Annotated in this window: 97 protein-coding genes and 8 tRNA genes (1 of these 105 cut by a window edge); 49 read left to right on the top strand and 56 right to left on the bottom strand. The window is 31.9% G+C overall.

The window, feature by feature from the left end:
- The 3 genes from gldJ to AC2GW8_RS06820 all read left to right on the top strand — a co-directional run.
- A protein-coding gene (gene gldJ, locus AC2GW8_RS06830; RefSeq protein WP_440882019.1) for a gliding motility lipoprotein GldJ crosses the window boundary here: on the top strand, nucleotides 1-751 show its end. 956 nt of this gene lie to the left of the window's left edge; the window shows 751 of its 1,707 coding nt (coding positions 957-1,707); its start codon lies beyond the left edge, outside the window; its stop codon occupies nucleotides 749-751.
- Between the two features lie 74 nt (nucleotides 752-825).
- Nucleotides 826-2,073 carry a UDP-N-acetylmuramoyl-tripeptide--D-alanyl-D-alanine ligase gene (locus AC2GW8_RS06825; RefSeq protein WP_440882018.1) on the top strand — a complete coding sequence of 416 codons (1,248 nt, stop codon included), beginning with the start codon at nucleotides 826-828 and terminating at the stop codon, nucleotides 2,071-2,073.
- Nucleotides 2,074-2,100: 27 nt separating this feature from the next.
- Nucleotides 2,101-2,838 carry a tyrosine-protein phosphatase gene (locus AC2GW8_RS06820; RefSeq protein ID WP_440882017.1) on the top strand — a complete coding sequence of 246 codons (738 nt, stop codon included), beginning with the start codon at nucleotides 2,101-2,103 and terminating at the stop codon, nucleotides 2,836-2,838.
- A 55-nt stretch (nucleotides 2,839-2,893) separates the two neighbouring features.
- Here AC2GW8_RS06820 and AC2GW8_RS06815 read toward each other — a convergent pair whose 3' ends face one another.
- The 15 genes from AC2GW8_RS06815 to AC2GW8_RS06745 all read right to left on the bottom strand — a co-directional run bounded on the left by AC2GW8_RS06815 (nucleotide 2,894) and on the right by AC2GW8_RS06745 (nucleotide 22,697).
- Nucleotides 2,894-5,242: a GumC family protein gene (locus AC2GW8_RS06815; protein ID WP_440882016.1), complete on the bottom strand. Its 2,349-nt coding sequence runs from the start codon at nucleotides 5,240-5,242 to the stop codon at nucleotides 2,894-2,896.
- A 6-nt stretch (nucleotides 5,243-5,248) separates the two neighbouring features.
- The gene (locus AC2GW8_RS06810; RefSeq protein WP_440882015.1) at nucleotides 5,249-6,016 is read right to left on the bottom strand and encodes a polysaccharide biosynthesis/export family protein; all 768 of its coding nucleotides are present in this window, start codon (nucleotides 6,014-6,016) and stop codon (nucleotides 5,249-5,251) included.
- A 28-nt stretch (nucleotides 6,017-6,044) separates the two neighbouring features.
- Entirely contained in the window at nucleotides 6,045-7,949 is a 1,905-nt protein-coding gene (locus AC2GW8_RS06805) for a polysaccharide biosynthesis protein (protein ID WP_440882014.1), read from the bottom strand.
- Nucleotides 7,950-8,011: 62 nt separating this feature from the next.
- Entirely contained in the window at nucleotides 8,012-8,527 is a 516-nt protein-coding gene (locus AC2GW8_RS06800) for a DUF2892 domain-containing protein (RefSeq protein WP_440882013.1), read from the bottom strand.
- A 54-nt stretch (nucleotides 8,528-8,581) separates the two neighbouring features.
- Entirely contained in the window at nucleotides 8,582-11,731 is a 3,150-nt protein-coding gene (locus AC2GW8_RS06795) for a cytochrome c biogenesis protein (RefSeq protein WP_440882012.1), read from the bottom strand.
- Nucleotides 11,732-11,930: 199 nt separating this feature from the next.
- Nucleotides 11,931-12,809 carry an archaetidylserine decarboxylase gene (gene asd / locus AC2GW8_RS06790; RefSeq protein WP_440882011.1) on the bottom strand — a complete coding sequence of 293 codons (879 nt, stop codon included), beginning with the start codon at nucleotides 12,807-12,809 and terminating at the stop codon, nucleotides 11,931-11,933.
- A gap of 1,062 nt (nucleotides 12,810-13,871) precedes the next feature.
- Nucleotides 13,872-15,935: a methylmalonyl-CoA mutase gene (scpA, locus tag AC2GW8_RS06785; RefSeq protein WP_440882010.1), complete on the bottom strand. Its 2,064-nt coding sequence runs from the start codon at nucleotides 15,933-15,935 to the stop codon at nucleotides 13,872-13,874.
- A gap of 1 nt (nucleotide 15,936) precedes the next feature.
- Nucleotides 15,937-17,289 carry a methylmalonyl-CoA mutase subunit beta gene (locus AC2GW8_RS06780; RefSeq protein ID WP_440882009.1) on the bottom strand — a complete coding sequence of 451 codons (1,353 nt, stop codon included), beginning with the start codon at nucleotides 17,287-17,289 and terminating at the stop codon, nucleotides 15,937-15,939.
- Complete coding sequence (locus AC2GW8_RS06775) at nucleotides 17,286-17,606, bottom strand: FtsB family cell division protein (protein ID WP_440882008.1); 321 nt, start codon at nucleotides 17,604-17,606, stop codon at nucleotides 17,286-17,288. Before AC2GW8_RS06775 ends, AC2GW8_RS06780 begins: the two co-directional genes overlap by 4 nt.
- A complete protein-coding gene (udk, locus tag AC2GW8_RS06770; RefSeq protein WP_440882190.1) occupies nucleotides 17,606-18,208 on the bottom strand; it encodes a uridine kinase in 603 nt (200 codons plus the stop codon). The genes AC2GW8_RS06775 and udk overlap by 1 nt, the downstream gene beginning before the upstream one ends.
- Before the next feature lie 95 nt (nucleotides 18,209-18,303).
- A tRNA-Thr gene (locus tag AC2GW8_RS06765) sits at nucleotides 18,304-18,377 on the bottom strand.
- Between the two features lie 260 nt (nucleotides 18,378-18,637).
- Nucleotides 18,638-19,729 carry an acyltransferase family protein gene (locus AC2GW8_RS06760; RefSeq protein WP_440882007.1) on the bottom strand — a complete coding sequence of 364 codons (1,092 nt, stop codon included), beginning with the start codon at nucleotides 19,727-19,729 and terminating at the stop codon, nucleotides 18,638-18,640.
- Between the two features lie 10 nt (nucleotides 19,730-19,739).
- A complete protein-coding gene (locus AC2GW8_RS06755; protein WP_440882006.1) occupies nucleotides 19,740-21,071 on the bottom strand; it encodes a sugar MFS transporter in 1,332 nt (443 codons plus the stop codon).
- 157 nt (nucleotides 21,072-21,228) lie between these two features.
- Nucleotides 21,229-21,942 (bottom strand): LytR/AlgR family response regulator transcription factor, encoded by a 714-nt coding sequence (locus tag AC2GW8_RS06750; RefSeq protein ID WP_440882005.1) that lies wholly within the window; start codon nucleotides 21,940-21,942, stop codon nucleotides 21,229-21,231.
- A 5-nt stretch (nucleotides 21,943-21,947) separates the two neighbouring features.
- Nucleotides 21,948-22,697 (bottom strand): sensor histidine kinase, encoded by a 750-nt coding sequence (locus tag AC2GW8_RS06745; RefSeq protein ID WP_440882004.1) that lies wholly within the window; start codon nucleotides 22,695-22,697, stop codon nucleotides 21,948-21,950.
- A gap of 669 nt (nucleotides 22,698-23,366) precedes the next feature.
- Here AC2GW8_RS06745 and AC2GW8_RS06740 point away from each other — a divergent pair.
- The 6 genes from AC2GW8_RS06740 to AC2GW8_RS06715 all read left to right on the top strand — a co-directional run bounded on the left by AC2GW8_RS06740 (nucleotide 23,367) and on the right by AC2GW8_RS06715 (nucleotide 34,655).
- The gene (locus AC2GW8_RS06740) at nucleotides 23,367-26,447 is read left to right on the top strand and encodes a TonB-dependent receptor domain-containing protein (RefSeq protein ID WP_440882003.1); all 3,081 of its coding nucleotides are present in this window, start codon (nucleotides 23,367-23,369) and stop codon (nucleotides 26,445-26,447) included.
- Between the two features lie 13 nt (nucleotides 26,448-26,460).
- On the top strand, nucleotides 26,461-28,038 hold the full coding sequence (locus AC2GW8_RS06735) for a RagB/SusD family nutrient uptake outer membrane protein (protein WP_440882002.1): 1,578 nt from the start codon (nucleotides 26,461-26,463) through the stop codon (nucleotides 28,036-28,038).
- A 152-nt stretch (nucleotides 28,039-28,190) separates the two neighbouring features.
- Nucleotides 28,191-30,107, top strand: a complete 1,917-nt coding sequence (gene nagB / locus AC2GW8_RS06730) for a glucosamine-6-phosphate deaminase (protein ID WP_440882001.1) — start codon at nucleotides 28,191-28,193, stop codon at nucleotides 30,105-30,107.
- Between the two features lie 130 nt (nucleotides 30,108-30,237).
- Nucleotides 30,238-32,319 (top strand): beta-N-acetylhexosaminidase, encoded by a 2,082-nt coding sequence (locus tag AC2GW8_RS06725; protein WP_440882000.1) that lies wholly within the window; start codon nucleotides 30,238-30,240, stop codon nucleotides 32,317-32,319.
- Between the two features lie 368 nt (nucleotides 32,320-32,687).
- The gene (locus AC2GW8_RS06720) at nucleotides 32,688-33,278 is read left to right on the top strand and encodes a Crp/Fnr family transcriptional regulator (RefSeq protein WP_440881999.1); all 591 of its coding nucleotides are present in this window, start codon (nucleotides 32,688-32,690) and stop codon (nucleotides 33,276-33,278) included.
- A 69-nt stretch (nucleotides 33,279-33,347) separates the two neighbouring features.
- Nucleotides 33,348-34,655, top strand: coding sequence for a M20 metallopeptidase family protein (locus AC2GW8_RS06715; protein WP_440881998.1), 1,308 nt, complete (start codon nucleotides 33,348-33,350; stop codon nucleotides 34,653-34,655).
- Nucleotides 34,656-35,112: 457 nt separating this feature from the next.
- On the opposite strand, the gene AC2GW8_RS06710 is transcribed toward AC2GW8_RS06715, so the two are convergent.
- Together AC2GW8_RS06710 and AC2GW8_RS06705 are read right to left on the bottom strand one after the other, a co-directional pair.
- A tRNA-Pro gene (locus AC2GW8_RS06710) sits at nucleotides 35,113-35,187 on the bottom strand.
- Nucleotides 35,188-35,322: 135 nt separating this feature from the next.
- The gene (locus AC2GW8_RS06705) at nucleotides 35,323-35,553 is read right to left on the bottom strand and encodes a hypothetical protein (RefSeq protein ID WP_440881997.1); all 231 of its coding nucleotides are present in this window, start codon (nucleotides 35,551-35,553) and stop codon (nucleotides 35,323-35,325) included.
- 386 nt (nucleotides 35,554-35,939) lie between these two features.
- Between AC2GW8_RS06705 and AC2GW8_RS06700 the strand changes: the two genes are divergently transcribed.
- Nucleotides 35,940-36,554: a DUF1684 domain-containing protein gene (locus AC2GW8_RS06700; RefSeq protein ID WP_440881996.1), complete on the top strand. Its 615-nt coding sequence runs from the start codon at nucleotides 35,940-35,942 to the stop codon at nucleotides 36,552-36,554.
- A 24-nt stretch (nucleotides 36,555-36,578) separates the two neighbouring features.
- On the opposite strand, the gene AC2GW8_RS06695 is transcribed toward AC2GW8_RS06700, so the two are convergent.
- From AC2GW8_RS06695 to AC2GW8_RS06680, 4 genes are all read right to left on the bottom strand, one after another.
- Entirely contained in the window at nucleotides 36,579-37,286 is a 708-nt protein-coding gene (locus tag AC2GW8_RS06695) for a crotonase/enoyl-CoA hydratase family protein (RefSeq protein ID WP_440881995.1), read from the bottom strand.
- 1 nt (nucleotide 37,287) lies between these two features.
- On the bottom strand, nucleotides 37,288-37,659 hold the full coding sequence (gene crcB / locus AC2GW8_RS06690; RefSeq protein ID WP_440881994.1) for a fluoride efflux transporter CrcB: 372 nt from the start codon (nucleotides 37,657-37,659) through the stop codon (nucleotides 37,288-37,290).
- Between the two features lie 215 nt (nucleotides 37,660-37,874).
- Nucleotides 37,875-38,846, bottom strand: a complete 972-nt coding sequence (locus tag AC2GW8_RS06685; protein WP_440881993.1) for a DoxX family protein — start codon at nucleotides 38,844-38,846, stop codon at nucleotides 37,875-37,877.
- Between the two features lie 18 nt (nucleotides 38,847-38,864).
- Nucleotides 38,865-39,410, bottom strand: coding sequence for a DUF1599 domain-containing protein (locus AC2GW8_RS06680; protein ID WP_440881992.1), 546 nt, complete (start codon nucleotides 39,408-39,410; stop codon nucleotides 38,865-38,867).
- 437 nt (nucleotides 39,411-39,847) lie between these two features.
- Between AC2GW8_RS06680 and folP the strand changes: the two genes are divergently transcribed.
- Entirely contained in the window at nucleotides 39,848-40,666 is an 819-nt protein-coding gene (gene folP, locus AC2GW8_RS06675) for a dihydropteroate synthase (RefSeq protein WP_440881991.1), read from the top strand.
- Nucleotides 40,667-40,825: 159 nt separating this feature from the next.
- Entirely contained in the window at nucleotides 40,826-41,602 is a 777-nt protein-coding gene (cdaA, locus tag AC2GW8_RS06670) for a diadenylate cyclase CdaA (RefSeq protein WP_440881990.1), read from the top strand.
- 39 nt (nucleotides 41,603-41,641) lie between these two features.
- Here the strand turns inward: cdaA and AC2GW8_RS06665 are convergent, their stop codons facing one another.
- From AC2GW8_RS06665 to truA, 3 genes are all read right to left on the bottom strand, one after another.
- Complete coding sequence (locus AC2GW8_RS06665) at nucleotides 41,642-42,109, bottom strand: hypothetical protein (RefSeq protein WP_440881989.1); 468 nt, start codon at nucleotides 42,107-42,109, stop codon at nucleotides 41,642-41,644.
- 120 nt (nucleotides 42,110-42,229) lie between these two features.
- The gene (locus tag AC2GW8_RS06660; RefSeq protein WP_440881988.1) at nucleotides 42,230-43,993 is read right to left on the bottom strand and encodes an ABC transporter ATP-binding protein; all 1,764 of its coding nucleotides are present in this window, start codon (nucleotides 43,991-43,993) and stop codon (nucleotides 42,230-42,232) included.
- Nucleotides 43,986-44,729 (bottom strand): tRNA pseudouridine(38-40) synthase TruA, encoded by a 744-nt coding sequence (gene truA, locus AC2GW8_RS06655; protein WP_440881987.1) that lies wholly within the window; start codon nucleotides 44,727-44,729, stop codon nucleotides 43,986-43,988. Before truA ends, AC2GW8_RS06660 begins: the two co-directional genes overlap by 8 nt.
- Before the next feature lie 181 nt (nucleotides 44,730-44,910).
- Here truA and AC2GW8_RS06650 point away from each other — a divergent pair, with 181 nt between their 5' ends.
- Nucleotides 44,911-45,408 (top strand): metallophosphoesterase family protein, encoded by a 498-nt coding sequence (locus tag AC2GW8_RS06650; protein WP_440881986.1) that lies wholly within the window; start codon nucleotides 44,911-44,913, stop codon nucleotides 45,406-45,408.
- On the opposite strand, the gene AC2GW8_RS06645 is transcribed toward AC2GW8_RS06650, so the two are convergent.
- The 5 genes from AC2GW8_RS06645 to AC2GW8_RS06625 form a co-directional block, all read right to left on the bottom strand.
- A complete protein-coding gene (locus AC2GW8_RS06645) occupies nucleotides 45,383-46,873 on the bottom strand; it encodes a tetratricopeptide repeat-containing sensor histidine kinase (RefSeq protein ID WP_440881985.1) in 1,491 nt (496 codons plus the stop codon). The two genes, AC2GW8_RS06650 and AC2GW8_RS06645, sit on opposite strands and share 26 nt — an antisense overlap.
- A gap of 14 nt (nucleotides 46,874-46,887) precedes the next feature.
- Entirely contained in the window at nucleotides 46,888-47,232 is a 345-nt protein-coding gene (locus tag AC2GW8_RS06640) for a hypothetical protein (protein ID WP_440881984.1), read from the bottom strand.
- Between the two features lie 4 nt (nucleotides 47,233-47,236).
- Nucleotides 47,237-47,929, bottom strand: a complete 693-nt coding sequence (locus tag AC2GW8_RS06635) for a hypothetical protein (RefSeq protein WP_440881983.1) — start codon at nucleotides 47,927-47,929, stop codon at nucleotides 47,237-47,239.
- Between the two features lie 268 nt (nucleotides 47,930-48,197).
- Complete coding sequence (locus tag AC2GW8_RS06630) at nucleotides 48,198-48,851, bottom strand: response regulator (protein ID WP_440881982.1); 654 nt, start codon at nucleotides 48,849-48,851, stop codon at nucleotides 48,198-48,200.
- 316 nt (nucleotides 48,852-49,167) lie between these two features.
- Nucleotides 49,168-49,596, bottom strand: a complete 429-nt coding sequence (locus tag AC2GW8_RS06625; RefSeq protein WP_440881981.1) for a DUF4293 domain-containing protein — start codon at nucleotides 49,594-49,596, stop codon at nucleotides 49,168-49,170.
- Between the two features lie 199 nt (nucleotides 49,597-49,795).
- Between AC2GW8_RS06625 and rho the strand changes: the two genes are divergently transcribed.
- Nucleotides 49,796-51,502 carry a transcription termination factor Rho gene (rho, locus tag AC2GW8_RS06620; protein ID WP_440881980.1) on the top strand — a complete coding sequence of 569 codons (1,707 nt, stop codon included), beginning with the start codon at nucleotides 49,796-49,798 and terminating at the stop codon, nucleotides 51,500-51,502.
- A gap of 54 nt (nucleotides 51,503-51,556) precedes the next feature.
- Here rho and AC2GW8_RS06615 read toward each other — a convergent pair whose 3' ends face one another.
- From AC2GW8_RS06615 to AC2GW8_RS06595, 5 genes are all read right to left on the bottom strand, one after another.
- Entirely contained in the window at nucleotides 51,557-52,105 is a 549-nt protein-coding gene (locus tag AC2GW8_RS06615; protein ID WP_440881979.1) for a 5-formyltetrahydrofolate cyclo-ligase, read from the bottom strand.
- A gap of 2 nt (nucleotides 52,106-52,107) precedes the next feature.
- Entirely contained in the window at nucleotides 52,108-52,473 is a 366-nt protein-coding gene (locus tag AC2GW8_RS06610; RefSeq protein ID WP_440881978.1) for an MmcQ/YjbR family DNA-binding protein, read from the bottom strand.
- Nucleotides 52,474-52,700: 227 nt separating this feature from the next.
- Nucleotides 52,701-53,315 carry a DUF4230 domain-containing protein gene (locus AC2GW8_RS06605; protein ID WP_440881977.1) on the bottom strand — a complete coding sequence of 205 codons (615 nt, stop codon included), beginning with the start codon at nucleotides 53,313-53,315 and terminating at the stop codon, nucleotides 52,701-52,703.
- 110 nt (nucleotides 53,316-53,425) lie between these two features.
- A complete protein-coding gene (locus AC2GW8_RS06600; RefSeq protein WP_440881976.1) occupies nucleotides 53,426-54,448 on the bottom strand; it encodes a phytase in 1,023 nt (340 codons plus the stop codon).
- A 173-nt stretch (nucleotides 54,449-54,621) separates the two neighbouring features.
- Nucleotides 54,622-54,696 (bottom strand) — tRNA-Pro (locus AC2GW8_RS06595).
- Between the two features lie 155 nt (nucleotides 54,697-54,851).
- On the opposite strand from AC2GW8_RS06595, the gene trxB reads away from it, so the two are divergent.
- Nucleotides 54,852-55,790: a thioredoxin-disulfide reductase gene (gene trxB / locus AC2GW8_RS06590; protein ID WP_440881975.1), complete on the top strand. Its 939-nt coding sequence runs from the start codon at nucleotides 54,852-54,854 to the stop codon at nucleotides 55,788-55,790.
- A gap of 63 nt (nucleotides 55,791-55,853) precedes the next feature.
- Here the strand turns inward: trxB and AC2GW8_RS06585 are convergent, their stop codons facing one another.
- Nucleotides 55,854-56,999 (bottom strand): histidine decarboxylase, encoded by a 1,146-nt coding sequence (locus AC2GW8_RS06585; protein WP_440881974.1) that lies wholly within the window; start codon nucleotides 56,997-56,999, stop codon nucleotides 55,854-55,856.
- A 162-nt stretch (nucleotides 57,000-57,161) separates the two neighbouring features.
- Here AC2GW8_RS06585 and AC2GW8_RS06580 point away from each other — a divergent pair, with 162 nt between their 5' ends.
- Nucleotides 57,162-57,614: an Lrp/AsnC family transcriptional regulator gene (locus AC2GW8_RS06580; RefSeq protein ID WP_440881973.1), complete on the top strand. Its 453-nt coding sequence runs from the start codon at nucleotides 57,162-57,164 to the stop codon at nucleotides 57,612-57,614.
- A gap of 16 nt (nucleotides 57,615-57,630) precedes the next feature.
- Here AC2GW8_RS06580 and AC2GW8_RS06575 read toward each other — a convergent pair whose 3' ends face one another.
- From AC2GW8_RS06575 to AC2GW8_RS06530, 10 genes are all read right to left on the bottom strand, one after another.
- A complete protein-coding gene (locus AC2GW8_RS06575) occupies nucleotides 57,631-58,290 on the bottom strand; it encodes a rhomboid family intramembrane serine protease (RefSeq protein ID WP_440881972.1) in 660 nt (219 codons plus the stop codon).
- Between the two features lie 110 nt (nucleotides 58,291-58,400).
- The gene (locus AC2GW8_RS06570) at nucleotides 58,401-59,351 is read right to left on the bottom strand and encodes a hypothetical protein (RefSeq protein ID WP_440881971.1); all 951 of its coding nucleotides are present in this window, start codon (nucleotides 59,349-59,351) and stop codon (nucleotides 58,401-58,403) included.
- 31 nt (nucleotides 59,352-59,382) lie between these two features.
- Nucleotides 59,383-59,658, bottom strand: coding sequence for a hypothetical protein (locus AC2GW8_RS06565; protein ID WP_440881970.1), 276 nt, complete (start codon nucleotides 59,656-59,658; stop codon nucleotides 59,383-59,385).
- Between the two features lie 3 nt (nucleotides 59,659-59,661).
- Nucleotides 59,662-60,249 carry a hypothetical protein gene (locus AC2GW8_RS06560; RefSeq protein ID WP_440881969.1) on the bottom strand — a complete coding sequence of 196 codons (588 nt, stop codon included), beginning with the start codon at nucleotides 60,247-60,249 and terminating at the stop codon, nucleotides 59,662-59,664.
- Between the two features lie 13 nt (nucleotides 60,250-60,262).
- On the bottom strand, nucleotides 60,263-60,514 hold the full coding sequence (locus AC2GW8_RS06555) for a hypothetical protein (RefSeq protein ID WP_440881968.1): 252 nt from the start codon (nucleotides 60,512-60,514) through the stop codon (nucleotides 60,263-60,265).
- A gap of 498 nt (nucleotides 60,515-61,012) precedes the next feature.
- Nucleotides 61,013-61,228, bottom strand: a complete 216-nt coding sequence (locus tag AC2GW8_RS06550) for a hypothetical protein (RefSeq protein ID WP_440881967.1) — start codon at nucleotides 61,226-61,228, stop codon at nucleotides 61,013-61,015.
- A 979-nt stretch (nucleotides 61,229-62,207) separates the two neighbouring features.
- Complete coding sequence (locus AC2GW8_RS06545) at nucleotides 62,208-64,016, bottom strand: acyl-CoA dehydrogenase FadE (RefSeq protein ID WP_440881966.1); 1,809 nt, start codon at nucleotides 64,014-64,016, stop codon at nucleotides 62,208-62,210.
- A gap of 167 nt (nucleotides 64,017-64,183) precedes the next feature.
- Nucleotides 64,184-65,374 carry an acetyl-CoA C-acyltransferase gene (locus AC2GW8_RS06540; RefSeq protein ID WP_440881965.1) on the bottom strand — a complete coding sequence of 397 codons (1,191 nt, stop codon included), beginning with the start codon at nucleotides 65,372-65,374 and terminating at the stop codon, nucleotides 64,184-64,186.
- Between the two features lie 4 nt (nucleotides 65,375-65,378).
- A complete protein-coding gene (locus AC2GW8_RS06535) occupies nucleotides 65,379-67,784 on the bottom strand; it encodes a 3-hydroxyacyl-CoA dehydrogenase/enoyl-CoA hydratase family protein (RefSeq protein WP_440881964.1) in 2,406 nt (801 codons plus the stop codon).
- A 13-nt stretch (nucleotides 67,785-67,797) separates the two neighbouring features.
- Entirely contained in the window at nucleotides 67,798-68,256 is a 459-nt protein-coding gene (locus AC2GW8_RS06530; protein WP_440881963.1) for a MarR family winged helix-turn-helix transcriptional regulator, read from the bottom strand.
- A gap of 275 nt (nucleotides 68,257-68,531) precedes the next feature.
- Between AC2GW8_RS06530 and AC2GW8_RS06525 the strand changes: the two genes are divergently transcribed.
- From AC2GW8_RS06525 to AC2GW8_RS06510, 4 genes are all read left to right on the top strand, one after another.
- The gene (locus tag AC2GW8_RS06525; protein ID WP_440881962.1) at nucleotides 68,532-69,461 is read left to right on the top strand and encodes an ABC transporter ATP-binding protein; all 930 of its coding nucleotides are present in this window, start codon (nucleotides 68,532-68,534) and stop codon (nucleotides 69,459-69,461) included.
- Between the two features lie 4 nt (nucleotides 69,462-69,465).
- Nucleotides 69,466-70,788, top strand: coding sequence for an ABC transporter permease (locus AC2GW8_RS06520; protein ID WP_440881961.1), 1,323 nt, complete (start codon nucleotides 69,466-69,468; stop codon nucleotides 70,786-70,788).
- A gap of 86 nt (nucleotides 70,789-70,874) precedes the next feature.
- On the top strand, nucleotides 70,875-71,696 hold the full coding sequence (locus tag AC2GW8_RS06515) for a mechanosensitive ion channel family protein (protein ID WP_440881960.1): 822 nt from the start codon (nucleotides 70,875-70,877) through the stop codon (nucleotides 71,694-71,696).
- Between the two features lie 257 nt (nucleotides 71,697-71,953).
- Nucleotides 71,954-73,117, top strand: a complete 1,164-nt coding sequence (locus tag AC2GW8_RS06510) for a sigma-54-dependent transcriptional regulator (protein WP_440881959.1) — start codon at nucleotides 71,954-71,956, stop codon at nucleotides 73,115-73,117.
- A gap of 46 nt (nucleotides 73,118-73,163) precedes the next feature.
- Here the strand turns inward: AC2GW8_RS06510 and katG are convergent, their stop codons facing one another.
- Nucleotides 73,164-75,383, bottom strand: coding sequence for a catalase/peroxidase HPI (katG, locus tag AC2GW8_RS06505; protein WP_440881958.1), 2,220 nt, complete (start codon nucleotides 75,381-75,383; stop codon nucleotides 73,164-73,166).
- Between the two features lie 280 nt (nucleotides 75,384-75,663).
- Between katG and AC2GW8_RS06500 the strand changes: the two genes are divergently transcribed.
- The 3 genes from AC2GW8_RS06500 (at nucleotide 75,664) to AC2GW8_RS06490 (ending at nucleotide 76,994) form a co-directional block, all read left to right on the top strand.
- The gene (locus tag AC2GW8_RS06500; RefSeq protein ID WP_440881957.1) at nucleotides 75,664-76,305 is read left to right on the top strand and encodes a peroxiredoxin; all 642 of its coding nucleotides are present in this window, start codon (nucleotides 75,664-75,666) and stop codon (nucleotides 76,303-76,305) included.
- A gap of 114 nt (nucleotides 76,306-76,419) precedes the next feature.
- A complete protein-coding gene (locus tag AC2GW8_RS06495; protein ID WP_440881956.1) occupies nucleotides 76,420-76,728 on the top strand; it encodes a thioredoxin family protein in 309 nt (102 codons plus the stop codon).
- A gap of 8 nt (nucleotides 76,729-76,736) precedes the next feature.
- On the top strand, nucleotides 76,737-76,994 hold the full coding sequence (locus AC2GW8_RS06490) for a DUF6952 family protein (RefSeq protein WP_440881955.1): 258 nt from the start codon (nucleotides 76,737-76,739) through the stop codon (nucleotides 76,992-76,994).
- 25 nt (nucleotides 76,995-77,019) lie between these two features.
- Here AC2GW8_RS06490 and AC2GW8_RS06485 read toward each other — a convergent pair whose 3' ends face one another.
- Both AC2GW8_RS06485 and AC2GW8_RS06480 read right to left on the bottom strand, forming a co-directional pair.
- A complete protein-coding gene (locus AC2GW8_RS06485) occupies nucleotides 77,020-78,354 on the bottom strand; it encodes a DUF8202 domain-containing protein (RefSeq protein WP_440881954.1) in 1,335 nt (444 codons plus the stop codon).
- A gap of 74 nt (nucleotides 78,355-78,428) precedes the next feature.
- Nucleotides 78,429-79,742 (bottom strand): DUF8202 domain-containing protein, encoded by a 1,314-nt coding sequence (locus tag AC2GW8_RS06480; protein WP_440881953.1) that lies wholly within the window; start codon nucleotides 79,740-79,742, stop codon nucleotides 78,429-78,431.
- Nucleotides 79,743-79,856: 114 nt separating this feature from the next.
- Here AC2GW8_RS06480 and AC2GW8_RS06475 point away from each other — a divergent pair, with 114 nt between their 5' ends.
- On the top strand, nucleotides 79,857-80,501 hold the full coding sequence (locus tag AC2GW8_RS06475; protein ID WP_440881952.1) for a hypothetical protein: 645 nt from the start codon (nucleotides 79,857-79,859) through the stop codon (nucleotides 80,499-80,501).
- A 59-nt stretch (nucleotides 80,502-80,560) separates the two neighbouring features.
- Here AC2GW8_RS06475 and AC2GW8_RS06470 read toward each other — a convergent pair whose 3' ends face one another.
- The 4 genes from AC2GW8_RS06470 to AC2GW8_RS06455 form a co-directional block, all read right to left on the bottom strand.
- Nucleotides 80,561-81,061 carry a cupin domain-containing protein gene (locus AC2GW8_RS06470; RefSeq protein ID WP_440881951.1) on the bottom strand — a complete coding sequence of 167 codons (501 nt, stop codon included), beginning with the start codon at nucleotides 81,059-81,061 and terminating at the stop codon, nucleotides 80,561-80,563.
- On the bottom strand, nucleotides 81,051-81,218 hold the full coding sequence (locus AC2GW8_RS06465; protein ID WP_440881950.1) for a hypothetical protein: 168 nt from the start codon (nucleotides 81,216-81,218) through the stop codon (nucleotides 81,051-81,053). The genes AC2GW8_RS06470 and AC2GW8_RS06465 overlap by 11 nt, the downstream gene beginning before the upstream one ends.
- Nucleotides 81,211-82,656 carry a sodium:solute symporter gene (locus AC2GW8_RS06460; protein ID WP_440881949.1) on the bottom strand — a complete coding sequence of 482 codons (1,446 nt, stop codon included), beginning with the start codon at nucleotides 82,654-82,656 and terminating at the stop codon, nucleotides 81,211-81,213. The genes AC2GW8_RS06465 and AC2GW8_RS06460 overlap by 8 nt, the downstream gene beginning before the upstream one ends.
- A 62-nt stretch (nucleotides 82,657-82,718) precedes the next feature.
- The gene (locus tag AC2GW8_RS06455) at nucleotides 82,719-83,351 is read right to left on the bottom strand and encodes an NAD(P)H-dependent oxidoreductase (protein ID WP_440881948.1); all 633 of its coding nucleotides are present in this window, start codon (nucleotides 83,349-83,351) and stop codon (nucleotides 82,719-82,721) included.
- Nucleotides 83,352-83,515: 164 nt separating this feature from the next.
- On the opposite strand from AC2GW8_RS06455, the gene AC2GW8_RS06450 reads away from it, so the two are divergent.
- The gene (locus AC2GW8_RS06450) at nucleotides 83,516-84,793 is read left to right on the top strand and encodes a DUF2851 family protein (protein ID WP_440881947.1); all 1,278 of its coding nucleotides are present in this window, start codon (nucleotides 83,516-83,518) and stop codon (nucleotides 84,791-84,793) included.
- A 49-nt stretch (nucleotides 84,794-84,842) separates the two neighbouring features.
- Here AC2GW8_RS06450 and AC2GW8_RS06445 read toward each other — a convergent pair whose 3' ends face one another.
- The 3 genes from AC2GW8_RS06445 to AC2GW8_RS06435 form a co-directional block, all read right to left on the bottom strand.
- Entirely contained in the window at nucleotides 84,843-87,296 is a 2,454-nt protein-coding gene (locus AC2GW8_RS06445) for an alpha-ketoacid dehydrogenase subunit alpha/beta (RefSeq protein WP_440881946.1), read from the bottom strand.
- 198 nt (nucleotides 87,297-87,494) lie between these two features.
- Nucleotides 87,495-90,308, bottom strand: coding sequence for a gluzincin family metallopeptidase (locus AC2GW8_RS06440; RefSeq protein ID WP_440881945.1), 2,814 nt, complete (start codon nucleotides 90,306-90,308; stop codon nucleotides 87,495-87,497).
- A 64-nt stretch (nucleotides 90,309-90,372) separates the two neighbouring features.
- Nucleotides 90,373-91,083 carry an LOG family protein gene (locus AC2GW8_RS06435; RefSeq protein WP_440881944.1) on the bottom strand — a complete coding sequence of 237 codons (711 nt, stop codon included), beginning with the start codon at nucleotides 91,081-91,083 and terminating at the stop codon, nucleotides 90,373-90,375.
- Between the two features lie 530 nt (nucleotides 91,084-91,613).
- Between AC2GW8_RS06435 and AC2GW8_RS06430 the strand changes: the two genes are divergently transcribed.
- Together AC2GW8_RS06430 and AC2GW8_RS06425 are read left to right on the top strand one after the other, a co-directional pair.
- Nucleotides 91,614-94,133 carry a phage tail-like protein gene (locus tag AC2GW8_RS06430; protein WP_440881943.1) on the top strand — a complete coding sequence of 840 codons (2,520 nt, stop codon included), beginning with the start codon at nucleotides 91,614-91,616 and terminating at the stop codon, nucleotides 94,131-94,133.
- Between the two features lie 28 nt (nucleotides 94,134-94,161).
- Entirely contained in the window at nucleotides 94,162-95,553 is a 1,392-nt protein-coding gene (locus tag AC2GW8_RS06425; RefSeq protein WP_440881942.1) for a hypothetical protein, read from the top strand.
- An 88-nt stretch (nucleotides 95,554-95,641) separates the two neighbouring features.
- Here the strand turns inward: AC2GW8_RS06425 and uvrA are convergent, their stop codons facing one another.
- Entirely contained in the window at nucleotides 95,642-98,473 is a 2,832-nt protein-coding gene (gene uvrA, locus AC2GW8_RS06420; RefSeq protein WP_440881941.1) for an excinuclease ABC subunit UvrA, read from the bottom strand.
- Between the two features lie 329 nt (nucleotides 98,474-98,802).
- On the opposite strand from uvrA, the gene AC2GW8_RS06415 reads away from it, so the two are divergent.
- The 22 genes from AC2GW8_RS06415 (at nucleotide 98,803) to rpoB (ending at nucleotide 115,281) form a co-directional block, all read left to right on the top strand.
- The gene (locus AC2GW8_RS06415) at nucleotides 98,803-99,030 is read left to right on the top strand and encodes a PspC domain-containing protein (RefSeq protein ID WP_440881940.1); all 228 of its coding nucleotides are present in this window, start codon (nucleotides 98,803-98,805) and stop codon (nucleotides 99,028-99,030) included.
- Nucleotides 99,027-100,031, top strand: coding sequence for a potassium channel family protein (locus AC2GW8_RS06410; RefSeq protein WP_440881939.1), 1,005 nt, complete (start codon nucleotides 99,027-99,029; stop codon nucleotides 100,029-100,031). Before AC2GW8_RS06415 ends, AC2GW8_RS06410 begins: the two co-directional genes overlap by 4 nt.
- A gap of 25 nt (nucleotides 100,032-100,056) precedes the next feature.
- Nucleotides 100,057-100,956 carry an SDR family oxidoreductase gene (locus AC2GW8_RS06405; protein ID WP_440881938.1) on the top strand — a complete coding sequence of 300 codons (900 nt, stop codon included), beginning with the start codon at nucleotides 100,057-100,059 and terminating at the stop codon, nucleotides 100,954-100,956.
- A 99-nt stretch (nucleotides 100,957-101,055) separates the two neighbouring features.
- A complete protein-coding gene (locus AC2GW8_RS06400) occupies nucleotides 101,056-102,636 on the top strand; it encodes an alanine/glycine:cation symporter family protein (protein ID WP_440881937.1) in 1,581 nt (526 codons plus the stop codon).
- Nucleotides 102,637-102,651: 15 nt separating this feature from the next.
- Nucleotides 102,652-103,545 (top strand): ComEA family DNA-binding protein, encoded by an 894-nt coding sequence (locus AC2GW8_RS06395; protein ID WP_440881936.1) that lies wholly within the window; start codon nucleotides 102,652-102,654, stop codon nucleotides 103,543-103,545.
- Between the two features lie 22 nt (nucleotides 103,546-103,567).
- Nucleotides 103,568-104,734, top strand: a complete 1,167-nt coding sequence (locus AC2GW8_RS06390; protein ID WP_440881935.1) for an acyl-CoA dehydrogenase family protein — start codon at nucleotides 103,568-103,570, stop codon at nucleotides 104,732-104,734.
- Between the two features lie 183 nt (nucleotides 104,735-104,917).
- Complete coding sequence (gene rpsU, locus AC2GW8_RS06385; RefSeq protein WP_440881934.1) at nucleotides 104,918-105,115, top strand: 30S ribosomal protein S21; 198 nt, start codon at nucleotides 104,918-104,920, stop codon at nucleotides 105,113-105,115.
- 88 nt (nucleotides 105,116-105,203) lie between these two features.
- Nucleotides 105,204-106,088: a tyrosine-type recombinase/integrase gene (locus tag AC2GW8_RS06380; RefSeq protein WP_440881933.1), complete on the top strand. Its 885-nt coding sequence runs from the start codon at nucleotides 105,204-105,206 to the stop codon at nucleotides 106,086-106,088.
- A 13-nt stretch (nucleotides 106,089-106,101) separates the two neighbouring features.
- Complete coding sequence (gene hpf / locus AC2GW8_RS06375) at nucleotides 106,102-106,410, top strand: ribosome hibernation-promoting factor, HPF/YfiA family (protein ID WP_440881932.1); 309 nt, start codon at nucleotides 106,102-106,104, stop codon at nucleotides 106,408-106,410.
- A 90-nt stretch (nucleotides 106,411-106,500) separates the two neighbouring features.
- Nucleotides 106,501-106,574 (top strand) — tRNA-Thr (locus AC2GW8_RS06370).
- Between the two features lie 30 nt (nucleotides 106,575-106,604).
- A tRNA-Tyr gene (locus tag AC2GW8_RS06365) sits at nucleotides 106,605-106,687 on the top strand.
- Nucleotides 106,688-106,699: 12 nt separating this feature from the next.
- A tRNA-Gly gene (locus AC2GW8_RS06360) sits at nucleotides 106,700-106,772 on the top strand.
- Nucleotides 106,773-106,785: 13 nt separating this feature from the next.
- A tRNA-Thr gene (locus AC2GW8_RS06355) sits at nucleotides 106,786-106,858 on the top strand.
- A gap of 73 nt (nucleotides 106,859-106,931) precedes the next feature.
- Nucleotides 106,932-108,119, top strand: coding sequence for an elongation factor Tu (tuf, locus tag AC2GW8_RS06350; RefSeq protein WP_440881931.1), 1,188 nt, complete (start codon nucleotides 106,932-106,934; stop codon nucleotides 108,117-108,119).
- Between the two features lie 66 nt (nucleotides 108,120-108,185).
- A tRNA-Trp gene (locus AC2GW8_RS06345) sits at nucleotides 108,186-108,258 on the top strand.
- A gap of 55 nt (nucleotides 108,259-108,313) precedes the next feature.
- The gene (gene secE, locus AC2GW8_RS06340) at nucleotides 108,314-108,505 is read left to right on the top strand and encodes a preprotein translocase subunit SecE (RefSeq protein ID WP_440881930.1); all 192 of its coding nucleotides are present in this window, start codon (nucleotides 108,314-108,316) and stop codon (nucleotides 108,503-108,505) included.
- Between the two features lie 2 nt (nucleotides 108,506-108,507).
- Nucleotides 108,508-109,056 carry a transcription termination/antitermination protein NusG gene (gene nusG / locus AC2GW8_RS06335; protein ID WP_440881929.1) on the top strand — a complete coding sequence of 183 codons (549 nt, stop codon included), beginning with the start codon at nucleotides 108,508-108,510 and terminating at the stop codon, nucleotides 109,054-109,056.
- 65 nt (nucleotides 109,057-109,121) lie between these two features.
- Entirely contained in the window at nucleotides 109,122-109,559 is a 438-nt protein-coding gene (gene rplK, locus AC2GW8_RS06330) for a 50S ribosomal protein L11 (RefSeq protein ID WP_440881928.1), read from the top strand.
- An 18-nt stretch (nucleotides 109,560-109,577) separates the two neighbouring features.
- Nucleotides 109,578-110,270, top strand: a complete 693-nt coding sequence (gene rplA, locus AC2GW8_RS06325) for a 50S ribosomal protein L1 (RefSeq protein ID WP_440881927.1) — start codon at nucleotides 109,578-109,580, stop codon at nucleotides 110,268-110,270.
- A 21-nt stretch (nucleotides 110,271-110,291) separates the two neighbouring features.
- A complete protein-coding gene (gene rplJ / locus AC2GW8_RS06320; RefSeq protein WP_440881926.1) occupies nucleotides 110,292-110,807 on the top strand; it encodes a 50S ribosomal protein L10 in 516 nt (171 codons plus the stop codon).
- Nucleotides 110,808-110,856: 49 nt separating this feature from the next.
- Nucleotides 110,857-111,231, top strand: a complete 375-nt coding sequence (rplL, locus tag AC2GW8_RS06315; protein ID WP_408032775.1) for a 50S ribosomal protein L7/L12 — start codon at nucleotides 110,857-110,859, stop codon at nucleotides 111,229-111,231.
- A gap of 240 nt (nucleotides 111,232-111,471) precedes the next feature.
- Nucleotides 111,472-115,281, top strand: a complete 3,810-nt coding sequence (gene rpoB, locus AC2GW8_RS06310; protein ID WP_440881925.1) for a DNA-directed RNA polymerase subunit beta — start codon at nucleotides 111,472-111,474, stop codon at nucleotides 115,279-115,281.
- Nucleotides 115,282-115,343 lie beyond the last annotated feature (62 nt).

Raw genomic sequence — 115,343 nt, 5'->3', positions numbered from 1 at the left:
GCAGGGTAGAGGTAATTATTCAGGTATTGCTGGATGGAGTAGTGATGGTTCAGATATTCCGAATGCAGTAAGAAGCTATCCACCGAATGCTTTTGGTTTGTTTGATATGTCAGGAAACGTTGCTGAGTGGGTTTCTGATGTATATAGGCCTATAATTGATTCAGAAGCGAATGATTTTAATTATTTCAGAGGAAATATATTTACAAAAAAATTAATAAATGAAGATGGTAAAGTCGTAATCATAGGAGATGAATTAGGAGAGGTAGAGTATGACACACTAGAAAATGGTAGAATTATTCCAAAGGAGGTTCCTGGTTCTGTAAAATATATTCCTATCACAAAAGAGGATACGTACATGAGAAGAAACTACAACCTAGCCAATAATGCAAGTGTTGGTGATGGAGATTTAGCGAGTTCTAAATATTATGATTTTGATAAAGACCAATTAAATGGCACACCAAGAATGTATAATTCTCCAGAAAAACCAGAAGCAGAGAAAGATTCTCTTGGTAGGGTTATTGATAATTACAAATATGATGATAAAGCAAGAACAACGCTGATTAGTGATAAGTCCCGTGTATTTAAAGGAGGTTCATGGGCAGATAGAGAGTATTGGTTAGATCCTGCTCAAAGAAGATATTTCCCTGAATATATGGCAACAAACTATATTGGTTTTAGGTGTGCAACAGATAAAATGGGGCCTATGATGATGAACCAAAGAAAAACAGCGGTGCCGAAGTACTCAAATTAATATATTTTACATATAAAATTAAATAAATAAACCCCATTGATTTAAATGGGGTTTATTATTTTTACTACATGAAAATGCAGGCGCTTTATAAGTTATACTCTGAATCGTATCTAGTTGATATTGATACAAGAACGATTCGAGAGGGATCTATTTTTTTCGCTATTAAAGGGGAAAAATTTAATGGAAATGAATTTGTAGAACAAGCTTTAGAAAAAGGGGCTAGTTATGCAGTTATTGATCAAAGCGAGTATAAAATAAACGATCAAACAATTCTCGTAAAAGACTCGCTTAAAACGTTACAACAATTAGCAACCTATCACAGAAATAAACTTGGTATTCCTATCATAGCACTAACGGGGAGTAATGGTAAAACCACCACTAAAGAGTTGATCAATCAAGTACTAAGTGAAAAGTTTATGGTAACAGCGACTAAGGGAAATTTTAACAACCATATAGGCGTCCCCTTAACCTTACTATCAATGACACCAGAAACAGAAATAGGAGTCGTAGAAATGGGGGCAAACCATAAGAATGAAATTAAGTTTTTATCAGAAATTGTACAGCCTGATTATGGACTTATAACAAACTTTGGAAAAGCGCATTTAGAAGGATTTGGTTCTATGGAAGGAATTATTAAAGGGAAATCAGAATTATATGATTTTTTGAGAGACAATGGTAAATCGGCGATTGTAAATCTGAATGATGCCCTTCAAGTCTCAAACGCTAAAGGTGTAAATAATATATTTATTAGTGAATCAATTAAACTTATTAATACATCACCTTATCTTGATCTTTCCTTTGAAAAATTAACTATAAAAAGTAATCTTATTGGAGATTATAATTTTAATAATATCGCTATTGCAATAACAATTGGCTCGCTATTTGATATTATTCCACAACAAATAAAAATAGCGATAGAGCGTTATGTTCCTACAAATAATCGTTCACAGATTATACAAAAAGGAGAGTTAAAAATTGTTTTGGATGCCTATAATGCTAATCCGTCAAGTATGAAACATAGCATAGAAAGTTTTAGTAATATAAATGGCGAATATAAAATGGTCATACTAGGAGATATGTTCGAGCTTGGCGAGTATAGCGATATAGAGCATCAGAAAATAGTAGACCTATTAATAGAGCACAATTTTGATAAATGTTGTCTTGTGGGTGATTTGTTTTACAAAACAAGGTCACCATTTGAAAAATTTCATTCTTTTGATAATTTGAAAAATTTTATAAAAGAAAATCCTATAGAAAAAGGAAATATATTGATTAAAGGTTCTAGAGGCATGTCTTTAGAGCGTGTTTTAGAGTTTATTTAAAATCTTTTAAAGGATAAATTAGTACCTATGTTTTTTCTAAAGAAAAAAGAAATACCACTTAATGAATTATTTACAAATGATTTTGTAGATATTCACTCTCATTTATTACCTGGAATTGATGATGGAGCTAAGGATATTGAAAATTCAATACAACTGATTACAAAGATGACCTCATATGGAATTACTAATTTTGTAACAACACCTCATGTACTTGGTGATGTTTATCCGAATTCTAGTAAGTTAATTCTTGAAAAACTATTAGAAGTAAATAATGAATTAAATAATAGAGGATTAAGTAATATTACATTTCGTGCAGCCGCAGAATATATGATGGATGAAAAATTTGTAGAGCGACTAGCTAAAAAAGATATCTTAACGCTAAAAGATAATTATGTATTAGTAGAAATGTCTTATTTCAATCCTCCTTTTAATTTGTTTGATATTTTGTTTGATATACAGTTAAAAGAATATAAACCTGTGTTAGCGCATCCAGAAAGATATAATTTTTACCATGCTGATTTTCAAATGTATTATAAATTGAAAAAATCGGGATGTTTATTCCAGCTAAATTTATTGTCATTAACAGAGCAATATGGTAAAAGTGTTCAGAAAATAGCGAATAAATTATTAGACGAGGGACTGTACGATTTTGTTGGTACAGACACACATCATATGAATCATTTAAAGCTTCTAACTAAAATAGGAAATAAAAAAAATATCAAAAAAATTGAAACTCTTGTAAAGAATAATTCTTTTTTTAAATAAAAAAGACCAACTCAGATATAAGTTGGTCTTTTTATTTATTTTAGATTTGTTTGCTTTAGCTGAATATTTTTTTGTACCATGGTTTGTGATCTAACTCACTGGCAAGTCCGTAGCCATAACCATAACCCCTATTTAAATCCGTATCATTTAAAATGATTGCTAGATTAGGGAGTTTTTTATCTCTATAAAGGCCTTCAGGAATGATAAGCATTCTTTTATCTAAATAGTTTGCTCTGGTTACATAAAGAACTAAATCAGCTCTATTAGCAATAAGAAGCGTGTCTGTTACAAGATTTACAGGAGCTGTATCAATCATAACATAATCATAATTTTTCTCAAGTTCTTCGAAGAGGAGATCCATTTTTGATGCCATTAATAATTCTGCAGGATTAGGTGGAATGGCTCCTGAAGCGATAATATCCAAATTAGGAATTTCAGGAATTGAAAATTTTAAAGAATCCAACGTTATAGTATCATTCGTTAAAAAGTTCGTGACTCCTTTTCTATCAGGTATTTCAAGGTATTCAGTGATTTTTGGTGCTCGTAAATCTAAGCCAACAAGAACAACTTTTTTACCAGATAGTGTAAGTGATGCTGCTAGGTTTATAGAACTAAAGGATTTTCCTTCACCACTTGTAGTAGAGGTAACAAATACGATACGACCATTATTATCTTTCTTTTTAGGTAACATAAAGTCAAGATTAGTTCGAATTAAACGGAAAGCTTCTGCAGTGCTCGACCTTGCATTTGCATCGATAACAATTTTTTGCTTTACTTCAGAATGAGGAATATCTCCCACAAAAGGTATAGAGGTGAGTTCTTCAATATCTTTCCTTGTGTGCACCTTCGTATCTAAAAGATCTTTTAAGTAAATAATAATAAACGGAATGATAAGACCTAGTAATAATGCAACTAAAAGAATAATTTTATTTTTAGGGCTGACGGGTTTGTCGGAAGCATAAGCTTTATCAATAATTTTAGCATTGGGTATGGCATTCGCAGTTAAAGATATGGCTGTTTCCTCTTTCTTTTTAAGTAAATATGAGTAAAGACCAGCAATAATTTCTTGTTGTCTTGCAATGTCTAAAAAATCTCGTTCTTTTGATGGAATTTGTGATATTTTAGAGTTATTTCTTCCTGACTCAGTTTTTATATTCTGTAGGCTAATTTCCAAAAGACGTTCTCTATTGGCTAAACTTCTTTTTAAGGATTTTTTTAAATTACTGATATTATCTTCAATTTGAATTAATATTGAGTTTTTTTGGCCAGCACTTTGACTTAAGCGTCTTCGTTTAAGAATCAAAGAATTGTAATTTTCAATAGCTTTTGAAATATTAGGGTCTTCTAAACCGAGATTTGCGGGTAATAGATTTTCGTCTACCTTTATTTCATCACTAAGGGCTTTGACAAGATTCAGCTCTGTAGTAGCCTGAATAAGTTTTTTCTGATTATGAGCATTCGTCTCAAGAATCAATTTGGCTTCGGCTTCAATATCAGCAATATTATTTTTACTCTTAAATCCTTTTACTTTATCATCAATTAAAGCCAGTTCAGTGGTAACATGTTTTAAGCGTTCGGCTATAAATAAACTCGTTTTGTGAGAAACCTCTTTTTTATCGTCAACAGCTTCCTTATTATATTCTTGAATAATTTCATCGAGAATATTTTCACCTTTTTGTATGACAGGTGTTTTTAAAGAGAATTGAAGTACACTCGACTTTTTGCTAATAGGTCTTACAGAAACAGTTTCTAAATAAGAATCAATAAGCGTGTTGAGTGGTGTTATCGCAATAGTATAAGTGTTTCCTACTTTCTCTTCATTAAAATAATTTGTTTTATTAACTCTTAAAGAATTAATAGTGCTATTTTTAATAAGATTTCCAAAGGGTACTTCAGTATTTATTTCATTGTCGTCTTGATCAAATAAGGTAAAACTATTTTCAGAATTTATCTTAATAGAAATAACGGAATCTATTTTGTATTCAAGGTTTTCAAAAGATATTTTAATAGGTGCTGTTTTGTAAATTTCTTTTTGGATGATTGATTCATGTAAAAAATATGAGGTAGTTAGATTTAACTTTTTAATAACTTCACCGATCAATCTTCTCGATTTGATAATTTGGATCTCATTATCGATATTGCCTCCACCGCCATTTAAAATACCAAGATCTCCAAATGCCGCCAAACCATCAGACAAACCGCCTTTTTCATCATCTTTGATTAGGATAGTAGCCTTTGCTAGATATTGAGGTGTTGAGTACGTTAAAAAAAGAAAGGCGCCTAACAAAGATAGTAATACTCCTAAAATGAACCATTTCCAGTGGGTTATATATTTTTCAAGCTCAGCTCTTAAATTAATAGTGTCATTATCTAACATTGAATAATCAGTTTTTTCGTTTTTCATTTTTAATTATCTTGCTATTAATGTTATTATTGATATTAAAAGTCCAGCTATAGAAATAAATAAACCTGTGTTTTGATTAGCAGAAGCAGACTGAGATTTTGCTTCGTTAGGGGCCACATAAATAATATCATTTTGTTGTAAATAGTAGACGGGAGAGGTAAACAGATTGTTAGATCTTAAATCCACATCATAAGTTTTTATACGTCCGTTTTCTTCTCTTTTTACTTGAATAGTTCTAATTCCAGATATATTTAAGTCTCCCGCTAAACCAACGGCTTGGAGAATGGTGATTCTCTCATTCGGAATGGTATAGGTTCCAGGATTTTGAACATCACCAAGTATAGTCACTGAAAAATTAGAAATTCTTATGATTATGGTGGGGTTTTTAACATAGTCAGGGTCAAGTTTTTTGATTAATAAATTGATAGCTTCTTGTCTAGTTAATCCACCTATTTTGACTCTCCCTAATACGGGAAAATCTATAAACCCTTGTCTATCAACCAAATATAATTGTTGTCTCGGAGTTCCTATAACACTACTTGTAGTAGTGGCATAAGATACAGCAGGCAAGTTAAAAGGCTTTACAGCCTCTATGTCAAGAGCAGAAATCGTGATTTGTAATAGATCATCTGGTTTAAAAACGGTTTTATAACTGTTTGTAAACTTTGACTGATCTATTTGGTCATTCTGAAAGTATATAATTTCCTTTTTCGAAACACAAGAGGTTAACATAAGAGTAGCAAGAACCAAAGTGAATGTTTTTACTTTTTGCATTATTGAAATTTTTGACGAAAGTACTAATTTAATTTTTTACCGGTGAATCTAATTTCTGGTATTTTGAATTATTCGAAATGTATTCGGGGACAATAGCTTTGATAAGCACAACAGTTTTATCGTTATTATAAGTTTTATTTGCCGAACACAGTTCAGTAATTTTGTTAGAAACCTGTTGAAAATTAATTTTTTGATTTTTAGCAATCATGATTTTTTCATGGTAGGTAGGGGTAGTATTTTCACCATTAGCTAGCAATTCCTCGTATAGTTTTTCACCAGGTCTTAATCCTGTTATGTGTATATCTATATCTTCAGGGAATTTAAAACCGGAAAGGTGGATCATTCTTTTAGCTAAATCGTAAATTTTCACCGATTGCCCCATATCAAAGATATAAATTTCACCACCATTGCCCATAGTACCAGCTTCTAAAACTAATCTACAAGCTTCCGGTATGGTCATAAAAAAACGGGTAATATCTTGATGTGTAACCGTTAAAGGTCCTCCATTTTCAATTTGCTTTTTAAATAAAGGGATCACAGAACCATTGGATCCAAGAACATTACCAAATCTTGTAGTCGTGAATTTAGTAGTATGGTCTGTTCTATTGCTTAAGCAGCTAATATACATTTCAGCTACCCGTTTGGTAGCTCCCATTACATTCGTTGGGTTAACGGCTTTGTCTGTAGAAACCATAACAAACCGTTCGACGTTGTTTTCAATAGATAGGTCTGCTATGTTTTTAGTTCCTTCAATATTAATTTTCACGGCCTCGTAAGGACTCATTTCCATTAAAGGAACATGTTTGTAGGCAGCAGCATGAAAAACTTTGTCAGGCTTATATTCTTTAAACAAATGAGACATTCTTACTTTATCTCTAACATCAGCTACAATGGCTGTAAAGTTTATTTTTCCTTTCTGATTTAATTCTTGTTGCAAGTCATATAAAGCAGATTCCGATTGATCTACAATTATAAGATGCTTATAAGAGTAGTTACTTAATTGCCTTGAAATTTCAGATCCTATTGACCCTGCAGCACCCGTTACCAATATCGTTTTATCATTTACATCTCGATTAACAATAGGATTGTCTATGGAAATTGGCTTTCGGTCAAGTAAATCCTCAATTTTTACTTGTTTAATTTGATTTGCCTCCAAATCACCATCGATCCATTTTGAAAGGGGTGGTACAATTTTAACTTTTACATCAAGAGCTAATAGTTTATCAGTTAATACTAAAAGTTTTTCGGACTTTATATTTTGAATTGAGATGATAATTTCATTAATTTCTTTTTTAAGAATAAAGTCTTTATTAATTCTGTTACCATTATAAATTTTAATGCGATCTATTTTTTTTCCTACTTTATTCAAGTTTTCATCAGCAAAACCAATAACTTGATAGTTATTTTTGGTATCACGATTTAGAGCTCCGTACGTTATCAAACCTGAGTCCCCTGCCCCATATATTAAAACGTTGGTAATGTCATCAAGTTCTGTTGATATGATTTCAAAAAAAGCTTTAAATATATAACGACTTATAACGAGAACAATTATTGATATAAGATAGTGGATTATAATGATCGATTTTGGTATGGTAAAGGAAGGGAAGATTTTTAAAGCACTATTAATAATGACTATAAAAATAGTAATCATTGATAATAAAGTAATCCCTACAAATACATTAAAAGCATCTCTTGTTCCTGTGTGCCTAATAATGCCTCTGTAAGAGCCAACAGTTAAAAAACTTATGGTAGAAACAATAATTATAAAAGGTATCTGGTAGTAAAAACTATTCAAGTCGAAATTTAAGGAAGCATTGAAACGAACAGTATAAGCTAATACAAAAGAAATACAAACTAGTACTACGTCAATTACTAATACAATCCACTTTGAAGCGTATTTATCAATGCTTTTTATTAATAAGTTTTTTAGCATAGGCTTTGAATAAGCTTAAAGTTACAATTTTTTTAAATTTACAGAGGGGTGGTGTTTGTAAATTATATTTTTTTCATTTGTTGCTTCATCATTTGCATTTGCTCTTTTAACATGCCGTGTTTGTCTAGTTTTTTGGCTTCATTCATTAATATAGATGCTTCTCTTTTGCGTCTCTTAGTCATAGCAATGCCTGCAAGTTGTAATTTTGCCATGGCTAGGTCATGATCCATAGCTAGGCCAAGCTTTACCGCTTTTTTTAAAAATTTTTCAGCTTGTGTTATGTTTGTCTGTGATAACATGATGCCATGAAGGTAGTTATAATAGCCTTCTTGTTTTCGCGTAAGTGCAGTTGATGGATTTTTTATATAAGTTAGCCACTTTTTTGCACCGTCAAAGTTTTGTTTTCGGAGTTGTATAAAAGCAAGTAATATAAATTCATTTTTAAAATAAAATAAAATGAATATACTAACTAAAAGTAAAATAGCAATTCCATTTCCAATATGTCCTTGAGAAAACTCATAGATTGACCAGGTGAATGTTAAAACAGCTAATACTAACTTGATATTTTTATTGAACATGATTTCTTTTTTAAAGGCTTACAAAAGTACATTTATTTATGGTAAATGACTTAACTATTTTTTATAAAACTTATTATTCTTAATCCAAGCAAATATTCCCAGTATAGAAACAAAGCCAATAGAGTAATATACAGAAGTAGGTGTGATCACTTTGTCTCCGCTAGCATAAGAATGCAGTCCAGACAAATAAAAGTTAACACCAAAGTACGTCATCATAATTGATGCAAAAGCAATAATAGACCATAAATTGAAGGTGTACTTACCTCTTAGCCCTGGAATTAATCGCATATGTAAAACAAAAGCATAGATCATAATAGATATTAAAGCCCAAGTCTCTTTAGGGTCCCAGCCCCAATATCGTCCCCAACTTTCATTAGCCCACATGCCCCCTAAAAAGTTTCCTATGGTTAGCATTACTAAGCCAACAGTCAAGGCCATTTCATTGATTATAGTTAGTTCTTTTAAATGAAGACTTATTTTATTTTTGTTCTTGGTATTTGTAAAAATAATTAAAAACAATGCAAAAACCCCTAAAATAAAACCAAGAGCAAAAGGCCCATAGCTTGCAACGATGATAGAAACATGAACCCACAGCCACCATGAATTTAGCACGGGGACTAGGTTTGCTATTTCTGGATCAAGCCATTGCTGGCTGGCGAAAAATAAAATTATTGAAGTTAAAAAAGTAGTAGCTGCAATGGTTAATGAGGATTGTCGGCCTAATATTAAGCCAAAAAGCATTGAGGCGAGTCCTACGAAGATAACAGTTTCGTAAGCATTACTCCAAGGAGCATTGCCACTAATATAACAACGCACAGCCAATCCTAATATGTGAGCTATTGTTAAACTGATTACTATTCCGATAAAACCTTTAACCATATAATTAACCCAAGTTTTGTTGTAGAAAATCTGAAGAAATACAAAGAATATCATCAACAAACTTGTGAAGAGGTAATACTTGTATAATTTAACAAAGATATTTACTTTGTTGTAGGCTATTTCAAGCTTTACTTTATCACTATTAGGTACTACTTCAGAACCAAACTTTTTTTGAAATTTTTTAATTCCTTCAATAATTTTTTCAGTCTCTACATAATCGCCTGTTTTTTTTGAACTTTGCAATAATTGGAAATAAACAGGTAGAGATTGTCTAACGAATACAGAATCAATTCCTTTAAATCCAGATTGTAGTGTTTCTGGTTGCGCTACCCACTTATTTTCATCACTATTAGGTATCGGATAAATTCTTAAAATTGTACCACTAATTGCTTGAGATAATAAATATAAGCGTCTTCCTATTTTAATAGCGTCTTGTTCGAACTTATTTTGAATTCGTTTTTTTTGAGCTTTTATAATTAAATGATCAATCTTGGATTGTCCATTATCTGTATAAAAATCAATAAAACGAGCATATTTAGCATTTTCTGGAACACCGATTGTTTTACGTATTTTTTTATTATGTTTTTCTAAATAAATAAAAGGGATATTAATCCATAACATTGGTGTTTCTGAAATAGAAACAAGAATCTGACTAGGGGTTAAACCTCTAAAATTATCCGTATGGGCAACTTTCCTAACTAATTCTGAAGCAAAAGTATGAGCTGGTTTCATTCTACCTCCAGCATCTTGTATAACTAAGCTACTAAATTTATCTGCATGCTCTTTACTGACAATCATTTTATTCAGTATAGAGTCAATTTGTTGTTCCGTAAGTGTATTGGGTTTATGTACCTCTTTGTGTTGAGCGCTAATCAGTGTTGTACTGATTGCAAAGAGTAAAGTGAGTACTTTCTTTTTTTCTGATATTTTTAATAGACTTTTTTTCAATGAATAAAAACGAGTATTTTTGACAAACAAAGAGCTTACCATACCAAAAAATAGTAAAAAATAGCCCAAATAAGTGATGCATGTTCCCCATGAATCATGATTAACAGATAAATGAGTTTGTTCAATCTCTTTTCCTGCGTTGGCATAACTTGCTTGAAACAATCGGTATCCTTTATAGTTTAAAATATGATTCATAAATATTCTAAAGTCAAAAGTTTCTTCTGAAGAAGATACCGTAACTTCGCTTGCAAATGAAGCTGCATTCTCTGACCCTGGGTATTTATCCAGTTGAAAATCGTTGAGTTTAACGTTAAAAGGAGTTTTTAACTGTTTAGCGCCATACCATGCTCTAAAATTCAAATTTCTAATTGAAAAACTTTCCTGGTTATCCACATTAAACTGGCCACCATAAAAGCTGATTCTTTTTGTTTCGTTTTCAACTGTAATATCAAAAATTAACGTATCGTATTTACTTTTATTTTTTTCTCCCCTAACAATTTCCATTTTGCCTTTTTCCGGGCTTTTAGGAACCACAAATTGTAAGCCTCCAATATTATGCAGTGTTAAAAACTGAAAATTTTGGGTGCTATCTTTTATAATTTTACCACTTTTTTGATCAGCCATTCTAAGCCAATCACCGTTATTTTTTGTTTTTATCTTAAGATTTTCGCCTTCATAAAAAAAATTGATGGAAGCATTGTTTTTAGGACTGTCAAATCCAACAAGAATATTATGAATATTTTGAATGGTACCTCTCTTGATATAATGCTCATGTCTTGAACCAGAGGAGCTTTCAACCAAAAATAAATGTTCTGTTCCATCTTCACTTGTAATTAATTTTTTTTCGGACCAAGGGATGTAATCAACAAGGTTGAATTTTATATTTTTTCTTTGATTTTTCTTCTGAGGTTGAAAATTTTCTTCAAAACTTACATTATTCTTTCCTAAAGCTGATAAAAGTAGCTTGTGATGGGTTGTTTTTTGAAATTCGTTATTATCAATAACTACATTCAGATAATTCGTATCTGATAAAACAATATTAGAAGTTTCTCCTTCATCAAGAATCATTAATCCTTCAAAACTTATATATCTAGTAATGCCTGCTCCGGTAAGAATTAAGAGAAAAGCTAGATGGAATAAAAGAACACTCCATTTTTCTTTCTTGTAAAGTCGGTATCTAAAAATATTTCCAAAAAAATTGATTAAAAAGAAAATCATAATTAGTTCAAACCACCAAGAATTGTATATGATTGCTTTTGATGTTTGAGTGCCAAAATCATTTTCGATAAATGTTGCTACTCCCATAGCTACAGCGAAAATGAAAAATAAAAAAGCCATTAAACGGGTAGAGTAGAGAATATTAAAGATTTTTTTCATCTGTGATTTGTGAAATATATAAAGCACTGCAAATTTACGGATTAATCATAGATTTTTTGTTTGGTTTTTTCTTTTTTTGTAACTTAGAATGAATCGACATAATCACGAACTACAAAATATTATTTTTTGCGGCTTTTTTACCCAAAATTAATGCCTCTTCATTATGTGTTGCTAACTATAGTATTCTGATGTTAGAGAGTTAATTAGCAATTTGATCTCCCATTTTCACATAGGTTTCTCTCTTGTTTAGGGTGTTTTTGAGAATATCTTCGTTTATTGAGAAACGATTTTTTTCAGTAAGCAAAACAATAGTTGATCCGCCAAATTCAAAATATCCCATTTCATCTCCCTTTTTTATATTAGTATTGGCTGTATAGGTTTCTATAATGCTTCCGACCATGGTCGCACCTACAGGAGCGATAAGGATATCGCCGTTGCTAGGGGTTTTTAAAATACAGTACTCTCTTTTGTTTTCACAGAAAACTTTTGTAAAGTTGTCAACTAAAGCATAAGGGGATACAGATAGATAGTTCCCTTTTATTTTTTTAATTTTTGAGGGAGTACCATCAAAAGGAAAGTGATACCTGTGATAATCATCTGGAGCTAAACGAAGAATTAATAAAGAGCCATCTTCAAATTTTGATGCTAATTTCTTGTCAGATAAGAATTCTGTAAGATGAAATTTTCTACCCTTGATAAAAAAGTTCTCAACTTTATCAATTCGTTCGAAAGCTAAAAGTTTACCATCGCCGGGAGAAATAAGTCCCTCTTGTATAGTACGGACTCCTTTTTTTAGCTTTCTACTAAAAAAATCATTGAAAGATACATAGTCTTCTATAGATCGTTCAGCTTCTTCCATATTAATGTTTAGCTCTTTAACAAAAGTCTTGATTTTGTTTACAGATCCTGGCTTATTCATTAATCTGCCGTATATTGACGAAAAAAACTTTCTTTTAATTAATGGAATTAGTAAAATTTTTCCAAATGGATTATTGTAAAGTAGTTTTAAAAAACCTTCTCCTGGAGGTTTTTCTGTTTTTAATTGACCTGTTTCTCTATCAATAAATTGAATTTGCATTATTTAGAAATCCGTTTCTTAATTCCAATTACAAATATAACCAAACCGATAATTAGTTTAGTCTAAAAAAGAAACAATAGTATTAAATCTTCTTTTATTTTGATTTTACATGTACGTTATAGTTATTGAATATTTTTTGATGAATAAAATTAACAATAAGGAATTGGAATTAACATAATAAACAGTTTTATGATGATGTTTAAAGCCATTTGTTTGGTTATTTATGCTTGATAAACTTTATTAATTACAATCTCTTATATGTTAATTCCTTCTGTATCGTGTATTAGTATAAGAGGTGAGTGATATAAAAGTATTATTATTTAAAATATTTGTTGATTTTAATAATTCTCACCTAAATATGGGGTAATTATAATTTTATCTGACACTGATCTTTTTAATCATTATCAGACGATCTGAATTTAAAATAATTTATTTGGCTGATTAGAGGTTATGGTATTTATTATATTTTATAACCGTTAAGCTTAATGTTTTAATATAAAAAGTTAATCAAATAATTATCTAATACACTGATTTTTTTATTTTCACATAGTTTTATTTGGATACCAATATCGTGACTTCATTCTGTTATAGTAATTATTTTGGGTGGAATCTATGTTGCCTTAACTTGTGAAAATGAAAAAGGTCACGGGTAATCAAAAATGAGTGGGATTTTTCTTTATATCTCTTTCAACATAAAGATTACATCATTCTAAGAATCATAAATATTTAGATACGAGCTTAAAAGAAGAATTTTCTATTTGGATTTGGGTATTTGTGATATTTCAAACTGAATTAGATCAAGTAAAACCAGAACTGTGTGTAATGACCGAAGAGTTATACCCTAGTATATTAAAGGGGGGTAGAAATAGCTTTGGAAAGCTATAAAAAGGTGCCTAGGTTTTTAGATAAAATTAAGTGCACTTTTCCTACCTGGTTGGAGTGTCATATTGATGAGGTAAATTGGTTCATGAATATCGACAAGAAACTTTAATAAAATAGAAAATTTAAGTTTTTTTATTTAACGTTAAATAATATTTTGTGTTAATATAAGCTTTTTATAAGCTAATCTTGGGTACTATCAATTAGAATTTTTAACATATCAATTGCAGCCTGAGCTATTTTTGTTCCAGGTCCAAAAACACCCAAAGCACCAGAATCAAATAAAAACTGATAATCTTGTGCAGGAATAACGCCACCTACAATGACCATAATATCTTCACGATCGTATTTTTTTAGTTCAGCAACAACTTGTGGAACAAGTGTTTTGTGCCCAGCGGCTAATGAAGATATTCCCAGTATATGAACATCATTTTCGATTGCTTGTTTTGTAGCCTCTTGTGGAGTTTGAAAAAGAGGACCGATATCTACATCAAATCCTAAATCAGCGTATCCTGTAGCAACAACTTTAGCACCACGATCATGACCGTCCTGACCCAATTTTGCAATCATGATTCTTGGACGACGGCCTTCAATTTCAGCAAATTTGTCAGCTAATTCAGATGCTTCCTTAAATAATTCATCGTCCTTTATTTCTTTACTATACACACCTGAAATGGTTTTATGAACTGCCTTATGACGATTAAATATACTTTCAAGCGCATCGGAGATTTCACCAAGGGAAGCCCTGGTTCGAGCTGCATTTACTGCAAATTCTAAAAGATTACCTTCTCCTGTTTTGGCACATTCTGTTAATATTTTTAATGATTGTTTAACCTTATTATTATCTCTATTCTTTCTTAAAGTGTTTAGCCTCTCAATTTGTGACTTTCTAACAGCTTCGTTGTCAACTTCAAGTATATGTAACGGATCTTCTTTCTCTAATTGGTATTTGTTTACACCAACAATTACATCTTGACCGCTATCAATTTTTGCTTGTTTTTTAGCGGCAGCCTCTTCAATACGCATTTTAGGAATACCTTGCTCGATCGCTTTGGTCATACCTCCAAGCTCCTCAACTTCCTGAATTAATTCCCATGCCTTATTTGCGATAGTTTCAGTTAGTTCTTCAAGGTAATAGCTTCCAGCCCATGGATCAACAGTTTTTGTGATATACGTTTCTTGTTGTAAATAAATCTGTGTATTACGAGCGATACGTGCAGAAAAATCTGTTGGTAAAGCAATCGCTTCATCCAACGCATTGGTGTGTAGGCTTTGTGTACCTCCAAATGCGGCAGCCATGGCTTCAATTGTAGTTCTTGCAACATTGTTAAAAGGATCTTGTTCTGTAAGACTCCATCCACTTGTTTGACAATGCGTTCTAAGCGCAAGTGATTTTGGATTCTTTGGATCAAATTGTTTTACAATTTTAGCCCATAGCATCCGGCCAGCTCTCATTTTTGCTATTTCCATAAAATGATTCATTCCTATAGCCCAGAAGAAAGATAAACGAGGAGCAAAAGTGTCAATATCCATTCCTGATTGAATACCCGTCCTAATATATTCAAGACCATCAGCTAATGTATATGCTAATTCGATTTCAGGAGTAGCTCCAGCCTCTTGCATGTGATATCCTGATATTGAAATAGAGTTAAATTTTGGCATTTTTTGACTTGTATACTTGAAAATATCAGCGATAATTTTCATAGAAGGAGTCGGAGGGTAGATGTACGTATTTCGTACCATAAACTCCTTTAAGATATCATTTTGAATGGTGCCCGATAAAAGTTCTGCAGAAACACCTTGTTCTTCTGCTGCTACTATATAAAATGCTAGTATAGGAAGTACAGCTCCATTCATTGTCATAGACACAGACATCTTATCAAGCGGTATTTGATCGAACAGTATTTTCATATCTTCAACTGAATCAATGGCAACACCAGCCTTTCCAACATCTCCCTGCACTCTTTCGTGATCAGAATCGTATCCTCTGTGTGTTGCTAAGTCAAAAGCAACGGAAAGTCCTTTTTGCCCAGCAGCTAGATTTCTTCTATAAAAGGCATTACTTTCTTCTGCAGTTGAAAAACCTGCGTATTGCCTTATTGTCCAGGGTCTTCTGACATACATGGTGGAGTATGGGCCTCTTAAGTTAGGAGTAATACCAGCAGCAAAATGCTCATGTTTTAGTGTTGTTGCATGGTCTGGCTTTTTTTCGATCAAACGAATATTTGATACATTTTTTCTATTCATCTTACGATTCCTTTTTTAAACGATTCTTTTCGAGTTGTTCTGCTAATCTATTTTGAATAATAGGCTCTATGAGTGTTTTTTCTTTTCTTGATTTTACGAAAGAAGGAGAATTAATTATTGTTCCCATTTTGTCATTGGGATTTTGAATTTTATTTGTACCTAATAGAACAAGTTCTTCATTGTTAAATTGCTCCTGTTCTTTTCTAGCAGATTCTTTTATTTTTTTTTGAATTACTCCGTTTTTTAATTGTTGAAGGAAGCCACCGCCTTTTTCAATCTGTTTGAAAATATCTAAGGATTTGCTAGCGAGTTGTCTTGTTATGCTCTCTATGTAGTATGTGCCATCAGCAATATTTTGTGCTTCTTTAAGCTCACTTTCTTGTTGCAATATTAGAAGTTGGTTTCTTGAAATGCGTTCTCCGAATTCGTCAGATTTTTGAAAGGTTTTATTGTATGGTTGGTTTGAGATTACATCAGAGCCACCTAAAATCCCACTCATACACTCAGATGTTGTTCTTAACATGTTTACATTATAGTCGTACAAAGTTTTGTTTCTTAGACTCGGTTTGGAGAATATTAGTGTATGTGTTTCTTGAGAATTGTATTCGTTAAGTAGTGATCTCCAGAGTATTCTTAAGGCTCTTAATTTAGCTATTTCAAAAAAATAGTTACTCCCAATAGATATATTAAAGTGAATATGCCTTGCTATTTCTGGACCGAAATAATTTAAATACTCATTGGCATGTGCTAGTGAATAGGCTAGTTGTTGTGGTATGTTAGCACCTGCATTTTGGTAAATTGAAGTGTTTACTGCAAGAAAGTTGTTGGTTTCTTTTGATATATTTTTAACTTCTAAATGGTCTGCTTTAAAGCTATTAAACCAATTCCCTGTTAATGAAAGATTTCCTATTATGTCGATATTAAAAAAGCAGTTTTTTATACCTACATATTTTGAAATATTTTTTGTGAATTCTGAGGATAAAAATTGGAGTTTAAAAAAAACTAATATATTTTTCACCTCTATATTGGCTAATAGAGTTTTGATATTAATTGGTTCTTTAAGAATAAATTCAAGACTATTGGCCCCTCTTTTAAGGGCGTCTATAGCTAAGTAATTTGCTTCTTCTACCTTACCTACTTCGATAGTTTGACATATTTTAAAACCGTTTTTTGGAAGGTCTATTTGATCTAGAGTTCTATCTTCTTTCGTATAAAAAGGTTTAACAGTTATGCCGTCGTTAGTTTTCCATAACAGAGTTTCGTTGTAACTTGCACCTTTAAGGTCTGCTTGAATTTTTGTTTTCCAAGTTTGGGGAGAGACATTTTCAAATTCGTCGAACAAATATTTTTTCATTTATCTTTTATCGTATCAAATTCAATTATATATATATCTTCATTTTCTTTTTTCATTAAATAATTTTCACGAGCATATCTTTCGAGTTCCAGAGAATCTTTTAGTTTTTTAATTACTTCTTTATCTTTTTCAATTTTTTCTTTATGGAATTCAATCCATGTTTTTAGTTCCTTTATTTCGTTATTAAATTCTCTGTGAGTAAGGTAAGAATTTTCGTCTAAAAAGAGCATCCAAAAAACAAATACGGTTAAAATAATAATATAAATATTCGTAAAAAAAATAAAAAAAGGTTTCTTCTTGGCTGATTTAAAATTCATCACAAACGGTCATTGATTACTGTTTTTACAATATCAATAGCAACTTTATTATGTCCGCCACCAGGAATAATGATGTCAGCATAATTTTTTGTTGGTTCTATGAATTGTTGGTGCATAGGTTTTAGGGTGTCTTGATATCTTACCAAAACCTCATTTACATCCCTACCACGTTCTTTAATATCTCTCCTTACACGTCTAATAAGTCTCTCATCCGCGTCAGCATGGACGAATACTTTTATATCACACAAATCTCTTAGCTTTTTGCTATTGAATATAAGTATTCCTTCAACGATAATAACTTTTTTTGGATGTGTTTTTATAGTGTCTTGTGTTCTATTGTGAGAAACAAATGAATATACAGGTTGTTCTATTACTTCTCCATTTTTTAGTTCGGAAAGGTGTTTTACTAAAAGGTCAAAATCTATAGCCCTTGGGTGATCAAAATTTATTTTTGATCTCTCTTCGTAGCTAAGGTCATCATTTTTGCAATAGTAGGAGTCTTGAGATATGACACATACCTCATCTAATAATTCGTTTATTATTTGATTCACCACAGTTGTTTTTCCGCTTCCAGTTCCTCCTGCAATACCGATTACAAAAATATTCTTCATTTAAATTTTAGAAATTATGTTTAACAAATTTAGAAAAAAAAGTGCATAAAAAAAGTGCTAACTAAGCTGTTAGCACTTCTATTAAGAGCCGATAGAGGGACTCGAACCCACGACCTGCTGATTACAAATCAGCTGCTCTAGCCAGCTGAGCTATATCGGCCTTTATCTTTTAAGACGGGGCAAATATATAATGTTTTTGATTATTGGGAAATTTTTTTTTAGTTTTTTTTAAATGTTTTTCAAATGTTTCTTATAATCAGTTTTTTACGGTTTTAAAACTTTTTTGTTGAGAGCTTACATACAAATAAAACATGTAGTTATTCTGTTTTAAAATAGCTATTCATTTTATAAAAATGAAAATAAGTAAGACAGGTGTTTGTTGTTTTAACGTTAGCCTGAAAACATATATAAACAGTTAATTTAAATTTTAATAAAAATTTTCTTTTTGTATAAACTGTAAGCTAGTAAAAGATAAAAAAGCACTACACATAAAGCGTAGCTAAAAGAGGCAAGTTTTAAATCTTTGAAAAAGACAAAAATAGTATCAAAGATCCAAGAATGTATGTTTTGCTTATCATTTACTTTGATCTGATAGAAAAATTTTGAGATGATCATGGATAGAAAATAAATAATGATTGCGTTTTGACTGACGTATATTATTGGCTTTGGAGAAGAAACCCTCTTTAAGTCATTTATGTAATATGCGATAGCTAATGTAAGAGTTCCCCAACCAGAAGTTACCAAAGCGTAACTACTACTCCAAATAGATTTATTTATTGGGAATAAATACCCCCATAGATAACCAGAGAATAGAAGAAATAAAGTACACCAAAGTAATCTTTTTAATTTATCTTCATCGTTTCTTCTAGAAAGAATTATTTTTCCTATTAAAATTCCTAATAGGCATGTAGCGATGGCGGGAATTGTACTTAAAAGTCCTTCAGGATCACTAATAGGTTTCCACATATGACTACCAAGTATCGTTTGGTCTATATAATTGACCCAATTGTTTGATGATTCATCAAATGTAGGAGATTTGCCATCAGGAAGAGGCATAAAATTTAAGAACAGATAATAGCTAAGTAAAATGAATGCTATAATTATGATGATTTTTTTTGTGTCATATTTTAGAAAGATAAACGAAGAACATAAGAAAACAATGCCAATACGTTGAAGAACACCAGGTATTCTTATCTGATTTATAGTTTCAACAAATGGGAAATTAGGAGATGCAGTATTAATTAACAAGCCAAGACCGATCAGTTTAAAGCTTCTGGTTAGAATTTTTTTATAGATATTTCGGTTGATAACTTTATTGCGATAGGCTATTGATATGGAAACTCCTACAATAAATAAAAAAAAAGGAAATATTAGATCAGTTGGAGTGAGGCCATGCCATTTTGCATGAAGTAAGGGAGCGTAAACATGGCTCCATGAACCAGGATTATTTACTAAAATCATACCAGTGATGGTAATACCTCTTAGTGTATCTAACGACTCTAACCGTTTCACAAAAATGGAATTAATTATTTTTTTTTAGCCCTAGTTTATGTCCTGAGACCGCATAATGAAGTATCAGAATATAGCATGGAAAGAGAATCCAATAGCTTGAAGTGGAAGCTTCCATTAATGCCGTACTTGCCTCTATGCCTTGATTGATAAGAGCTTCCTTTTTGTTGTCAACGAACTGACCATATAGAGGGGGGATTATTGCACCCCCAGCAATGGCCATAATTAATAAAGCTGATGCTGTTTTTGTAAATTTTCCAAGTCCTTTTAAAGTTAGCGGCCAAACGGCAGGCCATACTAGAGCGTTTGCAATTCCAAGCGCAGCAACAAATAAAACAGAAATATAACCACTTGTTGATATGATACAAACAGTAAAAATAATACCTAAGATAGCACTTACTCTAAGAGCTAAAGCTTGACTGATAAACTTTGGTATTAAAACAATTCCAAGGGCATATGTGATCACCATTGCCATCAGAGTATAAGTTGTGAAGAATTGTGAGTCTGCCATGGGGATTCCAAGTGATATTCCATAAGCGATAATAGTATCTCCAGCAATAACTTCAGCACCAACATAAACAAACAATGTTGCAACTCCTAGCCATAAGTGGGGAAATTGGAAAATATTTTTTTTATGTGCATGGCTGTTATCCGTTTTTTCATTGTTAGAGGCTTCTACATGAGGGAGCGGCGCTTTTCGTATTAATATTCCTAATATAAATAAAGCGCTAGCCATAACTAAATAAGGAGTGACTACACTATCAGCCATCGTATTTAATAATTCACTTTTTTCTTCAGTACTAACAGTGCTTAGTCTATCCTTTATGCCGGCAATTCCTGATAAAAGTAGTGCAGCAAAAATTGTAGAGCCTAAGGCTCCTGCAATTTTATTAGCGATTCCCATTATGGCAATACGTTTTGCAGCACTTTCTATAGGGCCTAAAATTGTAATATAAGGATTAGAAGCAGTTTGTAATAGTGTCATTCCTGCTCCTTGAACAAAAATACCTAGTAAAAAAATCCAGTAAGTCCTTGCCTCTGCGGCAGGAATAAAAATAAGGGCCCCAATAGCCATTATAAATAAACCCAAAGACATTCCTTTTCTGTAACCAATTTTACTGATGATAAAAGAAGAGGGTAGTGCCATTACAACGAAAGAGATATAAGATGCTGATGCTACCAAATATGATTGTGCGTCTGTTAACTCATTTATAGTTTTCATAAACGGAATTAAAGCACCATTTATCCAAGTAACAAATCCAAAAATAAAAAAAAGTCCCGCAATGATAACGATAGGGATAAATGTAGAATTACGATTCTTTATGTCCTTTGTGCTGTTGGTCATATTTAGTTTAGTTTTATAAATTGACAATTAGGTCAATTCTTTGAAATATTGTTTTCCAATATAAATATTTGAAATTAAAGAAGAACTTAAATTCTCTCATCAACATAAAATTTTAGCTGAACAAAATAAATCACGCTATTAAGCAAAACTGTTCTTGCTAAACATTCGGTATTTTTAAAATTATTTGTTTTGTGTTATTTACATACTTACGACCTATAGGAAGTCTTTTGTCATTTATTTCAATTGAATTTCCTTCAATAGACTTTACTTTATCTATGGCTATGGTATATGATCTGTGGATTCTTAAAAAATTATTTTCTGGAAGCTCTTCTGTAATACTAGTCAATGATTTGTGAACAATATAATTTCCGGTAATTGTGCTGACCTTAATATAATCTTTTAAGCTCTCAATAAATAAAATATCATCATATTTTACCTTAACTAATTTCTTGTCTACTTTAAGAAAAATATAAGATTCCTCTTGTACTATACTACTTTTTATGCTGTCGTTACTATGAATTCGTTGTGTTAGTTTGTTGATTGATTTTAAAAATCTAGGAAAAGGGATTGGTTTAACAAGGTAATCCAAAACATCCAAATCATAGCTATCAGCAGCGAATTCTCTGTACGATGTAGTGATAATTACATGTGGTTTTACAGGTGTATTTCTAAGAAAATCTAATCCATTCATTTTAGGCATATTAATGTCAAGGAATAAAACATCAATATCTTTATTCTCTAGTGTGTAAATAGCCTCAAGGGGGTTGTTGAAGGTGTCTACAATGGAAATATTTTGAAATTCTTGTAAGTGATTTTTAATCACATTTATGGCTAGGGGTTCATCATCTATGATAACACAATTGATTTTCACTGGTTTTAATTTTTTGTTAAAGGAATCTCTATGTAAACTTTATATACGTTGTTTTCTTCTGAAATCTTTAGTTGATAGTTTTTTTCAAAAATTAGATCAAGTCTTCTTTTGGAATTACAATTACCAACTCCTTTTTTTAATGTTTCATTGTTTGTTTTAGTCAAATCATAAGAGTTTTTTAGTATAAAAACTAAGCTGTTATGATTCGTTTTTTCGAATCTAATATATACATAAAATTTATCATTGTTTTTATTCCCGTGTTTAAAACAATTTTCTATGTATGATAAAAAAATTAGTGGAGGAACTTTTACATCATTTATATTACCCTTTATTTTTATATTGATTAGTGCATTTTCGTGGCATCTTAAGGATTCTAAATCTATATAATTTTGTATATAATTAATTTCATTTAGTAAAGATATTTCAGGGTCTTTTATATCATAGATTACATATTGCATTATATCTGATAATTTTAACACAACATCAGAAGCTTTCTTTGATTTTTCAAGAGTCAAGGAATAAAGATTGTTTAATGTATTAAAAAAAAAGTGTGGTTGGATTTGAGCTTTTAAAAAGTTCAATTCTCCTTCAAGATGCTCTTTTTTTAATTTATCAATTCTAGTTTTTTGATTAATCCAATCAACTGTTAATTTGATAGCGGTTGCTAGCGCAAGCACATAAAGTTCTCCTAAAGTAACAGCAATAACATGGTTAAATGTAAAAGGATCTTTCACACCTTCTGCTTCTGGCCACATGTTTTTTGTAACTAAAAGATAATTAAGACCTGTTCTTGCTAGGTAGTTGCCAAACAGTGAAATAAGAATAAGACAAACATATTTGCTATATTTTTTTGGTACTAAAAAAAAAGGAATGAAGAAATAAATATTAGCATAAACTAGTAGTATGTGTAAAAAAAATTCAACCAAATTTGATTTTAAAGAATACCAATAATCATCAAAATAACTTCCCCATCTTATAACGTTAAAAGTGAAATAACTAATCCAGAAAATAATATGATACTTTCTTTTTATTGTTCTATTGTTATGAATTTTTTTAAAAAAAGGTAGCACAGAGTTAAGAAAGTTTATTTGGTGAATTTAAATTGTTTTTTTGAATCATACAAGTAAGATTAATTTGCACGGATATTTGAAATTTGATAATTACTGGCTTTCTTAGATAAATAATAACTCATGCTTAAATGTTTTTTTATTTGTTTTATTTTCAGAGTAATAAATACGAGGCTTATCCGTAAATATTGCTTTTTAGTTTTTGATATTTTGCAATATTAAGGTTTAAGAATAATTTAATTTGTGGTTAGTATGTGTTAGACTGTTGTTTGTTGTTATATTGATGTTGTTTGGATGTATTTTTTTTAACATTTGTTTAACCTAGTTAAATTTAGACCGCAAAAAATTAACATACATATGAAAAACAGCAAAGTTTTATTACTACTATGCTTTTCTTTTTTTCTCACTGAGTTGGTCACTGCTCAAGAGAAAATCATTTCAGGTATTGTTTCGTCAAAAAATGATGGAATGCCTTTACCTGGAGCTGGAGTTCACATAAAAGGAACTTCAAATGGGGTCGAAACCGATTTTGATGGGAAATATGAAATCAAAGCGTCTATTGGAGATGTATTGATTTTTACCTATGTTGGGATGATTACAAAATCAATTGTCATTTCAAGCGAAGAAAGTTTGGATGTAATCTTAGAAGATTCAAACATCTTGGATGAGGTTGTTGTAACAGCGTTGGGGATAAAAAAGACGCGGAAGTCGCTTACTTATGCCGCTCAAGATATAGATGCAAAGGAATTAAGTAAAGTAAAACAAACGAACCCTGTAAATAGCCTTTCAGGTAAGGTTTCAGGTGTAAATATAACGCGAAGTTCATCAGGAGCAGGGGGGTCAGTTAAAGTTGTGCTCAGAGGTAATTCGTCAATAGGTAATAACCAACCATTGTATGTAGTGGATGGAATTCCTCTTAATAATCCATCATCGGGACAACCTAGTTCTACATTTGGAAGTAACAGCGGAGGAAATACCGATGGAGGAGATGTGTTGTCATTAATTAATCCAGATGATATTGAGTCTATAACCGTACTCAAAGGAGCCTCTGCATCTGCCCTATATGGTAATGCCGGGCTAAATGGTGTAATAGTAGTTAACACAAAAAAAGGAAGATCTGGTGCTTTTAAAGTTGATTTTTCTTCCAATTTGGTAGTTGAAAATGCCGCCTACTTTATGAAATTTAATGAGAAAGCCCATGGGGTAATTGATGATTTCTTTAGGGCAGGAACAACAAATATTAATTCTTTGTCAGTTTCTGGTGGTACAGATAAGGCTCAAACATATTTTTCTTACAGTAATAGTTTTGTTGATGGAGTTTTGCCTACAAACTCATTGAGACAACATTCTTTTAGCGTTAGAGAAACGGCGAAGCTTTTTGAAGATAAAGTAACTTTAAGTGCAAATGTTTTAGGGTCAACACAAAGTATCAGTAATAGACCTATATCAGGGCTATATTTTAACCCTCTAGTAGGGGTTTATAATTTTGAATCTTTAACAGAAAATTTATCAGATTACAAAAGATTTGAAGTCTGGAATCCATACAGGGACAGAATGACACAACGTTGGTATAGAGGTCCTGGTCCAGAAGATAATCCGGGGACATTCCGTACCAGTGATATTGAACAAAATCCTTATTGGATTTTAAATAGAAATGCAAGTTCTGATCAAAATGATAAACTGATAGCTTCTTTAAATCTGAATTTTAAGATTAATGATTGGTTGTCTTTGCAAACTCGAGGAACTTATGATCAATCTGTACAGAAATTTGAAAAACGCATTTATGCTTCAACTCAAGCAACTTTAGCTCACGAAAATGGGAGGTATATTGTTAGAGAAAATGAATTTGTACAGCTATATGGAGATATCATAGCCAATATAAATAGTCAAATTACCGATAATTTATCGTTAACAGCAATAATAGGTGGTGCTACCAAGAGAAATACTAGTAAATCTCTTGTAGCTGATTCTGGTACCATTGGAGGTTTGCAGTTTGCAAATTTCTTTGCAATCCAAAATTTTAATGCAAGTGCAGGAGTTGATATTGGGCAAAACAGGTCTGATATTAAAGAAAATTCATTGTTTGGTAGTACAACACTAAACTATGGCGAAAAGTTATTTTTAGATTTAACGTATAGAAAAGATTGGTCGTCAACATTAACAAAATCTTTTGACTACCCTTCGGTAGGTTTAACAGGTGTGTTGAGTGAGATGTTTGACTTAGGAAAAAATATTTCCTTTGCAAAAGTGAGAGCTTCTTATGCAGAAGTAGGAAATGGCTTTGGTTTTAATCAGATAGTTCCTAATGATGAAGTGTCTTTTGGGGGTAATCCTTTAATTGATAATCCACAAGTTTTTCCTGGTTTTGACCCTTTACCAGAAACACAAACTTCTTATGAAGTTGGTACTGAGTGGAAGTTTTTTAACAATCGCTTAGGTTTTGATCTTGGATATTATAACACCAAAACAAAAGATCAATACTACCCTTATGCTGTATCAGTTGCTATTTGGGGTAATTCAATAGCCTATCTTAATTCAGGAGAAATAACTAATTCTGGGATTGAGGCTTCTCTTTTTGGAACTATCCTTGACAAAGAAAAATTAAAGTGGAAGACCAGTTTTAATTTTGCAGCAAATCGAAATAAAATTAATAAAATCTATAACGGTGTAAAAGCTCCGGGTTTAATAGAGCCTAAATTCTTTACGTTATCACCTAAAGGTGTAAATACTTTTGGTTCCTATTTAGTAGAAGGAGGTTCTTTTGGTGACATCTACGCTCAGGTGGTCAAAAGAAATGAAAATGGTTTGCCGATCGTTACTGTTGATAATTCTGTGCCAGGTCAAACATCATACGTTATTCAAAGAGAAGATGCAGAAGTCGATGGCTTGACAAAAGTAGGGAATGCCAACCCTGATTTTACTCTTGGATGGAATAACTCCTTTCAACTAGGTAGCTTTTCATTAGATGTATTGATTGATGGAAAGTTTGGAGGAGAAACAATGAGTTTAACGGAAGCCGTAGTTGAAGGAGGGAGTAATAATTCAGCTAGAGAAACTGCAAATGCTAATGTTGCTGTAGCAGAATATGTCAGAGATTCTAATAATAATATTGTTGGAACTAAAGAATTTACGTTGCCAGCTCAAACTTACTATGGTTTAACAGGAGGGAGAAATAGTTTTACAGGTGAGTATATTTATAGCGCTACAAATGTAAGATTGGCAGAATTTGCCTTAGGTTATGATTTTAAATTATCTGAAAACTCATTCTTTAGGAGAGTTAAAGCATCTCTAATAGGAAATAATTTATTTTTCTTCTATAAAGAAGCTCCACATGACCCAAATTTATCTTTAAGTACAGGGAACGCCCTTCAAGGAGTAGATGTTCTAGGTTTGCCATCAACAAGAAGTATCGGTTTAAATGTTAACTTAAGTTTTTAGAAAAGTTTTTATTATGAGTAATGTATATAAAGTATTCGTAGTCGCAGCCCTTTTATTGAGTGCATTTTTTGGTTGTGATGGATTAGAAGATTACAATATAAACGAAAAAGAAATTAGTAATGATCAGTTGGTTGCTGATTTTCAAATAGCAGGTTCTAAGTTTAAGCCAATATTTCAAAATATTTATCAATTTGATCCAGCTTGGTCATTTCAGTTGCAGCAAAATTTAAACGCTGATATATTTTCTGGTTATATGACAAATCCAAGACCTTTTGTTGCAGGGCAAAACAATACAACCTATAACTTAGTAAGTGGGTGGAATAATTATATTTGGTCAGTACCTTATGAGGGAGTTATGAATTGGGTCAATAAGATTAAGAAGATTAGTAATGATTATCCAACAATGTATGGTGCTGCCTTGATTCTTAAAGTGAGTGCTATGCATAGGGTTTCTGATGTTTTCGGGCCCATTGTGTACAGAAACTTTGGTGATTTTGAAAAAGCAGGAATCTATGATTCTCAAGAAGAGGCTTACAATGCTTTTTTCGTTGATTTAGATCAGGCAACGGCAAACATCATGGCAGATTTGAATAGTATTAGATTTAATAAATTTGATATGGTTTATGGAGGTAATTATACTAACTGGATAAAATTAGCTAATTCAATACGTTTACGTTTAGCTATTAGAATAGCTAAAGTAGCTCCTATGAAAGCCAAAGAAGAAGGTGAAAAGGCTTTAAATCACCCTCTAGGAGTTTTGGAAAGTAATGAAGTTAATTTTACCATAAAAGGAAATATAGCACACCCTTTATCGGTTATTGATAATGCATGGGGGGACATTCGAATGAATGCTTCAATGGAATCTATTTTATTAGGTTATAAAGATCCAAGAGCATTAAAGTATTTTACTGAATCAACAGGAGGAGGTTTAAAAGGTATTCGAAATGGACTTTCTTTAATGGCTGGGTATTCAGATGAAGAGAAACAAAAGACGGCATATCTTGGCTTTTCTGCCTTAAACGATGCTATACACACAACAAATGTTCAATTAATGACTGCTGCAGAGGTTGCTTTTTTAAAAGCAGAAGCATCTCTTAGAGGGTGGAGTGGCTCAGGAGATGCTAGATCAAATTATGAACAAGGGGTTAATTTATCATTTAACCAGCACGCTGCAGAAGGTGTTGCTGCTTACTTAGCAGATAATACTTCAAGACCAGTAGATTACGAAGATCCTCTTAATTCAGGGAATAATATAGCAGCAATGAGTGATATTACTATTGCTTGGAATGAGTCATCTACAAATGAAGAAAAGTTAGAAAGAATCATAACACAGAAATGGATTGCAATGTTCCCAGAGGGGCAGGAAGCATGGAGTGAATATAGAAGAACAGGGTATCCAAAAATTTTTCCGGTGGTGAGTAATCAAAGTGGGGGAACCATAGATACCAATATACAAATACGAAGGATTCCATTTGTTGATAGTGAGAATTCAACAAATGGAATAAATGTTCAAAAGGCAAAAACATTATTAAAAGGACCGGATAACGGTGGGACTCGGCTATGGTGGGATACTGGAAATGCAAATTTTTAGTTACTAAACCATGTTATACGAAATCGAGAATGTGTTTTGCATTCTCGATTGTTTTTAGTAGCATTTTTAAAGCACTTTGTCGAAAAAACTATACGTTCACTTAATGTGCCTATAAATTTAGAATTGCATTTAAATTAAGCTAGAGTATGGTCATGTCAAATTTTAAAGAGATAAACTTTCAGCCTGCAGGGCAGTTTGAAGAAACACGTTTTGAAAAAAATCATAACGTAATATTTGAAAGTTCTTCAGAAGCTTCGAAGATAGTTGCTAAAGAAATAGCAACCTTAATTATTACCAAGTCAAATGAAGATAAAAAATGTGTGCTTGGGTTAGCAACAGGTTCTTCACCCATAAAGGTATATGAAGAGTTGGTTAGACTTCATAAGGAAGAAGGGTTGAGTTTTGCAAATGTTATTACGTTTAATTTAGATGAATACTGGCCAATGAGACCAGACAATATTCAGAGCTACCATTATTTTATGCATGAGCATTTATTTAATCATGTAGATATATTACCAGAAAACATCCATATCCCCAATGGAACTATTAAACAAGAAGAAGTATACCAGTATTGTGTAGATTACGAATTAAAAATTAAAGAAGCAGGAGGGTTAGATTTTCAGCTGTTAGGAATTGGTAGAACAGGGCATATTGGTTTTAATGAACCAGGATCTCATTACAATTCAAGTACAAGGAGTATTACCCTTGATCATATAACAAGAGAAGATGCCTCCTCTAGTTTCTTGGGTCTTGATAATGTCCCTAGGAAGGCAATTACTATGGGAATTAGTACTATAAAAAAAGCAAAAAGAGTTGTTTTACTGGCTTGGGGTGAAACAAAAGCCAAAGTAGTGCAAAGAACTATTGAAGGAGATATTACATCAAAAGTACCAGCAACTTATCTTCAAAATCATCAAAATGCAACTTTTGTTATAGATAAGGCTGCAGCTTCTGAACTAACTAGGATAAAAACACCTTGGTTAGTAACCTCTTGTGTTTGGACAGAGGAGCTTAAAAAGAAAGCTATTTTTTGGTTAAGTAATAAAGTTAAAAAGCCCATTTTAAAACTTACAGATAAAGATTACAATGATAAAGGAATGGCTAGTTTATTGGTTGAAGAAGGTAACGCTTATGAACTAAATATTAAAATATTTAATAGTCTTCAAAAAACAATCACAGGTTGGCCAGGAGGAAAACCGAATGCTGATGATTCCAAAAGACCTGAGAGAAAATTTCCAGAAAGAAAAAGAATCATCATTTTTAGTCCGCATCCAGATGATGATGTTATATCTATGGGAGGAACTTTTGATCGATTAGTTGAGCAAGGTCATGAAGTTCATCTGGCTTATCAGACCTCAGGCAATATTGCAGTTTCGGATGAAGATGCTCTTCGATTTGCCGAGGTATCTAAAGTTTTAAGCCCAGGTTCGGAAAGAATAGGTACTATTATCAATTTTTTAAGGAATAAAAAAACTAATGAGATAGATACGTTAGACGTAAGAAAGTTGAAAGGAGAAATTAGAAAAGCAGAGTCTCTAGGAGCCACAAGATATATGGGAGTTTCGGATGAAAATGTTCATTTTTTGAATTTACCTTTTTATGAAACGGGCAGAGTCAAAAAAGATAATTTATCTAAGATAGATATCGATATTATGTGTAGTATCATTGAAGAGGTTAAACCACATCAAATATATGCCGCAGGTGATTTAGCAGATCCCCACGGAACACACAAAGTATGCTTAGATGCTCTTTTCGAAGCCTTGGCATTATTGAAAACTGAAACTTATATGAAAGACTGTTGGGTTTGGTTGTATAGGGGGGCGTGGTTTGAATGGCAGCCTCATGAAATCGAAATGGCGGTTCCGATGAGTCCAGATCAGGTTGTTAAAAAAAGACATGCTATTTTTTATCATCAATCTCAAAAGGATAAAGTAATGTTTCAGGGTAATGACACCAGAGAATTTTGGGTGAGAGCCGAGGATAGAAACAGGTCAACAGCAGAAAAATATAGAAAACTAGGTATGGCAGATTATGCAGCAGTTGAAGCGTTTAAGCGTCATTATTTTTAAAATAAATATTTACGAAACTTATTGTTGTTTTCAAAGAGAATAGCCTTTTTAGCTACTAATTAGTAATAAAGTTAAGAGGGTTATTTTATTAGAAATCAAGTGTAAAAAAATAAAATATCAAAAAAATAAAATGTTAATTACTTCTAAAAGAATTGAAATAGATTATATGTGGAAAAGTGTTATAGTAGGTTTGCTATTTCTTTCTTTATCAATGCGAGGTCAGCATCAACTAGCGAACAAATATGATTTAATGCCTTGGCCGCAACAAATTAAGGCGAATGAAAATACTGTTCATATTACAAAAGATTTTATAATTTCTATCCATAAAAAAGAAGGGCGTGTTTATGAGTATGCTACCAACATTATCAGGAGGATTAGTAATAGAACAGGTGTTTTTATAAATGAAGGATTTCCGATAGTAAATTCTAAAAAAGCTACCGTTCAAGTAACTTTTAAAGAAATGTCTGAGTTAAAACTAAGATCAGATGAATCTTATAAGTTACGTGTGAAGAAAGATGTTGTTGAGGTTTTAGCAAATACAGATATTGGGGCTCTTCGAGGACTTGAAACATTGATGCAATTAATTGATTATAATGATACAGCTTTCTTTTTCAAGGGAGTCGAGATTGAGGATTATCCAAGATTTGATTGGAGAGGTTTAATGATTGATGTTTCAAGACATTTTCATCCAATAGAGGTTTTAAAAAGAAATATAGATGCCATGGCCTCAATGAAAATGAATGTTTTTCATTGGCATTTGTCCGATGATCAAGGTTTTAGGGTTGAGTCGAGTCACTACCCTAGATTACATGAATTGGGCTCAGATGGCTTTTTTTACACAAAAAATCAAATAAAAGACTTGGTTACGTATGCTGATAAACGAGGGATAAGAGTAGTGCCGGAAATCGATGTTCCTGGTCATGCTACGGCTATCTTAACCGCATATCCTGAATTAAGCAGTAAAAAAGATTTTACATACGAAATAGAGCGATTTTCAGGAATTTTTAATCCGACATTAAATCCGATAGAACCTGAAGTGTATGTGTTTTTAGATAGTCTATTTGCCGAAATAGCTCCATTATTTCCAGACGAATATTTTCATATTGGAGGAGATGAAAACGAAGGGATTCATTGGGATGAAAATAAGAATATTCAGAAGTTTAAGTTAGAAAAAGGATTAAAGAATAATCATGAATTACAAACCTATTTCAATGTAAAGCTTCAAAAAATACTCAAAAAGTACGGTAAGAAACTAATGGGATGGGATGAGATCATGACTGATGGAATGCCTAAAAGTGCGATTATTCATTCATGGAGAGGTATTAATGAAGGATTTAAAGAAGGAACTTTGGTTGAAGCTGTTAAAAAAGGATACCAAGCAGTTTTATCAAATGATTATTATATTGATAGGGTACAATCAGTAGACCACCACTATCTTTTTGATCCAGTAGGAGATAGTTTCTTAACAAGTGAAGAGAAAAGTAGAGTTTTAGGAGGTGAGGTAACTATGTGGAGTGAGTTGGTGACTCCTTTAACGATTGATTCTAGAATTTGGCCTAGAACAGCTGCTATAGCTGAAAGATTTTGGTCTCCTAAAAAAGTGAAAAATCTAGAAAATATGCGTAAACGATTGTCTAAAGTGAGTTTTCAACTAGAGGAGTTGGGGCTAAAGCATTATAGTTTTAGAGAACAAATTTTAAGAAATATCTCCAAGTCAGAAGAAATTGAATCCTTGAAAATTCTTACTTCTATATACGAGCCATTAAAAATTTATACGAGAAATAAAGGTGGAACTGAGTATAAAACATTTTCGCCTTTTACCTTATTTGCTGATGCTTGTACGGCTGATGCTTCAATGGTTCATAGTTTTCAATTACTAGTTGATTCTTATATTAAGCAGCCCAATATGATTAAAAATACTGAATTACAATCATATTTTGCAGCATGGAGAGATGGATATTTAAAGTTTAAAACTTTAAAGAAGAATCCAATATTGAATGAATTAGAAATCCATTATTACCATTTAAATAAGCTTTCTACAATATGCTTAGAAATTCTTCAGGAGAAAACGGAAGTAACTAAATTAATGCTTCAAGATCTAGAGGAGTCGATACAAGAATTAGAAAAGCCATTAGTAGACACTGAATTGGCAGCAATGCCAAGTATACAAAAGTTTTTTAATAGTATTAAGACTAACAATGTGTTAAAGTAGTTTATTTAAATGATTGTTTTGTTTGCTGATTGAAAGAGGAATATTAAAGAATCGATTGAGGTTTGACTTTATTTTTAGGAAAGATATTATATTCTATAAGCGTTAAAGGTTTATAGAATTATTTATATTAAAATTTGAGAACTCTTCTTTCTGTTTTGTAAAGTAATTACAATATTTTTGATAAATTTAGATCATAGCTCTAAAATAATTTTTAAAATTTTGACAAAAAAATATTTACATTTGAAAAAATACAATTAAAGTGCTAAAATATTGTGTTTCCATTTATACTTGAAATTACAGTAAAAGAAAAAGATTGTTTTTATTATGATGATTTTAAATCATTGAATTAACCAATAAGTTTGTCTGTTATGGAGGAAAAATACAATGCATATATTTCTGAATATCTTCAAGAATTCAAGTATGCAACAAAAGAAGAACTTGCATTTATTCGGCCGCATATAAATATCCAAGAATACCGTAAGAAGTCATTTTATTTAAAAGAAGGCAGTATTCAAAGAGAAATGGGGTATGTCTCTAAAGGTCTTTTAAGAAGGTATTATATAAATCAAAAAGGAAGAGATATTACTACTGGTTTTGTGTCTGAAAATGAATATGTTACCGATTATCCAGCATTTTTACAGCAACGACAAACAAAATATTATATTCAATGCTTAGAGCCTTCCATAATTCTATTATTACCCTACGAAAAAATAATAGAGAGTTATCAAAAGTTTTCTAATGGTCAAATGTATGGAAGACTTATCGCTGAAAAGGTGCTTAATGTTTTGACAGATAGGGTAGAAAGTTTCTTGTTCAATACTGCAGAGGAGCGTTACTTAGAGTTTATCCAAAACAATCCAGAACTCACCAATCGGATAAGTTTAACACACCTGTCTTCTTTTTTAGGTGTGGAGCGTCAGTCGTTAAGTCGAATTCGAGGAAAGTTGGTAAAGAAGTAATTATGTCACAAATGTGTCAGGTGCATTTAGTAGCAGATTCTCAAATTTGTAGTATTAGATTTAAAAATTATGGAAAAATTAAATATTTTTATTAAATGCGTTTTTTTAACAGTAATTATCTTTTTTAGCGTTAATCTCAATGCACAAAATGGGACAACGATAGAAACTATTTCAGACTCTTTATATCAAGAATTATTAGAGGTTAGAAAGTATTTGTATAATAATCCTGAATTGGCAGGTACAGAGAAAATAACCTCTTCTTTTATTGAGAAATATTTAGTGAGTTTAGGTTTAGAAGTTAAAACAAATATAGGGGGGTATGGTGTTGTAGGGATATTGAATGAGGGTAAAAAAGGAAAAAAAATAGCTTGGCGCGCAGATATGGACGCAATATCAAATCATAAACATATTGAAAATGAACTCCATACAGAAAATAGTAATGCGGCTCATTATTGCGGGCATGATGTTCATACTACAATAGCTTTAGGAATAGCTACTATTTTAGCGAAAAGAAAAAGTTATATTCAAGGTACAGTATATTTTATTTTTCAGCCTTCTGAAGAAAATTATAAGGGAGCTAGAGCTATGTTAGCCGATGGTTTGTTGGATATTATACAACCAGATGAGATTTATGCAGCTCACATTTCGCCAATGCCTGTTGGTCTGATAGCTTCAAAAAAAGGATATCTTTTTGCGGATTATAAACAAATTAACATTACCTTCAAAAAGACGAAGTTTAATGATGAATTGATAACGTACACTAAAAATATTTTGTCAGATTTACAGAATGTGACACCAAATAGTGATTTTTGGAGAATGGATAATTTAATGCGTCCTGATATAGGTATTGGGAGTCCTAAAACTATCTTTAAAGACTTTATCACGGTGCAAGAGAATTTCGAGGTAATTGAAAACAATAAAACAATTACGATTAGCGGTTATTTGAGTGCAAGCAATAAAAAATTGATGGAAGGGGCTCGACATCAATTACAACAACAAATTGCATTTTCACGTTATGCTAAAAAATTAAAGAAAGTCGAATTTAACTCTAGTAAGTTTGTTTATTCGAAAGAAAGAGCAAACATAACAAATAACGCTTTTTTAGTGGAAAAGGCTATTGAAATTCTATCGAAAAATAAGAGTTCCTTGATTACAACAATTCCCTTGTACGGAGTAATCCCTGATGGTAGAGGAGATGATTTCGCGTATTTTCAAAAAGAAATTCCTAGTGTATATTTTTTTATCGGTGGTTCAAATTTTAAAAAGGGGATGATAGCTATGCCCCATACACCCAATTTCACTGTAGATACGAATGTAATAAAAGTTGGAGTAACCGCATTTAGTTCGTTACTTATGAAAAGAGTCAATGAAAAATAGGGAAGGAAATAGCAAACTAATAAAAACAAAACTATTACATGGGTATAGTATTTTTAAAGCTATTTTATAATCATGAATTGACCATTTATAATTAATAAAAAAAGAAGCTTTGGAGTAGTAGCGATGCAGAAATATGATAATTTATTTCAGGTTAAGTTCAAAATCCGAATTCGAAATTGTAGTTGTTATAACAAGATTTCAAGCAACGTAGTTTAGTTACTGCTGTCAATAAACAAAACTAGTTTGTATTTAGAATTTATTTTTGAGATTTTTTAAAGGTCAAATTTATTACAGTTTTTACTTTTATGGCTAAAAAATGGATTTATGATCAGTTTAAGGAGTGGACTTAAAAGAGTAAGTGTCTTAAGTCCTTAATCTTAGTAAATAGTGAACGTATGATAAAATAAAAGAGAAGTATTTTTAAATACACTATTCTTAATTTTTTACAAAAAGATAGTCGGGATGAAAGGATTCGAACCTTCGATCTCTGGTCCCCCAGACCAGCACTTTAACCGGACTAAGCTACATCCCGATGGCTGGGGCAAAAGTAATAAAAAATCTAGGAGTAAACCTAGATTTTTTTTCAAGAATAAATTTTGTTTGAGAGAAGCTTTTAAAAACTTCTAACAACTTAATCATATTAACGGTTAAAATTTAGATTTAGTATTTAAACCGTTAGCGGTGCTCCTTTTAATCTTTTTTCTATTTTTTGTTTTACTACAGTCAAACGCTTCATTAAGTCCATTAACGTTACATCTTTTGTTTCTTTATAAACTTCGTTAATTTCCAAAATTAAAGCTTTTGCTTCTCTGGAAGCTACAATTCTATCACTGGTAGTAACAAATTTGAATTTTCTATTTTCAAATTCTTCTGCTTTACTAATTAACTCTGTATTCATATTTCCTTCTTTCGTATTAAATTATAAACCATTTTTCACCGTTTTATATCATTATCGAATTAATTAAATACTATAAATCTCTATTTTAATTCATTTTGTAATCATGATAATAATGACAAAAATGGGGTTCAAATATATAGTTATCTTTGATTTTTTTATGTTAAAAAATAATCAAAATATTTTATTTTGTAATAAATTTTTATTATTGAGTGCAATAAGTTAAGTGTAGATTTCTTGATTTCTAATGCAATTAACTCAAATATAATAATTATTTCTTATAAACGCAACAAATATAGATTTATTTGATGCAATTTAAAAATCCTATGTAATAGAATTGATAGAAATTAATTTTAAGAGTTATTTTAGCATTATAATTAAGTTATAACATGAAACAACATAAGCGATTACTTATATTACTATTCCCTGTTTTTTTTACCTCTTGTAGCTCACAAGATAAAAAGCAGGTTGCCGGCAAGACAGCTTTTCAAATAAAAATGAATCGTAAATTTAAAGACGCTTCTACTACACCTTTAACTAAAAGAGCATTAAAAAAATTTAAGGAATTGAATTTTTTCCCTGTGGATGAAAAATATAAGGTTGTTGGAAAATTTGTAAGAACATCTAATGAACCACCAAAAAGCTTTCCAACAACAACCGAGAGGGTAGTAGTTTATAGAAAATATGGAGAGCTTTATTTTACAATTGATAATAACTCTTTAAAATTGAATGTTTATAAGGATGAGTTTCCAATAAGAGGATTTGAACAACATCTTTTTTTACCTTTTTTGGACAAAACGAATGGAACTTATTCGTATAGAGGAGGTAGGTTTGTAGATATTCAAACAAGTGACATAGCAATTGATGGAAGTATAACCATCGACTTTAATAATGCATATAATCCTTATTGCGCTTATAATGAAAACTATTCTTGCCCTATTATACCAAGAGAGAATTATCTTGATATAGAGATCAAAGCAGGTGTAATGATTTATAAAAAATAAAAAGCCCTTATTTGAGGGCTTTTTTTATTTTGAAGGAGGTGTCAGTCCTTCTTTAAGATCTTTTTGAATTGCCTCTTCTATACTTTTTAAGTATTTAGCTCTTACCTTTAGTTTTGTTTCAGCATGAGCTTTTAGATTCAACTGTCCAAACATTTCAGCAACCTTAATTGCAGTGGGAAGTAATATATCATCTGATGGGACGATTTTATCTAGAAAACCAGCATGAATTGCTTCTTTAGGGGTATAAATTTCGGCATTATTAACACTTCTTTCCAAAAACACAGGGCTTAATCTGCCTTTCGCAATTTCAATTCCTGCATTATGCATTGTCATACCAATCATAACTTCATTTAACCCAACTTTAAATTGTCCGTCAATACCGAGCCTGTAATCCGCTGACAAAAGTAAAAAAGCCCCCTTGGCAATGGCATGACCATTACATGCTGCAATTATAGGGAGCGGAAAGCGTAACATCTTTAATGCTAATTGAGATCCTCGTGTAACCAACTCAAGAGCTGATTCAGGAGAAGTCATCATTGATTTTAAATCGTATCCTCCTGAGAAAATACCTGACTTTCCTGTTAATATAACAACCTTTTTATTACTTTCTGCCCTGTCTAATGCAGCATTCAATTCATCAATGACTTGGTGAGAAATAGCATTTACTTTTCCATTATTAAGTGTAATGATTGCATAATTGCTATCCTCTTTATATTGTGTAAGTTTATCCATGTTAAACTATTTTAGTTATAAAAATTGCGCCAAAAACAGCAAGACATCCAAGAGTTAAGCTAGATAGGGTATAGGTAAAGAATAAGAGAAAATCTCCCGACTTTAAGAAAGTATGATTTTCAAAAGCAAAGGAAGAAAAAGTAGTAAAGCCACCACAAAATCCAGTTGCTAAAAATAACGTCTGGCTATGGGTTAATGATTGATTTTTTGTAGCATACCCTAATATCAATCCAATTAAAAAGCTACCAAGTATGTTAACTGCAAAAGTTCCATAAGGAATGCTATTTGGAGTATTATTCAAAAGTTTACTTATAAAATAACGTAAAGCACTTCCTATACCTCCTCCTAAAAAAACTAAGATGAACTGTTTCATTATTCGCGAATATACTAAAACTCTTACTTAGAACTAAGGATAATAATAAGATACTTTCATAACAAAAGATATTTAATTATTTGTGGAAAACTGATGTTGTTTTATAAAAGGAAAAGTAATCCTTTTTTAAGTAAGGAGAATTATAACAATCATTAAAAAAAAGACTTACTGTCATTGAAGATAGTAAGCCAATTTATTGATCATGATTAGAATTTTTATTTTAAGATTACTTCCTCAGCATCTGTCCAATTCCATTTTCCTTTTATAATTCCTTTTTCTACAGTCATAATTCCAGGATTTCCTCTAATGGCTGTTTTTAAGGCAGTTTCATCACAGAAACCAAAAGGATAAGGTAAATTATACTTACTTTGGGTGGCCTCTAAATCTTCTATATATGAAGCTGTTAAAACATAGATTTGATAACCTTTATCGTTTGCGGCCTTTGCAATTTCTGCAACAGGGGCAATACCTTTTTCTTCCGTTTTGTCAAAGTTGTACATCATGATTAACATTGCTTTATCATGAGCAAGCATTGCTTCCATTTGATCTCCATCATCCGTTTCAATCATAAAATCATGAATTGGAGGAATTTCTCCGTTCTCTTTGTATTCCATATTATCTGCTATATCGGTACCTATCGAATACGCTCTAAAATCAATTATTGGTAAGTGATTTAGAACGTGATTTACTATAACAAGAGATATGGCAATAGAGGCAATAGAAGCAATAGAAGCAAACTTATTTGATACAATAGCTTGGATATGCTTAAGCCCTAAGATTAAAGCGACAATGAAAAACATAAATATGACGTTTTTATAAAATGTTTCTTTTGGAGTGAGTTTGACAGCATCTCCAAAACATCCACAGTCAGTTACTTTATTGTATGTGTATGAGTACCATGTTAAGAATAAGAAAATTAGGTTAAGACCAAATAAACTCCAAACAGTAAATTTCGGTTTATATCCAACCAGTAGCATAATACCTAGGGCAAGTTCTGAAATAATTAATAAAATTGAAAAAGGAAGTGCAAAAGGAATTAGGAATTCAAGATTCAAGACACTTTCACTAAAGTATTCTTCAAATTTAAACTGTGAACCTATAGGGTCAACTAGTTTAACAAAGCCAGAGTAAATAAATAATACTCCGACAAGTACTCTAGAAATATGGGTGGTTATTTTTAGTATCATAATAGGGATTTTTATTTTTTAACTATCTGATTCAGAGTGGTGAATTAAAGCAAAAATAGCATAATTAATGATGTCTTGATAGTTTGCGTTGATTCCTTCTGAAATAATGGTTTTTCCTTTGTTATTTTCTATCTGTTTTACTCGAAGAAGTTTTTGTAATATTAGATCGGTTAGAGATGAAACTCTCATGTCTCTCCAAGCTTCTCCATAGTCATGATTTTTATTTTCCATTAACTTTTTGGTTAATGAAATGTGTTTATGGTAAAGCTCAATAGCTTTTTCATTAAGTAAGTCAGGTTGATCTGCATGCCCTAATTCAATTTGAATGAGAGCCATAACAGAGTAATTTATAATACCTATGAATTCAGATACTTCTCCTTCATCTACTTTTCTCAAAGAATTCTCTTGAAGCTGTCTGATACGTTGTGCCTTGATAAAAATTTGATCCGTTAAAGAAGGAAGTCTCAAAATTCTCCAAGCAACGCCATAATCAGCCATCTTTTTGACAAATAAGTCTTTACACTGTTTTACAACGGTATTGTATTGATTTGATGTGTCCTTCATTTTTTTAATTCTGAAATAATACCGTAAAAATAAGAAATCAAATAGGTTTTCCTTTACTTTTGTGTAATAAATTAATTATGTCTTTAAAGGTAAAAAATATCATGGTTTCTTGTATTAAATTAAATAAATTTCTTTATCAAAAGAAATTGAAGTCAACAATTTAAGTGTTTTTTTGCAAAAAAAAACAAGATAGAAATAGTATTGAAAACAATAATTATTACACAATGCTTAGCAATTGCTAATTAGAAATAATAGCTGAATCAATCAGGTAAAACTAAAGTTATTTTGTAGTGTGGAATTATACGAAGCTAACAATTCAATTAATACATAAGCTATTTAGATAAAACAATAATATAAAAGCGGTTTTGAAGTAAATTAAGATCATAAAAAGATTAAAATATAGAAAATAATTACCAAACAAATTAAAAATTTAGTAGATGACGATTAATTGCAAAGGTAAGTTGGTTGACTTGAGTTCACCAAAAGTAATGGGAATACTTAATTTAACCCCAGATTCTTTTTATGACGGAGGTAAGTATAAGAACGAAAAAGAAGTATTGTTACAGGTTGAAAAAATGGTTGAAGAAGGCGCTACTTTTATCGATGTTGGAGGGTATTCCTCAAGACCAGGGGCAAAACATATTTCTGAAGAAGAAGAGTTAAAAAGAGTTGTTGCTACAGTTTCCTCAATTCTAGCAGAGTTTCCTGGTATTTTAATTTCTATAGATACATTTCGTAGTCGTGTTGCCGAAGAAACAATAAGAGCAGGAGCTGCAATTATTAACGATATTTCAGGAGGTGAAATGGATGAGAATATGTTTAAAAAAGTAGCCGAACTTCAAGTGCCTTATATTTTAATGCATATGCAAGGCGTTCCGCAGAGTATGCAGTCTAATCCTAACTATAATGATATAGTGAAAGAACTAATCTTTTATTTTTCTGATAAAATATCAAGGTTAAGGGAGTTACAAGTAAAAGATGTTGTTATTGATGTTGGATTTGGATTTGGAAAAACTTTAGAAAATAATTACGAGTTATTAAAAAAATTAGCATTGTTTTCTAACTTGGAGGCTCCTATTTTAACGGGAGTTTCGAGGAAATCTATGCTATATAAGCCACTCGAGATAACTGCAATTGAAGCCTTAAACGCCACCACAGTTGCCAATACTATCGCTTTGTTGAACGGAACTAATATTTTAAGAGTTCATGATGTAAAGCCAGCGGTTGAAGCAATTAAAGTTGTGAGTTATCTTTAATTTATATCAATTATTGTGTACTTTTGTTGCACTTGAATTTTATTTAGACTGATAACTCTTGAGTAACCTCTCATTACTAATATATTTACTGAACAAAAGCTATAGCATTACTTCGAATAAAATAAGTACATTTACCAGACAGTTAAAAGCTATTTTGGTTTGAATTTTATTGATTTTTCTATTTTAGATGTATTGGATATTATACTGGTAGCAGGTCTTATGTATTATGCTTATAAATTACTAAAGGGTACTGTAGCGATAAATATAGTCATTGGCATTGCATTGATTTTTGTAATTTGGAAAATTACGCAAACATTGCATATGGAAATGTTAAGTGGAATACTAGGATATCTCTTATCAGGAGGAGTTATTGCTTTATTGATTGTTTTTCAACAAGAAATTAGAAAGTTTTTGTTGATGATTGGCACTACAAATTTTTCTACTAAGCGAAGTCTTCTTAATCAATTAAAGTTTTTAAAATCAGAAATTAGTGTTGAAATAGAAGCTGATACCATATTAAAGGCCTCTGTTAATTTATCGAAGACCAAAACAGGTGCTTTAATTGTTATAGAGCGAACGAATAATTTAGACTTTCTGGTCAATACAGGCGATAAAATGAATGCACAAGTAAACATTGCCATCCTTGAAAGTATTTTCTATAAGAATAGTCCTTTACATGACGGTGCCATTATAATTAGAGATAATTATATTATTGCTACAAGGGTCATTTTACCCATAGCTGAAAATTCACAGATACCACTTAGATTTGGATTGCGTCACCGGGCTGCTATCGGAGTATCGGAAAGAACAGATGCTTTGTGTATTGTCGTTTCTGAGGAAACTGGCGAAATATCCTATATAAAAGACGGAGAATTTGTATTGTATGATACAGTCGAGGAACTAATTAAAAAATTAGATAAAGATGTAGTTACATAAAAAAGGTTCTGTTAAGAACCTTTTTTATGATAATTTATTTTATTTGGAAGCGGACATTTTAGCTTGAATAGCACTCATTACGCTGTTGAATTTTTCCTTACTTTCGGCGTCTAAATTTTTTATTAATTCAGCACCTTTACTCGCCAATTCAGCGCCTTTTTTTGCAATAGAGGCACTTTTTAGAGCATCTCCTTTAGCAGCAATACACTCTTTAGCATAAGTAGCATAATTTTTTAAATGATCTTCTACTTCTTTGTTGTCAAAACTAGGTATTGATACACCATCTAAAACAGATTCGATAGATTTTGCAACCTCACCGGCTACTTCTTCCGTTTTTTCAGCAACTTTCGTAGCTGCGTCTCCAACAGATTCAGATACCTTATCAACAGCTCCTTCTGTTTTTTCTACTGCGGCTTCTACAGCGTTTTTAGTTTCTTCTTTAGCTTGTTTACATGAGGTCGCAAGTACTGAACTTACGATCAAAGCTGATAGAATTACTTTCTTCATGATCTTGTGATTTTTAGTTTTAAGATTGAAAAACAAATGTAATCATTTGATTGAATGAAACAAACAATGAGAGTATTTAATTAAGTTAAAAAATAGTTTAATTAATATATTTTATAAAGGCTAACTTGACACTTCATTAAATTGAACTTCATATAATTTTTTGTAGTATCCATTTGATATTTTAAGAAGCTCTAAATGATTGCCTTGTTCCACTATTTTTCCTTGATCCATTACAATAATCTTATCAGCTTTTTTTACTGTAGCAAGTCTATGTGCTATTACAATAGAAGTTCTGTTTTTAGTTATTTGATCTGTAGCAAATTGAATCATTTGCTCAGAATAAGAGTCCACGGAAGAAGTTGCTTCATCTAGTATTAAAATGCTAGGTTTACTAACATAGGCTCTTAAAAAAGCAATTAGCTGACGTTGACCAGATGACAGCATGCTTCCTCTTTCTTTAACATTATAATTATAATTATTAGGCAAACTCATTATGAACTCATGAATTCCAATTTTTTTGGCGGCTATTTTAACTTCTTTTAGGGAGATAGAATTATCATTTAGAGTAATATTATTAAATATTGTATCTGAAAATAAAAACACATCTTGTAAAACAATAGCGACCTTACTTCTTAAAGAAGAAATATCATATTCACTAACGGGAATAGAGTCTACATAAATTTGGCCACTATCAATTTCGTAAAATCTACTGATTAAGTTTATAATAGTTGATTTGCCAGCACCAGTTGATCCAACTATTGCAATAGTTTGCCCTTCAGTTACATCAAAACTAATACCTTTTAAAACTTCAGTTTCTTTAACATAACTAAAATGAACATTCGAAAAAGAAATATGACCTTTTAGATTATTCGCTGGAGTTGTACCACTTTTATCAATAGTACTTTCGGTATCAATAATTTGGAAAACACGTTCTCCTGAAACAATTCCCATTTGAAGTTGATTAAATTTATCTGCAATTTGGCGTAGTGGTCTAAAAAGCATTTGGGCCATTTTAATGAAGCCTATAATGGAACCAAGAGAAACATTAGAGTCTTTTATAACTTGAAAGCCTCCATACCAAACTATTAAACCGATTGCAATAGAGGATAAAATTTCTGCAATTGGAAAGAATATGGAATAATACCAAACAGTTTTTATATGTGCTTTTTTATGCTTATCGTTTATTTCTATGAAGTTCTTGTATTCAATTTTTTCACGATTGAATAATTGCACTATTTTCATACCAGTAACACGTTCCTGAATAAAGCTATTAAGGTTCGCTACTTGATTTCTTACGTCTTGAAAAGTAGCTTTTATGGCTATTTGAAATAATTTTGTTGCATAGATTAGAATAGGTAAAACGGCAAGTGCGATAAAAGTAAGTTTCCAGTTTATAATAAGCATAAGGATGGTCACTATAATCATTTTTAAAATATCACTTACTATCATAAACACACCTTGAGTAAAAAAGGTAGCAATAGTTTCAATATCTGATACAACTCTAGTGACTAATTTCCCAACAGAGTTTTTGTCAAAGTATCCCATTTTGAAAGCCAGTATTTTTTGGAAAACTTTGATTCTTATATCCCTAATAATATGCTGGCCAACCCAGTTGGCATAGTAAATAAAAGAGAATTGTAAGGTTACCTGAATTAAAAGTATTATAAGTAAGAGAACCGAATTGTTTATTAGTTCGGTAAGGTTTTTTGTTTTGCTGAAATCATTAATTGCATGAATTAAAATATAAGGGTCAGCAGCAGCAGCTACAGCCAAAAGTACAGTTGATGATACTGCAATAGTAAATTTTAATTTATAATTTTTTGCAAAGTTCATTAACCTTGAAAAAATTCTAATATCAAATGCTTTTCCTGAATTTTTACTCACCTAGTTTATAGTTATATGAAACATTTGTTAAAAATAGGCCTTTTGCTGGAACTGATGCACCTGCATTCTCTCTATTTTTACTTTCAATAATTTTTTTCATATCCTCAGATTGCTTTTTTTGTAAACCAATATCAAGTAAAGTTCCTACAATGGCCCTTACCATATTTCGTAAAAATCTATCAGCCGATATATAAAATGTAAGACTATTCCCTGTTAAAACCCAATTAGCGCTCGTTATTTTACAGTTAAATGTTTTTACATCAGTTTTAACTTTTGAAAAACACTGAAAATTTTCATATTGATATAAAATTTTTGCAGCATCGTTCATTGCATTTATATTTATGTCAGTGTATAGAAGCTGCCAAGTTGTATCTAATAAAAACGGATTTCTGCCCAACCATATTCTATACTCATAACTTCTACTGATTGCATCAAACCTAGCGTGAGAGTCATCTTTAACCAAGGTAGTGTTATGAATGACAATGTCATTTGGTAATAGTGCGTTTAACTTGAAAGAAAAGTTAGCTTTCAGTATTTTATTCGTATCAAAATGTGCATACATTTGTGATGCATGCACACCAGCATCTGTTCGACCAGCTCCTATTACATTTACAGGTTCTTGGAGAATTGTAGAAATAGCCTTATTTAGCTTTTCTTGTATTGAAATAGAATGCGGTTGTACCTGCCATCCATGATAATTTTTTCCATTGTATGATAGTTCAATAAAGTAACGCAATAGCTGTATAGTTTAATATGCAAAATTATGGAATTTAAAATGAAAAAATAAATACAATTTTTTCTATTATAATTTTATGGAGCATACTTATTTTATGAAAAATAGCAGAACGTATTTACACTATTTTGGGTAGTTTTGTAGCATATAAATACAGGGATATCATTTTAAAAAGAAGTGTTGAATGAAGAAAATATTATTAATGTCAGATACACACAGTTTCATGGATGAACAGATTTTAAAATATGTAAAAAAAGCTGATGAGGTGTGGCATGCAGGGGATATTGGGAGTATTGAGGTAACTGAAAAAATACGAAAAAATAAACCTTTAAGAGCTGTTTACGGAAATATTGATGATAAAGATGTTAGAATAGAATTTCACGAAGATATAATTTTTGTTTTAGAAGGGGTAAAGGTCTTTATGACTCACATTGGGGGATATCCTAATAAATATAAGGCAAGGGTAAAAGAAATAATAGCATCTTCTAGGCCAAACCTGTTTATTTGTGGGCATTCTCATATTTTAAAAGTCCAGTTTGACCAAGAATATAATTTATTACACTTAAACCCAGGAGCAATTGGAAAACATGGCTTTCATAAAACACGAACAATGCTTCGATTTGAATTAGATGGTGGTCAAATTAAAAATTTAGAAATTATTGAGTTGGGTAAACGAAACTAGTTTGTAGGTTATTTTGAACGGGTACTGAAAAAGTTATCTTAGATCCTTCATCCAGCCTTGATTCAACAAGAAAGTTTCCATTCATCATTTGTATTCTTGCTTCGACTTGATTTAGACCTAATCCTCCTTTATTTCTACTACTATTACGTTCTTTACAGTCAAATCCAATTCCATCATCTTCAATACGAACCGACAGAAAGTTGTTTTGATCAGTGAGTATAATATAAGCATTAGAAGCTCTACTATGTTTTAGAATATTATTTATAAGTTCATGTATTACGTTGTATAGTTTTATTTCAAATTCTTGATTATAACGGTTTATATTAGTTATTTCAGCATGAAATTCAAGCTCTATATTTGAATATTTTTTGGCAATATCTTTAATAGCATATCCTAATCCAAACTTTAGAAGAACAGGAGAAACTAAGTTATGTGAAAGATCTCGTACTTTTTGTGATGCTTCTAGAATGATCTCTTGTGCTTTGTGTAATTCAATGGGGATTTCACCATTAAACTGTCTTTTTGATGCATGTAAATGCATGTTGGCAGAAGACAATAATGCACTTACACTATCATGCAATGTTTCTGCTATTTGCTTTCTTTCTGTTTCTTTTCCGTCAATTGCTGCATTTAATATTTTTACTTGTGCTTCTGATTTTAAGTGATCAATTTTTTGTTTTTCAACTAATTTACTTTGTTCAAGTTTTAATTTTAGATTACGTTGACGCAAACGAATATTGTAGATAACAACAGCAGATATGACTAGTGTTAAAAGGGTAATGGCAGCAAAAAGATAAGTCGTAACTGTTTTTCTTTGTTTTAAAAGAGTTGTCTGGTTTTTGACCAACGAAATTTTTTGTTTTTCCAAATTCTCTTTATGCTTACTTTCTATGCTTAACAAGATCTCTTTTATTTCTGTGTCTTTGAGGCTATCACGAAGATTAATAGATTTATCTAAATAGTCATAAGCCTTGTAGTTTTTTTGATTGTACATAGCCCATGATAGATTTTCAAAAAATACCTCTTTAAATCTCAAAGATTTTAGATCGTTATTATTTTCAATTAAATTAATTGCTTTTAGGTAGAACTTCCTTGCCTTCTCATATTGTTCTTGTTCGATATATATACTAGCAAGACTAGCTATTGAGGCAGCTTGAGAGGCTTTATCTCCTAATTTTTCTTTAATATTAATTGCTTTTAGAGCATATTCTTCAGCTTTCTTATAATCTCTCCCTTTTGGGTAATAATAAAATAAATTAGAGAGATTGTTATAGGCTTTAGATTTTAAATAAAGTACTTTGTTGTTTTCTAAAGAGCTTTTAATTAGTTTTTTATAAAAGTATTTAGCACTGTCAATATGGTCTAATGAATGATGAGCTGCTCCTTTTTTTAATAAAATGTTTAGGTAATTAGTGTTAATATGGTGTGTTAGATTCCCGTTCTCTGTAAATTGATCACGTGTCAATTTAATTTTTTTATTTATATCAGGGCCTTATTATAATAAGATAAGGCTTTTTCATAGCTGCGAATTTCCCTAAAAATGTCGCCTATAATATTATTGAGTTTATATGATAATTCTAAATTCTTTTCTTGCTTGCTATGGTCTAGTGCTAAAAGCGTATGTTTGAGTGCGTTTGAATATTTTTTAGAATTAAGTAGTTTTTTTATAGAATCTATACCAATAGGGGTAGAATCTTTGATTTTGATGTTATTAGAAAGAACCGCATTTGAAGCGGTTCTAGTTTTTGTAAGACCAATCTTGTTATAAGTAATAAACAACGTAAACAAGATCAATATAAAAGTTATAAATATTTTTTTTTCCATTTATTTATATGAAAACTTCCTCAATTATTTGCCTAGGCTTTTTATTAATATGAATGCGTTTACTTTTTTTGTTGTATTTATGATTAACAAAATCTATTTTTAGAATTTTTTTATCGGATACATTAATATTTCTTGAGAAATACTTATTTTTTGACTTGCCTGATTTTAAATGAACTTCATGAGTTTTATTTTTCTCGTTGTATATAAAATCAGCGATAACATTATCCTTTACTTCAAAGTTTAACGTAAAACTACCATCCGTATTTTTCGTCAAACTATAATCATTTAAGAATTTTGGTTTATCAGATTTATTTTTGTTGTAAAAATCATCTTCGATTGTAATATAAGAATTTTTTTTATTCGTAGCCTCAAGTATGTTTATTTTTAGTAGTTCATCGTCTATTAAAAATTGAGTTTTACCCTTTTTATTGTTGTTTAGGTGATGTGTTTGTGATATTACAATTTCGTTAGTGTTGTCAGGATTTTTATAAGTATCAATTTTGGTGTTTTTTGGAGTATCGAAATTAATAAAATAGGATCCGTCCGGATTTCTATCGATAGTATAAGATTGTACTTTAGAAGATTTATCTTTATTAATATTCGGTGATGTATTTGATATGATTTCTGATTCGTTAGAAGAACAAGAAATTAAAATTAGAGTACTAAAAGAAAGGAAAAATAAAACAAGTTTTTTCATGATTTTGGCATTTTAAATAATTTAAGAATAGATGAGAAATATTTTTAAAAGGTGATGTACTTAGTGTAGACAGATGGAGATACGGGGGACGTTTCTCATAATTAGGGGATAAAGAAAACAAAATGAAGGGGTTCTCTAAACTATGTTATTTTAATAACGCGTACATCACCATTTAATATTTTACTTGTAGCTCTTAGCGATGTAATTAATTAGGGGAGTTATAGTGTCTATATTATCTTTGGGGGTAAAGATAATATGAATGAAAGGACTATACTATTTTATTCCTAACCGCATACATCGCTAAACCTACTACGTTTTTTACTTTTAATTTTTTATATAGATTTCTTCGATACGATTCGACAGTTTTAACACTAATACTTAATGTATCAGCTATTTCGGATGAACTTTTTTCTTGTGCAATTAGCTTTAAAACTTCTATTTCTCGTTCAGTTAAATCTTTGTGAGAATCATCCTTATCCATGTTTCTTTTAGAGCTTGCTACATAAAGATTAAATAGTTTACTTTTTATGTCTTCGTTGAAATATTGTAATCCTTTGTTTACAGCTCTAATTGCATCCACAATATACTCACTTGCACAGCTTTTTTCTAAAAAACCATTAGCACCTAAGGCTATCATTTCTTGTACTAATTTAGGATCGCTTAAACTCGAAAGTATTATGGTGCGAATCCTCACATCTCGTTGCTTAAATACTTTTAAAACATCAATACCATCCATTTCTGGCATATTTATGTCAAGTATTAAAACATCCGCAGTATTCGTGGCAGACCAATTAATAACTTCTTTACCTGTGAGAGAGAAGCCTTCTACTTCAATATCATCCTCTATATTTATAAGAGCCATCACTCCTTCTATAAGAATTTTGTGATCGTCGGCTATATGAACTTTAATCTTTGTACTCATTTGTTTGCTTTTACAAATTTATTTGATAATCAGCTCATTTGCAATACTCATAATCCCTAGATAAGGTTAAGGGTTTGTACTAAACCCTTTAGGGATAACCCTTATTTGTCTCTTAAATTAACATTATAAGGTTTTAATGTATAGCTTTTTAAGCTGCGTTTTTTTTTTAAATAAAGGGTCTTCTTGGGTAAATTTAATATAAAAAGATCAATTATTTCCTTAAAGCGGATTATATTTAAACATTAACTTTAATAAAACTAAAAACCGAAAGTGGAAACTTTCGGTTTTTTGCACTAAATATACTAAGATGTTAGGTTTATCGCAATCTATCAACAGATTTTACAAGATCTTCATCCTTTTTAATGGCTTTTTTTGCTAAGTATAAAAGCAAAATAACAAAAAGAGGAATGAACATCCCAATATCTTTCTTAGAACCGTTAAGTTCTCCAGATAATATTTGTGATAAATAAATCAATAATCCTAATAAAAAAATGTTTATCATTATAGAGATTTGACATAACAAAATTTGGTGTTTTCTGTTTTTAAACAGAAAAATAGTAATACACATAATTAATGCGGATACTAAAAATAGTATGGGGACTAAACTTTCAGTAAAACTTTGATTCTCTAGTAGAGTTCGCGCATGGTTAACTTTACCTGCTTCAAATCTCTTTAAAAAAATAGGAGATAAAGCTGAAAGAATAGTGGCAATTAATAAATATATAGTTTGTAATCTTTGAATCATAAAATTTATTTCGCTACAAAAATAATATTTCTTTTTTTAAAAAGAAATATAACAAGTTAAAATATTTGTATATATTTGTGTCGATAAGTTACCGCATTTTTAACTGTTATACACTTCAAATAACAATACAATCAAGAAAGACAAACAAGTAATTTTAAATTCTTTAGAAGTGGGAATTTTTAACCTAATATTTTAACGAATGTTCGAAATTTCGGAATTAAAAGCTAAGAAATTAACTGACTTACAGTCGATTGCTAAAACTATTGGATTGACTAGAATCAGTCAGTTGAAAAAATTAGATTTAGTTTATAAAATTTTAGATGCTCAAGCAGAGGCCGTAAACAATAAGAAAGAAGAAAAAAAGCCAGCTGAAAAGAAAGTATCAAAAGTAGTCGATGCAAATGACAATAAGCCAAGGAGAAGGAGAATCTCAAAAAAAGAGAATGAAACCACTTTAGAACCTGTAGAAGAGACTGTTAGTGATAAGAAAGTGCTTCCTAAAGAGACCAAACTTATTAAAACTAAAAAGAAAGAAATTCAGCCTGTAAAAACACCTAAAAACAGTTCAGAAGAAGTTGTCAAGAAGAGTGTTGTTGTTGCAGATGATAAGAAAAATCAAAATAATAATTCCAGTAGTAATAATAATAATAGACGGGGAAGTAAGAATCATCAGGGGGTAAATAACCAAAATAACACTCAAAATCACAACAAAAACAAACATCATCAACATCAAAATAAGAGTAAAAACCAGTACAAAAGTGGTAACAAATATAGAGATCCTGATTTTGAGTTTGATGGTATTATTGAAAGTGAAGGAGTATTAGAAATGATGCCAGATGGGTACGGTTTTCTGCGATCGTCTGACTATAATTATTTATCATCACCGGATGATATTTATGTATCACAATCACAGATTAAATTATTTGGTTTAAAGACAGGTGATACCGTTCGAGGAAATGTGCGTCCACCAAAAGAAGGAGAAAAATATTTTCCTCTAATTCGAGTTTCAAAAATAAATGGTTTAAGTCCGAATATTGTCAGAGATAGAGTATCTTTTGAGCATTTAACTCCTCTTTTTGCGAATGAGAAATTCAATTTAGCGCAAAAAGGTAGCTCGTTGTCGACAAGAATTATTGATTTGTTTTCACCAATAGGTAAAGGACAGCGTGGTATGATTGTAGCGCAACCGAAAACAGGTAAAACCATGTTATTAAAGGATGTTGCGAATGCTATTGCTGCTAATCATCCAGAAGTATATCAAATTGTTTTATTGATCGATGAAAGACCGGAGGAAGTTACCGATATGCAGAGAAGCGTTCGAGGTGAGGTGGTAGCATCTACATTTGATGAACCAGCAGACAAACACGTACGAGTAGCTAATATTGTATTGGAAAAAGCGAAGCGTTTGGTAGAGTGTGGGCATGATGTAGTGATCTTATTAGATTCTATCACGCGTTTGGCAAGAGCGTATAATACGGTAGCACCAGCATCCGGAAAAATCTTATCCGGTGGTATTGATGCGAATGCCTTACACAAGCCAAAAAGATTCTTTGGGGCAGCAAGAAATATAGAAAATGGAGGTTCTCTAACTATTATTGCAACAGCACTTACGGAAACAGGATCGAAGATGGATGAGGTGATCTTTGAGGAGTTCAAAGGAACTGGTAATATGGAATTACAGTTAGAACGTAATATTGCAAATAGAAGAATTTACCCAGCAATAGACTTGATTAAATCAAGTACGCGTCGTGATGATTTACTGTTAGACGAGAAGACAGTGCAGCGTATGTGGGTGTTGCGTAAATACTTAGCAGATATGAATCCTATTGAAGCTATGGAGTTTATTCAGCAAAGAATCAAAACTTCGATTAATAACGAAGAGTTTTTGATTTCTATGAACGGATAATAAATAGTATATAAAATATATAAGAAAATCCTGCTTTAAGAAAGGCGGGATTTTTTATTTGGAAAAAATGATGCTATGTAAAGGAACATCGAACTTATTTATATCGGTAATGGTAGGAATTGGAGGAAAGAAATTTAAACCAATGGTATACACGTCTTTTTTACAAGAAGCTAAAAAACGGTCATAGAAGCCTTTTCCATATCCTACTCTGTAATTCATTTCATCAGATATAAGAAGTGGTACAAAAACAAGATCTATATTTTTTACATCAAACTTTTCTGCTGCTACAGGCTCTGGAATGCCATAGGTGTTCTCTACCAGTTTGGTGTCTTTGGTTAAAATAAAATGTTCTAAGGTGTTATTTTCAAAATTGCTTTTACTTATGATTACTCTTTTTCCTAGGTTTTGTATGTATGAAATAATAGGGAACGTATTTATTTCTTTCTGTCTTGCAATCGGAAGAAAAATATGAATGTTTTGAAATCTGGAAAAATCTATTTGAAATACCTGCGCATAAATAGAATCTAAGTAGGTGTCAATTATATTGGTTGTAAGTGCTTTTCTCTTCTGTTTGAATAATCGACGAGCTTCTTTTTTGTTCATAGTTAAAGTGAATTCAATTCTTGTTTTAGTTTTTTGGTTAACTTTTGTATTACAATATCGTAAGAATGATCGATCAATTCACAAAGTAATGCGTCCGTAACATCTGCATTAACCGTAATGGTATTCCAGTGTTTTTTATTCATATGATATCCAGGAGAAATACTGTCGTAGTTAGCTCTTAATTCTTCCGACCATTCTGGATCGCATTTGAGATTTATTTTTTGTTCTCCATTTTCCCATTTTTGTAATCCTACCAATGCAAACATTTTTCCCATTACTTTAAATGCGAGGGTGACTTCGTCAAAGGGAAAATGTTCGGTTGCTCCTTTTTTGGAAATACAATATTGGTGGAGTTGTTCAATGTTCATCGTTTTTTTAAGGATTTAATCAGTAGTAAAGTAAAGGGTATTAAGGAAGATAAAAGTAAAAAATATTTTATGATTTATACAACAAAAAAAAGCCAACTCTTGGCTAATATTATACATATCCAATTTTAATTCCACTATTTTTAGCCTGGTGAAATGGTCTATTGCATAACTATACTATAAAGGTAATAGCAAGGATGGATAATTTAATTTTTGCTTTAGGAAGTATTTTATTGGTCTAGAAGTGATTGGTGTCCGTTCGGTAATTTCAGAGCAGAATAGTCTAAACGCCACCCTATAGTTTCCACTAAATTATGCATAAGTAATATGGCGTCCATTGCCTCTTGGTTGGCAGTTTGCATTAAATTGCTTTCGGGGACTTTTTGAATAATATGTTCTTTCGCTTCTTCATTTACAGCGGTTAAGTCTTCCGAACTAAATTTATTTAATAGGCCATTTTGAATGTCATAAAATTTAATATTTGGTTCAATAGAAAATATTTCTGGTTTTGGAAATTCAGAGAGTAGAATGGTTTTTGTACTGTTGTCTGCTTTCATTTTAATTTTTCGGAAATCAAATCCAATATGTACTTTGGCATTGATAATAATGATTGCTTTCTTCTTACTGGTAAAAAGTCCAAGAAATTTTTCTTTCGAGTTTTGATGATGATAGATTTCTGCAAATTCTCCTTCTACTGTAATTAATTTGGAAACCTTTTTTATTTTATCTAGTAAGACAATAGATTGTTTTTCCGTTAGGTTTTTGTTGGTTCTGTAGGTGAACTTCTTAAAAACAAAATACGATATAATAGCACCTCCGGCTAGACCTAAAAAAAGTAATTCCATAGATACGAATTTACTAAAACTAACGGAATATTCTAGTATCTACTTAAAAAGCAAATAAGGCCAACTTGTAAAAATAAGTTGGCCTTAAGTAATCTTTGAAGAAATATAATCTAAGGGATTAATTTTTTTAGATCGTAAAAGTAAAAATCTTTATCATCGTTCATGGCAACAAATAGCCCGTTTGGGAATTTATCGCCCAAGGGAGTGGTAGTTATTTCACAACCATCAGTTCTAGTTGTTGTTAAGTCTATTTTTTTAATAAAGGTATTTGTTTTCCTATCAAATATATTAAATGAGTTCTGTTGCTGATTCGAGATAATAATGTATCCATTTTTATTATTCATTTTAGCGATAGCAATCCCTTCTATATCCTCTTTGAATAATTCACCACCAAAAACAGCGATTTCTTTATTTCCTTTTTCAGGATCTGCATGATATTTTCGAACACCATGTTTTTCATCAGAGTAGTATACGTATCCTAATTCTTCATCAACAGCTATAGATTCTATTTCCTTTTTACCACTAAATTTACCAAATTTCCTAACAAGTTTATGTTTTACACTTCCATTTTCAGCGTAGATTTCATATTGGTATAGGTACTTTTCTTTAGGACCATTTTTTCTACTAATGATCGCGTATAATTTTTTATTACCAAAAGATTTGTAAAGAGCAATTCCCATAGGAAGATTATATCCAGGTTTTCTCTCATCTCTGAAAACTTTAAATCCACCATTATCAATTGATTTCATATCAGGTACAGTAAAAATTCTTATTTGATTTAGTTCTCTTTCTGTAAAAGCAATAATATCTTTTGAAATGCTATCATTTAATTTAAAATTATAAGCAACATCAATATTGTTTGGGCGTTTAATGTTTCTTATACATTTATTAGTGATTATTTTCCCTTCTAAATCAAAGGCATATATAGCGCCATTTGCATTCTTGTCTGTGCCAAAAATAATACTATTTTCCGCATTGGTTTTATTGATCCAAATAGCTGGGTCGTCAGTGTCGTTTAGTGTTTTCTCGGTTCTTATATCAGGAAGTACTTTCTTTGTATGGTTTGTTTTTTTACAATTATATGTAGTTAATATGATAAAAGTGACTAGAATTTGTACTTTAAATATTTTCATGAGTATCTTTAAATAGAATGTTATGTTTAATTAACGATTATTTGTTTTTTTTATGATGTTTACTTCTTAATAATGTTGAAGTAGTTCTCAATTTAATAAATAGAATTATTTTAAAGATGAGGTATTTAAATAGCAAAAAAGGCAATAGAAAATTTTTCTTTTGCCTTTAAATGTCGGGGTGGCAGGATTCGAACCTGCGACCTCCTGCTCCCAAAGCAGGCGCGATGACCGGGCTACGCTACACCCCGATTAATTGCGGATGGCAAATATATAAAAAAAAGAAAACTAACTAAAAAAATATAATATTTTTATTAGCTATTGACCAATAGTCAAAACATATCTTTGGAGGGTGTAAGAAAAATAAAAAGAACTAAATTTGTAATTATAAATATATAAGAAAGAAATGGCAGAAAAAATTAAATGTTTAATAATAGGTTCTGGACCAGCAGGATATACAGCGGCTATTTACGCCGCGAGGGCAGATATGAAACCAGTTATGTATACTGGATTACAAATGGGAGGTCAGTTAACAACGACAACAGAAGTAGATAATTTTCCAGGCTATCCAAATGGTACAGACGGAACAGCTATGATGGAAGATTTAAAAGGGCAAGCAGAACGATTTGGTACCGATGTACGTTTCGGAATGGTGACAAAAGTTGATTTTTCAAAAGAGGAAGGGGGTATACATAAAGTTGTTGTTGATGAGTCTGTAGAAATAGAGGCTAACACTGTTATTATTTCAACAGGAGCTACTGCAAAATATCTAGGTTTACCATGCGAGCAAAGACTTATGGGAGGCGGTGTGTCGGCATGTGCTACTTGTGATGGTTTCTTTTATAAAGGACAAGATGTCGTTGTGGTAGGAGCAGGTGATACAGCTGCAGAGGAAGCTACTTATTTATCTAACATATGTACTAAGGTTACAATGTTGGTTCGTAAGGATTATATGAGAGCTTCTAAAGCAATGCAGCATAGAGTTAATAAAACTGAAAATATAGAAGTATTGTTTAATACAGAAATTGAAGAAGTTTTAGGAGATAAGGTTGTTGAAGGTGTAAGAGCAATTAATAATAAGACTGGAGAAAAAACGGAAATTTCTGTAACAGGCGTTTTTATAGCAATTGGCCATACGCCCAATACACAATTATTTAAGAATGTTTTAGAAATGGATGAAACAGGTTATTTGATAACCAAAGGAAAGTCAACAAAAACAAATTTACCAGGAATATTTGCCGCTGGAGATGTTCAGGATAAAGAGTATCGTCAAGCTGTGACAGCAGCAGGAACTGGCTGTATGGCAGCTTTAGATGCGGAACGATATTTAGGAGGCCTGGAATAAATAAGTTGTTTTTTAAAAAAAAATAGAAACAAATATTATACAATACTTGTTTCTATTTTTTTATTAAAAATAAATAAATTCTTCTTCCATCTTTTCCTCTGATATAGAGGTAACATCTTTTATAAATTCATCAATTTGATGCTTACTAACATTTGGCATACATATGATGTGTGTAATTTCTCCCTCTGTAGCTAATTGCCATTTGTTTTTAATAGATTCTGGCATTTTAGGGAGAACAACTGTAATAGCACCAGGGTTACTCCATGCAGTTATACCAATTTTACAAAGTTCTTGTTTACAATATTCTGCAACTTCTAAGCTATCCTGGTATCTGGCTCTAAGGCCTTCTATACCCATTTGTTGAATAGCATACCACAAAAATAAAGGACTGTGTCCGTTCCTAGAACCTGTAATGGTTGTATCTAAAGAACCAATATAGGATATTCCTTTGGAAACTCGATCACGAAGAGAACGTCTTGTAATTATTACTCCCGCTGGAATTGGCGATCCAATAAATTTATGCCCACTTATAGCAATACTATCTGCTCCGTCTATAAAATCAAATGGAATATAGGGCTCCAAAAAAGGGCCAAATGATCCTGCTAAAGCACCATCACAATGAATGTAATGATCTTGAATGGCTAATTTTTTTAAAATATCTTTTACTTTAGAAACATCGTCTTTAGCTTCTTTCATAGTGGTACCATAAGTGGTTAAGATAATAGCGGGTTTATGGCGATTAAAACGAAGTGTTTCTTCTAAGTCGTTATAGTCTATTTCTCCATTTTCTTGTGAACGAATGACAATACTAGGTATGTTTAATAAATGAATGTTTTTCTTAACACTATAGTGTGTTGATTCTGAGTAGTACACCATCGCTTTTGGATACATTTCTCTTGCAATATACAAACCATATAGATTGCTTTCCGAACCTCCATTTGTAACATAGCCCCAGTAATCTTTTGGGTTTGCTCGAAATAGTTTTGCAAAGAAATTGACTACTTCTCTTTCAATTTCATGAGTCTGTACTTTGTAGGTACTGTCTTCAAAAGGATCTCCAAGATTATTAATAGGATACTTCAAAAAATCATATAGTGCTGAATAATCAAAATCTTTAGATACAGGATAACCCAAAAACGTATCTCTTGCATTTTGTATGTTATTTAGTAAGTCGTTTAAATGATTGGAGAGTTCTTTTTTAGTATTCATGCTCAATTTAATTTAATTAAATATCACTGTAAAAATACAGATTTTGAAATAGTTAACTGAAAATTGATATAATTTTAGAAAATATTTACTATTTTGTTGATTTAAAAGGTTTTTTAACTTTTTAGGATATTTAGATATAGTATATTTAGAAAATAGTTCTTTATGGATCAGTTAGATATAGAAATTTTGAGAGCTTTACAGGAGAACGGAAAGCAAAATACGAAAGAAGTCGCTTCGAAAATAGGTTTAACAGTAACACCAACTTATGAGAGAATCAAACGATTGGAACAAAAAGGCGTCATAAAAAAATACGTCGCTATTTTGGATAGAAAACTAGTAGGTAAGGAAATAATAGCTTATTGTCAAATCACTTTACATAAACATCAAAAAGAAATGATTGAAGTTTTCAAAAAGCATATGTATTTTTTAGATGAAGTTATGGAATGCCACCATGTTTCAGGTAATTTTGATTTTTTATTGAAAGTAGCAGTAGATAATATGGGTAGTTTTCAAGTATTTATTAATGAAAAACTGGCTACTGTTGATGGAATTTCTACAATTCATAGTTCGTTTGTGATGGATTCGAATAAAAATACTACGGTATACACTTTGTGATATGAGTACTATTTTATCAAAATAGATTGTTTTTTTTCAAGATTATGAATAAGAAAATAGAAGATGGTATTATGGTGAGTAAAATTGGGATATAATTTTCAAAAAGTGCATGTGGGTAAAATAGTATAGCCACAAGCATTCCTGAAAAAGCACCTCCGAGATGTGCTTCATGACCAATATTGTCATTATTTGCTTTGATACCGTAAATAGAGTAGCCTATATAGAGTAAACCAAATAGCCAACTTGGAATGCCTATAGGTAAAAATAGTAAACCTATTCGTATTTCTGGGAATAGGGCAATGGCGGCGAAAATAATACCACTTACCGCGCCTGAGGCACCGACTGCGCTATAGTGTTGGTTATTTTTATGCATAATAATAGCAAAGACATTTCCAGCAAGTAAGCTTGCGAAATATAATAAAAGAAACGATATTCCTCCTAATTGTCTTTCTAAAATAGTTCCAAAAGAGAAAAAACTGAACATGTTGAATAAGAGATGCGTCCAATCCACATGAAAGAAGCCTGAGGTTAGGAGTCGTTTGTAATCTTTTCCAACTAAAATTTTACCAATATTGAATTTGTATTGATTGAAAAATTGCCAATCGTTAAATCCTTTATAAGAAGCAGAAAAATTAGCAATAATTATAAGTAAACTTATAGGGCCTATATCATTCATAAATGAAATATTCTTTTTTATTTGTGCAATAGTAAAAAAAGATCGTTAGTATATCTAACGATCTTTTAAAATAATTTAAAACTAGCAAATATCATTCACTTAAGAAGATTTTACCAAAGTGCTCTCTTTGGAAGTGCTTCTTGCGCAAGCTTAGCTTTATCAGTAAAATTATTCCCTTTTGGAAGTTCTTTTTTTAATACATCTCCAGCAAGGTCTTTTATTATATTATCATCATTGTTAGATCCTGCCCCTCCTTGATTTGATTGAATATTAGCTCTTTTGAAAACACGAAATGGTCCATGGCTAGATCCTCCAGGTTCTCCTACTGGGTAATTATTACCTACAGGGGTACCATCTTCTTTTTGTGTAGCTACATCAATAAATTGTTTTGTACTATTATAAATAGCAATGCAAGCATTTCCGTGGTATCCAGTAATTTTATCAAACCATTTGGTTTTGACGTCTACTTCTGCTAAAGCTTTCATTTTCTCATTGAAGCTATTTGCATATGCTAGACGTAATTCATTAGTGCCTTGCATAGTTCCCATACACTGATTTTCTGGAAGGTTTCCAGCTGTTTTTCCAGCCCTTGTATAGCTAATAAAGTTTTTGTTGAAACTTTCTATATAATTATTTAAATGTGGACTTGGTCCAACTTTTATGTCAATAACAATACCTTTTCTTGTGCCTCCTATGTATGATTTTGTTACATCTACCGTATTGTATATTTGATCCATATGATTGGATGCTGGACGAACAATATTTGGCACTTCTGAAAGCCATTTGGTTAATGTTTTTCTAGTATCACTCAGGGCTTTTTTAGGGTCATTAACGTCTGTAACAGCATCGTCTTCTTTTAAAATAGTTGCAAGATCGAAAATAGTTGCGTCTTCAGCTGTTATACCTAAACTTTCATAAGTTCTTTTAGGATCTCCAAAAAAAGGTGTAGTGTATAGGTTCACTTCGTGCCCAAATGCTCTCCAAGATGCAATATTGAATTTTTCAAGTGGTCCTAGCGGATTACTACCCAACCAAACGTAGTTTATTGTAATATTACTCATAATTTTATTATTTAATTTATTCAAAAGTTTTTTATCTATTGGTAAGTTTTCCAACAAGACTTACCAAAAAATTTACCCCATTATTTATTTTAGAAATAGTTTTAACTTTTTCGTTATTTGATATGGTGGCGTCTTTAATCTCTTCTAAAACAAGTGCTGCATTTTGCTTACTAATAGCACTTTGCTTTAACAAAGCATCAATATCTTTAATATTTAGTTTTGTCAAACTTTCAAAATCTTTTTGAAGATCTTTTTCGGTTTGAGAAGAAGCTTTATTAGCTAGGTCATTCCAGTTTATTTCATCCATAGTTTATTTATTACTTTTAGGGCTAACCATTTGATTTAGTTTAGTATTGATATTTTTGTAAAATCCTTCAATAGATTGTTGTATTTTATCAACATTTATTTCCTGACCTGTTAAGTTTTTTATAGAATTAAGGGTTTGTCTTTGTTCTTCTTGTAATTTTGCTCCAGATGTAATTAGATCGTGTAATACGTATGTAGCCCTGCTATATTCAGTATAATTATCACTTAATACTGAGATGAATTCATTTTCCTGTTTTTCTAACAAGCTTTGTAAGGAGTCCTTTTTTCTTAGTAAAACAGGTACAATATTTTCTATTATTTTGGGTAATTGTTCCTTATAGTCCAAATCTTCAGGGAGTAATTTTTTATAGTTTGAAACTACTTTCGGAAGATATTTATTATTGATAAATGAATTTACAGCATTTCTTCGTTCCTCAAAAAGTTGCTTAATTAATGCTATATTCAGTTTGTGCATTTCTTTTGATTCTTTCATAATTTCTTCCGATAATTTAACTGAAGATTTAGGAATAGAAGTACATGAAGAAATAACAAAAAGAGCTAATGTTAAGGCTGGTATAAATGTTTTTTTCATTATTGAAGAGTGACTAATTATTTGTTTCAGATAATGTGTTATTTGCAGCTATTGGCTCATTAGCATTAAACCAAAAATTTAGTATTTGTGCAACGGCTCCAGTTAAAACACCTAATAAAATTTTCACTTCACCTATAAGAGAGTTTTCTCCTTTTTGCATATTTAAAGAGTCACTAACCTCCACATATAGTATAATTACCAAAAGAAATAAATATCCTACTAAAAATAGCAAGCTAAAAATAAATTGTACTTTTCTTACACTCATTGATTATATAATTTATAGTTTATGTTTCATATTTATTAACAATAAAGAAGTATTTTCACTACTTTATTAGTTCATGTAAATTTTTATTTTCGCATTTATAATTGTCAAATTCAAGATGATCTACTCCTTTAAGCCATTAACCAATGCGATATATTATAGCTTAATTTTTATTATTCTTTAGATAAAGGAGAGTTTTAAATCAAATGAATTTATATCGTATATTATCCAGACTAAATTTTTTATTTAAAACTGTATACCCCAATGGATGAGAATAAACTTTATTATCTCATTAATCATTGTACAGAGATGGAATAGTAGTTTGATTAACCTTATTGTTGTTTCCATAACCTTACTAATACATAGATTTTAAAAAAATCATGTTTTGCATATTCGTTTTAACTTGGCTACTTCATTTAAGTTTGGTTGTGTGAAGAAATGAACAGTGTAACCTCTTTTTAAGAAAAAACAATTGATTGGAAATTAGTGCTAGTTATTATTTTACTTATCAGATTCGTTAAACCAAAAGTTTAATATTTGTGCAATAGCTCCAGTTAAAACACCCAGTAAAATATTAATTTCACCTATAAGAGAGTTTTCTCCTTTTTGCATATTAAAAGTGTCACTTACTTCCACAGTAAGTACTATTACTATAAGGACCAAATACCCTATTAAAAATAATAGACTTAATATAAATTGTATTTTTCTTATACCCATATCTATAATCGTATTATCTCAAAGCAAACCGTTTTATGTCTTAACTTTTTGATTATTAATAGTATCTCTTTTTAATTAAGTAATAGTCGCTTTGGATTACACGTCAAAGATAATATATTAACTGCCCTGTTTTAATTTTATTGTTTCAATTGTCGAAATATAATGTTGATTGGTCGAAATATAATGTTGATTGGTCGAAATATAACGTCATTTTGTCTATAAGACTATTTGGTGATTTAATAAACCAAGATCATTGTAAAACATACCTTAGAAGAGAGTTTAACATATTTAATTTTACTTGTTGAATTAGTTCAACAAGTAACTTTAGCATGCAGCTTTTATTTTGATTTATGAACCCATATAATCAAAATAACTTTTTATACAAATAAATACACTTGTAAACAGGTAGTCAGTCTATACTTTGATGAAAAAACAGTATACAAAATAAAAGAACTCAATAAGGTAATCTAAATTATAGTTGTTTGTTATTCTTCAAGATGAACCTATTTTAAACTTGAGATGGTTTAAATAACTAAATAGTTGAAGATTCAATAAATAATAGAATAGTATTTCAGCCAATTATTTTTGGAGATTATGTTAGTATGGTGCTGGATAGCTGTATTTAATTAGGTTAAAAAATACTATGACCTAATTAGGAGGGCAATACTATTTATTCATAGAGCTATCAATAGGTAGCTGTAATTCAAGCAAATTATTATAAATACTGGAGTTATTGTGGAGACTAGTGTTGTGTACTCTTCCTTGAAACTAGAGGGGTAAATGTTTTATAGAATTGTTGAAAATATAAGAAATATCGATAAAATTGAAAACAGTTCGGAGTAGAAAATTGTTTTAACAATGTAAGGTTATTAAATAATAAAAGACCGTTAAGTAATAACGGTCTTTTAAACAAACAACTAAATTCTAAAACCTATAAAAAGTTGAAGAAGATTTTATAGTTCATCTCTGAACTAATATTTTAGAAGCAATATTTATTTTCTGCTTTCAGTTTTTCTGCAATTACATTACGTAATTCAACTACATTAGGATAATTCGTATATTTTGTAAAGCGTTTTAAGCCCATTAGCATCATACGTTGTTCGTCTCCTTCAGCAAATGAAACAATCCCTTCTTTGGCGTTTTTATTTATGATATCTACAGCGTTATATAAATATAATTGAGCCATGGCAATCTGTTCTTTTTGAGATTCTTCTCCAAAACGCTTTGCATTTTTTTCTGTTCTCAAAATTCCTGACTCGGCCATATATATTTCAATAAGTATATTAGAAGCACACATTAATAGTTGCTGATTTTTTTCTAGATCTGGTCCAAACTTTTGGATTGCAGAACCAGCAACCATTAAAAATACTTTTTTAAGTTTTGATACGATTTCCTTTTCTTCAGCAAACAATTCAGAATAATCAGGAGTATCGAATGAAGGAATTCCCATTAATTCATCAGCAACTTTCATTGCAGGATTAAGAAGATCTACGTGTCCTTTCATGGCTTTTTTTACTAACATACCTACTGAAAGCATTCTATTGATTTCGTTAGTACCTTCATAGATTCTTGCAATTCTAGAGTCTCTCCAGGCAGCTTCCATTGGAGTCTCTTCAGAGAATCCCATTCCACCATAGATTTGAATACCTTCATCTGAACAATTTTGGACATCCTCAGAAACTGCTACTTTCAAGATAGAACACTCAATAGCATACTCTTCGACACCTTTCAATTCAGCTTCTTGATGAGAATTTCCTTCAGACTCTCTGATTGCAATTCTATCTTCAATATCTTTTGCAGCTCTATAAGATGCTGATTCACCAACATAGGCGCTAGTTGCCATTTCTGCTAATTTTGATTTAATCGCACCAAATTCAGAAATCGATGTTTTAAACTGTTTACGTTCGTTAGCGTAATTTACTGCATCACTTGTTATTCTTCTTTGTGAATCTATACATGCAGCCGCCAGTTTAATTCGACCAACATTTAGTGCGTTCATGGCAATTTTAAATCCACCACCACGTTCTGATAACATGTTTTCAACTGGAATTAGTGTATCATTAAAAAATACCTGACGAGTAGAAGAGGCTCTAATACCAAGCTTATGTTCTTCTTCACCCATAGTTACGCCATTAGGGTTGTCTTTATCGTATTCAAGGATAAATCCAGTAATATTCTTATCATTCTCTATGCGAGCAAAAACAATGAAAATCTCTGCAAATCCTGCATTTGATATCCACATTTTTTGACCATTGATTTTGTAGTGCTTACCATCTTCGGTAAGTTCAGCGGTAGTTTTTCCAGAATTGGCATCAGAACCTGCTCCTGGCTCAGTTAAACAGTACGCTCCAAATTTTTCACCAGCGGCTAATGCAGGAACATATTTTTGCTTTTGTTCCTCCGTACCGTAAAGAGTAATAGGCATTGTACCAATTCCTGTATGAGCACCAAAAGCAGTACTAAAAGAACCTGTTCCACTTGAAATATAATCACAAGTTAACATAGTAGAAACAAATCCCATACCAAGTCCACCGTAAGATTCTGGAACTGCTACCCCTAAGAAACCTAACTCACCTGCTTTGCGCATTGTTTCTTCAGTTAAAGCATAATCTTTAGCTTCAAAACGATTTTTATGAGGTATAATTTCTCTATCATTAAATTCTTTTACTGCATCCCTCATCATGGTTTGCTCTTCCGAGAAATCTTCAGGGGTAAATACATCTTCACATTTGGTTTCTTTTACTAGGAATTCTCCTCCTCGTAGTATATCTGTTTTTATTTCTGACATAATTTTTTATGCTTTTTTCTCGTAATGAGTACTTAGCAGATAACTAACGAATCAATAAAACATGAATTTGTTATGTTAATCATATGCTAATGTGTATCTCTGTTACTATTTTTTATTAATTAAATTAAAAGTACCGTGCTGAAAATAACACTCATTTATCATTACTATTATGTTAAGAATTCGAAAATCCCTGCGGCACCTTGTCCAGTACCAACACACATAGTTACCATTCCATATTTATTATTCATGTTACGTTTACGCATTTCGTCAAGTAGTTGTACCGAAAGCTTACCTCCTGTACATCCTAAAGGGTGACCTAATGCGATTGCACCTCCATTAACATTAATAAGTTCTGCATTTAAATCCAATTCTCTTATTACTGCTAAAGATTGAGAGGCAAAGGCTTCATTTAGTTCTATTAATTCAATATCTTCCTTTTTAAGTCCTGCTTGCTTTAATGCTTTAGGGATAGCAGCAACAGGCCCTATTCCCATAATTCTCGGGGGTACTCCAGCGGCTGCATAGCTAACCATACGTGCTTCTGGTTCAATATTTAACTCTTTGACCATCTCTTCACTCATAACCATAACGAATGCAGCACCATCACTAGTTTGAGAAGAGTTTCCTGCTGTTACTGAGCCGTTTGCAGCAAAAACCGGACGTAATCTTCCTAATGCTTCGACATTTGTTCCTTTACGAGGCCCTTCGTCTTTAGTAACTGTATAATCTCTTGTAGCTTTTTTTCCATTGTTATCGATATAAGTTTCGTTAACTTTGATAGGAACTATTTGGTCTTGGAATCGATTTTCTTCTAGCGCTTTTAGAGCTTTAACATGAGATTCGTATGCAAATTTATCTTGATCTTCTCGCGATACATTATATTTTTGAGCTACAGCTTCAGCTGTATTACCCATTCCCCAATAATAATCTTCATGTCCTGAATTAACAATGTCGTAATTTAATTCAGGCTTAAAACCTGTCATAGGAACAGAGCTCATACTTTCTGTACCTCCAGCAATAATACAGTCAGCCATACCAGATTGTATTTTTGCTACAGCCATACTTATGGTTTCTAAACCAGAAGAACAAAATCGATTAACAGTTACACCAGGCACGTCAACAGAATCTAGGCCAATTAAAGAAATGATTCGGGCCATATTTAATCCTTGAGAGCCTTCAGGCATAGCGTTTCCAACAATAACATCATCAATTCGTTTAACATCAAAATCAGGTAATTTATCCATCATGTATTTGATGGTTTCAGCAGCCAACTCATCAGCTCTTTTAAATCTAAATACACCTTTTTTCGACTTACCTACTGCGGTTCTATATCCTTTTACTATATATGCTGTTTTCATTTTCTTAGTTTCTTAATGGTTTACCTGTTTTTAACATGTGTTGAATGCGCTCTAACGTTTTACGCTCTGTAGTTAAACTTAAGAAAGCTTCTCTTTCGAGATCTAATAAGTATTGTTCAGAAACTTTCGCAGGTTCTGATAAATCTCCTCCAGCCATTACATAGGCTAGTTTATTGGCAATTTTTTGATCGTGCTCAGAAATGTATTTTGAGGCATTCATTGAGTCTGTACCCACAAGGAACATTCCAAGAGCTTGTTTTCCAAGTACTAAAACATCTTTTCGCTTTACAGGTTGTGTATATCCTGATTCGGCTAATAATAACGCGTGCTTCTTTGCTTCAGCAATTTGTCGGTCTTTGTTAACTACAACAACATCCTTTCCTTTTTGAAGTAAATTAAAATCATATGCTTCATAAGCAGAGGTAGCTACCTTTGCCATTCCTATAGTTAAGAAGTGCTCTTGTAACACGTTCAACTGAACATCACCTTGATGGAATAAATCTTGAGCTCTTAAAGCCATTTCTTTTGATCCACCTCCACCAGGAATAACACCAACACCAAATTCAACAAGTCCGATATAAGTTTCAGCAGCAGCTACTACTTTATCAGCATGAAGGGATAACTCACAACCCCCTCCTAATGTCATACCGTGTGGAGCTGCAATAGTAGGAATAGAAGAATAACGCATACGCATCATGGTATCTTGGAAATACTTGATAGCCATATTTAATTCATCGTATTCTTGCTCTACAGCCATCATGAAAATCATTCCAATATTTGCTCCAACAGAGAAATTAGCATCTTGATTACCTACAACGAGTCCTTGAAAATCTTTTTCAGCTAAATCAATAGCTTTATTTAATCCAGCTAAAACATCAGCACCAATAGTATTCATTTTGGATTGGAATTCACAGTTTAAAATTCCATTACCTAAATCTTCTATTACAACACCAGAATTTTTGAAAACTTCTTTAGTCTTTCTAATGTTATCAAGGATAATGAATGAATCTTGACCAGGTTTTTTTACTTGTTCTTTTTTGGTGACATCATAATAGTATGTAGCACCGTTTTTAACTGAATAAAAAGAAGTTTCTCCTTTACTAACCATGTCAGATACCCAAGAAGCAGGCTCTTTTCCTTCAGCTTTCATTAGCTCAATACCTTTTTCAACTCCTACAGCATCCCAAATTTCGAAAGGTCCATTTTCCCATCCAAATCCTGCTTTCATAGCGTCATCAATACGGTATAATTCATCCGAAATTTCTGGAATTCTATTTTGCACATAAGCAAACATTGCTGCAAAATTTTTACGATAGAATTCACCTGCCTTATCTTTACCTCCAACTAAAACCTTGAAACGATCTATAGGCTTGTCAATATTTTTTGTCAATTCTAAAGTCGCAAATTTGGCTCTTTTTTTCGAACGATATTCCATCGTTTCTAAGTCAAGAGATAAAATTTCTTTTTTACCTTCTGCGTTAACTGATTTTTTATAAAAACCTTGTTTAGTTTTACTCCCCAACCATTTATTTTTCATCATGATTTTTATAAACTCAGGAAGTTTAAAAAGATCATGGGCTTCATCTTCAGGACAATTTTCATGAATGCCATTTGCTACATGAACCAGAGTGTCTAACCCAACAACATCAACAGTTCTAAAAGTAGCGGATTTTGGACGGCCAATAACTGGGCCTGTCAATTTATCTACTTCTTCAATTGTTAACCCGAGTTCTTTTACTTGATGAAATAAAGATTGAATTCCGAAAATTCCAATTCTATTTCCTATGAAGGCAGGTGTATCTTTCGCAAGAACAGATGTTTTGCCTAAAAATTTAGAACCATAATCCATCAAGAAATCTACTACTTCTTGTTTACAATCTGGTCCAGGTACAACCTCAAATAGCTTCAAATACCTAGGAGGGTTAAAGAAGTGGGTTACAGCAAAATGTTTGCGAAAATCTTCACTTCTTCCTTCGTTCATAAATTTAATAGGTATTCCCGAAGTATTCGTTGAGACAATAGTGCCAGGTGTACGATATTTTTCAACTTTTTCAAATACACTTTGTTTAATATCTAACCTTTCTACAACGACTTCCATAATCCAATCAACATCTTTGATTTTATGGAGATCATCTTCTAGGTTACCCGTTACTATACGGTCAGCAAATTTTTTACTGTATATAGGAGATGGCTTTGATTTTAAGGAAGTAGATAAAGCATCGTTTACAATTCGATTTCTAACTATTTTGTCTTCTAGAGTTAATCCTTTTGCCTTTTCTTTGTCGTTTAGTTCTCTCGGTACTATATCGAGTAATAAAACTTCTACGCCAATATTGGCAAAATGACAAGCAATTCCAGATCCCATAATTCCAGACCCAATAATTGCAACTTTCTTAATTCTTTTTGTCATTTGGTTTGTCATTTTATACAGCTTCGTTATTTACATTATTATACACTAACTTTTCTGTTATGAGTTTGTTTATAGTTTTTGTTACTTTGAAAAAACTGTCCAGTTCTTTTTCTGTTATAAATTCTCGTACTTTATTATTAAATTGATATACATGCCCTTTAGAAACTTTACGCATTTCCTTACCAAAATCAGTAAGCTTAATAATCACGCTTCTACCATCGTTAGGGTTTTTTATTCTGCACACCAAGCCTTTGTCTTCCATTGTTTTAAGTAGTCTAGAAAGACTTGTTGGTTCCATTCCCATTAAAGGGCCTAAAGAAGTCGAGGGAGTTCCTTCAGTAAAATCAATATTAAGTAAAGCAAAGGCGGTAGCCATAGTGGTATTATGTTTCGCGGCTTGCTCATTATACATCTTAGCAACTGCTTGCCAAGTTGCCCTTAATTGATGATCTATCGATTTGTTTTTATTCATACAAATTCAAAGATATAAAAAATATACTATGCACGCATAGTATATTGAAAAAAATTATGCACGCATAGTATTTTAAATAATAAAAATTATAAATGATGGTTGAATTTAGTAGATAGCTATTTTTAAAACTTAAAAAGGACTCCTGGAAAATGGATACATAAAATTGCTGTCTAACATTTTTAAATTTTGTCGATATTGTAACATTTCGAATAAAAAGACTACCTATTAAATGGCTTAATAGCTATTTTGAGTTTTAGGTAAAAATATATAAGTTGATGAGTAATTTTTTAGAAATTAGTAATTTATTTAAGTATTATGATGGTTATACTGCATTAAATAATATTTCCATTAATATCCCTAGGGGGAGTGTTTTTGGGTTATTGGGACCAAATGGTGCAGGGAAAACTTCTTTAATTAGGATCATAAACCAAATAACAATGCCAGATAGTGGTTCAGTTATACTAGACGGAGAACCTCTAGCTCCACATCACGTTGAGAAAATAGGTTATTTACCAGAGGAAAGAGGCCTGTATAAAAGTATGAAGGTCGGGGAACAAGCTTTATATTTGGCACAGTTAAAGGGGTTGTCTAAGTCTGAAGCTAAGAGTAGATTAAAATATTGGTTTGATAAATTTGATATTGGAGCTTGGTGGGGAAAGAAAATAGAAGAACTATCTAAAGGAATGGCACAAAAAGTGCAATTTATTGTTACTGTTTTGCATCGTCCAAAACTATTGATATTTGACGAACCTTTTTCAGGTTTTGATCCGATTAATGCCCAAATAATAGCAAAAGAGATTTTGCAATTAAGAGATGAAGGCGCCACCATTATTTTTTCAACGCATAGAATGGAGAGCGTAGAGGAAATGTGTGATCATATAGCATTAATTAATAAATCAAATAAAGTGCTTGATGGTAAGCTAGTTGATATAAAAAAACAATTTAGAACAAATACATTTCAAGTAGGGGTTAACACAAATAGCTCCGTTGAATTGGAAAGCTTATTAAGAGAAAAATTCAAAGTAAGTCCTGCTGATTTTACTACTGTAAATGAAGGGTTAAAGCTAAATGTAAAACTTAAGAAAGGAGATTCTCCTAATGATCTACTATCATTTTTAATTAATAGAGGAGAGGTACATCATTTTGTAGAATTAATTCCAAGTGCCAACGACATATTTATTGAGGCCGTAAACAAAAATAGCTAGTTAAATGAAAAAATTAAGATTAATAATTAAACGCGAGTTTATCGCTAAAGTGCGAAATAGATCTTTTATTGTCATGACTTTTTTAAGTCCCTTAATTATGATAGGTATGGGCTTTTTAATATTCTTTTTAATGAAAAAGAATGATGAAAAAGTAAAAAAAATTGTTTTTGTAGATGAGTCAGGTCTTTTTAAAGAGAATGTTTTTATCAATACAGAAACCATAAAATACCAAGACTTTACTAAGTTAGGTTTGAGCGATTCTAAAGAAAAGGTGAAGAATGGTGATTTTTACGGAGTATTACACATTCCAAAATTAGATAGTTTGGAAGTATTAGCTAATTCCGTTGAGTTTTTTTCAAAAGACACACCAAGTATGACTATTATCTCTTCACTAGAAGGAAAAATAGAACGTAAAATTAGAAATGAAAAATTAACGAAATTTGGAATTGATCTTGAAAAAATTAAGGCATCTAGAATTTCTTCGGATATCAAAATGTTTGACTTTTCAGGAGAGAAATCATCAAAGCTAAAGAATGGACTTAAAATAGGAATAGGGGCAGTTGCAGGGTATCTTTTAATGATGTTTGTAATGATTTATGGAACCTCTGTAATGAGAAGTGTTATTGAGGAAAAAACAAGTAGGATTATCGAGGTAATTGTTTCTTCTGTAAAACCTTTTCAGTTGATGATGGGAAAAATCATAGGAAATGCTTCGGCAGGATTACTTCAATTTATCATTTGGGGAATACTGTTTTTGATATTGAGTACGGTTCTTTCTGTTGTGTTTGGAATGAATTTTATAGAAATGCAATCGACTAAAGTATCACCCGAGCAAATAAAAGTGATGACAGAAGCTACTGTAGGTAAGGGAGAAATAATCCTTCAAGAATTTTTTAGGTTACCTCTATTAAAGTTATTTTTATTATTCATATTCTATTTCTTAGGAGGATATGCTTTGTATAGTTCGTTGTTTGCGGCAGTTGGAGCAGCAGTTGATAATGAAACGGATACGCAGCAATTTATGATGCCAATTATGCTTCCATTAATTTTAGCAGTATATGTTGGTTTCGCTACAGTAATAGAGAATCCGCATGGACCAATTTCAATAATATTTTCTTATATACCTTTAACTTCACCAATTGTTATGTTAATGCGTGTACCTTTTGGTGTAGCTTGGTGGGAAATCGTATTGTCCATGTTATTACTAGTGCTAACTTTTTTATTTGTTGTTTGGTTAGCTGCTAAAATATATAGGGTAGGTATCTTATCTTACGGAAAGAAACCTTCGTATAAAGATTTATGGAAATGGATTCGGTATAGCGGATAATTTTAACTCCGAAATATAAATAAATATATAAAGCAGTTCTGTTTTTCATAGAACTGCTTTATTTTTGATGCTTAAATAATTTTGTCGTGGAGAAACTCAATAAAATACTGGATTATACTTTTAACATTAGTAATGACATTAGTATAAACATTAGAGCAATATTAATTTTAATAATTGTTTTAATAATTGCTTCAATATTATTCAATTTTTTTAAAAAAATAGTAACAAAAAGATTACAGAGTGATGATGTAAATAAGTTCGATACAGTTTTTTCTTTTGCAAGTTGGTTAATGTATATCATTATTTTTTTGATAACATTAAGTTCTTCAGGAGTAAATGTAACAGCAATATTTGCAGCATCTGCGGCATTGTTAATTGGTGTTGGTTTGGCTTTACAAACATTTTTCCAGGATATTATATCTGGAATTTTCATTATTATTGATCAAAGTGTTCATGTAGGTGATGTCATTGAATTAGATGGAAAGGTAGGCAGAGTAGAGGAGATAAAATTAAGAACGACAAGAGCGGTTACGATTGATAATAGAGTTCTTATTATACCGAATCATAAATACTTAACTAATAGTCTTTTTAATTGGACGCAAAATGGAACCATAACGAGAGAGAGTATTACTATAGGGGTGGCATATGAAAGTGATGTAAGTTTAGTGAAGAAACTTTTATTACAAGCAGCTATTGAGCACCCAAAAGTACTTAAAAAGCCAGAGCCTTCTGTCATTTTTGAAGATTTTGGGGATAGTGCTTTGCTGTTTAGGCTTGTATTTTCTATTAATGATAGTTTTCAAGCTGTAATTCCAAAAAGTGAGATACGTTTTAAAATTAATAAACTTTTTAAAGAACACAAGATTTCAATACCTTTTCCACAAAGAGATATACGTGTTATAAATTAAAAAATAACTTAATTTAACTGAAAGCTACTTTATTAATAGGCTTGAAATAAAATAATAAAAAGTTTATAATTAGATAATTCACGGAATTTCCAAATTAAACAAATACTTGTGTATTTTTATAAAAAAATAAGTTAATCTTTTGAAGGTTAACTTATATAAAAAGAGTTTGTCTAATTTTTGATTTTGGCATGGACTATGATTAAATAATTTAGATGTTTCAATTTAAATACATAAATTAAAAATATATTGATTATAATATGAGTAAAATTCTAATAATAGAGGATGAATCTGCCATTAGGAGGGTTTTAAAAAAAATTATATCGGAAGAAAATGATAGCTATAATGTTGAGGAAGCAGAGGACGGTTTACAAGGAATAGAAAAGATAAAAAGTAAGGATTATGATTTGATATTATGCGATATTAAAATGCCAAAGCTAGATGGTGTAGAGGTTTTGGAAAAAGTAAAAAAAATAAAACCAGAAATACCTATAGTTATGATTTCTGGGCATGGTGATTTGGATACAGCTGTAAATACAATGAGGCTAGGAGCTTTTGATTATATTTCGAAACCTCCCGATTTAAATAGACTATTAAATACGGTTAGAAATGCCCTTGACAAAAAAGAGTTAGTAGTAGAAAATAAGCGGTTGAAGAAAAAGGTAAGTAAGAGTTATGAAATGATCGGTGAAAGTAATGAGATAACTCATATTAAAGAAATAATAGAAAAAGTTGCAGCTACGGATGCTAGGGTTTTAATTACAGGACCCAATGGGTCAGGAAAAGAACTCGTAGCTCATTGGTTACATGAGAAATCGAATAGATCAAAAGCTCCCTTGATAGAGGTAAATTGTGCTGCAATTCCATCTGAGTTAATAGAAAGTGAATTGTTTGGTCATGTAAAAGGAAGTTTTACAGGAGCTAATAAGGATAGAGCAGGAAGGTTTGAAGCAGCCAATGGAGGAACAATATTTCTAGATGAAATTGGTGATATGAGCCTTTCTGCTCAAGCAAAGGTATTGCGTGCACTTCAAGAAAATAAGATATCGAGAGTAGGATCAGATAAAGATATAAAAGTTAATGTTAGAGTGGTAGCAGCTACCAATAAAGATCTTAAAAAAGAAATATCAGAGGGGAATTTTAGAGAAGATCTTTACCACAGATTGGCCGTGATTTTGATTAAAGTGCCTGCCTTAAACGATCGTCGAACTGATATACCTTTGTTAATTAAATTTTTTGCTGACAAAATAAGTAAAGAACAAGGAGTTCCTGTAAAAGAATTTTCAGAAGATGCTATAAAGTTACTGAAAGAGTATGATTGGACAGGTAATATTCGAGAGCTAAGAAATGTAATTGAAAGATTGATTATTCTTGGAGAGAAATCTGTGTCAGAAAATGATGTCAAATTATTCGCTAGTAAATAAAAAAAGTTAGAGGTTACATAACCTCTAACTTTTTTAATAAAAAATATTATAAATCAAAACGATCTAAATTCATTACTTTTTCCCATGCTTTAGAAAAGTTGTCAAGAAATTGTTCTTCACCATCATTTGATCCATATACTTCTGATATGGCACGTAGCTCTGAATTTGATCCAAAAATTAAATCCACTCTAGTAGCAGTCCATTTTATAGAGCCTGATTCAATGTCTTTTCCTTCAAAAATATCGCGATCATCTGTAATTGGTTTCCAGTCAATATTAGGATCTAAAAGATTTTTAAAAAAATCATTAGTTAAAAATTCATTTAGTTCTGTAAATACACCATGTTTTGATTGATCAAAGTTTGTATTCAAAACACGCATTCCCCCAATTAAAGCAGTCATTTCTGGTATGGTTAATTTTAATTGTTGTGCTTTATCTATTAATAATTCTTCAGCAGAAATATTGCGGTTTAATTTTTTGTAATTTCTGAAACCATCTGCAGATGGTTCTAAAACAGCTATTGATTCAATATCTGTTTGTTTCTGAAGGGCATCATTTCTTCCAGGTTTAAATGAAATAGAAATAGTGTGTCCCGCATTTTTTGCAGCCTTCTCGATTGCAATGGATCCAGCAAGAACAATTAAGTCAGCAATTGAAACTTTCTTGCCTTCTGATTGTTTTTCGTTAAACTTTTGTTGAATTTTTTCTAAAGTATTGAGGACTTTAGATAATTGAGGGGGATTATTTACTTCCCAATATTTCTGTGGAGTTAATCGAATTCGAGCTCCATTAGCCCCACCTCTTTTATCAGAACCTCTAAAAGTAGAAGCGCTGGCCCATGCAGTTGATACTAGCTCAGAGATAGATAGGTCACTCTCTAGAATTTGAGTTTTAAGTGTTTCAATGTCTTTGTTGTTAATTAATTTGAAATCAATCCTAGGTATTGGGTCTTGCCAGATTAAATCTTCGGCTGGTACTTCAGAACCTAGATAAAAAGGTTTTGGACCAAGGTCTCTATGTGTTAATTTAAACCAAGCTTTAGCAAATGCATCAGCGAATTTATTAGGATTTTCATAAAACATTCTAGAAATAGGAGCATATATTGGATCGAATTTTAATGCCATATCTGCAGTTGTCATCATGAGGTCTTGACTTTCAGATGCATTATGAGCTTGCGGCGCTTTTGGGGCTTTAGAGTTTTTAGCTGGTTTCCATTGATAAGCTCCCGCAGGACTTTTCGTTAACTCCCATTCATAACCAAATAAAACATTAAAGTAATCATTATCCCATTGAACGGGGTTTGGAGTCCAAGCGCCTTCAATACCGCTTGTTATTGTATCATTACCTTTACCAGTACCGAAGTTATTTTGCCAACCTAGGCCAAGTTCTTCAATAGGTGCACCCTCTGGCTCTCTACCAACATACTTATCTGGATCAGCTGCTCCGTGGGCTTTTCCAAACGTGTGCCCTCCAGCTACCAGTGCAACGGTTTCTTCATCGTTCATAGCCATTCTTCCAAAGGTCTCCCGTATATCCTTTCCCGAGGCAATTGGGTCGGGTTTTCCATTAGGCCCTTCAGGGTTTACATAAATTAACCCCATTTGAACTGCTCCAAGTGGGTTTTCAAGCTCTCTGTTTCCAGTATATCTTTGATCATCAAGCCATTTTGTTTCTTTTCCCCAGTAAATATCCTCTTCAGGTTCCCAAATATCTTCTCGACCTCCGGCAAATCCAAACGTTTTAAATCCCATAGTTTCAAGTGCCCTATTACCAGTATAAATCATTAAGTCTGCCCAAGAGAGCTTTCTACCATATTTCTGTTTTATCGGCCACAGTAGTCTTCTTGCTTTATCAAGATTACCGTTGTCAGGCCAACTATTTAAAGGAGCGAATCGAAGTGTTCCAGAGCTTGCACCTCCCCTTCCATCATGAATTCTATAGGTACCAGCACTATGCCATGCCATCCTTATAAAAAAAGGCCCATAATGACCATAATCGGCTGGCCACCAACTTTGAGAGTTGGTCATTAATAAATCAATATCTTTAGCAAGTTCTTTTAGATTTAGCTTTTGAAATTCTTTGGCATAATTGAAATCAATGTCCATAGGGCTTGATAAATAGCTATGCTGTCTTAAAATATTTAGTTTCAATTGGTTCGGCCACCAGTCTCTATTCGATGTTCCATGACCAGCTCCATGATTAAATGGTCCAAGTGAAAAGGGACATTTTCCTTTTCCATTAACTGAATGCGAAGTAGAATTTTCCATTTATATGTAATATTTAATAAGGTTAGAATTATTTAAAGTAAATAGCTTTATATTTTTTCGTACTTGGAATTAGTTTTGGTTTTTAAATTTAAATAATTGTTAAACAGTGACTTAATAAATTTCATAAAAAATAACAATTAAATACATGTTATTTTATCAATAAATTCTATAGTGCAATAGGAAAATATTTTTGATTTTACATAGCTAGAACTAATAAACAGAATAAATTTGTGAACTGTTAGACAAATTGTATTAATATTAATTTAAAAAAAATAAATAGATGGCAACATTAGTAGGTAAAAAATTTCCAAATTTAAACGTTGATGCAATGAACGAGATGGGAGACACGTTCAAATTAAATGTTTTAGAAGAGGCTGTAAAGAATAAGAAAAAAGTTGTGTTATTTTGGTATCCAAAAGATTTTACTTTCGTGTGTCCAACAGAACTACATGCTTTTCAAGCTGCTTTACCAGAATTTGAAAAAAGGAATACCATTGTAATTGGAGCCTCTTGTGATACTCCTGAGGTACACTTTGCATGGTTGAATCAGTCTAAGGATAATGGAGGGATCGAAGGTGTAACATATCCGTTATTAGCAGATAGTAATCGTAATTTATCTTCTATTCTAGGGATTTTAGATATAGCTAAAGAAACTTATGATGAAGAAACTGGAACAGTGCAAGTAGAAGGAGATAATGTTACTTACAGAGCTACTTATATTATAGATGAAGAAGGAACTGTTGTTCATGAGGGAGTTAATCATATGCCAATTGGTAGAAACGTAAACGAATATTTACGCTTAATTGATGCATATACTCATGTTCAAGAAAAAGGAGAGGTATGTCCAGCAAATTGGGAAGAAGGAAAGCAAGCGATGCAACCTAACGCAAAATCTACAGCAGAATACTTAGCTGTAAATTAAAAAAAATAGTTCGTGTTGGCTAAACAAACTGTTGGCACGAACTTTCTTTTCTAGCAGGTGCTTTTCCAAGTATTTGTAAAGAGTTCTACTCTAATAAAAAATAATAATAAAATTATGGTACAAGAATTAAATCAAGACAATTTGGATCAGATTGTTTCTGATAATGAAAAAGTAGTGGTTCAATTTTCTGCAGGATGGTGTGGAAATTGCAGAATAATGAAACCAAAATTCAAAAAACTTTCTTCAGAAAATGAAGGTGTGGCTTTTGTAGTTGCAGATGCAGAGAAATTTCCCGAAAGCAGAAAGTTGGCTAACGTTGATAATTTACCAACTTTTGCAACTTTTATAGGTGGAGAGCTAGTGAATCAAGTTCAAACTAATAAATTCGATGTTTTAAAAGATTTCGTAAATGAAGTAATTTAAGTTAAAAGATGAAATTACCTGTAATTAAACATTTAACCTCTTTTATTGAAGAGAATGATCAAGATTATGTTCTTGAAGCTATTGATACACTTGAAGCCTTAACAGAAGTTCCTTCTTTAAAAGATGAAGAGCTAGATGTAATTGGTGAGTTAATATCAAATATGTATGGGGCTGTTGAGGTTTCAAAAATGATCAAGGATGGAACATCTAAGAAGGAAGCTCTTAATAACTTTATGCAACGAGTTTTAGGTTCTATAGATAAATAAACAACCGACCAAAATCGGTTGTTTTTTAATTATCTATCCGGTGTGTAATTTTTCTATTGGTAATAATTGTAGTTAAGGCAAGACCTAAAGTAAATCTTTTGTTATTAGATATTGAAGAAACTCCATTAAAACTGTATATATTACTTCCCAGGTTTACAGCTCCTGAAATAGGTATTTCATCATTAAAATTACCATCATTATCCGTATCTACTATAAGACGGAGGTTTTCATTAGAAACAGCTGTTATTCCGGTTAAGTCGAATCTCATATCGATATTTCCTACATCTATGGGGCCACCAGAAGTATTTGTTTCACTAACCCTCCACGTTCTTAAGAGTCTGTTTTTTATAATGCTTGGAGCATTTAACCCAGTATTCATTTGTAAGGCTCCGTTGTCATGCCCCCAAATAAAAAATTCATTGTCATCTAAGTTTGTTGGATTTAATACCCTTATGATTCCAGTTCCTTGAGAATCGTTGTGTAGATTTGAGGAATTTACTCTTCCTATACCAGCAACATCATGGTCATAGTTTCCGTTGCCTGTATTGTCTTCGTTATAGAGGTCGTTTTGTGATAAAATGAAATCGTATTTAGCAGCTAAATAGTTTTGAATAATTATAATTTGTGCATCATTTATTAGTTGGTCAAACATTATGATTTCAGCAATATTCCCATTAAAGTAATAGTTGGGAGTATTTGATTCATTTCGCCCTGCACCAATTCTAAAAGGGCGCGAGTTGTTTATAGTCATTGTTTGGGAGGACGTAGTATAATTGTTATTGTTAATCGATAAGTTTTTTTCACTTGTATTTCCATTATATCTAAGCATTTGTGAAGACCAATTTCCAGCGGTATTAATATTTCCTTCGACAGTTTGCCAAGGAAAAGTATCTCTTCCTGTCCAGAAAGACCAATTATTAGTATTTGGTCGAGAATACAGTATAAACCCTCTTGTCGCTGTTCCTGAAGGGTCGTCTCTATTTGAAAGAACAGCTTTGTAAGTTCCAGAACTTGCTACTCTTACAACCGAAAAAATAGTAAAAGAGTTGGGACTTAAACGACTTTGATAGGCAAGTTCAAAATAATTACTCGAATTGTTAAAGCTAAAAGAAGGGTAGTTGTTAACTGAGTTTGTATTAAAGACAGCACCATTACCAGTATTAAAATTATGTCCATAGCCAGAAGCATCATTCCAATTATTTGTGGTTGTTCCATTAGTTAAGTTTACGTTATTGGCGTCTAACCATAAAACCAAATTAGAGTTTCCAATGTTATTTCCAATACCACCAGGCCCAGTCTGAGCAATTAAGGATGGAGAAAAAAATGTTAAAAAAAGAATTAAATATTTTGTTGTATTCATTTTATTCGATTTTAATATACTTCTTCGAAGCAATCATAAAAGGGGAAGTTTCTTTATTAAAATATGAAGGCGTTTTAATTTATCACCCTATGTGTAATTCTTTTATTTGTTATAATAGTGATTAAAGCCAATCCTAAAGTAAATCGTGTATTATTAGATATTGAGGAAATATTGTTAAATGCATAAATATTATTTCCCAAATTAACTGCACCAGAAATTGGTGGATCATCATTAAAGTTTCCATTATTATTAGTGTCTATTAAAAGGCGTAAATTATTGGTAGAAATATTTGATAATCCGGTTAAGTCAAATCTCATTTCAATATTTCCAACATCTACGTCTCCCCCTGAAGTATTTGACTCACTTACTCTCCATACTCTAGTGAGTCTATTTTTAATTGAGCTAGGAGTATCTATATTTGTATTCATTTGAAGTGGCTGATTATCGTGTCCCCAAAAAAGAAATTCATTATCATCTAGATTCGTTGGATTTAAGATTCTAACAATCCCAGTTCCTTGAGAGTCATTATGTTGATTTGATGAGTTTATTCTTCCAATTCCAGCAACTTCATGATCATAATTACCAGCCCCTGGTTCATCTTCATTATAAATATCCATTGAAATGCCAATACTTCCATATTTTGCAGATAAGTAATTTTCAATAATAATTTTTTGAGCAGTATTTATTTGTGAATTAAAAAAAATGATTTCGTAGAAATTACCACTTGCTTCATCTGTGCCATTAGAATTTCGTCCAATTCGAGCTACTGGAATCCCTGTTGTGGCAGAGCCGATATTGATCGTATGTGAGTTATTGTTAGAGCGAACTTCTAAATTTGAAGATGTTGAGGATTTATGGAAAGAAATAATAGCGTTTATACCAAAAGGACTAGGTATATTAGTAACATAATCTGCAATTCCATACCTCGTAAATCCTATTCGGTTTCTATTAAAGTGTTGTTCGACTCTTAAAGATGCTGATGAGTGGTCAAATAAAGAATTTGCATTTCCATCATTTACAGTATTAACTACAAAAAATACGCTTGCATTTCTGAAAATGCCTGATAAAGAACTATTCATAAATTGTGCTGTACTTAGGCTAGCATTAAAATTTACAGCATCAAATGCACCGATATCACTAAATGTAGGTCTATTGTTTCCTGATTGTGTGAAATGATTTGAGTTTCCACTAAAGTCCGCCCAAGTCGATACGCTACTACCGTTTGGTGGATTATTGGTTAAATCGTTGTCTGCATTTATGTCGTTTCCTCTAAGCCAAATATCTAGTGAAGATGTGCCATTTCTAAGCCCAACCCCACCAGGTCCAGTTTGAGCGAATGTGAATTGTAAAAGAAACAATGAAAGGGAAAGAAGGTGTTTTTTTTTCATTTAATAGACAAAATTCAAAAATTAAGTTTTAAAAATATACTTTTTTTTGTTTAAAAAAAGAAAAAATGTAATTTTATATTCTGTTTTACAGTGTTTTATGTTTTAAATAAAATTATGAGATTAAAATTATTGTTTGCAATTTTATTGCTAGGTTTACATATGTCCTTTGCTCAAATAGACGCTAGGGCTCTAACGGTTTTACCCACTGCTACTATGAGTGAAATGAATTCAACAACAGGGGTTAGTATAGGATCAATTTTATATAATACAACCGATCAGAAGTTGTATAGATATACGAGTACAGGTTGGCAAGTAAATGCAGATGATCAGAATGCTTCAGAAGTTAGTGTTATCACTCCAGTAGATATGGATAATGTTACAGGTGATCCCGGAGCAGGCAGTGAATCAACAATAGAAGAAGTGGTACAAGCAATTGCTCCTATTACTTCGAGAGCTGCTCGAGTCTTTTATCCACCATCAATTGCCATAGATGCTAGTACGAATGGAACCTTTGCGTTGGACTTATACAATGAATATACGGCTCAATTTGCTTCTCCAGTTGCTAGAAGTACAGGAGCTCCAAACGCAATACCTACCTATGCAGCAACAGATTTATATTACTACGTAACTCTTGCTGATTCAAGTGTATTTGACACAGGAACCATGTCTATTGATGGAAATGGTGTGTTGACTTATACAATCATAGGACAACCCACTGATTTAAATGCTTTGATAAACGTTGTGTTTGTTGTAAAGTAATTTAGTGTACCTATCTAAAAATAAAATGAGTCTCTATTTTTAAAGGCTTATTTTATTTTTTAATGATGTGTAAGTCTAGTAATAATATCCTTGTGCTTTGGGAATAATTCAATCAGTTCTTTTCTTTTCGGCAAAATGAAATCATTAAAATCGAATCCAGGGGCAACAGTACAACCAGTAAATGAATAGGAGTCGCTATTGATTACTTCTGCAGCAAACCAATAACCAGCAGGAACAACAAACTGCGGTGTTTCATTAGCTTCTATATTATTACCTATTATAATGAACGAATAGGCTCCTTGGGGAGAAATCATATGCAGTTTTAATGAACTCCCTCTGTAAAAGTGCCATATTTCATCTTGGTTTATTTTATGAAAAGCAGAAAATTTTTCAGAAGTCAATAAGAAATAAATTGAGGTGCTGAAGTTCCTGTTTCCTTGGAATTTATTAGGTAAATTTTTGTTTTCAATTATTCCTTCACTTCTGTAGGTCTCTCTAAAATAGCCTCCTTCTGGATGTTCAGTTAAATCAAATTTAGATATTAGTTGTTCAGTTGTCATTTATAGTATTGTTTGGTTCGTTAGCTTTTTTTATAATGGCTTTGAGTCTTTCTTTTCTTTGTAGCTTTTCTGATTTTAGCTTATTTGCTTTTTGTTTCATTAACCTACTATGTTTTGCTTTGTTTGCAGTATTTTTTTCTTTTCCTTTTTTACTCATTTGAATACTGTTTTTGAATACTTAATAAACCTAAAAATGTTAGTGTTCCATTGAGAATTAAAATAAAAAAGCCAAAATCAAAATTTAAATATATTTTACTATAATCACTAATAAGATAGGTGAGAAATGGAGAAATCAAGCAAATGAAAGGAACTAAATTATCTTTAATTTTTAACTTAGTAAATAAACCGAAAGCATATAGTCCTAGTAAAGGACCGTAGGTGTAGCCAGCAAACTGAAATATTTTAGCAATTACGCTTTCATCTGCAATAAAGTATTTAAAAATAAGAATGGTAGCAGCTAGAATAAAAGAAAAGATGATATGAATTCTTTTTCGAATTCTTATTTGTTCTTTCTCGTCCTCTTTTTTATCAATTTCTAAAATATCGATACTGAAAGAGGTCGTTAATGAGGTTAACGCACTATCAGCACTTGAATAGGCGGCAGCAATAAGACCTAGTAGAAAAAATAAAGACGTTGTAACACCAAGTTTACCACTCATGGCCACAAGCGGGAACAATTGATCTTTGTGAGCATCTATTTTGATGGCTTGCGCATAGTCGGTCAGTAAAACACCTAAAGAAAGGAAAAAGAAATTCACGATGACAAGAACTATGGTGAACCAAAACATATTTTTCTGAGCATCTTTTAAGTTTCGACAAGTCAGGTTTTTTTGCATCATATCTTGATCTAATCCTGTCATAACAATAGCTATAAAAGCACCTGAAAAGAATTGTTTCCAAAAGTAATTACCAGCTTTAATGTCGTCAAAAAAGAATATTTTAGATAGTTTGTTTTCGGATACATATGCGAATAAATCATCTATTTGTAACTCTCTTGAAATCATTGCAATACAAACTCCTACAGAAATTAACATGAATAGTGTTTGCAAAGTATCTGTCCATACAATGGTTTTTATACCTCCTTTAAAAGTATAAAGCCATATCAACAAAATGGTAATGATCACGGTAATCCAAAAAGGAATTTCATAGGTGTCAAACAAAATCAATTGTAACACATTTGCAACTAGAAACAACCGAAAAGAAGCTCCAATTACTCTTGATAGTAGGAAAAAAGAAGCACCAGTTTTATAAGAAAATGTACCAAAGCGATCTCCTAAATAAGTGTATATAGAGGTTAGGTTTAAACGATAATAAAGAGGAAGAAGAATGAGACCAATAACGGTATAACCAATAACATAGCCAAAAACCATCTGCATGTAGCTCATTTGTTGTCCTTCGACCCAACCAGGAACTGAAATAAAGGTAACTCCAGAGAGCGACGCACCAATCATTCCAAAAGCTACTAAATACCACGGTGATGAATTGTTAGCTTTAAAAAAAGTTGAATTATTTGCAGACTTTCCAGTAAAAAAGGAAATTCCGATTAGTACGCCAAAATATCCAAGTATTAATAAAATTATATGAATTGATTGCATATAGCAGAATTACAAGTTATGAATAACGAATTTACTAAATTTGTAATTCATTTATAATCATATTATAAATCAATAATAATATCTTCTGGTTTTTTTCTAACTTTTTGTAAATCTTTCATAAAGCAATCCTCAGCTCTAATGCCAACAGCAAGTATTAATACAGATTTTAAATTTAAACTATCCAGACCAAGAACCTCGTCGTATTTCTCTGGAGAAAAACCTTCCATAGGACAAGAGTCTATTTTTTCATTAGCAGCAACAGTCATTAGGTTTCCTAATGCTAAATAAGCCTGGTTTTTCATCCAATGAAAAAGTTCATCAGCTGTTTTGCTTGAAATACTATTTGATAACATTTTTTTAAAGGGCTCAATTATATTATCTGGAGTATTTCTTATCTCTTTGACTAATTTAAAGTATTCATCAACTTCTTTAGTTGATATTTGTTTAGGTACCGTTATAATAAATAAATGAGAAGCTTGACCAATTTGTTGTTGATTCCACGAATGTTTAACTAGTTGAGCTTGTATTTTTTTATTACTAAGGACAACTAGTTTATAAGGTTGCAAACCATAAGAGGTTGCAGTTAGGTTAAAAGCATCTTTTAAGATATTGATTTTTTCTTCTGGAAGAATTTTACTGTCATCGAATTTTTTTACGGCATAACGCCATTTTAAATTTTCAATAATATTACTCATTTACATAGTATTTGGTTTCTTAAAAAGAATTCAGATTTTTTAAATGCTACCATAAAAGTATTGCAAATAATAGTGATTTTCTAGTTTTTGCAAGGGAAATTATTTTTTTTTGTTTTTTTTGTTTTTAAATTGTTGTTTTTTAGTAATTTGACTCGTAAAAAACTATGAGGGAAGAATTACTACATTTTTTGTGGAACAATAAATTTTTTTGTACCAGAAAATTAAAAATTAATTCTAATGAAAATTTAGAAATTATTAATACAGGATCATGGAATAATAATAGTGGCCCTGACTTTTTAAATGCCCAAATCTATTTAGATAACCAATTATGGGTAGGAAATATTGAAATACATGTAAAATCTTCTGATTGGTATACTCATCAACATGAATTGGATACTAACTATGATGCTGTAATTCTCCATGTTGTTTGGGAGTATGATGTCGATGTCTTTATGAAAAACCAGAAGCTACTTCCAATCTTAGAGTTAAAAACAGTTATAGAGCCTAGAATTTTGAGGATTTACGAAAAACTGATGCGTAAAGAAAATAAATGGATTCATTGTCAGAATTCTCTTTATGAAGTTGGAGATTTTATTTTTAATAATTGGCTCGAAAGACTCTATTTTGAAAGACTAGAAAGAAAAACTATAGCCATACGTAGGCTGCTTTTACAAACTAATAATGATTATGAAGCTGTATTATTTTATTTAATTGCAAAAGGTTTTGGTTTAAAGGTAAATAGCGAAGCTTTTTTAAAATTAGTGATGTCTTTTCCATTCAAAGTTTTAAAAAAAGTAAGATATAGTAATTTGCAACTCTCAGCATTGTTTTTTGGTCAGGCAGGTTTTCTTGAAGCTAATAAAGATGAAGTTTATTACAATAGGTTAAAAAAGGAATATAGTTATATTAAAATAAAGTATGGTTTAAAGCCAATGAAATGTGAATATTTTGAGTTTTTTAGAGTTCGGCCACTTAATTTTCCTACAATTCGAATAGCTCAGTTAGTAGCTTTAGCTCATAAGCATTCCAATATGTTTTCCAAACTCATTAAAATGGATGATGTTGACAGTATTTATCGTTTTTTTTCTGTGGAGTTAGACGACTTTTGGAAAGAACACTATACATTTGATACCTCAAGAAAAAAAAGGGATAGGTCGATTTCAAAATCTTTAGTAAATTCATTGATTATCAATGCTATTGTGCCTATAAGGTTTGTTTTTATGGAAGAAAAAGGATGTTCGGATATAGAGCAATTACTTTATGTTTTAAATCAAATAGAAATAGAAAAAAATGTCATTGTTTCGAAGTTTTCTGAAATTCGTACTTTCGAAAAAAGGGCATTAAGTTCTCAAGCCTTAATTGAGTTAAAAACAAACTATTGTGATCATTCCAAATGTCTCAAATGTGCTATTGGTAACCATATACTTAAAAAAGAAGCATAAAGGTTAAATAAAAATTTTAATTTATAAAACTATAATCACTTCTTTTTGTTTAGTAAATTGCTCTAAATTTATTTGGATTTGCTTCATGCATGATCTCATAAACTTTTTCAAAAACATCTTCAGCTGAAGGTTTTGAAAAATAGTCTCCATCGGTCCCGTATGCAGGTCGGTGCTCTTTTGCAGTCAGAGTGACTGGTTTACTATCCAAATATTGATAAGCATTCTGTTTTTCTAAAATTTCTTGCAATAAATATGCAGAAGCTCCACCAGGAACATCTTCATCAACAATTAGTAGCCTATTTGTTTTTGCTATAGATTTAACAGTATCATGATGAATATCAAAAGGCAATAAACTTTGAGCATCTATTACTTCTGCATTAATTCCAACTTGTGCAAGATCTTTAACTGCTTCGTCAACAATTCTTAATGTCGATCCATAAGAAATAATAGTTATATCTGTTCCTTTTTTAGTTACTTCAACCACACCAATAGGTGTAGTAAACTCTCCTAGGTTACTTGGGAGGTTTTCTTTTAAACGGTATCCATTTAGGCACTCAATAACTAAAGCAGGGTCGTCCCCTTTTAACAGCGTATTGTAAAAACCAGCAGCTTTTGTCATGTTTCTTGGTACTAGTACATGTATTCCTCTAACATTATTTATAATTCCTCCCATAGGCGAGCCAGCGTGCCAAATTCCTTCTAACCTGTGTCCTCTTGTTCTTATTATTAGAGGAGCTTTTTGTTTTCCGAAACTTCTATAATGTAGCGTTGCAAGATCATCACTAATTATTTGAAGGGCATACAATAAGTAGTCTAGATATTGAATTTCCGCAATAGGTCTTAGTCCACGCATAGCCATTCCAATACCTTGGCCTAAAATAGTAGCTTCCCTTATACCCGTATCCGATACACGCATTTCACCAAATTTTTCCTGTAAGCCTTCTAGACCTTGATTAACATCACCAATATATCCAGCATCTTCACCAAAGATTAGGAGTTCAGGATGTTTTTTTAGAGCAGCTTCAAAATTATCACGCATGATTATTCTAGCATCTACTAGTTTTTCTTCTACCGTGAATTTTGGTTTAATTTCAGGAAATTTAATTGGAGAGTTTTCTGTTTCACTTAAAAGTAAAGAAGAATATTTGTAATGAGCTGTTTCTAAGGAAGATTTAATGAATTTTTGAAGTTCTGATTTTTCACTTATACTTTCATCTCTTAAGTATCTTAATGCTTTTCTGGTAGTACTTAAGACATCTTTACGAATTGGTTCGTTTATTGTTTCAAGATCATCTTTTAGTTTAGTAATAAAAGTTCCATTACTACTTTTTTCTGAGGCTTTTTTAAGAATAGAAATAGCAGTTTTAGCTTCTTTTTTAATTTCTTCTGTAAAAGCAGTCCAAGCATCTCTTTTGGCTTTTGAAACATCTTTTTTTGCATTCTTATCTATATTGATTAATTCTTCCTCAGAATCAACTAGTCTCAAGACATTACCATTTTCATCTTGTAGTTCGAATTCAAGAATCCATTTACGCATTTTAGTAATGCAGTCATATTCTTGTTCCCATTTTAGTCTTTCTTTTGTTTTGTATCTTTCGTGAGATCCAGAGGTAGAGTGCCCTTGTGGTTGGGTTAATTCTTTAACATGAATTAGAACGGGGCAATGCTCTTCTCTAGCTATTTTTGCTGCTGTGTTATAAGTATCTATTAATTTTACATAATCCCAGCCATTGATAACAAAAATTTCATATCCTTTTTGTTTCTTGTCACGTTGAAACCCTTTGAGTATCTCTGAGATGCTCTCTTTTGTTGTTTGATGCTTTGCATGTACTGAAATGCCGTATTCATCATCCCATACACTCATTACTATTGGAACTTGCAATACACCTGCGGCATTTATAGTTTCAAAAAAAAGTCCTTCACTTGTACTAGCATTCCCGATAGTTCCCCAAGCAATTTCATTTCCTTTGTTCGAAAATAAAGTATTGTTTTTTAGTTCCTTAACGTTTCTGTATATTTTTGAGGCCTGAGCTAAGCCAAGTAAGCGAGGCATTTGCCCAGCAGTAGGAGAAATATCCGAAGAAGAGTTTTTTTGCTTAGTTAGGTTTTTCCAATTTCCGTTTTCGTCCAGTGAATGTGTAGCAAAATGTCCCCCCATTTGACGTCCTGCAGACATTGGATCAGCTTTAATATCAGTATGTGCATACAATCCAGCAAAAAACTGTTGAGGCGTGAGCTCTCCGATTGCCATCATAAAGGTTTGGTCTCGATAATAACCTGAACGAAAGTCTCCATTTTTGAAAGCTTTTGCCATCGCTATTTGAGGAACTTCCTTACCGTCACCAAAAATCCCGAATTTAGCTTTACCAGTTAAAACTTCTCTTCTGCCTAATAGGCTACATTCTCTGCTTATACGAGCAATTCGATAGTCATTTAAAACCTCGTTTTTAAAATCGACAAAAGAAAGTTTTTGGTTATTAGCTAGTTCAGTGTTTTCTGTCATGATAAGTCAAAATTATGGGTGAGAATACAAAGATAGCTTTTTTAATTGAATTTTAAAAATACATCTTTTTATTAAGGATAATTCAAAAATAAGAGGATATTTAGTGTTTTATTGAGTAATTTTCAATTTTAAGGGGGTTGTGAGCAAGTCGTAATATGAAAGATTCTAGTATTAAGTTAGTTTTAAAGGGTTAATAGTCTACAGAATACCCCTTCTAATGAAGTTATAGATTCGATCAAGATTAGTTGTAATGACAAATTTTACTTTAGTAGGGTAAGCAGATTTACTAATTTCCCAACCTTGATTTGAATATATAGGAAAATAGAATTCAAATATATTGGGAATAAAATTAAGCCTAATACCGTTTTCGTAATAAAATTTTGGATTGCTAGTTTTATTTTTTAACACAGCAAAATCATTATATACTTCAAACCATTTCCATAAACTTACGCTCGTATTTGCAGCGAGTATAAATTGATTTGCCGTTTGTGGCTCAAGATAAGTAGATTTGAAGCCAGCATCTGATATTATAAATTGCTGGCTAAAAAGACCAGAACTCTCTGAACGACCAAAAAGATTTTGTTCAAATAAGTAGTCAGAGCTTCTATTTAGTCCGAAACTAAAATAATCACCAACAGACTTATTAGACAGGAAAAAACCTCCAAAAAGTCTTAAGTCAAAACTTCTTTCATCATCGAAAAATTTTAAATAACGAATATCAGTTGAAAATTTTGTAAAATTATTAGCAAGTTCAAAGTTAACAGCATATTGAAGCCGTTCAATTATGTTTGGGTTATTGTAAATATATCTAAAATTTAAAACTTTATACCGATCCTGTTCTGTAATAGGGTTTTCTACCGGAATTGCTTTTTTGATGTAAAAAAGACGAGAGGTTAACGTTTTTGACCCAACATCACGTAATGTTTTTCTTCTGAATGACACACTTATATATGGTGTGAAAGTATTATAACTTAGTTCAGGAGCATAATGAAAATTACTTCCATTTATACCATATCTGATTCTATATATTGAAGAGGTTTCAAGAAAATGGTTGTATGCAATGGAAAATGCACCTGTGAAATTTTTACTACGAGTACTGTAATTAGGTGTAAGCGTAAAGTCCAAATTATGAGGTATAATTGGTTGATTTTTTAATCTTACACCCAATATTATTCCATCATATAAGTTATATTTTACATCAGGATAATAGAAAATTTGGTTGTAATAAGGGTCTTCAGCGTCTTGAAAAAAGCGAAATTGAAGAGGTTTGTTTATTAATTTATTATTTGTTTTTCTGAAATTATCCAGAGAATTATGCTCAGGATAGGTGTTTTCATAGTTAAGTGCAAGTTTGTTGTAGTTGCCTTTTTTTATCGATATTGTTTTGCTTTTTTTTATACTCGGAATCCATTGTTTGAATTTTATTTGTTTTTTGTTGATCCCGTAAAGTGCAACTGGAGCTGGAAAATTTCTTTTATTTTTGATGGTTACTTTTAAAGAGTCTTTAGATTCTTTAACAGATGTAATTTTATAATCAATTTTTTTAGCCGTTGTTAAATAATCTCCGGTAAACCAATTAAGATCTTTTTGGGTGTTTTTTTTAAGTATAGTTAAAAAATCGGAAGAAGAGCTCAGTTTTAAATGATTTCTATATAAAAAAGTTCTTATGGACTTTTGAAGAATATTATCATCCAAATAATCCTTTAAATATCTAAAACCTAGTCCAGATTTGTATTTGCTAACCACTTTTCTGTTGAAGTTAGATAGAGAATCGGCAGGGGTTTTCAGAGGCTGATCATAAAATTTTCGAGCACTAAATTGATAGATGAAAGGAAATTTATCATTCTGTTTGAGTTTACTTAAATTGTAATTTTTTATGGGCCAGTAATTAGAATATTTACCTAATATAGTTACGTTAGGGTAGTATTCTTTTAAATATTCCATCATTAAAAATGTTTCTAATCCATCTATAAACCAGTAATCTTCTCTTTTATTATGAATCAGAATATCATTGACATATTTAGAGCTTAAGGAGTGAAAAAAGTTGATGTCCCATCTGAAATTTAAGGGAAAAGGCTTAAGCCAACTAGGTAGTCCGTATAATTCTCGAAGGGTGTTTTTGTTAATGGATATTCTATCGACAAATATTTCGTTGTGAGGATGTTTTCCTAAATATTTTTCTATAAACTCAATTTGTTTAGTAATTATTTTTTCTGAATCTTCAATTGTTATTTTTTTATCAAAAGCATCGGTTTTTACTTCTTGGGTTTTGGTTTTTAGTGATTTAAATCTATTTCGAGAATCGATACTTAAGATAATGTCTTTTTTTTCTTTACCAACAAGTTGATACATTATTGAATTTTCTTGATTGGTTTTGTATTGATATAGATTACTTTCAATGTGGTATTTTTTTGGAATCTTAATTTTTATATTGTAATTAGCGATATCTTCATACAAATCATCCATATTTAGGTTACTCATTAAATGCCATTTTTCATTATAAACAGCAGGGACAATTTGCCAAAAGCGAAGATGATAGCCTGTTTTTGTTTTTCCATAACCAGTGAATTTTGAGTCAGGAACTTTTAAAGAATAAAATAACGAAATAGTAATGCTGTCTTTTGGATGTAAAGGTTTATTAAGTGTAAGTTCAAGAATATCCTGTTGTTTCGGAAGTTCTCTGAAATTTATGGGCTGGTAATTAATCGTTAGGTTTTTAATTTTAGAATAACCTCTTTCTTTTTTTTTGGAAAAATAAAAGTTTTTTTTATAGTCTTCAACAAATCTTTTACCTAAGGGAGTGCTATTATTTGAAAAGCTGTTCCCCCAATTATGGAGATATACTTTATTAAGAATGTCTTTTGAATTATTTTTATAAATAATTTTTTGTTGTATTTCAAAAGTATGGGTGCTATCTATTAAGACGATGTTGGTGAAAATCTCATTTGCTTGAGAGAATAGACTCTTTGTTAATAGAGAAAAAATTAAAAATGTAAGAAGCCTATTCGTCATGTTTTAAGGGTAAAAAGCTCATTCTCATTTGAGATGAGAATGAGTTTAAATATAGAATATTTTTCTAAAAATTTGGTTTTAATTGGTATTTGTCGTAAAACTTATTGAAATGCTCAACAGCTTCATCAGCAGAATCGACGAGTCTAAATAAATTTAAATCTTCAGGACTTACATTACCTTCTTCAATTAACATGTTTTTAATCCAATCAATTAACCCTCCCCAAAATTTTTTGCCGACAAGAACAATAGGAAACCTTCCTATTTTTTTTGTTTGGATTAATGTTATGGCTTCAAATAATTCGTCTAAAGTTCCAAAACCTCCTGGCATTACAACAAAACCTTGCGAGTATTTTACAAACATCACTTTTCTGACAAAGAAATAATCGAAGTCTAAACTTTTTCCAGGATCTATCCATGGGTTGTCGTGTTGTTCAAATGGAAGTTCTATATTAAGTCCAACAGAGATTCCTTTTCCCCTATTGGCACCTTTATTTCCTGCTTCCATTATTCCTGGTCCCCCTCCAGTAATAACACCAAAACCATTTTGTGTTAATTTATATGCTACTTCTTCTGCAAGTGCATAATAGGGGTGTTCGGGTTTGGTTCTTGCTGATCCAAAAATTGAAACACAAGGACCTATTTTGCTTAATTTTTCATAACCATCAACAAATTCAGCCATGATCTTGAAAATAGCCCATGAATCATTTGTTTTTATTTCATTCCAAGTTTTTTGCTGTAACTTTTCTCTTATTTTTCTGTCATCATTTGGAATCATATTCAAATCTTTTTATTGTTAAGTCTTCCCAAAAAGGAAGCTTGCTAATTTAACTGTTTTTATTGTTTTAAATTAAAAAAAGAGGTTAAAAACTTTTTAAATTAATGAGTTCGAAACGAAAATGTTAAAAGGGGTAGATCTTACTTATTCTTAGCTGATTTGAAAGGTTTAGTAAATTAGCAACACTAAAATAGTATGATAATAACTAAGGACTTTTTAAAAAAAACCTTCTAAATAAAATAGATAAATATCAAAAGTAAATTAGTCTTTCTGAAGAGTGTTTCAAAATATTGCGCTTTATTTGTTAAAAAAAATGTTAAAATTTTAAAAAAAAATGTTAAATTTGCCAACCTGTTCTTTAGAAGTCCCCCAAAAAAATCTTTAAAATAGAGTTATTTTATTAAAGTAGCATTGTATAAATGTAAGAGAGTTTATGTTGTTGATAGATAGGTGTTTTAAAGTTGGTTTACAGGCCTTTCATCAAAAAAGTAATAAAATCTCTTTTGAACTAAATATTAATTATGGGGGGTATGGTAAAGAAAATTTCATTTTTTATTTTTATTGGGGTATTCAATTTTCAAAGCATTTTAGGTCAGTTTGTTGTAGGTGCATCACGCATAGACAATGCGGCACAGTTTGAAGTGGTATCAACAAACAAAGGGGTGTTGTTGCCTAGGGTTCAATTAACAGGGACAAATGATGTAACAACAGTTAATAATGTGTCAATAGGCTCAAAAGAGAGTTTATTGGTTTATAATACGGCTACGGCGAACGATGTTATTCCAGGGTATTATTACTGGGATAAAAACAAGTGGATTCCGTTAATTGGAACAGATAATCAGAATTTAACATTGTCAGGAAATAATTTAAGTATTGTAGGAGGAAATTCTGTTTCACTTTCTTCTTTAGATACCGATAATCAGATACTTTCACTTTCGGGAACAAATCTTGCTATTCAAGGTGGAAATACAGTTAACCTAAATCCTTTAAAAGACAACTTAGGGAATCATACTGCAACAACTACCTTACAAATGTCAAAGCAGAAAATAGCAAATGTAGGTCATATTGAATTTGCAGCAGGAGGAGGTGCGAGAGAAGGGTATATCGGAAACGATAATAACAATATGCAATATGTTGCGGAGCAAGGAGCTCACTTGTTTCAAGGAGGAAACGTAGGAGTTGGGATTGCTCCATCGTTTAAATTACATGTAAATGGAAGAACAAAGCTCGATGGTGCTGATGCAGGGACTTGGATTGAAGCAGGTGCAAATGATTGGTTCTTAGGGAGAGAGAATGCTAGTTTTCGTTTGTGGAATAATGGTAATAAATTTAATTTAACGCCCTCAGGGAATTTGTGGACTGCTGGAACTACTACTATAGGTAATTTAGCTGCTGTCTCGGGATCTACTTATGCAACAGTAACAGAAAATGATGGAACTCTAAGGAAACAATCTTGGCAGAGTGTTAAGGATTGGATAGTGGGTGAGGTGCCATCATCGGCAGATAATTTAGGGAATCACAATGCGACAACAAGATTATGGATGAGTGGGAATGAAATTCAAGGAGCAGGAAGCAATACTTTGATAAATGGAGTGGAAGTAGGTCAAGTAGGTCATGGAGGTTCTTGGCTTGGTTTAGCAAATAAAAATCAAGCGACTAAATCGGGATATGCGTTAATCCAAAATAATGTAGGACAAACATTGCTAAATACTCAGAGTGGTCAAAAAATAGGCTTTAGAGTGGCGAATACTGAGAAAATGACAATGACTTCTAATGGTAATTTTGGTGTTGGAGTAATTTCTCCATCTGCAAAATTAGATGTAAATGGAAATGTGAGAATCAGATCAATCGCAGGTGGTACAACATCAGACCAGGTAGTTACTGTTGATGCTAATGGAAATGTTAAAAAAGTAGCAATGTCAACAGTTGGAGGGCAAGGAAACACAGATAACCAATCGTTAAGTTTATCAGGCACAACTTTGTCTATTAATCGTGGAAATGCAGTAAACTTAAATTCTTTAAAAGACAACTTAGGAAATCATACAGCAATAACAACTTTGCAAATGTCAAAGCAAAAAATAGCGAATGTTGGCCATATAGAGTTTGCTTCCGGAAGCGGGGCGAGAGAGGGGTATATTGGAAATGATAACAATAATATGCAATATGTTGCAGAACAAGGTTCTCATGTGTTTGGAGGAGGTAATGTTGGTGTCGGAATTAGCCCATCCTTTAAACTTCACGTTTCAGATAGAATGAAAATGGATGGGGTAGCTGCAGGAACATGGATTGAAGCTGGAGCGAACGATTGGTTTTTAGGTCGTAATAGTTCAGACTTAAGAATTTATAATAATGGTGATAGAGTTACCTTTAAACCAAATGGAAATGTAGGAATTGGAACGTCTAATCCTTCATCTAAGTTAACTGTTGCAGGTAACGTGAGGTTTATTTCGAATCGACCTAGTTTATTTTTTGATAGACAAGGAGGGTCTACTTGGCATATGTATGTAACAAATGGAGAGGGGAATATTGATCAAAATGATTTTATTATTAGGAAAAGAGGTGTGTCTGGTAATCCATATATGGTAATTAATGACAAGTCAGGTAATGTTGGTTTTGGTGTTGAAAACACTCAAGGGCATAAAATTAGGGCACTTGGTTCGATCAGAGGAACAAGGTTTGTTTCAGATACAAAAAGTTATCCTGATTATGTTTTTGATCACTATTATGATGGCTCGTCAGAACTAAATGAAAAATATACTTTCCTAAGTTTAGAGGAGGTAGAGGAGTATACTAGACAAAATGGTCATTTACCTGGAGTTTCTTCAATTAGAGATATAAAACGTGAAGGTGGTATAGATATTTCTAGATTAGGTGTTCAAAACCTGGAAAAAATAGAGGAGCTATATCTTCATATTATAGAATTAAATAAGACCATAAATTCATTAAAAGAAGAAAATGAGGAGTTAAGCAATAAACTTAATTCTGAAATGACTCAAATGAACGACCGTATTGACCAACTTTCTAAATTGGTTAAGAAATCTTCAAAGTAATAGTAATAATTTTTAAATTAATTTCTATATGGAAGATCGATTAACAATAAAATTAAAGATGTCAAGGAAGAAGGTAAGAGGTATTATTTTTTTATTCTTTGTTGTGCTTGCTTTAATTTGTGAAGAGGGGAGTGCTCAACAAAATGTGGTATCAAACAAGAGTAGAAATGAGGGGGTCTCTGCTTCCTATGATGAGTTATTAGTAAGTTCAACAGGTAACTTGATTAATAATGGAGAAATGTTTATTTATAATGATTTGAGTAATGAAGGTGAAATATCTTTTGAAACCCAATCTTCGGTATTCAATTTTAAAGGTCAAGTGTCGCAAAAAGTTGCGGGAACAGGTAATTCTTTATTTAGCAATGTACTTTTTGATAATGCAAGTGAGAAAGCTCCTTTTTCAATTGAGAAGAACATTGTCCTTAAAGGAAATGTAGATTTTTCCGATGGAATTATATCTTATTCAAATGATGGACTTATGATTTTTGATGAATCATCTACAGTGCAAAATGTTTCAGGGGAAAGTTTTGTTGAAGATAGAGTTCGTAAAAAAGGAAATCAAGAATTTGTATTTCCTATTGGAGATAACAGAGCTACAAATTATGTGTATCGAAAACTTAAAATGGAAGCACCATCAAGTACTTCTTCAGTAGTAGATGCTCAATATTTATGGGAAAACCCAGGAAGAGTTTATAGTGCTAGTTTAAAGGAGGATAGAATTGAGGTTATTGATAATGAGGAGTATTGGGTTGTTGATGATTTTAATGGAAATACTTTACCTAATTTAACATTTTATTGGAATTTAGCTACTACACCATCGTCAATTCTAACTTCAGATTTCCTTGATAGGATTATTGTTGCTAGATGGGACGGGGGAAAATGGATACAGGAAGAAATAGTAAATATTGATGTGGCAAGTTCTTCTATAAAAATAAAACCATCAGGAGATGGAGTTTTCACTTTTGCCTTATTAAAAACAGTATTACCAGACTATTCTCCGACACTTTTAACCAATAAAACGCAGATAAATGGTAGTAAAGGAGTTATTGATTTTGTAATTCTTGTAGCCGAGTCCAATGGGGAGAATTCAAACGGAGTTAATCCTGTAGAAGTAAGAATACCAGATAGCAAGCGTTTTCGTTTTTCTTTTAATGATCAATTAACGAGCCTTAATGGGCATGAACTAAATAATTTTAATTGGATATATAAGTTAGAGAATGGATTACACAAATTTACTCATAAAGATATATTCATTGGAAAAAGTGTTGAGAAAATTGGGGTAAATGCCATTTTTATTTCTCCTGAAAATTCAAAAGGAGAAGTTCCTCTTAAGGTTACAATAAAGGCTGATTCAGGTGGCCAAGAAAATAGAGGAAATGACAACGATCAAGATATTTTAAAATATAGCAACAAAAAATGATTTTCCCAGATGTATATTAGTTTAAAGCTTATAAAAACAATGTTGCTTATGAGTTAGTAAGCTTTGAGGAGGATAAGATGTTTTTATCTTATCCTTTCTTTTTTAGTTCTTTTTTTAAAAATTTAGCAGTATAGCTCTTTTTATGCTTTATAATTTCTTCAGGAGTCCCGTAGATTAATATTTCTCCCCCCCCCTTACCTCCTTCGAGTCCTACATCAATGATATGATCCGCAAGTTTGATGACATCAAGATTGTGTTCTATGATTAGTACTGTATTTCCTTTGTCTGTTAGTTTATTTAATACATCCATTAGAACTCTGATATCTTCAAAATGAAGTCCTGTAGTAGGTTCATCAAGTATATAGAAAGTATTCCCTGTATCCTTTTTTGAAAGTTCACTAGCTAATTTAATGCGTTGCGCTTCTCCTCCAGATAAAGTTGTCGATTGTTGTCCAAGTGTTATATATCCTAAACCAACATCTTTAATTGTTTTTAATTTTCTATATATTTTAGGAATATGCTCAAAGAAATCTACAGCATCATTAATGGTCATTTCTAACACATCGGAAATAGATTTTCCTTTGTATCTAATTTCTAAAGTCTCTCTATTAAAGCGTTTTCCCTGACACGCCTCACATTCAACATGAACATCTGGTAAAAAATTCATCTCAATCACTTTAAGACCTCCGCCTTGGCAAGTTTCACAACGTCCGCCCTTAACATTAAAGCTAAATCTTCCAGGTTTATATCCGCGTATTGAAGCTTCCGGTGTTTTTGCAAATAGACTTCTAATTTCACTAAAGACTCCAGTATAAGTTGCAGGGTTAGACCTAGGAGTTCTTCCAATGGGTGATTGATCAATATCAATAACTTTATCAATATACTCTAGTCCTTCAACATCTTTGAAGGGCATAGGTTTTTTTACACCTCTATAAATATGTGCGTTAAGTATAGGGTAAAGTGTTTCATTTATTAAAGTAGATTTACCACTACCTGAAACACCCGTAATACAAATCATTTTACCAAGAGGAAATTTAACGGAAATATTTTTTAAGTTATTGCCGCTTGCTCCAATTAACTTAATAAAATTACCATTTCCTTCACGTCTCTTTTGAGGGACTTCTATTAGCTTTCTTTTGGATAGGTAATCAGCAGTTAAGGTATCTTGCGATTTCAAATCGTCAAAAGTACCTTTACTAACAATTTCCCCTCCATGCCTTCCTGCTCCAGGTCCAATATCTATAACAAAATCTGCATGCTTTATCATATCTTCATCATGTTCAACAACCAAAACAGAATTTCCAATATCTCTTAGTTTAACTAATGAGTTAATTAATTTTTCATTATCACGTTGATGCAATCCAATACTTGGTTCATCTAATATATACAATACGCCAACAAGTTGAGAGCCAATTTGAGTTGCTAATCTAATTCGTTGGGCTTCTCCCCCAGAAAGTGATTTAGAAGTTCTGTCTAACGTTAAATAATCAAGGCCAACATCTAACAGGAATTGAATTCTGGTACGTATTTCTTTTAATATTTCAGAAGCTATTTTAAGTTGCTTTTCTGAAAGTTTGCTCTCTATATTTTCAAACCAACCAAAAAGCTCGGTAACATCCATTTGAGCTAGTTGACTAATGTTTTTGCTATTAATTTTGAAGTGAAGTGCCTCCTTTTTTAAGCGCTTACCTTCACAAGTAGAACAAGAAACTTCATCCATGAAGCCCTTGGCCCATCTTTTTATAGATGAACTATCTGAGTTTTTATATTGACTTTGAATAAAAGCAATAATTCCTTCGAAATCTATTGCGTACTTTCGGGTAACACCAGCAGTTTTAGATTGAATTGAAAATGTTTCTTTTCCTCCATTAAGAATCACGTTTAAGGCCTCTTGAGAAATACTTGAAATGGGGTCAGATAATTTGAATTTATAGCGTTCAGCTATAGTTTGCAGTTGTTTAAAAATCCAACTATTCTTTTGTTCTCCAAGAGGGATGATGCCTCCATTTTTTATAGAAATACTATCATCGGGAATAACTTTTTTTAAATTTATTTCGTTAGTAGTGCCAAGTCCGTTACAATGATAACAAGCCCCTTTGGGCGAGTTGAAAGAAAAAGTGTTAGGTTCTGGATTTGGATAAGCAATTCCAGTAGTAGGGCACATTAATTCTCTACTAAAATATCTTGGTTTTACATTGTCAACATCAATAATCATTAAAATGTTATTACCAGTATATAATGCAGTTTTAATCGTTTCTTCTAATCGTTTTTCAAAATCTTTATTGACAATCAATCGATCAATTACAACTTCAATATCATGAGTTTTGTAACGATCTAGTTTCATTCCTTTTTCGATTTCTCTAATTTTTCCATCAACTCGAACTCTTACAAATCCTTGTTTAGCAATTTGCTCGAATAATTCCCGATAATGTCCTTTTCTGGATTTAATTAATGGTGCAAGAACAGCAATACGCTTTTCATCAAAATCTTTCAGAATTAGTTCTTTGATTTGGTTGTCTGAATAGCTAACCATTTTTTCACCAGTATTATAGGAATACGCATCAGCAGCACGAGAATAAAGTAAACGAAGAAAGTCGTATATCTCTGTAATAGTTCCGACCGTTGATCTAGGGCTTTTATTAGTTGTTTTTTGCTCTATTGAGATAACAGGAGATAATCCATCTATTTTGTCAACATCAGGACGTTCTAATCCTCCAAGAAATTGACGAGCGTACGCTGAAAAAGTTTCAATATATCGTCTTTGTCCTTCAGCGTAAATAGTATCAAAAGCTAAAGATGATTTTCCGCTTCCGCTCAAACCAGTTATGACCACTAACTTTTCACGAGGTATTTTGAGATCAATGTTTTTCAAATTATGAGCTCTAGCCCCGTAAATTTCAATATATTCTTGCTCTTTCAAAATCGTTTGTTTTCTAAAAAAAAAGCAAATTTAATGAATACTTATGTATTTCAATATTAGGAATTGTTTATAAAATGAGTTTATTTTTTACTCTAAAGTCAAAGTATAAAACTGAATAAAGACCTTTTTAGAGTCAATACAGTTTATATCTATTCGATTTTAATTAGTTCAACTACTGTATTATTCTGATTAATGAAAAATATTCAATTAAGTAAATGTTTTTTTACGAGAAAAATAAAATTTGTAATACGTGCAGATTTTAACATTTAAACTCTTTTTATTTCTATAATTATGATATCTTTATCTTTGGTATTGTTTAAAACGAAAAGATGACATTTATTCATTCAGTACGATATTTTTTCGAACGTAACGGTTTTTATGTATCCTCTAGATTAGCTGACAGATTTGGTATTAGAGCGGTTAATGTTAGATTGTTTTTTATTTATATATCCTTCGTTACCGTAGGTCTTTCTTTTGGGGTGTATCTAACTTTGGCTTTTTTGCTACGCCTCAAGGATATAATATACACTAAGAGGTCTTCAGTCTTCGATCTATGATAAATGTTGTTTTTAAGTCACGCTTATATAAAGCGATCTTTTTTTCCTTGCTGATTTTGAGTTTTGGAATAGGAGGGTATCAAATATTTTTTGACTATTCTTTTATTGATGCCTTGTATATGACTGTGATTACCATTACAACTATTGGGTTTGGAGAAGTTCATCCTTTTGGGGTAGAAGAAAAGATTTTTACAGTTATTTTAATATTACTAGGTCTGTTTATATTCGGTTATGCAGTGTCTTTGTTTTCTGAATATCTAATTAGTGGTCAATTTTTTTATCAATTAAAAGTAAAACGAGTGCAAAAAAAAATAGAAGAGTTAAAAGGTCATACTATTGTCTGTGGCTTTGGAAGAAATGGCAGACAAGCAGTATCGAAATTAATGAGCTATAAAAAGAAAATTGTTGTAATAGAAAAGGATAAAAATTTAATCAGAGAGTTAGATGAAGCTGGTGTTTTAAATGTAGAAGGGAATGCTACAACTGATGAGACACTAATCAAAGCTGGTATTCTAAAAGCAAATAACCTAGTAACGGTATTACCTTCTGATTCAGATAACTTATTTGTAGTTTTATCTGCTAGACAATTGAATAAAAAAAGTAAGATTATTAGTAGAGCATCTAAAGAGAGTACCTACAGTAAATTAAAAATAGCAGGTGCAGATAATGTAATAATGCCTGATAAGTTAGGAGGAGCGCACATGGCTTTATTGGTAGTAACACCTGATGTTATCGAGTTTGTAGATCGACTAACCATTGAGGGCGATACTTCTGCAAATTTGGAAGAAGTGTCGGTAAATGAACTTCCAATTGAATACCTTAATAAAACAATTTTAGATTTAGATATGAGAAAAAAAACAGGTTGTACCGTTATTGGTTATAAATCTCCTGAAAAAGAGTATATTATCAATCCTGATGTCTCTGTAAAGTTAATTAAAGACTCCAATCTTATCGTTTTAGGTAGGCCAGAACAAATTCATAGATTGAGAGAACTATTTTAAAGATTGATTTTATTTCATAATTCAAATGATTAAAATAATTATAACAGGGAGTAATGGCCTGCTAGGTCAAAGCTTGTTAGCATTGTTGTTAGGGAGAAAAGATAAATATGAGGTTGTTGGTTTTTCAAGAGGAATAAATAAAAGCGGTAGACACGATTTCCAATATGTATCAATTGATCTAACGAACGAAAGTCGTTTGTTTGAAGAGTTAGAAAGAGTAAAACCTGATGTTATTGTTAACACAGCTGCTATGAAGCAAGTCGATCAATGTGAAAAAGAGAAATATCTATGTGAAGAAATTAATGTACAACTTGTCGATAACCTAATTCAATTTTCAGAAAAAAACAACGTCTATATTGTCCATCTTTCAACAGATTTTATTTTTGATGGGGATAAAGGTTTTTATAAAGAAAATGATATTCCAAGTCCTTTAAACTATTATGGAGTTTCAAAATGGAAAGCCGAGAAAAAGTTAATAGAATCTAATGTAAACTATGCAATTTTACGTACGATTTTAGTTTATGGAACAGATGTTAGAGTGTCATGTAGTAATATTGTTTTATGGGTGAAAGAATCACTTGAGTCTGGTGTGAAAATTAATGTTGTAGATGATCAATATAGAATGCCTACACTTGTTGATTCTCTCGCTGAGGTATGTCAAGCAGTAATAAAGAAAAGAAAAAAAGGAATCTTTAATGTTTCCTCTAAAAAGCTGTTGAGTGTTTATGATATAGCAATGGAAATAGCAGAGGTATTTAATCTAAATAAAGAGTTAATTTTTCCAATTTCAACAGAAAAACTAAGTCAGTTTGCTAAAAGACCAAAAATAACTGGATTCGATCTCAGTAAAACAGAAAAAGAATTCCAATTAAATTTTAAAGAGTTTAGTTATGATTTAAAAAGATTTAAACAAAAAATAACTTAAAAAATACTTTTAACTAAGAAAACTTGGGGGAGGTTTTATTTTTTAAGATATTGCATCCCACTAATTTAAAAAAATAATACTTTTTTATACACTTACATTATGAGGAAAAAATTACTATTCCTAATTACTTTTATATTACCAATGTTAACATTCGCGCAGGAGAAAGGACTTGCAGAAAAAATAAATGAAGGTTTTAAACCAGTAGCAGATGTCTGGGGAAGCTTTGTGTTTTATCCGGTAAAACTTGGAGAAAGGGTTGAAATGCCTTTGGTTATTATAATGTTACTTTTAGCAGGGTTGGTGTTTACTATAATTTTTAAATTTGTAAATGTTAGATTATTTCCAACTTCGATTAATATTGTGAGAGGTAAATATGACAGCGTTGATCATGCTTCTTCAGACAGTATGAAAGGAGATTCAACACCCGGCGGAGATGCTATTGAGACCATCAGAATTGAAGGGAATCAGGGAGAGGTTACCCATTTTCAAGCGTTGACAGCAGCCTTATCTGGGACAGTGGGGTTAGGAAATATTGCTGGTGTTGCTGTAGCTCTTTCTTTAGGAGGTCCAGGGGCAACATTTTGGATGATAGTTGCTGGTTTATTAGGAATGTCATCAAAATTTGTTGAGTGTACGTTGGGGGTTAAATATCGAGATGTTGGTGAAGATGGAACAATTTATGGTGGTCCCATGTACTATCTTAAAAAAGGTTTGACAGATGTAGGTAAGAGCACTTTAGGGAAGGTGTTAGCTGCAATTTTTGCGATTATGGTTGTTGGAGGATCTTTTGGAGGAGGAAATATGTTTCAAGCTAACCAGGCAGCTCAACAATTTGGAAGTATGATTGGTTCAACCAGTTTGTCAACTGCTTTGATTTTTGGTGTTATAATGTCCTCTTTAGTGGCGGTTGTAATTATTGGAGGAATAAAGAGGATAGGGAACATAACTGAGAAAATTGTGCCATTCATGGTTGGGATTTATTTTTTAGCAGCTGTAATAATTCTGGTAGCTAATTTTTCTCAAATAGGAAATGCTTTCGGTCAGATTATAGATGGAGCTTTTAATGCGAAAGGCATTTCGGGAGGTTTATTGGGTGTTTTAATCATTGGTTTTCAAAGAGCAGCTTTTTCAAACGAAGCTGGAGTTGGTTCGGCTGCTATAGCACATTCTGCAGTTAAAACAAAATATGCCGCTTCGGAAGGATTAGTTGCCTTACTGGAGCCATTTATAGATACGGTAGTTGTTTGTACAATGACAGCGCTAGTTATTATTATTACTAATGGAGACGGAAGTATAATGACTTATGGCGTGAAATCTCCAGATGGAGTTTTAGCAACCTCTAAGGCATTTGCTTCAGTATTACCATGGTTTCCATACATTCTCACCGTAGCAGTTGTTCTTTTTGCTTTTTCTACAATGTTATCTTGGTCTTACTATGGGTTACAGGGGTGGATGTTTTTATTTGGTCGTTCAAAAATGTCTGATTACGCTTATAAGATATTGTTTTGTATGTTTATAATAATAGGTTCAGCAGCTAGTCTAGGAGCAGTAACAGATTTTTCAGATGCCATGATTTTTGCTATGGCTGTGCCTAATGTAATAGGTTTATGCTTTTTATTCCCAAAAGTTAAAGAAGAACTATCGAAATACTTAAAAGCAATTGGTGTCATAAAGGATTAACCACAGGATTATAAAATGAAAAATTATAAGCTCTATTTCATAATTGATAAACAATTTAGAAATGGGGCTTTTGTTTTGTCTTTACTCATAGTAATACTTCAGTTTGCGTATTTCTATTTCGATTTATTAAAATCAGACCCCAATATTTACAATCAAGAAGATGCATCAATATTGATCCATAAAATTGATAGTTTAAAAGAACTTAAGAGTGTGGGGGAAGGGAAAAAACTCTACAAATTTAACCCTAACTATATATCTGATTATAAAGGTTATATATTGGGGATGTCTGTTGAGGAAATAGATAAACTTTTTGACTATCGAAAGAAAAATAAATTTGTGAATTCAGCAAGAGATTTTCAGATTGTTACAGGTGTTTCTGATAGTTTGTTAAAAGTAATTTCACCTTATTTCAGATTTCCAAAGTGGACTTATAATAACAGAGAATCGAAAAGTAAAGGTTTAAATCTTATTGATTTGAATAACTTTAAAAATGATACGAATAATGCTGATTTAAAAGACATTAATGATGTTTCTAGGTCAGAATTAACTGAATTACTAGGAGGAAATGAAATATTAGCTAATAGAATCGTTAAGTATCGTACTAAGCTAAAAGGGTATACTTATGATGCTCAATTACAAGAGGTTTGGGGGCTTAGCGATAATGAGTTAAATTTAATTCAGAAATCTTATCGAGTACTAAAAAAACCTTATATTAAAAAGATAAATGTGAATACAGCTAGTTTTAAAGAAATTTTGAGTTTACCATATATTGATTACAATCTGTGTAAAAAAATTTTTGATTATAAAGACGAGTTTGCAGAAATACAAAAGATTGAAGAATTAAAAAAGATAACAAATTTTCCTATTAAAAAATACGATAGAATAGTGTTATATTTGTCTGTAAAATAAACAACAACTAATTTAAGATCTAATGAATAATATGTACTTTACTGAAGAACACAGCTCTTTTCGTCAAAGTTTTAAAGACTTTTTGCAAAAGGAAGTCGTTCCGTATATAAATAAATGGGAAAAGGAAGGCAAGGTAGAAAGGTTTATTTGGAAGAAGTTTGGAGAAATGGGATATTTTGGATTAAATCAACCAGAAAAATATGGAGGGTTAAATCTAGATCTCTTTTATACAGTGATTTTTTTGGAAGAACTTCAAAAAATAAATTCAAGTGGTTTTGCGGCAAACATGTGGGCACATGCATATTTAGCAATGACACATTTAAAAGAAGAAGCAGATGAAAGAATTAAAAGAGAATATTTAACACCAAGTATAGAGGGTGATAAAATAGGATGTTTATGTATTTCAGAGCCGTTTGGAGGAAGTGACGTTGCAGGAATGAGAACAACAGCTATATTAGATGGAGACAACTATGTTGTCAATGGTTCAAAGACTTTTATAACAAACGGGGTTTATTCGGATTATTTAATTGTGGCTGCCAAAACTAATCTGGAGGAGAAACATAAAGGAATAAGTATTTTACTTATAGATCGATCAACTAAAGGAGTTTCTGCTACAAAGTTAGATAAACTAGGGTGGAAAGCTTCAGATACAGGTGAAATAGCTTTTGATAATGTAATTATTCCAAAGGAAAATCTTTTGGGACAAGAAGGTCTCGGTTTCTCCTATATAATGCAGCATTTTGCTTTGGAAAGACTGATTATGGGAATCAATGCACATGCAAGAGCGGAGTATGCAGTTAATTATGCATTGGATTATATGAGAGAAAGAAAGGCATTTGGAAAACAATTAAATGAATTTCAAGCATTACGTCATAAAGTAGCTGAGATGGCTAGTAAGGTTGATATGTGTCGAGAATATAATTATTCAATAGCTAAAAGACTTGACGAAGGCACTTATATCGTAAAAGAGGCAAGTATGAGTAAGTTGCTTTCAACAAAAATTGCAGATGAAGTTATTTATGATGCACTTCAGTTGTTAGGTGGATATGGCTATATGGAAGAATACCCAATGGCAAGACTTTTAAGGGATAGTCGTTTAGGCCCTATAGGAGGCGGGACTTCTGAGATATTGAAAGAGATTATAGCTAAAATGATTATCGATAAAAAACAATATAAAACAATGATTTAGGTTTAATATCTTTGAAATTATTTTTTTGATAAACATCGAATAGAATGATGGCTTTTTTTCTAATTCTCTTGTTTATTTAATTTTAATAAAGTATTGCTTTTTAAAAAAAACTGAATATATTTGCAACCTTGTTAAATAAATTTACAAAAAATAAAAATTTTACATGAAAGGAGGTGCCGAAAAATGTTAATAATACCTGTAAAAGAAGGTGAAAATATTGATAGAGCTTTAAAGCGTTATAAGAGAAAGTTCGATCGAACGAAAACAATGAGACAGTTGCGCGATAGAAAGCAATTTACGAAACCTTCAGTAGCGAAAAGAGCTCAAAAAATAAAAGCAACCTATGTACAAGGCATAAGAACAGCCGAAGAAGTAGGTTAAACTTCATAAAAATAGCCCACATTTTAAATGTGGGCTATTTTTTTATTGTGTATATTAACAATTGTTACTTTTGTGTATGGATCAAATAATGGTGAAAAAATTTTTAGAGTATTTAGAATATGAAAAAAAATATTCTCCTCATACGATTTTGGCTTATAGAAAAGATATTATGGATTTCATTTGTTTTTGTAAAGAAGAATTTAATCAATGTTATGAAGATGTGAGTTATAGCCAAATAAGGAGTTGGATTGTACAATTGACTAGTGGTAAATTGACAAATAGAAGTATAAATAGAAAACTAAGCTCTTTAAAAACGTTCTTTAATTATTTAGTAAAGATAGGAGAGGTAACTAAAAGCCCTATGATGAAGCACAGGTCTTTAAAGGAGCAAAAGAAAATAAGTATACCTTTCAACGAAAAAGAAATAAATGAGGTAATTGATATAATAAAAACAAAAGTTGGTTTTGAAGGGGTTAGAGATAGATTAATTTTAGAGTTGTTGTATTCAACTGGGATTAGACGGGCAGAGCTCATCAATATAAAAACAAAAGACTTGTATTTCGAAGAAGGTGTATTGAAAATAATAGGCAAGGGGAATAAAGAACGATTCGTTGTTTTACTACCTTTCGTTATTGAAACAATAAAGGTATACCAATTGGAGCGGAAAATGCTTAAAGAAATAAAAGATAAAGACTATCTATTGCTTACAAAAAAGGGTGTTAAAATGTATGAAACACTTGTTTATAGGATAATTAATTCGTACTTTAGAAGAGTTTCCACGAAGGTTAAAAAAAGTCCCCATGTCCTCAGACATGCATTCGCTACTCACTTAATAAATAGAGGAGCGTCTTTGTTTTCGGTTAAGGAATTGCTAGGGCATTCAAGTTTAGCCTCAACTCAAGTCTACACAAATAGTAGCTTAGAAGAATTAAAACAAGTGTATAATAAAACTCACCCTAGAGAGTTTGATTAAAAATTGGAAAATTATGAAGGTATTCACGCAATCGGTTAACTTTACAGCTGATAAGAAGTTGTTAGATTATATTGAAAAAAAAGTAGAAGGGTTAGAGAAGTTTCATGATAAGATTGTTGATGTCGAGGTATATTTAAAAGTTCAAAAAACAAGTGAAAAGGAAAATAAGATTACGGAATTAAAAATAAATATTCCAGGTAATGAATTAATGGTGAAAAAACAATGTAAAACTTTCGAAGAAGGTGTTAGTATTGGAGTAGAGTCGTTAAAAAGACAACTTCAGAAAGCTAAAGAAAAATCAAGAGCAAGCCTTGCTTTGTAAAAAATAATTAAAAAAAGTTTTCAAAAATTGAAAAATACTTTTACATTTGCAGTCCGTTAGAAATAGCGGACTGTTTTTATACAGTAACAAGCCGATATAGCTCAGCTGGCTAGAGCAGCTGATTTGTAATCAGCAGGTCGTGGGTTCGAGTCCCTCTATCGGCTCTAAAAGATCTTTAAAATAAAAATGTGAATGGGGAGATTCCAGAGCGGCCAAATGGGACGGACTGTAACTCCGTTGTCTTACGACTTCGCAGGTTCGAATCCTGCTCTCCCCACAATTTTTTAAAGCGGGAGTAGCTCAGTTGGTAGAGCGTCAGCCTTCCAAGCTGAATGTCGCCGGTTCGAACCCGGTCTCCCGCTCAAAGTCTTTTAGGCCGGTGTAGCTCAGTTGGTAGAGCGCATCCTTGGTAGGGATGAGGTCACGGGTTCAAATCCCGTCATTGGCTCTTTTAGAGTTGTAAAAACAGAGGTTTTAAAGTAACACTAAATATATTTAACTAAGAATTAAAATTAATAATCATGGCAAAAGGAACTTATGATCGTTCGAAACCGCATTTAAACGTCGGTACTATCGGTCACGTAGATCACGGTAAGACAACTTTAACTGCTGCAATCACTAAAGTTTTAGCTGACGCAGGATATTCTGAAGCAAGAGCTTTTGATCAAATAGATAATGCTCCTGAAGAGAAAGAGAGAGGTATTACAATAAACTCTTCTCACGTAGAATATGCAACTCAAAATCGTCATTATGCACACGTTGACTGTCCAGGTCACGCGGATTACGTAAAGAACATGGTAACGGGTGCGGCTCAAATGGATGGAGCTATTTTAGTAGTTGCTGCTACTGACGGTCCTATGCCTCAAACTCGTGAGCACATACTATTAGGACGTCAGGTTGGTATTCCACGCATCGTTGTTTTCTTAAACAAGGTTGATATGGTTGATGATGAGGAGCTGTTAGAATTGGTTGAAATGGAAGTTAGAGATTTGTTGTCTTTTTACGAGTATGATGGAGATAATGGTCCAGTAGTTTCAGGTTCTGCATTAGGAGCTTTAAACGGTGAGGAGAAATGGGTTAATACTGTTCTTGAGTTGATGGAGAAAGTTGATACATGGATTGAAGAGCCACCTAGAGATACTGAAAAAGATTTCTTAATGCCAATTGAAGATGTATTCTCTATCACTGGTCGTGGTACTGTGGCAACAGGACGTATCGAAACTGGAATTATAAACACAGGAGACGCGGTTGATATCATTGGTATGGGTGAAGAAAAATTATCTTCTACTGTAACAGGTATTGAGATGTTCCGTCAAATACTAGATAGAGGAGAAGCTGGTGATAATGCTGGTATCTTGTTAAGAGGTATTGATAAAAAAGATATCAAGAGAGGAATGGTAATCTGTAAGCCAGGTTCTGTAACTCCACACGCTAAGTTTAAAGCTGAGGTATATATCCTTAAGAAAGAAGAAGGTGGTCGTCACACTCCTTTCCATAATAACTATCGTCCACAGTTTTATGTACGTACAACTGATGTAACAGGGAATATTGCTCTTCCTGATGGTGTAGAAATGGTTATGCCTGGTGATAACTTAACAATTACTGTTGATTTGATTCAACCTATTGCTTTAAATGTAGGTTTACAGTTTGCTATCCGTGAAGGAGGTAGAACAGTAGGTGCTGGTCAGGTAACTGAATTATTAGACTAATAATATAGTTTTACTATATAAATAAATTTAAGGAGTCTATCTTTTAACGAAGGCTCCTTATAAAATACGGGTTTAGCTCAGTTGGTAGAGCACTGGTCTCCAAAACCAGGTGTCGGGAGTTCGAGTCTCTCAACCCGTGCAACTCTCAAACGAGTTATGGTTTTTACTGTAACTCGTTAAAAGGATAATAAGATATGACTAACTTTATACAATACATCAAAGATTCTTTCGAAGAATTAAATACAAATATGACATGGGTTACAAGAGAAGAGGCTCAGAAGTCTACTGCTATTGTAGCTGCTTTTACAATTGTTTTTGCATTAGTTGTTGCAGGCATTGATAAAGTCTTTCATTTAGGATTAGACAATTTCTTTCAAATGTTTTAATGATGGCAGAATCAATGATGAAATGGTATGTTGTTAGGGCTATAGGAGGTCAAGAAAATAAGGTTAAAACTTATATAGAGACTGATATAGCTCGTCATGGACTTTCAGACTTTGTTAACCAAGTTATAGTACCAACTGAAAAAGTTATACAAGTTCGAAATGGAAAGAAAATAAACAGAGAACGAGTTTATTTTCCTGGTTATGTAATGGTTGAAGCTAATTTAGCTGGTGAGGTACCACACGTTATAAAAGCAGTAACAGGTGTTATTGGTTTTTTAGGGGAGACTAAGGGAGGAGATCCTGTACCTATGAGAAAGGCAGAAGTCAATAGAATGTTAGGGAAGGTAGATGAACTATCTGTTAAAGATGAAAATGTGGCGATTCCTTATTCTGTGGGAGAGACTGTCAAAGTAATTGACGGACCGTTTAATGGATTTGATGGGACCGTTGAAAATGTAAATGAAGAAAAGCGTAAGTTAGAAGTAATGGTGAAAATCTTTGGTAGAAAAACACCATTAGAACTTAACTATATGCAAGTTGAAAAAATATAATTGTTACACCTATATATTGATGTGTTTTAGGCTTCCATTTAAAACATGTCTTTAAATCTTAAACAATGGCAAAAGAAGTAAGTAAATTAGTAAAACTACAAGTTAGGGGAGGTGCTGCGAATCCATCGCCACCAGTTGGACCCGCTTTAGGTGCTGCCGGTGTTAATATCATGGAGTTCTGTAAGCAGTTTAATGCTCGTACTCAAGATAAACAAGGTAAAGTATTACCTGTTGTGATAACGGTTTATAAAGACAAATCGTTCGAATTTGTTGTAAAAACCCCACCAGCTGCAGTACAATTATTAGAAGCGGCCAAAATTAAGAAAGGTTCGGGTGAACCTAATAGAAAGAAAGTAGCAAGTGTTACTTGGGATCAAATTAAAGTAATAGCAGAGGATAAAATGGCTGATTTAAATGCATTTAAAGTTGAGTCTGCAATGAAAATGATTGCAGGTACAGCTCGATCTATGGGATTAACAGTAACAGGTGATGCTCCTGCATAAACTAAAAGAGATTTAGAAATGGCAAGATTGACTAAAAAACAAAAAGAAGCTCGTGCTAAAATTGATAGCTCTAAAGTTTATGATTTAAACGAAGCATCAGCTTTAATAAAAGATATTACCAAAGTAAAATTCGATGCTTCTGTTGATTTAGCAATTCGTTTAGGTGTTGATCCACGAAAAGCTAATCAAATGGTAAGAGGTGTGGTAACGTTACCTCATGGTACAGGTAAAGATGTTAAAGTTTTAGCATTAGTGACTCCTGACAAAGAAGCAGAGGCTCAAGCAGCTGGTGCTGATTATGTTGGGTTGGATGAATATTTACAAAAGATAAAAGGTGGATGGACTGATGTTGACGTAATTATTACAATGCCTAGTGTAATGGGTAAATTAGGACCATTAGGACGTATTTTAGGACCTAGAGGTTTAATGCCCAATCCTAAAACAGGTACAGTAACTATGGATGTTGCAAAAGCAGTTCAAGAGGTTAAAGCTGGTAAAATCGATTTCAAGGTTGATAAAACTGGTATCGTTCATGCAGCAATTGGAAAGGCTTCTTTTGATGCACAAAAGATTGCTGAGAATGCAAATGAATTAGTTCAAACACTTATTAAATTAAAGCCAACAGCAGCAAAAGGTACTTATATAAAAAGTATTTTTATGTCTTCAACTATGAGTCCTAGTGTCGCTGTAGATGTAAAATCAGTATCTTAAGGCTGTTAAAACCTTTTAATCATGACTAGAGAGGAAAAATCAAAAGTAATTCAAGATTTAACGGCACAGTTAGCAGATACAAATACCGTCTATTTAGCAGATATATCTGGTTTGGACGCAATATCTACATCTAACTTACGTAGAGCTTGTTTCAAAGCTAATGTAAAATTAGCTGTCGTGAAGAATACATTGTTAGCAAAAGCAATGGATGCTTCAGAGAAAGATTTTGGTGAATTACCAGAAACTTTAAAGGGTAATACTTCAATGCTAATAGCAGAGGCTTCAAATGCTCCTGCGAAAGTTATTAAAGAGTTTAGAAAAAAGTCAGAGAAACCTTTGTTGAAAGGTGCTTATGTTGAGGAGGCAGTTTATGTTGGAGATGACCAATTAGATGCACTTGTTAACATCAAATCTAGAGAAGAACTTATTGGAGATATTATCGGATTATTACAATCGCCTGCTAAGAATGTTGTTTCAGCACTTCAATCAGGTGGAAGTAAGTTAACTGGTATATTGAAAACATTATCAGAAAAATAATTAAGCGCACTAATAAACTAAATAATAAAAATTTCAAAAAACAATTAAAATGGCAGATTTAAAAGATTTCGCAGAGCAATTAGTTAATTTAACAGTAAAAGAGGTTAATGAATTAGCTGATATTTTAAAAGATGAATATGGTATTGAGCCAGCAGCAGCAGCTGTTGCTGTTGCAGGTCCAGCAGCTGGAGGAGGTGAAGCAGCTGAAGAAAAAACTGAATTTGACGTTATCTTAAAAGCTCCAGGAGGATCTAAATTAGCAGTTGTTAAGTTAGTTAAAGAATTAACTGGATTAGGATTAAAAGATGCTAAAGCAATCGTAGATGAGGCTCCAAAAGCTATTAAAGAAGGAGTTTCTAAAGATGAAGCTGAAGGTCTTAAAAAGTCTTTAGAAGAAGCAGGAGCTGAAGTAGAGCTTAAGTAATTACTTCTTCCCGTGATTATATAACCGGGAAAAACAATAAAGGTTTAGGTACTAGGGATTTAACTTTCTAGACCTAAACCATTTTGTGTATATATTCGTTCTTTATTTCATCACATTTATTTTTAGGTGTGATAACTTTTCTGTAAAATTTTAATTTACAGTGAATTATAGCAACAAGTTTGCTTGTTGAAACTCAAAAGTTTCAAAAAAAATATTTTTAATTAAAAAATAGTATCTCTTTTGGCAACGATAAACACCACTGAAAGAATTAATTTCGCATCATCGCAGCTGGGAACTGATTACCCTGATTTTTTGGATATACAAGTGAAGTCTTTCCAGGATTTTTTCCAATTGCAAACAAAAGCGGAAGAGCGTGGGAATGAAGGTTTGTATAAAACTTTCTTGGATAACTTCCCGATTACGGATACCCGTAATCAATTTGTTTTAGAATTTTTAGATTATTTTGTAGATCCACCAAGGTATAGTATTGAAGAATGTATTGAAAGAGGGTTGACTTATAGTGTACCTTTAAAAGCACGCTTAAAACTTTATTGTACAGATCCTGAGCATGAAGATTTTGAGACAATCGTGCAAGACGTTTATTTAGGGACTATACCCTATATGACCAACTCTGGAACATTCATAATTAATGGGGCTGAGCGTGTTGTAGTGTCCCAGTTACATCGTTCTCCTGGTGTATTCTTCGGTCAATCTTTCCACGCTAATGGAACAAAGCTTTATTCCGCAAGAGTTATTCCTTTCAAAGGATCATGGATTGAATTCGCAACAGATATCAATCAGGTAATGTATGCGTATATTGATAGAAAGAAGAAACTACCAGTAACAACATTATTTAGAGCTATTGGTTTCGAAAGAGATAAGGATATATTAGAAATTTTTGATTTAGCTGAAGAAGTAAAAGTAACAAGGGCTGGATTAAAAAAAGTACTTGGAAGGAAGTTAGCTGCCAGAGTTTTAAAAACTTGGCATGAGGATTTTGTTGATGAAGATACAGGTGAAGTTGTTTCTATAGAGCGTAATGAGATTGTTTTTGATAGAGACACTATATTAGACAAAGAGCACATAGAAGAGATTATTGAATCAGGCACTAAAACAATACTACTTCATAAAGAAGATAATCAGCAGGCTGATTACGCCATTATACATAATACATTACAAAAAGATCCTACGAATTCTGAAAAGGAAGCAGTAGAGCATATTTATAGACAACTACGTAACGCTGAACCACCTGACGAAGAAACTGCAAGAGGTATTATTGAAAAATTATTCTTTTCGGAACAACGTTATAGTTTAGGTGAGGTAGGGCGTTTTAGAATGAATACAAAACTTAATCTGAATGAAGATTTAGATCAAAAGGTATTAACAAAGAACGATATTATCACGATTATTAAGTATTTAATCGAATTAATAAATTCAAAGGCTGAAGTTGATGATATCGATCACTTATCTAATCGTCGTGTTAGAACAGTTGGTGAACAGTTAGCTGGCCAATTTGGAGTAGGTTTAGCCCGTATGGCTCGTACTATTCGTGAACGAATGAATGTTCGTGATAATGAGGTTTTTACTCCGATTGATTTAATTAATGCAAAAACATTATCTTCTGTAATTAATTCATTTTTTGGAACCAATCAGTTGTCTCAGTTTATGGATCAGACAAATCCATTAGCAGAAATAACACACAAAAGACGTTTATCAGCTTTAGGACCGGGAGGTTTATCACGCGAGAGAGCAGGTTTTGAGGTTCGTGATGTGCATTATACTCATTATGGACGTTTATGTCCGATTGAAACACCCGAAGGACCCAATATTGGTCTTATTTCATCTTTAGCAGTATTTGCAAAGGTGAATAATCTTGGGTTCATTGAAACTCCTTATAAAAAGGTTGAAAATGGAGTTGTTTCTCCTGAGGATCCAAGATATCTTTCTGCAGAAGAGGAAGAAGGAATGAAAATTGCCCAATCGAACTTACCTATCAATGAAGATGGTACATTTGGTACTGATAGAGTTATTGCCAGAGAAGAAGGCGATTTCCCTGTAGAAACACCAGAGGCTATTAATTATATGGACGTCGCTCCAAACCAAATCGCTTCTATTTCCGCTTCACTAATTCCTTTTTTAGAGCACGATGATGCGAACCGTGCTTTAATGGGATCAAATATGATGCGTCAGGCGGTTCCATTATTGCGTCCAGAATCCCCTATTGTAGGGACTGGATTAGAAAGAAGAGTTGCTAAAGATTCTCGTATTTTAATCAATGCTGAAGGGGCAGGAGAAGTTGAGTATGTTGATGCTAATAAGGTAATAATTAAGTACGACAGAACTGATGAGGAACGAATGGTAAGCTTTGATCCAGATGAGAAATCCTATGATCTTATAAAATTTAGAAAAACAAATCAAGGTACATGTATAAACCTAAAGCCAATTGTAAAAAGAGGGGATAGAGTTGATGAAGGACAAGTACTTTGTGAAGGGTACGCAACACAACAGGGTGAACTAGCATTAGGAAGAAACATGAAAGTTGCTTTCATGCCTTGGAAAGGATACAACTTTGAGGATGCTATTGTAATTTCTGAAAGAGTTGTAAGAGAAGATATTTTTACCTCTATACATATAGATGAATATTCATTAGATGTTAGAGACACAAAATTAGGAGCAGAAGAATTAACAAATGACATACCTAACGTATCAGAAGAGGCAACAAAAGATCTCGATGAGAATGGTATGATTAGAATTGGAGCTGAGGTTAATCCTGGTGATATATTGATCGGTAAGATTACACCAAAAGGAGAGTCGGATCCAACACCAGAAGAAAAGTTATTGAGAGCTATTTTTGGTGATAAAGCAGGTGATGTAAAAGATGCATCACTTAAAGCCTCTCCGTCACTAAGAGGAGTTGTAATAGATAAAAAATTATTTAAGAGAGCTGTAAAAGATAAAAATAAAAGAGCTAGGGATAAAGAAGCAATCGCTACTTTAGAAGCTTCCTTTGTTTCTAAATTTGATAGCTTAAAAGAGAGATTAGTAAATAAATTATTCGAATTAATTAATGGAAAAACTTCACAAGGAGTATTTAATGACTTAGGTGAAGAGGTATTACCAAAGGGTAAGAAGTTTACTCAAAAAATGTTGAATTCGGTTGAAGATTTTACGCATTTAAGTGGTACTTGGACAACTGATAAAGAAATAAATAGATTAGTTGTTGAATTGGTTCATAACTATAAGATCAAGTTAAATGACCTGCAAGGTGTTTTACGCCGTAAGAAATTTACTATTTCTGTAGGAGATGAATTGCCAGCAGGTATCCTAAAGCTAGCTAAAATTTATGTTGCTAAGAAACGTAAATTAAAAGTTGGAGATAAAATGGCAGGACGTCATGGAAACAAAGGTATTGTGGCTCGTATAGTTAGACAAGAGGATATGCCTTTCTTAGAAGACGGGACACCTGTTGATATCGTACTTAATCCTTTAGGAGTACCGTCTCGTATGAATATTGGTCAGATTTATGAAACTGTTCTTGGATGGGCAGGACTTAAATTAAATCAAAAGTTCGCAACTCCAATTTTTGATGGGGCGTCCTTAGATGAAATAAATGGTTATACTGATGAAGCAAGTATTCCTCGCTTTGGACATACATACTTATATGATGGAGGAACAGGAAAACGTTTTGATCAGCCAGCTACCGTTGGAGTAATTTATATGATTAAGCTAGGGCACATGATTGAAGATAAGATGCATGCACGTTCGATTGGTCCATATTCTTTAATCACGCAGCAACCATTAGGTGGTAAAGCTCAGTTTGGTGGTCAACGTTTTGGAGAGATGGAAGTTTGGGCACTTGAAGCATATGGAGCTTCAAGTATTCTGAGAGAGATCTTAACAGTTAAATCGGATGATGTATTAGGAAGAGCGAAAACATATGAAAGTATAGTTAAAGGAGAGGCAATGCCTGAACCTGGTTTACCTGAATCGTTTAACGTATTATTACATGAACTTAAAGGTTTAGGTTTAGACGTTAAATTAGAAGAATAATCACAGTGAATTGCCTTAAAGGTTTTCTTTAGGGCAAATCATTTTTTCAAAATCAGTCTTGT

It is taken from the genome of Tenacibaculum profundi (assembly GCF_057162725.1).
Note: the sequence above shows the minus strand (reverse complement) of the source record. Positions and strands in the feature narration are given on the sequence as shown.

Excerpts from the sequence above, each read along its gene's own strand:
- AC2GW8_RS06825 (WP_440882018.1), top strand. The coding sequence starts at position 826 with ATGCAGGCGCTTTATAAGTTATACTCTGAATCGTATCTAGTTGATATT.
- AC2GW8_RS06820 (WP_440882017.1), top strand. The coding sequence starts at position 2,101 with ATGTTTTTTCTAAAGAAAAAAGAAATACCACTTAATGAATTATTTACA.
- AC2GW8_RS06815 (WP_440882016.1), bottom strand. The coding sequence starts at position 5,242 with ATGAAAAACGAAAAAACTGATTATTCAATGTTAGATAATGACACTATT.
- AC2GW8_RS06810 (WP_440882015.1), bottom strand. The coding sequence starts at position 6,016 with ATGCAAAAAGTAAAAACATTCACTTTGGTTCTTGCTACTCTTATGTTA.
- AC2GW8_RS06805 (WP_440882014.1), bottom strand. The coding sequence starts at position 7,949 with ATGCTAAAAAACTTATTAATAAAAAGCATTGATAAATACGCTTCAAAG.
- AC2GW8_RS06800 (WP_440882013.1), bottom strand. The coding sequence starts at position 8,527 with ATGTTCAATAAAAATATCAAGTTAGTATTAGCTGTTTTAACATTCACC.
- AC2GW8_RS06795 (WP_440882012.1), bottom strand. The coding sequence starts at position 11,731 with ATGAAAAAAATCTTTAATATTCTCTACTCTACCCGTTTAATGGCTTTT.
- asd (WP_440882011.1), bottom strand. The coding sequence starts at position 12,809 with ATGCAAATTCAATTTATTGATAGAGAAACAGGTCAATTAAAAACAGAA.
- scpA (WP_440882010.1), bottom strand. The coding sequence starts at position 15,935 with ATGAATAGAAAAAATGTATCAAATATTCGTTTGATCGAAAAAAAGCCA.
- AC2GW8_RS06780 (WP_440882009.1), bottom strand. The coding sequence starts at position 17,289 with ATGAAAAAATATTTGTTCGACGAATTTGAAAATGTCTCTCCCCAAACT.
- AC2GW8_RS06775 (WP_440882008.1), bottom strand. The coding sequence starts at position 17,606 with ATGAATTTTAAATCAGCCAAGAAGAAACCTTTTTTTATTTTTTTTACG.
- AC2GW8_RS06755 (WP_440882006.1), bottom strand. The coding sequence starts at position 21,071 with ATGACCAACAGCACAAAGGACATAAAGAATCGTAATTCTACATTTATC.
- AC2GW8_RS06745 (WP_440882004.1), bottom strand. The coding sequence starts at position 22,697 with ATGTGGCCAGAAGCAGAAGGTGTGAAAGATCCTTTTACATTTAACCAT.
- AC2GW8_RS06740 (WP_440882003.1), top strand. The coding sequence starts at position 23,367 with ATGAAAAACAGCAAAGTTTTATTACTACTATGCTTTTCTTTTTTTCTC.
- AC2GW8_RS06735 (WP_440882002.1), top strand. The coding sequence starts at position 26,461 with ATGAGTAATGTATATAAAGTATTCGTAGTCGCAGCCCTTTTATTGAGT.
- nagB (WP_440882001.1), top strand. The coding sequence starts at position 28,191 with ATGTCAAATTTTAAAGAGATAAACTTTCAGCCTGCAGGGCAGTTTGAA.
- AC2GW8_RS06725 (WP_440882000.1), top strand. The coding sequence starts at position 30,238 with ATGTTAATTACTTCTAAAAGAATTGAAATAGATTATATGTGGAAAAGT.
- AC2GW8_RS06720 (WP_440881999.1), top strand. The coding sequence starts at position 32,688 with ATGGAGGAAAAATACAATGCATATATTTCTGAATATCTTCAAGAATTC.
- AC2GW8_RS06715 (WP_440881998.1), top strand. The coding sequence starts at position 33,348 with ATGGAAAAATTAAATATTTTTATTAAATGCGTTTTTTTAACAGTAATT.
- AC2GW8_RS06705 (WP_440881997.1), bottom strand. The coding sequence starts at position 35,553 with ATGAATACAGAGTTAATTAGTAAAGCAGAAGAATTTGAAAATAGAAAA.
- AC2GW8_RS06700 (WP_440881996.1), top strand. The coding sequence starts at position 35,940 with ATGAAACAACATAAGCGATTACTTATATTACTATTCCCTGTTTTTTTT.
- AC2GW8_RS06695 (WP_440881995.1), bottom strand. The coding sequence starts at position 37,286 with ATGGATAAACTTACACAATATAAAGAGGATAGCAATTATGCAATCATT.
- crcB (WP_440881994.1), bottom strand. The coding sequence starts at position 37,659 with ATGAAACAGTTCATCTTAGTTTTTTTAGGAGGAGGTATAGGAAGTGCT.
- AC2GW8_RS06685 (WP_440881993.1), bottom strand. The coding sequence starts at position 38,846 with ATGATACTAAAAATAACCACCCATATTTCTAGAGTACTTGTCGGAGTA.
- AC2GW8_RS06680 (WP_440881992.1), bottom strand. The coding sequence starts at position 39,410 with ATGAAGGACACATCAAATCAATACAATACCGTTGTAAAACAGTGTAAA.
- folP (WP_440881991.1), top strand. The coding sequence starts at position 39,848 with ATGACGATTAATTGCAAAGGTAAGTTGGTTGACTTGAGTTCACCAAAA.
- AC2GW8_RS06665 (WP_440881989.1), bottom strand. The coding sequence starts at position 42,109 with ATGAAGAAAGTAATTCTATCAGCTTTGATCGTAAGTTCAGTACTTGCG.
- AC2GW8_RS06650 (WP_440881986.1), top strand. The coding sequence starts at position 44,911 with ATGAAGAAAATATTATTAATGTCAGATACACACAGTTTCATGGATGAA.
- AC2GW8_RS06640 (WP_440881984.1), bottom strand. The coding sequence starts at position 47,232 with ATGGAAAAAAAAATATTTATAACTTTTATATTGATCTTGTTTACGTTG.
- AC2GW8_RS06635 (WP_440881983.1), bottom strand. The coding sequence starts at position 47,929 with ATGAAAAAACTTGTTTTATTTTTCCTTTCTTTTAGTACTCTAATTTTA.
- AC2GW8_RS06630 (WP_440881982.1), bottom strand. The coding sequence starts at position 48,851 with ATGAGTACAAAGATTAAAGTTCATATAGCCGACGATCACAAAATTCTT.
- AC2GW8_RS06625 (WP_440881981.1), bottom strand. The coding sequence starts at position 49,596 with ATGATTCAAAGATTACAAACTATATATTTATTAATTGCCACTATTCTT.
- rho (WP_440881980.1), top strand. The coding sequence starts at position 49,796 with ATGTTCGAAATTTCGGAATTAAAAGCTAAGAAATTAACTGACTTACAG.
- AC2GW8_RS06615 (WP_440881979.1), bottom strand. The coding sequence starts at position 52,105 with ATGAACAAAAAAGAAGCTCGTCGATTATTCAAACAGAAGAGAAAAGCA.
- AC2GW8_RS06610 (WP_440881978.1), bottom strand. The coding sequence starts at position 52,473 with ATGAACATTGAACAACTCCACCAATATTGTATTTCCAAAAAAGGAGCA.
- AC2GW8_RS06605 (WP_440881977.1), bottom strand. The coding sequence starts at position 53,315 with ATGGAATTACTTTTTTTAGGTCTAGCCGGAGGTGCTATTATATCGTAT.
- AC2GW8_RS06600 (WP_440881976.1), bottom strand. The coding sequence starts at position 54,448 with ATGAAAATATTTAAAGTACAAATTCTAGTCACTTTTATCATATTAACT.
- trxB (WP_440881975.1), top strand. The coding sequence starts at position 54,852 with ATGGCAGAAAAAATTAAATGTTTAATAATAGGTTCTGGACCAGCAGGA.
- AC2GW8_RS06585 (WP_440881974.1), bottom strand. The coding sequence starts at position 56,999 with ATGAATACTAAAAAAGAACTCTCCAATCATTTAAACGACTTACTAAAT.
- AC2GW8_RS06580 (WP_440881973.1), top strand. The coding sequence starts at position 57,162 with ATGGATCAGTTAGATATAGAAATTTTGAGAGCTTTACAGGAGAACGGA.
- AC2GW8_RS06575 (WP_440881972.1), bottom strand. The coding sequence starts at position 58,290 with ATGAATGATATAGGCCCTATAAGTTTACTTATAATTATTGCTAATTTT.
- AC2GW8_RS06570 (WP_440881971.1), bottom strand. The coding sequence starts at position 59,351 with ATGAGTAATATTACAATAAACTACGTTTGGTTGGGTAGTAATCCGCTA.
- AC2GW8_RS06565 (WP_440881970.1), bottom strand. The coding sequence starts at position 59,658 with ATGGATGAAATAAACTGGAATGACCTAGCTAATAAAGCTTCTTCTCAA.
- AC2GW8_RS06560 (WP_440881969.1), bottom strand. The coding sequence starts at position 60,249 with ATGAAAAAAACATTTATACCAGCCTTAACATTAGCTCTTTTTGTTATT.
- AC2GW8_RS06555 (WP_440881968.1), bottom strand. The coding sequence starts at position 60,514 with ATGAGTGTAAGAAAAGTACAATTTATTTTTAGCTTGCTATTTTTAGTA.
- AC2GW8_RS06550 (WP_440881967.1), bottom strand. The coding sequence starts at position 61,228 with ATGGGTATAAGAAAAATACAATTTATATTAAGTCTATTATTTTTAATA.
- AC2GW8_RS06545 (WP_440881966.1), bottom strand. The coding sequence starts at position 64,016 with ATGTCAGAAATAAAAACAGATATACTACGAGGAGGAGAATTCCTAGTA.
- AC2GW8_RS06540 (WP_440881965.1), bottom strand. The coding sequence starts at position 65,374 with ATGAAAACAGCATATATAGTAAAAGGATATAGAACCGCAGTAGGTAAG.
- AC2GW8_RS06535 (WP_440881964.1), bottom strand. The coding sequence starts at position 67,784 with ATGACAAAAAGAATTAAGAAAGTTGCAATTATTGGGTCTGGAATTATG.
- AC2GW8_RS06530 (WP_440881963.1), bottom strand. The coding sequence starts at position 68,256 with ATGAATAAAAACAAATCGATAGATCATCAATTAAGGGCAACTTGGCAA.
- AC2GW8_RS06525 (WP_440881962.1), top strand. The coding sequence starts at position 68,532 with ATGAGTAATTTTTTAGAAATTAGTAATTTATTTAAGTATTATGATGGT.
- AC2GW8_RS06520 (WP_440881961.1), top strand. The coding sequence starts at position 69,466 with ATGAAAAAATTAAGATTAATAATTAAACGCGAGTTTATCGCTAAAGTG.
- AC2GW8_RS06510 (WP_440881959.1), top strand. The coding sequence starts at position 71,954 with ATGAGTAAAATTCTAATAATAGAGGATGAATCTGCCATTAGGAGGGTT.
- katG (WP_440881958.1), bottom strand. The coding sequence starts at position 75,383 with ATGGAAAATTCTACTTCGCATTCAGTTAATGGAAAAGGAAAATGTCCC.
- AC2GW8_RS06500 (WP_440881957.1), top strand. The coding sequence starts at position 75,664 with ATGGCAACATTAGTAGGTAAAAAATTTCCAAATTTAAACGTTGATGCA.
- AC2GW8_RS06495 (WP_440881956.1), top strand. The coding sequence starts at position 76,420 with ATGGTACAAGAATTAAATCAAGACAATTTGGATCAGATTGTTTCTGAT.
- AC2GW8_RS06490 (WP_440881955.1), top strand. The coding sequence starts at position 76,737 with ATGAAATTACCTGTAATTAAACATTTAACCTCTTTTATTGAAGAGAAT.
- AC2GW8_RS06485 (WP_440881954.1), bottom strand. The coding sequence starts at position 78,354 with ATGAATACAACAAAATATTTAATTCTTTTTTTAACATTTTTTTCTCCA.
- AC2GW8_RS06480 (WP_440881953.1), bottom strand. The coding sequence starts at position 79,742 with ATGAAAAAAAAACACCTTCTTTCCCTTTCATTGTTTCTTTTACAATTC.
- AC2GW8_RS06475 (WP_440881952.1), top strand. The coding sequence starts at position 79,857 with ATGAGATTAAAATTATTGTTTGCAATTTTATTGCTAGGTTTACATATG.
- AC2GW8_RS06470 (WP_440881951.1), bottom strand. The coding sequence starts at position 81,061 with ATGACAACTGAACAACTAATATCTAAATTTGATTTAACTGAACATCCA.
- AC2GW8_RS06465 (WP_440881950.1), bottom strand. The coding sequence starts at position 81,218 with ATGAGTAAAAAAGGAAAAGAAAAAAATACTGCAAACAAAGCAAAACAT.
- AC2GW8_RS06460 (WP_440881949.1), bottom strand. The coding sequence starts at position 82,656 with ATGCAATCAATTCATATAATTTTATTAATACTTGGATATTTTGGCGTA.
- AC2GW8_RS06455 (WP_440881948.1), bottom strand. The coding sequence starts at position 83,351 with ATGAGTAATATTATTGAAAATTTAAAATGGCGTTATGCCGTAAAAAAA.
- AC2GW8_RS06450 (WP_440881947.1), top strand. The coding sequence starts at position 83,516 with ATGAGGGAAGAATTACTACATTTTTTGTGGAACAATAAATTTTTTTGT.
- AC2GW8_RS06445 (WP_440881946.1), bottom strand. The coding sequence starts at position 87,296 with ATGACAGAAAACACTGAACTAGCTAATAACCAAAAACTTTCTTTTGTC.
- AC2GW8_RS06440 (WP_440881945.1), bottom strand. The coding sequence starts at position 90,308 with ATGACGAATAGGCTTCTTACATTTTTAATTTTTTCTCTATTAACAAAG.
- AC2GW8_RS06435 (WP_440881944.1), bottom strand. The coding sequence starts at position 91,083 with ATGATTCCAAATGATGACAGAAAAATAAGAGAAAAGTTACAGCAAAAA.
- AC2GW8_RS06430 (WP_440881943.1), top strand. The coding sequence starts at position 91,614 with ATGGTAAAGAAAATTTCATTTTTTATTTTTATTGGGGTATTCAATTTT.
- AC2GW8_RS06425 (WP_440881942.1), top strand. The coding sequence starts at position 94,162 with ATGGAAGATCGATTAACAATAAAATTAAAGATGTCAAGGAAGAAGGTA.
- AC2GW8_RS06415 (WP_440881940.1), top strand. The coding sequence starts at position 98,803 with ATGACATTTATTCATTCAGTACGATATTTTTTCGAACGTAACGGTTTT.
- AC2GW8_RS06410 (WP_440881939.1), top strand. The coding sequence starts at position 99,027 with ATGATAAATGTTGTTTTTAAGTCACGCTTATATAAAGCGATCTTTTTT.
- AC2GW8_RS06405 (WP_440881938.1), top strand. The coding sequence starts at position 100,057 with ATGATTAAAATAATTATAACAGGGAGTAATGGCCTGCTAGGTCAAAGC.
- AC2GW8_RS06400 (WP_440881937.1), top strand. The coding sequence starts at position 101,056 with ATGAGGAAAAAATTACTATTCCTAATTACTTTTATATTACCAATGTTA.
- AC2GW8_RS06395 (WP_440881936.1), top strand. The coding sequence starts at position 102,652 with ATGAAAAATTATAAGCTCTATTTCATAATTGATAAACAATTTAGAAAT.
- AC2GW8_RS06390 (WP_440881935.1), top strand. The coding sequence starts at position 103,568 with ATGAATAATATGTACTTTACTGAAGAACACAGCTCTTTTCGTCAAAGT.
- rpsU (WP_440881934.1), top strand. The coding sequence starts at position 104,918 with ATGTTAATAATACCTGTAAAAGAAGGTGAAAATATTGATAGAGCTTTA.
- AC2GW8_RS06380 (WP_440881933.1), top strand. The coding sequence starts at position 105,204 with ATGGTGAAAAAATTTTTAGAGTATTTAGAATATGAAAAAAAATATTCT.
- hpf (WP_440881932.1), top strand. The coding sequence starts at position 106,102 with ATGAAGGTATTCACGCAATCGGTTAACTTTACAGCTGATAAGAAGTTG.
- tuf (WP_440881931.1), top strand. The coding sequence starts at position 106,932 with ATGGCAAAAGGAACTTATGATCGTTCGAAACCGCATTTAAACGTCGGT.
- secE (WP_440881930.1), top strand. The coding sequence starts at position 108,314 with ATGACTAACTTTATACAATACATCAAAGATTCTTTCGAAGAATTAAAT.
- nusG (WP_440881929.1), top strand. The coding sequence starts at position 108,508 with ATGGCAGAATCAATGATGAAATGGTATGTTGTTAGGGCTATAGGAGGT.
- rplK (WP_440881928.1), top strand. The coding sequence starts at position 109,122 with ATGGCAAAAGAAGTAAGTAAATTAGTAAAACTACAAGTTAGGGGAGGT.
- rplA (WP_440881927.1), top strand. The coding sequence starts at position 109,578 with ATGGCAAGATTGACTAAAAAACAAAAAGAAGCTCGTGCTAAAATTGAT.
- rplJ (WP_440881926.1), top strand. The coding sequence starts at position 110,292 with ATGACTAGAGAGGAAAAATCAAAAGTAATTCAAGATTTAACGGCACAG.
- rplL (WP_408032775.1), top strand. The coding sequence starts at position 110,857 with ATGGCAGATTTAAAAGATTTCGCAGAGCAATTAGTTAATTTAACAGTA.